Raw genomic sequence first — 114,292 nt, 5'->3', positions numbered from 1 at the left:
CCCGTCATCGTGTAGATCGCGATGTTGATGCCGGCGCGGTAGGCCAGCTCGCGCTGGTAGGGGTCGGCCGGCGAGGTCGGCAGCAGGAAGCTGCCTTGATCGTTGACGGCCCACGCGCCGGCGAGGTCGTTGGCGGTGATGAGGATCGGCGAGACGCCGTCGCCCGCCCGCGCCGGACGGTCCTGGCTGGGGCTGGTCAGGCTGGTCTCGACCCACAGCGGCGACCCGGTCCAGCGGCCGGGGAACCCATCCAGCAGGTAGAAGGTCTTGGTCAGGACGTGGTCCTCGGGGACCGGCTCCAGCGGCGGGATGTCCAGCCCGTCGAGGATGCGGCGCAGCGCCATCGTCGCCGGAGAGGCGCCCGACAGCGTGACCGCGCCGGACTGGTCCCGCGTGTCGAACAGGATGGTGCCGCCGTTCTTCATGTAGGCGTCGACCCGGGCGATCGCGGCGTCGGACGGGCGGTCGGCCTCGGGCGTTATCGGCCAGTAGATCAGCGGGAAGAAGGCCAGCTCGTCGCTCTCGATGTTGACGGCCATCGGCTCGGCCGGCTCCACCGCGGTGCGCGACGTGAGCGCCTGGCTGAGGCCGGTGAGGCCGGCCTCGGAGACGCGGTCGACGTCGGCATTGCCGGTGGACACGTAGGCGAGGCGCGTCTGCAGCGAGGCGCGCATGGCGAAGTCGAGGTCGACGGGGTTGCCGGCCGGGCGGGTGGTCGCGGCGTCCGCCGCCGGGCCGGTCTGCGCCTCGGCCTGCGGGGCGGCGGCGACGGCGAGGCCGAGCGCGAGCGCTGCGACCGAGGCCACCGTGCGGCGCCGCAAGCTGCCCATGAGCAACAGGATCGCCAGCGCATCGAGAACGAAGAGAGCGGCGGCCAACGTCATGAGCGGACCTTTCAACTCGGTCGGACCCTCGGTTGTATAGCTCGAAATCGTCGCGCCGACGAACGCATCCCGGTTAAGCGAGGCGAGTATCTCACCGTCTTCCAGAAGGTTCACCGCTCGGAATGCACCATCCGCGCCATAAAGGCCCGGCGGCGTGCGTGGCCCGAGCGTCACCTCGCCCGACACCGGCTGCACGTTGGGTCCCGGCGCGATGAGGCGGCCGGTGCCGTCCAGCACGCGGTAGGGCGGCAGCGACGGGCCGTCTTCGCCCGCCGATTCGCTGCCCGCGGTGGAGAGTTCCACGACCGCGCGCAGCATCTCCACGAAGCTGCCCGAGAGCGGCAGTGTCGACCATCCGGTGTCGGCCGTGACGTGGAAGAAGACGACCCAGCCGGCGCCGACATTGCGGCCGGTGACGAAGGGCGTCCCGTCCGCGAGGGTCGCCCAGGTGCGCTCGGTCAGGGCGATCGACGGTTCGGCGAGGAGCTGGCGCGTCACCGTCACGTCGCCCGGCACGGCGAGGCTGGCGAACGGGCCGTTCTGCGAAAAGTCGCTGAGCGGCTGCGGGTCGCTCCACGAGAGGGTGCCGCCCAAGGTGCGCGCGCCGGAGCGCAGCGGCACGGGGAAGAGGTCGTCCGTGCCGTCCGAGGTGCGCGGGCCGGCGAAGCGCAGGAGCACGCCGCCGGAATTGATCCAGCGGGCGAGGGCGTCCTGCGTCGCCGGCAGCAAGGTGCCGACGTCGGCGAGGACGATGACGGAGGTGCCCGCGTCGATCAGCTCGGTGATCGCGGTGGGGAGGTCCTGGGCCGAGGGCTCGCGCAGGTCGGCCGAGGGGCCGAGCGCGGCCCGCAGGTAGTGCAGCGGGGAGAGCAGCGGCTGCTCCTGCTCGAGCGATCCGCCGGAGATGAGGCCGACCGTGCGCCGGCGAAAGCGCTCGTCCAGGAGCCGGACGGCCGCGGCGGTCCGCTCGCCCGCCACGGTGACGCGCAGCGCGTCGTTGCGAAGCTCGGTGGGAAGCTCCAGCTCGGCGACGGCGGCGGTGCTCCCGGTGCGGAAGGTGGCGCTGCCCTCGGCGAGGACGAAGCCCTTGGGGTCGACCGCACGCACTGTGCGGGGGAGCTGGCCGGGGTCGGCGTCCGCGGTCAGGGTGACGCTCATGCCCTCGGCGCTGGGGCTGACGTCGGCGATGCCGATGATCTCGCCGGCCTCGGGCAGGAAGAGACGGACCGGGCCGTCGGTCGCGCCGTCCAGCGCGTCCCAGAAGGCGCCGTCGTCCTCCGAGCCGAGGCCGTCGGCGAGCCAGGCGGCGCTGCCGGCCCGCACCTCGGCGAGGCGTGTCGCGAGGGCGGCGCGGGCGGCGTGCCAGGGCTGGGGCTCCAGCGAACGCAACAGGTCGCGCGCTTCGCCGGGGCTACGGCCGGTGAGGGGGGCGGCGGCATCGGCGGTGCCGGCGAGGATAACGGCGCGGTCGGCCGCCTCCGCCTCGTCGATCAGGCGGGCGGCGGTATCGGTCCGGTGGCTCCAGTCGGCGGCGGCGCCGAAGGTGTTGTCGACGAGGATGAGGGCCGGGCCGTCGCCGGCGGCGGGCGCGGCGTCCGGCCGCAGGATCGGCTGCGCGAGGGCGATGATGACACAGGCCGCCAGCGCCAGCCGCAGCGCCATCAGCCACCAGGGCGTGCGCGAGGGCGTCTCCTCGCGCTTGGCGAGGCTCATCAGAAGGCGCGTCGGCGCAAACGTGATGTCGCGCGGCCTGGGGGGCGTCGATCGCATCAGCCACCACAGGACCGGCAGGAGGAGCAGCGCCCACAGCACCAGCGGCGCGCCGAATCCCAATGCGGTCATCGTTCGTCTCCTGTCGTCCGCCCCGACGTCGCGGTCGGACGGATCATACTCGCACAAGCCTCGCCGGGGCTGCGGCGATCATCCGCAGCGGCGTCGGCGCCCGTGCGTCGCATCGTGTGCCCCGGTCGCGCCGCACGCCGAAGGCTGCGCGGCGGGCGCGGCGCGGCACGGCACGCCGGGGAAACTGCAAGGCCCCGCCGCCACGGGCGGGGCATACGGGGTCGCGGCGCGCGATGGCCCGGGACCGGCCATCAGGCCACCTTGTCGAGGTGGCCGGAGAGACCGCCGCTCAGCGCCAGCAGCGCCGGCGCGGCGGGGCGGTCGGTATGGTGGACGATGAGCGCCGTCCCCAGGCGCCGTGCCGCGAGCGCCAGCGCCTCCTTCTGCGCCGCCAGAGCGTCGACGTAGCCGGTGCGCCAAGCCTCCGCCTTGCCGACGAGGAAGGCGACGCCCGACTCCGGGTCGACGAAGCGGTTGCGCCCGCCGAAGGGGAAGCGCTCCTCGACCGGGTCCAGAACCTGGACGAGGTGGGTGCGCGCCCCGCTGGCGGCGAGTGCGTGGAAGGTCTCGGCGTAGCTCTCGATCGGATCGAGGAAATCGCCGATCAGAACGACATCGCAATGGCGCCGCAGGTTGGGCGTGCGGGGGAGTGTGCGCGGGTCGTCGGCCGTCTCGGCGAGGGCCTCGGCGATGCGGTCGGCGGCGTTGCGCCGCGCCGTCGGCGGCGGGCCGTCGAGCAGGCCGATCCGCTCGCCGCCGCGGCCCAGCAGGTCCGCCAGCGCCAGCAGGAGCACCACGCCGCGCTCCTCCTTGGAGGCGGCGGCGAGGCGCGAGCGGGCTCGCATCGAGGCCGTGCGGTCGACCCACAGGAGGACGGTGTGCGCCGCCTCCCATTCGCGCTCGCGTACCAGAAGGACGTCGTCGCGGGCGGAGCGGCGCCAGTCGATCCGGCGGGCCGGCTCGCCGAAGTCGAACGGGCGGAACTGCCAGAAGGTCTCGCCGGTGCCGGCGCGGCGGCGGCCGTGCCACCCGGCCGCGACGGCGCCGGCCACGCGCTTGGCCTCGACCAGAAGGTCGGGGAGGTTGGCCGCGGCCGCCTTGGCGGCGATCATCGTCTCGGCGGCGGCGGTGTCCTCGTCGTGATCGGCGCGGAAGCGCTCGAACATCAGAGCTGCCCGCAGAGCTCGGCGATCACGCCCTTGACCGTCTTGCCGTCGGCCCGCGCGGTGTAGCTGAGCGCCATGCGGTGCTGGAGGACCGGCTCGGCCAGCGCGAGGACGTCGTCCTTGGAGGGGGCGAGGCGGCCTTGCAGCAGCGCCCGCGCCCGCGTCGCCAGCATCAGCGACTGCGACGCGCGCGGCCCCGGCCCCCAGGCGACGATCCCCGCGACGGCCTCGTTCTCCTCCGGACGGGCCGAGCGCACGAGATCGAGGATCGCCTCGACGATGCTCTCGCCCACCGGCATGCGGCGCACGAGCTTCTGGATCTCCATCAACTCGTCGCGCGACAGCACCGGCGAAGGGTGCACTTCCGGCTGGACGGTGGTCTCGAGCAGGATGCGCCGCTCGGCCGCACGGTCCGGATAGACGACGTCCACCTGCATGATGAACCGGTCGAGCTGGGCTTCGGGCAGCGGGTAGGTGCCCTCCTGCTCCAGCGGGTTCTGCGTGGCGAGGACGTGGAACGGGGTGGGCAGATCGTGCGCCTCGCCGGCGACGGTGACGAAGCCCTCCTGCATCGCCTGCAGCAGGGCCGACTGCGTGCGCGGCGAGGCACGGTTGATTTCGTCCGCCATCAGGAGCTGGGCGAAGACCGGGCCCTTGATGAAGCGGAAGGCACGCTCGCCGCTGGCCGACTGCTCCAGCACCTCGGCGCCCAGGATGTCCGACGGCATCAGGTCCGGGGTGAACTGGATGCGGTTCTCGGACAGGCCCAGCACGGTGCCCAGCGTCGCCACGAGGCGCGTCTTGGCGAGGCCGGGGACGCCCACGAGCAGCGCATGGCCGCCGCACAGGACGGCGATCAGCGACCGCTCGACCACGTCACCCTGGCCGAAGATGATCCGCTCGATCTCGGTTTTGGCGGAGCCGAGGCGCTGAACGGCGGCCTCGATAGCCTTCACTTCGTCGAAGTCATCCTCGCGCTCGAGGACATTGTCCATGCTCATAACGCTCATCACCCTTCGTGCGCCGCGTATGGTCGGCGACCCGACGGCGCCAGTAAATGCAACTCGCGGGCCGCCGTCGCCTAACCATTTGTCCATGGTTTGGCAGCCGAGGCAGTGTGCCTTAGATCCCTTGCGAGGCTCGCCCATCCGCGGCGCGCTTGCAACGGGAGGTTCGGCTCGTGGATCCCACCGCACGACATGACGGCTCCGCATATCGCGAAGGTCCCGCCGAGGGTACCCCGCCCGGCGAGCCCGCGCCGCGCGGCGACCCCGCCCGCGCTCCCGCCGACCCGGCGGCCGGCACCGGCGGCCCGCTGGCGGCGCTGATCGCCCGCGCCTCGGAACTGGGCGGCGGGGCGGCCCCGGTGCACAAGTGGAACCCCGAACACTGCGGGCCGATCCCCATGCGCATCGCCGCCGACGGCACGTGGTTCTACAACGGTACCCCGATCCTGCGCGACCGCCTCGTGCGGCTCTTCGCCTCGATCCTGCGGCGCGAGGCGGACGGCGAGTTCGTCCTCGTCACGCCGATCGAGAAGGTGGGCATCGAGGTCGAGGACGCGCCCTTCCAGGCGGTGGAGCTGGTGGTCGAGGGGGAGGGCGAGGACGCCGGCCTCACCGTGCGCACCAACATGGGCGACGTGGTGACGGTCGGGCGCGAGCACCCCTTGCGCGTGCGCCTCGACCCCCGCAACGACGGCTTCATCCCCTACGTGCGGGTGCGCGGCGCGCTGGATGCGCGCTTCACCCGCCCCGCCGCGATGGAGCTGGCCGAGCTGGCGACCGCGCGCGACGACGGGTCGCTTGTGGTATGGAGCGGAGGGATCACCTTTCCCCTGGGTGATCGGCACTGAGGACGACGGCCGCCGCGTCCCCGTCATCGCACGCCGCCCCGCGCGGCATCACCCCGCACCGCCCGCACCCGCGGCGTGCACACGGCGGCCCCGGCGCAGACGGGGCGCCAGAGGACCGAGCGAGAATGACAGCGAGATGACTGAGCGAGCCACAGGCGGGCGGCCCGTCGACGAGATCGGCACATCGGACGCGCCGCAGCGCGCGAGCCACCCCGGCCTCGTCGTCGAGCCGACCGACCCCGACCATCCCGCCGTCGCGGCGTTGCTCGCCGAGGCGCGCACCCTCTACCCGGTCGACGAGCATCTGGCGCCGGGCCTGCCCATTTCGGGCGACCATATCCTCAACCCGGACTGGCACGGTGACGTCGCCCCGCCGCCGCCGCGCGAAGCCGCTGTCCTCATCGCCCTCGGCACCAGCCCGTCGGGCGAGCTGGGCGTCGTGCTCACCGAGCGGGCCGGCCACCTCGCGGCCCACGCCGGCCAGGTGGCGTTGCCGGGGGGCAAGCTGGAGCCGGGCGAGACCCCGGCCATGGCCGCCCTGCGCGAGGCGGAGGAGGAGGTCGCGCTGCCGCCTGCCGCGGTGCGCCCGCTCGGCCTCGTCGAGCCCTATCTGACCCGCACCGGCTTCATGGTGGTCCCGGTGCTGGCGCTCCTGACCGAGCGTGTCGTCCTGCGCCCGCATCCGGGCGAAGTATCGGACATCTTCCTCGCGCCGTGGGTGCGGGTGATGGACGCCGCCTTCCGCAGCGAGGAAGTCTACACTCTGGAGGGCCGGTCGCGGCGGTTCTATCAGACCATGGTCGGCGAGCGCTGCGTCTGGGGCGTCACGGCAGGGATCTTCAAAGTGGTGAGCGAGCGTTTGTACCGACCATGATTCGCGTCGTCATCACCCAGCTGATCCTCTTCGCCGCCCCCTTCATCTTCTACTTCGCCTACCGCCTCGCCACCACGGGAGCCACCGGCGCCGCGATCCGCGATCTCAACAAGGCTTTGTTTTCGTTAATCATCGTGGGCGGCTGTCTGGTAATTGCAGGCTTTGTTTATTTCGCGCTCGTTGGTAGACATACTGAAGGGCGATACATTCCCGCTCAATATATCGACGGTAAGCTGATCCCTGGTCACTATGAGGCTGATCCGTAGAGCCACCGCTGGAGGAGGGCCCGAGGTGCGAGGCGATGCGGGGCGCGTGGGATCGGCATGACAGGCAGCAGCGCACCGGCCGGCACCTTCCAGCTGCGGGCCTATTGGCTGTCCGCCCCCAGCCTCGCCGCCGTGTTCGACGCGCTCGAGCCGGTCGCCCCCGTCCGCGTGGTCGGCGGAGCGGTGCGCAACGCGCTGATGGGCGAGCCGATCAGCGACGTGGACCTCGCCACCGAGGCCGTGCCCGAGGCCGTCGCCAAGGCGGCGCATGCGGCCGGGCTTCGCGTGCACGAGACCGGCATCGAGCACGGAACCCTGACCCTCGTCAGCCAGAAGGTCGCCTACGAGGTGACCACGCTGCGCGAGGACGTCACCACCGACGGGCGCCGCGCCACGGTGAGCTTCACGCGCGACTGGGCGCGGGACGCCGCGCGGCGCGACTTCACCATGAACGCCCTCTACGTCGACCGCTTCGGCGACGGGATCGACTTCACCGGCGGCTACGCGGACTGCCTCGCCCGGCGCGTGCGCTTCATCGGCGACGCCGATCAGCGCATCCTCGAGGATCACCTGCGGATCCTGCGGTTCTTTCGCTTCAACGCCGCCTACGGCAACGGAGCGATGGACAAGGTCGGCCTCGACGCTTCGCGCCGGCACAAGGCCCGCATCGGCGCGCTGGCGGTGGAGCGGATCTGCCACGAGCTGATGCGGACCGTGGTCGCTCCCAACGCGGCCGCGGTGCTGCGCCTGGTCGGCGAGGAGGACTTCCTCCCCGGTCTCCTCCCCGGCCCGTACGAGATCGACACCTTCACCGCGCTCGTCGCCCTGGAGCGGCGCATCGGCCGGCAGCCGACACCGCCGTTGGCGATCGCCGCGCTGCTGGGGTTCGACCGCGAGGCGTTCGAGGTCGCGGCGACGGCGCTGCGCTTCTCGCGCCGCGACCGTGCGCGCGCGCTGGACGCCATCGCCGCCGCCCGCTTCATGCCGCCCCACTCGCTGCCCCAGATCCACGCCTCGCTCTACGAGCACGGCGCGGAGGCCTTCGTCGACGGGCTGCTGGTGGGCGCGGCCTGCGGGGCCGATCTCGTCGACCTGCCGCGCCTCGTCGAGGTGGCGCGGCAATGGCGGCGCCCGCGCCTGCCGGTCAGCGGCAACGACCTCCTGGAGCAGGGCGGCGAGGCGGGCCCCGAACTGGGCGAGCGGCTGAAGCACCTCGAGGGCGTGTGGCGACAGTCCGACTTTTCCCTCGACAAGATGCACCTCCTCGCGATCGACCGCCGCTCGCGCAGCGGCAAGGAATGACGGACCCGCGGCGCGCCGGGGCGGTGTGGCGCCACGGGCCCTCGGCATGGGTGCCATGGGCGCGCGGCTGTGCTAGCCAGCGTGGCGATCGCGCCGACGCGCGATACCGCCGCACAGACCTGAAGGCCACGGAACGCCCATGACCATCGACATGTCCGCCATCCCCGCCGAATGCATCTTCAAGCAGGGGGAAGACTGGATGCTGGTGGCGCCGATCCCCGATTTCATCGCCGCCGAAGTGGCCGCCTACTCCGCCGCGCAGCGCGCGACGATGAAGCACATCGTCGGCCCGGAGGCGGTGCGCCGCGAGGTCGTCGGCAACCGCATGCGCCAGGACCGGCTGTGCGCGGCGATCGTCAACGGCGAGATCGCCGGCTGCATCTCCTACCGAATGGACGGCGAGGGCAGCGTCTGGCCCGATGCCAAGCGCTTCCGCGCCCACTTCGGCCCCGTTTCCGGCACGGTGCGCTACCTCCTCGCCGAGGCGACGCTGCGCCGCGGCCAGCCGGAGGAGCTGTACCTCGAGGGCTTCAAAGTGGACCCCGCCGCACGTGGCCGCGGGATCGGCACCAACCTCCTGCACTGGCTGGGAGCGGAGGTCGTGCGCCGCGGCAAGTCGCGCTGGCGCACCGAAGCGTCGGTGACGGCGGCGCCGGCGATGCGCGTCTACCAGGGCGTCGGCGCCAAGCCGACGAAGACGGTCAACCTCGGCCCCATCGGCCGGATCGCCGACCGGCCAAAGTTCACCGTGCTCGTCTGGGAACCGCCGGTGGACGAGGCGTCCAGGCGCAACGGCTGACCGGCCGCCTTTCGTCCCGCGCCACGCCCGGCGTTGAACCGGGAACCCCGAGCACTGATATCCTGTTGGTTCGCGACAGATTGAGGGCGGTCCAACACGATGAACATGATCCGCACGGCGATGCTTCTCGCCGCGATGACGGCGATCTTCATGGGCGTCGGCTACCTGATCGGCGGTCCGCAGGGCATGATGATCGCGTTCGGCGTCGCCGTCGCCACCAACCTCTTCGCCTATTGGAATTCGGACAAGATGGTCCTGCGCATGCACCATGCGCGGGAGGTCGACGCACGCTCGGCGCCGGACTACTACGGCCTGGTGCAGGAGCTGGCGGCCAAGGCGAACCTGCCGATGCCGAAGGTCTACATCCTCGAGGAGGACCAGCCGAACGCGTTCGCCACCGGCCGCAACCCGGACAATGCCGCCGTCGCCGCCACGCGGGGGCTGTTGTCGATGATGAGCCGCGAGGAAGTCGCCGGGGTGATGGCGCACGAGCTGGCCCATATCCAGCACCGTGACACGCTGACGATGACGATCACCGCGACGCTCGCCGGCGCGATCTCGATGCTCGCCAACTTCGCCTTCCTGTTCGGCCGGCGTGACAGTCCGCTCGGGTTCGTGGGCGTGCTCGTGACGATGATCGTGGCGCCGATGGCGGCGATGATGGTGCAGATGGCGATCAGCCGCACGCGCGAATACTCGGCCGACCGACGTGGGGCGGAGATCTGCGGCAACCCGGTCTGGCTCGCCTCGGCGCTGCAGCGGCTGGAGCAGGGGCGGCGCATCCCCAACGAGGAGGCCGAGGCGGTGCCGGCGACGGCGCACATGTTCATCATCAATCCGCTGTCGGGCGCGCGGATGGACAATCTCTTCTCCACGCATCCGAACACCGCCAACCGCGTCGCCGCGCTCCAGGAGCTGGCCGCCGAGATGGGCGCCGGCCCGGCGCGGATGGGCGCCGCCGCCCGTCCGGCGATGCCCCCCGGTGGCGCCCCGCGCGGCCCGTGGGGCGGCGGCCGTGGCGGCCCATCCCCACGTTCGCGCCGCGGCGGCAAATGGAATACCGGCGGCGAGCGCCGCGAGAGGGACCGCTCCGGCCCCTGGGGCTGAGCCGCCCAACGGCCCCGCGCACCATCCGCTGAGTAGGCCGGCGCACCGCATCGCCCCCCGGCGCCTGTGGCGCTCGCCCAAGGCTTGCGGTGGCCGCACTGCATCGCCGGTCGGCCAGCCGGTCGCTCCACGATATCGTCGCCGCCCCGCATTGGGAGGCACGGACACATCAATACCCTCAAGCGCGTCGCACGATGAGAACTCGTCGCCGAGAGCGGCGTCTGCCCGATCGATCCGTTCCGTGCCCCAAGCGACACCGTCCCGAGACCGACGTTGCGGACGGAGGGGGGGGCGTGGGATCGGCTTCGCACTCGGGTGTCGGCGATAGCGGGCGCGAGGGCGGCGAACGATGCGGCTGGAAACGCTCCGGTTTGCGGGCTCTGCGATGCTCTCACCCGGCGCCCGGCGGCCCGGCACGCCGCGCACCACCGCTGGGCGCGGTCGCCCGAGCGCGCCCGAGAAACGCACCGGATCCATGTGGAAGGGCGGATCTTCCGGCGGCGATACCATGGTGGGGTTGACGCGGGGTGTCTCCCTCACGGCTATAGCCGCATGGCCCAGCAGAACACCCATCGCCGGGGGCGCGCCCGCCCGCCGAAGACGGCCGGCACGGATCCCCGCGCCATCGCCACCACCATAGTCGACGCCGTGTGCGAAGCCCACGCCCCGCTCGCCGTCGCGCTCGAGGCCGCGGCGCCGGCGGCCGGCCGCCTGGAGCCGCGCGACGCCGCACTCGCGCGCGCCATCGCCCGCGTCACCGTGCGCCGGCGCGGCGACATCGACTGGTGTCTCGGCCAACTCATGAACAAGAAGCTGCCGCGCAAGGCGACCGAGGTGCGCTCGGTGCTGCGCATGTCGGCCGCGCAACTCCTCTTCATGCGTCAGGCGGACCATGCCGCGGTCAACACCGCCGTCGCACTGCTCAAGGCGACGTCCGGCGGGGCGGGCTTCGCCGGCCTGACCAACGCTGTTCTGCGGCGTCTCATCCGCGAGCGCGACACCTTGCTGGAGCGCCTGCCGCTGGAGGCCAACACCCCCGCCTGGCTGTGGCAGCGATGGACGCGTGCCTGGGGGGAGGACACCGCCGGCGCCATCGCCGCGATCCACCGCGAGGAACCGACGCTCGACCTCGCCTTCGCCGGTCCGGACGTGCCGCGCCCGGCCGGCGCAGTGGCGCTCCCGACGGGTGGCGCCCGCCTCCCGGTGTCGGACGTGACCGCGATCGACGGCTACGGCGAAGGCGGCTGGTGGGTGCAGGACGCCGCCGCGCAACTCCCGGCGTTGGCGCTGGGCAATGTCGCGGGCAAGCGCGTGCTCGACATGTGCGCCGCCCCTGGTGGCAAGACCATGCAGCTGGCCGCCGCCGGCGCTATGGTCACCGCGTTGGAGATCGACATGGCACGCGCCGAGCGGCTGCGTGAAAACCTCGCGCGCACGCGTCTCGGCGAGCGTGTGGAGGTCGTCGTCGCCGACGCGATGGATGCCGAAGGCGAGTTCGACGCCGTGCTTCTCGACGCGCCGTGCTCGGCGACCGGGACGATGCGGCGCCAGCCCGACGTCGCCTTCGCCAAGACCGAGAAGGACATCGCGTCGCTCGCCGCGCTGCAGGGGGACCTCCTGCGCCGCGCCGCGACCTGCGTCGTCCCCGGCGGCACGCTCGTCTATGCCACCTGCTCGATCGAGCCGGAGGAGGGCGAACGGCAGGCGGCCTGGGCCGTGAAGGCGATCCCGGAACTCGCCTTGAGACCGCTGACCGAGGGCCCGGCCGCCGCGTTCGTCACCCCCCAGGGGATCATGCGAACGTTGCCCTCCATGTCGATCGGCGAGGAGCGCGGCATGGACGGTTTCTTCGCAGCCCGGTTCGAACGTGCCGGATAGCTCTTCCTGACGATGACCAGACAACGGATCACCGGTGCTCCGCCGCTCCAGGACGAACACCGGCGGGGTGCGTGGCCCCCGCCATAGCGTCGGAAAACGCGGTCGCGACGCCGGGGAAGCCGTGACGGGCTCGGCCCGGCCGGGGACCGGCCACCTCGCGGTATAAACCCGAGGGGGCGCGTTATCCGGACGCGGCCGATCGCCGCCGCGCACGGCCGGTGGCGACGGTCCATCGGCGACCCGACCGACCGAGACGGGCGCTTCGACCCGGGCGCCGTCTCGCCGCGCATCGGCCACTCGTGACGGCGCGCCGACCGGGACCGCGGGAAATCGCGTCTTGGAGCGATGCTGCACGCGTCTTGCAGGTGAGCGGCGCATCACTGTACTCCTCACCCCGCGCCGGAGCCGCTCGGCTCCGCGCGGGCATCCGAACCCGTCACCCCCTGGTCCCCACTCGAGCGAGCGTTATTGAGATCCTCAGAATGTCTCAGACCACGCTCGCCACGCTCATGGGCCATACGGTCCGGCGCTTCGTCGACCGATGCATCGCCACGCTGCGCGTCTCGCTCTGGCGGCGCCATGTCGCCAGCATTCCTCATCGCGTCCTGTTCGCGCCCGAGACTCTCGCCGAGGCCGACGCCAACGTCGCCGGCGACATCTATGCCGGCGTCTTCGCTCTCGCGGGGCAGGCGGTGGATACCGCCGGCCGATCGCCGTTCACTGTCGCCCCGCCGTCCGAAGCCTGGGCCGAGGCACTGCACGGGTTCGGCTGGTTGCACCACCTGGAGGCCAACGCGACGGAACTTTCGTCGACCAATGCCCGCGCGCTGGTCGACGAGTGGTTCGCTCACGCCACCGTCAGCGAGACGGCGCACCGGCCAGACATCACCGCCGAGCGGTTGATCAACTGGCTGGTCCAGTCGCCGCTTCTGCTCAATGGCGCGGATCCCGCGTTTCGACAGCGATATATGCGCGCACTCGGTCGTCACATGCGCAGACTGGAGCGTGTGCTGCCGGTGGAGCCGCGCGGGATGGCCAAGCTGAAGGTCGCCGCGGCGCTGGTCATCGCCGGCTCCGCCATTGCCAACGAGCAACGTTTGGCGCGGTGGGCGCTCGGCGTGTTGACCGACGTGGTGGGGGGCGACGTCCTGCCCGACGGCGGCCACGTGTCGCGCTCGCCCGAGACGCTTCTCGAGGCGCTTTCCTTCCTCATCCCCGTCCGCGAAGCGCTGGCGCGGCGCCAGCAGCAGGTGCCGGACGCTCTGCGGGACGCGCTCGACCGCATGCTGGCGATGCTTCGCTTCTTCGTGCACAGCGACGGCGGGCTTGCGACCTTCCACGGGGCGACACCGTTGCCGGCGTCGAGCCTGGAGGGCGCCTTCGCCTATGACGACGTCGGCGGTCAGCCGAGCGACAACGCGCGCTATTGCGGTTTTCAGCGCCTCGGCGCCGGTGAGACGGTGGTGCTCATCGATACCGGTGTCGCCCCGCCGCCGCCGTTCGCGGACAAGGCGCACGCCTCGGCGCTGGCGCTGGAGGTCTCGCATGGGCCGCATCGGTTGTTGGTCAGCTGCGGCGCGTTGGGCGCGGCGCGCGAGGAGTGGTCGCCCGTTGGCCGCGCGACCGCCGCACAGTCGACGCTCGTGGTGGACGACACGTCTTCGGCCAAGATGGTCGCCCGCTGGCCGTTGCGGCGCTGGTTTGGGCCGACACTCTATGGCGGCCCCAGCGCCGTCGAAGTCCGCCGCTCCGAATTGACCGTCAAGGCCTCGCACGACGGTTATCTCGCCGCCTACGGGCTCATCCACGAGCGGCGGCTGACACTGGGCGAGGACGGGCTGGCCCTGATCGGCGAGGATCAGCTGATCGGGCAGGACAGGCTCGACGGCCGCCCCTTCGCCATCCGCTTTCACGTCGGGCTCGACATCAAGCTCCGGATCGAGCGGGGGAGGCGCAAGGTTCTCCTGGTGTGCCCCGACCGCTCGATCTGGCTCTTCGCGGTGGACGACGGGCCGGAAATCGAGGTCGAGGAGAGCATCGTCCTTGCAGACCAGCACCGCGCGAGGCGCACATCGCAGCTGGTGATTGCCGGTAATACGTTGACCGATGACACCGTCCGCTGGCACATCGCCCGGCATGCGCATCCTGTCGGTGACGACGACGCTTCGTAGTCCGGCGCCGGCCCACGCGCGGATCACGGCTCTGTTAGGACAAAACGCATGACTGCCACACCGGTGCGCCGGGCGCTCCTTTCCGTTTGGGACAAGACCGGCCTCGTCCCCTTTGCGCAGCGTCTCGTGGCGCTCGGCGTGGAACTCGTCTCCACCGGGGGCACCAGTCGCGCCCTCAAGGAGGCGGGTCTCCCGGTTACCGACGTATCCGACATCACCAACTTTCCCGAGATGCTGGACGGGCGGGTAAAGACGCTGCACCCCGGTGTCCACGGCGGGCTTCTGGCGGACCTCTCCAAGCCCGAGCACGCCGCCGCGCTCGAAGAACATGGCATCGGCCCCATCGGGCTGCTGGTCTCCAACCTCTACCCGTTCGAAATGGCGATCGAGAGCGGCAAGCCGCCGGCCGAACTCGTCGAGCAGATCGACGTCGGCGGCCCGTCGATGACCCGGGGGGCGGCGAAGAATTTCGCCCACGTCGCCCTGATCGTGGATCCGGACGACTACGACACGGTGGCCGACGCGCTGGAGGCTGGCGGCACGACGCTGGCGTTGCGGCGGCGCTTGGCGGCCAAGGCCTTCGCGCGGCTCGCCGCCTACGATGCGACGATCGCCGCGTGGATGGCGCAGGCAAGCGCGGCCGACGACGTTCCGGTCGATCACCGCGTGTGGGCAGCGTTCGGCGGTAAGCGCGTCGCCGAGATGCGTTATGGTGAGAACCCGCATCAGTCCGCCGGTTTCTACCGCGCGGCGGGCGGCGGAGGCATCGCCTCCGCAAGGATCGTGCAGGGCAAGGCGCTCTCCTACAACAACGTCGCCGACGGTGACGCGGCGCTCAGCGCGGTGGCCGACTTCGGCGCCGACGTCGCTGCCGTTGTGGTCAAGCACGCCAACCCTTGCGGCATCGCCGTCGGCGCGGACCTCGCGGAGGCGTACGAGCGGGCGCGGCTGTGTGATCCGGTCTCGGCGTTCGGGGGCGTGGTGGCGCTGTCGCGGCCGCTGGACAAGGCGACTGCGGAGATGATCGCAGCCGTCTTCACCGAGGTGGTGATTGCGCCGGGTGCCAGCGACGAGGCAATGGCGGTGCTGGCCACCAAGCCCAACGTCCGCCTGCTTTTGGTCGACGAGTTGCCGGCGCTTTCCGGCTCGATGGTGCGCAGCGTGGGGGGAGGGCTGCTGGTGCAGTCGGCCGACGATGGGCATGTGGCGCGCGACGCCATGAAAGTGGCGACCCGGCGCGCGCCGACCGAGGCGGAGTGGGCCGACCTCGCGTTCGCCTGGCGGGCGGTGAAGCACGTGAAGTCCAACGCCATCGTCTATGCCAAGGGGCAGGCGACGGTCGGCGTCGGCGCTGGGCAGATGAGCCGCGTCGATTCGGCCCGCATTGCCGCCTGGAAGGCCGCGGACACTGCTAGGGAAGCCGGCGAAGAAGGGAGCCGGACCCTCGGCTCGGCCGCCGCATCCGACGCCTTCTTTCCCTTCGCCGACGGCTTGGAGACCATCGCCGCGGCCGGCGCGACGGCCGTGATCCAGCCGGGCGGCTCGCGACGGGACGACGAGGTCATCGCCGCCGCCGACGCGGCCGGCATCGCCATGGTGATGACCGGGATGCGCCACTTTCGCCACTGATCGCCCGCGCGTCGGCATCAGTAGGGGACTGGAGACGCTGATGTGTGCGTCGAGCCGGTCGCCGGGGTTTCCTCGGCGGTCGGTCCATAACATGCTTGCCTCTACGTTGGCCCATCGACGATGCCGGCGGGGGAGGCGACCATGTGGCAATCCGGCAAGCGGCGGCCCCTTCTGGACGACGACACCGCCGCTTGGCACCTCGACAATTTCGCGTGGTTGATGCGCGAGTTCGGCGGCGGGGGTGACTTTGCCCGTAGCCGTCTCGTTCTCCCCCGGCCGGGCTACTTCTCCACCGACGGCGAGACGGGCCACGCCCTCGCCGAACGGCTCTTCGCCCAAGTGCGCCGCTACTGCCTCATCGAGGACTGGCACGTCGACCTCATCGCGCTCGACCGGCCCGCTGATGCGGCGGCGATCGGCGAGACGTTCGCCGTCGACGCGCGGATCACGGCCGCCGCCTCGTTCGCGGTCGACGAGCATGGCGTTCTCATCACCTATTCTCCCGAGGATCTTGGCCGACCGATGGCGCTGATCGCGACCTTCGCGCACGAGCTGGCGCACTACCTCGTCGCGTCCGCCGACACACCGCCGTTGTGCACCGAGGATGAGGAGGAGTTTTTGACCGACCTCGCAGCCTGCTTCCTCGGTTTCGGCGTTTTCCTTGCCAATGCTCGGTTCGAGCATCAGGTGGGCGCTGGGACTTATGGCTGGTTGCGTCGCGGCTATCTGCCGGAGCGCGACCTCGTCTTCGCCACCGCCATCTTCCTTGCTGTAAAAGGGCTCGACCCGATAGAGGCGCGCGACGCGCTCGACCCGCACCTCGGTCCGCAACTCGACCAGGCGCTGGCCGACCTCGAGGGGCGCGGCGAAATCGCCGAGCTTCAGCGCCTCGCAGCCTCCTGAATCGCGGCTTTTGGCCCGCGGAGCAGGGCGCGCGCCTTTCCCCGCGATCACTGTCGTTGTTCGCTGCTTGCTGTTGCAGATGACCGTTCGGTCGGTGGCGTCGACTGCCGGCATGATCGGGTCTTTGGTTCCATCGCGTCTGTGACTTTAGGTTGCGAATCATGGATTGACAACCCCTTTGTTCCAATATAATCAGAACGAGAGTAGAACATTAACCATTTGAGGCGTCCATGGCGACCGCGCTCATCCCCCCGTGTTCCATGGTTTATTCTGGATCTGATCTGGAGCAGGGTGCGCGCAAGGTTGGGGCACCGGCCTGGAGCGCCGAGCGGTTCCCGAAAGGTTTGCTGCGTGATGTATCAACCTCATTTCAGGATGGAGTGCATCTCTTTGCCTGTTCTCGCGTCGCCAATTTTATCGCCTCTTGCTCTTTTCTTGTATCTCTTCTGTTGTGTGCGACTTTTTTGAAGAAGTGCTTATGGGTCTCGCAAAACCTCACGAGGCATGAGAACGGCGCGCTGGCGGGCTCCGGACTTTGCGATATGGGTTTGGATCCGGAGCGGATTCTCTTCGTCCAAGTCGGAAACGCGTCTGAGGTTCTCTGGGTTTTGGAGCAGGCGTTGGTCTCGGGCGCCTTGGGGATGGTCATCGGCGAACTGCATGACGACCGGGGAATTCTCGACATAAAATCCACCCGCCGGCTGAACCTTCGCTCTTATGCGGCAGGTATGCCCGTCCATCTTGTCGCCTCAGGGCAGATCGGTGCCACGGCGGCCTTGACCCGATGGGCGATCCACCCTGTCCTTCATCCGACTGTACCGCACCGCTCCATCGGCTGGCCGAGCTGGAGGATGGATCTTAATAAGAACAAAAAGGGACAATGCGGGCATCAAATCGTTACGTTTGACCCTGTAAAACGGGAATTTTTCTCCTTAAGATTGCGTTCTCACGAAGTGCCGTCCCCCCGACACGAGCTTTCAGAGACCGGCGTCGTCGCTCTGGAAGCCGTGCGGCGAAGGGCGGATGCGCGCTGAACCATGCAGCCAACCCGCAGAATCCTCTACGTCTGGCTCGCGTACCTGCCGACCGACCGCCTCATGATCGAGCAGCGGTTCTCTCCTGACGCCCCCGTCGTCACCTATGCGAAGCAGAAGGGGGCCATGCTTCTGGAGGCGGTGGACCGCTCGGCGCAGGCGGCCAAGCTCCGGGCCGGGATGGCCCTCGCCGAGGCAAGGGCGCTGGCGCCCCATGTCGAGGTCCATCTCTCGGATCCGCACGCGGATATGCGCCTCCTCGAAAGGATCGCACGAGATCTCGAACGCTTCACGCCTCTCGTGGGGCTCGATCAGCCCGACGGACTCATGCTCGATATTGCCGGATGCGCGCATCTTTTCGGCGGTGAAGAGGCGCTGGTGGAAGCGCTCCGGGCAAGGTGTGTCGCGTGCGGGGTCCAGGTGCAGGTGGCCGTTGCCGACACACCTGCCGTCGCCTGGGCACTTGCCCGCCACGGACATGGCCATATCGTTCCAGAAGGTGAGACGCTTTCCGCCGTCTGCGACCTGCCCACCGCCTCGATGCGCCTTCCCGATGAGACCGCAGCGGTCCTGCAACGTCTTGGCTTGAAGACCGTGGCGCAGGTTCTGGCACAGTCCCGCAAATCCCTGACCCAGAGGTTCGGTCCTCTCATTGGCCGGCGCATCGACCAGATGAGCGGGTTGGAAGACGAGCCGATTACCCCCCTCACGCCCGCCTCGCCGCATATTTTCGATCGCGCCTTCGCCGAGCCGGTCTCCCACATCGAGGCGCTGGAGGCCGGATTGCGGCAGCTGGCGGCGAGCTTGACGGGCGCGCTCGCGCCAAGGGGGCTGGGCACGCGCCTGCTCCAGCTACGTTTGTTCCAGGCCGACGGAATGGTGCGGGATATTGCCGTCGGCGCCAGCGCGCCGCTCAACGATGCGGCGCGGATCACACGCCTCGTCGCACCGCGCCTCCAGGAAATGTCGGCGCGGATCGAGAGCGACAGCGGCGTCGACCTGATGCGGATCTATGCGGGTGAATTGGAGCGTATCGGGACCAGCCAGCCCCGACTCGACGAGACCGAGGACGTCTCGCGTGACTTCGAGGCGCTCGTCGATACGCTCTCAGAGAGGTTCGGGGCCTCGGCAGTTTATCACCTGGCGCCGGTCAACACGCACGATCCTTCGTCACAGACGCAGCGCGTGCCGGCTCGCCAGGCGTTGCGCGCCCCGTCCTGGGGGGAAGCACACAGGCCGCGCTGGCGCCATGGGCCGCTGCGCCCGCTGCGGCTTCTGGAGCCGCCCGAGCCGATCCTGGCCGTCGCCGGTGTCCCGGATGGCGCGCCGGTACGCTTCCTCTGGCGCCGGGTGTTCTACCACGTCGCCATCGCCGAGGGGCCAGAGCGCATCGCGCCGGAATGGTGGCGCGAGGAGGCGGGGCACACATGCGACTATTTCCGCGTGGAGGATCGCGAGGGGCGTCGTTTCTGGCTGTTTCGCAAAGGGCTTTTCGCCGGTGAGAGCCAGCCGCCGAAATGGTTTCTGCACGGGTTCTTCGGCTGATGGCGGAGAGAAAGGGTGAGCGATTTCATCGAACTTGCCGCCAAGAGCAACTTTTCCTTCCTGGAGGGCGCCTCGCATCCGGAAGAATTGGTGGTGGCGGCGGCTGCGCTCGGGTCACCCGGCATTGCCGTGTGCGATCGCAACACGCTGGCCGGCGTCGTCCGCGTTCATCTCGCAGGCAAGGAAGTCGGGATCCGCACGGCGGTCGGCTGCCACCTCGTGTTCGAGGACGGCACCCCCGATATCCTGGCCTGGCCGTCCGACCGCGCCGCCTACGGGCGTCTCTGCCGTCTCCTGACGGTAGGCAACATGCGGGGGAAAAAAGACAATTGCCGCCTGATGTTGAGCGATCTGGTCGAGTGGTGCGAGGGCCTCGTCCTCGCCATCGTGGCCCATACCGCCGCCCCCGATGCGATCGCGCACGCTGCGGGCACGCTTGCCGCCCGCGTCAGCCATCCGCTGCGTCTCACCCTGTCGCTGTCCTATGGGGCGCAGGACCAACGCCGACTTGCCGCCCATGCCGCTCTCGCCCGCCGGTTGGGGCTGCGGCCCCTCGCCACGACGCTGCCGCTGTATCACGATCCCGCCCGCAGGCCGCTGCAGGACGTGCTGACGGCGATCCGGTTGCACACGAACGTGGACGCGGCAGGCCGCAGGCTCGCCGCGAACGCGGAGCGGCACGTGAAGGCGCCGGCCGAGATCACCCGCCTCTTCGCCGCGGTGCCCCAGGCGGTGCGCGAGACTCTCGCCGTTATGGACGAGATCGATTTTTCACTCGACGAGCTGCGCTACGAATATCCCGAGGAGCCCACAGATCCCGGCTGCACGCCGCAGCAGACGCTGGAACGTCTCACGTACGACGGTGCGGCCAAGCGCTATCCCGACGGCGTGCCGCAGAAGGTCGCCGCGCTCCTGACCCACGAGCTTCGGCTCGTCGAAAGCCTCGATTATGCCCCTTATTTCCTGACCGTCTTCGACATCGTGCGGTTCGCGCGGGACAACGCCATCCTGGCGCAGGGGCGGGGCTCGGCGGCGAATTCGGCAGTCTGTTTCTGTCTGGGGATCACGGAAGTGGACCCCGACCGCTCCGACCTTTTGTTCGAACGATTTATCTCGCCCGAACGACGCGAACCGCCGGACATCGATGTCGACTTCGAGCACGAGCGGCGCGAGGAGGTAATCCAGTACATCTACGAGAAATATGGGCGGGACCGGGCCGGCATCGCGGCGACGGTGATCACCTACCGCGCCCGCTCGGCGGCGAGGGAGGTGGGCAAGGCGCTCGGCTTCAGCGAGGACAGCGTCGGCGCGGTGGCGGGGTCCATCTGGGGCTGGGGCACGAACGGGGTCGACGAGGCGGCCGCGACGCAGGCGGGCCTGGATCCGCGCGACCACCGGATTGGTCACCTCATCCGTCTCTCGCGCGAGATCGCCGGGTTTCCGCGCCACCTGTCGCAACATGTGGGGGGCTTTGTGATCACCCGCGGGCGGCTGGACGAGATGGTGCCCGTGGTGAAGGCCGCGATGGACGGGCGCACCAACATCGAGTGGGACAAGGACGACCTGGACGCCCTGGGAATCCTCAAGATCGACGTCCTGGCACTCGGCATGCTGACGTGTGTGCGTAAGGGTCTGGCGCTGCTGGCACGGCATTATGGCGCTGATTTTGCGGCTCTCCTCCCCAAGCGATCGCCGAGGGAAGCTTCTGGTCCCGGGGCAGGCGACGCGCCGGACGAGGTCGATGGCGCGGCGGGATCGCAGGCGGTCGAGGCGATGGGAGCACCGCCATCTCGCCAGGTGCCCACCGAGGGGTTTTGCGAAACTGGAGCCGGGCCGTTTCTGCTTGGCGGGCCCTATGGGGAGGCGGGAGGCACGCATCCGGGGTCCGAGACGGACCGCCCGGTGGGCGCCGGGGCCGATGGTGGAGGCGGGATGCCGGTTCGCCCCACGTTGACCCTGGTGCCGTGCGAGGCGGCGAGCGGGTCCGCCCAGGGAGGGGGGGCGCGAGGTGGGCGCGCGCTCAGGAGGGGGGGTTATGGGGAGCTGGCGGCCTCGCCTTTGTTGACGCTGGTCGCGGATGCATCGGACGCCGCGCCCGCGCGGATGCCGCGCGGCGGGACGTCTTCGATCGGCTCGCCGAGCGGTCGGCCTCGGGGCGTCCCCTCCGGCGCCCCCGCGCCAGGGCTCTCCGAACCGCTGGCTGCCGAGCCGCTGGCCGGTGTGCCGCTGGATCAGGGGGGGGCGATCAACCTCGCCAGTATTCCGGCCGAGGATCGGGACGTTTACGACATGATCTGCCGGGCCGACACGCTCGGCGTCTTCCAGATCGAGAGCCGGGCGCAGATGACGATGCTGCCGCGCCTGCGCCCCCGCACCTTCTACGACCTCGTCATCGAGGTGGCGATCGTACGGCCGGGGCCGATTCAGGGCGATATGGTGCATCCCTACCTGCGTCGCAGGCAGGGAAAGGAGCAGGTCACCTACCCCTCCAAGGAGCTGGAGGAGGTGCTCTCCAAGACCCTCGGCGTGCCGCTCTTTCAGGAGCAGGCGATGAAGATCGCCATCGTCGCGGCCGGCTTCACTCCCGCCGAGGCCGACCAGCTTCGCCGTGCCATGGCCACCTTCAAGAAGGTCGGCACCATCGGCACCTTTCAGCAGAAGATGGTCGATGGGATGACCGCCAAGGGCTACGATCCGGCCTTCGCCGCCCGTTGCTTCAATCAGATCGAGGGGTTCGGCGAGTACGGCTTTCCGGAGAGCCATGCGGCGAGCTTTGCGCTGCTCGTCTATTCGTCATGCTGGCTGAAGTGCCACTACCCCGACGTCTTCTGCGCCGCGCTGCTCAACAGCCAGCCGATGGGCTTCTACGCCCCGGCGCAGATCGTACGCGATGCCCGCCGACATGGGGTCGAGGTCCGCCCGGTCGACATCAACCTCTCCGACTGGGACTGCACGTTGGAGGAGGGGCCGCGGGCGGCCGAGCGGCTTCATCCCGATCATGCCTCGATGCGCGGTGCGATCCGTTCGCGCTGCGCCGTACGGCTGGGGTTACGGCAGGTGAAGGGCCTCGCCGAGGGCGACATGCATCTGCTGGTCGCCCGCCGCGGTCACGGATACGACACCGTACGGGATCTGTGGCTGAGGACGGGGCTGCCGCGCGTCACGATCGAGCGGTTGGCCGATGCCGATGCGTTCGGCTCGCTCGGCCTCAACCGGCGCGATGCGCTGTGGGGCGCACGCGGTCTCGACCGGGATTCGCGGCTGGAGGACTTGCCGCTGTTCGCCGCGTCCGACCTTGCCCGGTTGCAGGAGGAAGCCGCCGCCGATCTGCCGCCGATGCCCCCCGGCGAGGAGGTGATCAACGACTACCGCTTCCTCTCCCTGTCATTGAAGGCGCACCCGGCCGAGTTCGTGCGCGGGGCGCTGGCGCGGGAGCGGATCATGCCGGCCCGCGCGGTTCCGGGGCACGCCGGGCGGCGGGTCGCGGTCGCCGGCCTCGTCCTGGTTCGGCAGCGGCCGGGCTCGGCGAAGGGCGTCATCTTCATGACGGTGGAGGACGAGACCGGGATCGCCAACGTGATCGTCTGGCCGAAGGTGTTCGAGGCCTTCCGCACGGTGGTGCTGGGCGCGCGCTTCATCAAGATCACGGGTTGGGTGCAGGCGCAGGACGGGGTGGTTCACGTGGTCGCCACCAAGCTGGAGGACCGCACCGGGCTGCTGACGCGGCTGACGGACGACGTCGGCGAGTGGGACGCGCTCGACCGGGCCGACGAGGTCAAGCGCCCCGGCACCGACCCGCGCACCGACACTCGCCCCCGCACCTTGCTCACCCGGTTCGTCACCGAGGTGGGGGCCATGAGCAAGGAGGCGGCGGGACTGGGCGACAACCGCACGGTCGCCGAGGCGCTGGAGGCGCATCGCAAGGCCGCGGCCACCATCGCCCGGGGCGGCCGTGGCGGCGGCGCCGCGCCCGACGACGCGGATACGGGCGGGGCGGACCGGGACCGGCGGGGCGACCGGAAGGCGCCGCCTCGGGAGCTGCCACCCGAGTATCGCAAGGCCCTCCCCAAAGGGAGGAATTTCCAGTGACGCGACCGGGGGCGCCAGGTACGGCCGGTGCCGTCAGACCGGGACGAGAACGGGATCCCCGCGCTCCGGCAGCCGCCGTCCCGTGCCGCGGGGTCGGCGCACGGCGGAGCCGCGCCGCCGGAAAGGCGCGGCAGGGGCCGCCCGCACCGGTCGGCGCGCGGGTTCCGAGCGCCGCGCGCCGCGCCGGATGCGGTTCAGCCGCCGCTCGATTCCGGGCCCGCGGCGGGCGGGAGCGGCGCGGCGGGCGGCGCGGCCGGAGCTTGGGGCTTCACCACCTGGGGCTCGCTGTCGGCGGCTTGGCGGATGCGCTTCATGTAGTCCGGCGCCGTCACACCCATGGAGACGTAGATGTTCGTCAATCCCTCGACGCCGAAGTCGGCCGGCCGGACCCACTCCGCCGGCAGGAAGAAGAGGCCGCCGCCGAAGGGCACCGGCGCGGTCGGCACCATCACGATGCGGTAGTCTCGCCCCTCGATCTGCACCGACTGGTCGGACGGCATCAGCCCCAGGACGGCCGTGCGCCGCTCGTCGGAGAAGAAGCACCAGACCGGGCTCATGGACTTGACGTCCACGTCGTCCCGCCGATCCAGAAGCTGCACGAAGCGGGTTATCGTCTTGTAGATGGTCCCGATCAGCGGGATCCGTCCGATCGTCACGTCGAAGAAGTTCGACCATACCGTGCGCAGGCGCGACTGGACCAGCACGCCCAGGAAGTAGAGGCTCGCCAGCACGATCGCCACGCCGATCAGGTAGGCGAGGTTATCGTCCACCACGAACGCGCCAAGCCGCGCCACGGAGTATCCGAACCACGACTCCGGCCCGAAGAATTCACCCACGTACGCCGCGACCCAGCCGATCACCAGGAATGTGAGCAGCACGGGCAGCACCGCCAGCGCCCCGGTGATGATCGGGCGCACGAGCACGAGAAGGAGGCGCATCAGATCTCCAGTCACCGGGGTCGGTCCTTTGAACACATTCGATCCTTTGAACGCATACGATCGTCGCGCGTTCACCACCAGTGCGCGAATGAGCTTAATACTTGGAGAAGGTTGCACGATGGCCGCTCAAGGCAACACCAAAGTGATCTATGCGGCGCTGTTCGCCAACGGCGCGATCGCGGTGACGAAATTCATCGCGTCGGCGGTCACCGGATCGTCCGCCATGTTCGCCGAGGGCGTGCACTCCGTGGTCGACACCGGCAACCAGTTCCTGCTGCTGTTCGGCATTCGCCGCTCCAAGCGCCCCGCCTCGGCGGAGCACCCGTTCGGCCACGGCAAGGACCTATATTTCTACGCCTTCATGGTGGCGATCATGATCTTCGGCGCCGGCGCCGGGTTCGCCGGCTACGAGGGCATCCACAAGCTCCTGGAGCCGACCGAGGTCTCGCCGTCGTGGATCAACTACGCGGTGCTGGGCATCGCCTTCGTCTTCGAGGCCGTCGCCTGGACGATGGCCTATCGGGGCTTCCAGGCCTCGCGCCGCGGCCGTGGCATCATCGAGACGGTGCACCGCTCCAAGGATCCGACGCTCTTCACCGTCTTGTTCGAGGACACCGCGGCGATGCTCGGCCTGATCATCGCCTTCTTCGGCGTGCTGGCGACGCAGCTCACCGGCGATCCGGTCTACGATGCGCTGGCGACGTGCTTCATCGCCGTGGTGCTCGCGGTGACGGCGGTGTTCCTGGCGATCGAGACGAAGGGGCTCTTGGTCGGAGAGGCGGCCGATCCGAACGTGGTACGCCAGCTTCGTGCGACGGTGACGGCGGATCCGGCGGTCGTCGCGGTGGGGGATGTCCTGACCATGCACCTCGGCCCCAACGAGATCCTCGCCACGATCTCGGCCGACTTCGACAATTCGATCTCGGCCGGCTCGGTGGAGGACGCGACCGCGCGGCTGCGCAAAACCGTGCAGGCGTCCTTCCCGGACGTGTCGCGGCTCTATATCGAGGCACGCGAACTCAAGCCCGGCACCGCCTCCGTATGATGCTTTACATCCCCGCCACCGCTGACTAGGACTTGGCACATGGCTCAGACTCCTCTTCGCCGTTTGCTGCAGCTCTTCACCTGGTGGAACGGCACCACCTGGGGCACGTCGTGGACGACGTATCTCCGCGGTGAGGAGGTCGGGACCGATCAGTTCGGCAACCGCTATTTCCAGACGCGGGGCGCCAAGGTCGACCCGACGCTCGGCCACGTCCGCCGCTGGGTCATCTATACCGGCGTCGCCGAGGCGACGATGATCCCGCCCGGCTGGTACAGCTGGATGCACCACCTGACCGACCTGCTGCCCGAGCAGCAGGGCTACGTCGCGCGCGAGTGGGAAAAGCCCCACCGCCCGAACCCGACCGGCACGCCGGACGCCTACCGGCCGACCGGCTCCATCTTCCGGCCCGACCCGGAAGCCGGCATCTCCGCCGGCTACGACGCCTGGACCCCCGGCGAAGCCGTCTCGAAATGAAGATCCTGCGCAACGGCGAAGTCGACACGATCCTCGCACCGGCGTCCTACTTTACCGGGACGGTATTTCAGAACCCGATCGTCACCGCGCCGGACCCCGCCCGCGTCAACGCCGCCTCGGTCACCTTCACACCCGGCGCGCGGACCAACTGGCACACCCACCCGCTGGGGCAGACGCTGCACGTCGTCTCCGGCAGCGGCTGGTTCCAGACCGAGGGTGAGCCCCGGATCGACATTCACGCAGGCGACAGCATCTGGATTCCGCCCGGCGAGAAGCACTGGCACGGCGCGACCGACTCCATGATGATGACGCACATCGCCATCCACGAGCGCGACCCGGAGGCCGGCCACATCACCTGGCTCGAGCCGGTCGACGAGGCGGATTACCTGGCCCGGCGCTGAGCCGACATTGCGCCGAGCAGCGCACACGCTGCGCGCCGAAGAAAAATCTGCAAACCATTCTGCCTGGAACGCTGGAACGCGGCACGTGACGGGCTTCGCTCGAGGGCATGTCCGGCCGCGTGCCGGGTTGCGGCGCGTCAGGCGTCGCGGCGGCCGTCCGGCTCTTGCTCGGGGGAAAGGGCGGTGACCGTTTCCTTCGCGGTCGGCGTCCCGCTGCCGGAGAAGAGATGCGCGGCCGCGCTGGTGACGGCCAGCAGCGTGGCGAAGGCGCGCGAGGCGAGGTAACGACCTGCCCGATATCGCCGTGGCGGCACGGCCGGCCGGCCGGGAGGGCCGGGTGCGGCGGAGCGGTCGGCGCTGATCACCGCCTGCGCCAGGTAGGCCGGCCGCCACAGCGCGAAGGTGTCGGTCGCGTCGCCGCAATAGGGCGGCACGTGCTCGGCCAGGAACTCGCCCACCTCGTCCGGCAGGGCGATGACGCCGCGGACGCTGGCATGCTCCAGCGCCGCCTGGAAGGCGATCTGCGGGCGTCCGGCGGTGGGGATCGGGAATACGGTCTCGATCTCGGCGATGCCCTTGTCGGAGGTGACCGCCACCGTGCGCACCGCGCGGCCGATCCCGTCCACCGGCGTCGGCGCGCGCAGCCCCACGGTCACCGGTACCCCCGACAATGGCGAGAGCGCGGCGTCGACGATCTGGATGCGCAGGTGTAGCGGGGCGCCCACCAGCGGCGCGTCGGAATCGTTCACAAGCGGCGAGGAAGGCGCGTCGGCGCGGGGCGGGATGCGCGCGATGGGCGCACCCGACAGGAGGGACGTTCCCGCACAGTCGGGCCGCTCGACCCGCTCGCCGGACGGCGCGGCGTCGATCAGAGTGAGGTCTCGCCGGTAATCGGACAGGACGCTGCCGAACTGTCTAAACACGTCGTACTCCGCTCTCCCCGGACAGAAACCGGCACTGGACCAATGTTCGAGCCCAGCGAGAGTTGCAGGCCGGCGGAGTTTTCCACCGGCCCGCGTCGATATAGGCCTAATCGCCCCTTAAGGACCGGCGCCTCGCGCAGGTCTGGGCCGCGGCCCGCGAGATCAAGAGCGCTCCAGGCGCGCCAGCAGTGCGGAGGTGTCGTAGCGCCCGCCGCCCATCTTTTGCACATCGCCGTAGAACTGGTCGACCAGCGCGGTCACCGGCATGCGCGAGCCGTTGCGGCGCGCCTCTTCCAGGACGATGTGCAGGTCCTTGCGCATCCAGTCGACCGCGAAGCCGTGGTTGTACTCGTCGGCGTCCATCGTCTTCCAGCGGTTCTCCATCTGCCAGGAGCCGGCGGCGCCCTTGGAGATCACGGAGATCACCTTCTCGATGTCGAGCCCGGCGGACTTGGCGAAGTGGATGCCCTCGGCGAGGCCCTGGACGAGGCCGGCGATGCAGGTCTGGTTGACCATCTTGGTCAGCTGCCCGGCGCCGGTCGGCCCCATCAGGCCGACCATCTTGGCGTAGCAGTCGATCACCGGCTTGGCCTTGTCGAAGACGGTCTGATCGCCGCCGACCATGACGGTGAGCGCGCCGTTCTCGGCGCCGGCCTGGCCGCCGGACACCGGCGCGTCGAGGAAGTCGAACCCGGCGGCCTTGGCGGCGTCGCCCAGCTCGCGCGCGACCTCGGCCGAGGCGGTGGTGTTGTCGATGAAGACGGCGCCTTTCTCGACGGCGGCGAAGGCCCCGCCTTCGGCGATCGTGACCGAGCGCAGGTCGTCGTCGTTGCCGACGCAGCAGAACACGAAGTCCTGGCCCGCGGCGGCCTCGGCGGGCGTCTCCTTGTAGGCGCCGCCGAACGCCTCGGCCCACGCCTTGGCCTTCTCGGTGGTGCGATTGTAGACCGTGACCGTGTGGCCGCCCTTCGCCAGGTGCCCGGCCATCGGGTAACCCATCACGCCTAGGCCCAGAAATGCGACGTTCGCCATCGAGCGCTCCTTATCGGTTCTAATGTATTAGCGTGCGTTTTAGTGCCATCAGGGCACCTCGGCCAAGGCCTGATCGAGATCGGCGACGAGGTCTTCGACCGCCTCGATGCCGACGGCGAGGCGCAACAGCCCCGGCGGCATGTCGGTGGCGGCGGGCTCGATCGAGTGGCGATGCTCGATCAGGGTCTCGACGCCGCCGAGCGACGTCGCCCGCGCGATGAGCCTCAGCCGCCCGGCGAGGCCGAGTGCGGCGTCCGCGCCGCCGGCGACGTCGAACGACAGGAGGCCGCCGAACCCGCCGTCCATCTGCGCCGCCGCGACGGCGTGGCCGGGGTGCGTCGGAAGGCCGGGATAGCGCACCGTCGTCACCTTCGGATGCGCCGCGAGCCATTGGGCGAGGTGGAGCGCGTTGCGCGACGCCTCGCGCACGCGCAGCGCCACGGTCCGCATGCCGCGCGTCAGCAGCCAGGCGTCGAACGGGCTCAGGACGCAGCCCTCCTTGGCGCGTGTGTCGAGCGCCGCGTCGAACAGGACGCGCCCGCCATGGCCGGGGACCAGCGCGCCGGCCAGCACGTCCGAGTGACCGTTGAGCGCCTTGGTGGCGGAGTGGACGACGATGTCGGCCCCGTGCTCCAGCGGGCGGGTGTGGATCGGCGTCGCGGTGGTGGAGTCGACCGCCAGCAGCGCGCCCGCGGCGTGCGCGATGCGCGCGGCCTCGGCGATGTCGATCACGTCGAGGAAGGGGTTGGAGGGCGTCTCGATGATGACGAGGGCCGGGCGGCGGGTGGCGACCGTCTCGGCGAGGCTCTCCAGCGAGGCACCGTCGAAGGTGATCGGGGCGCCGTCCGCCAGGCGCTCGCCCAGGACCTGGGTGCCGTAGTACGAGCCGCGCTGCACGGCGACGCGGGGCCCGCCCGCGGCCCGCATCAACGCTGCCATCGCGGCGAGGCCGGAGGCGAAGAGCGCGGCGTCCTCCGCCCCCTCCAGGGCGGCGATGACCGCCTCGGCCTCGCGCGTCGTGGGACTGTGCGGGCGGCGATAGACGTCGCCGGAGGCGGGGGTTCGGTAGGCGGCGTCGCGCACGAAGGTGGTCGAGGGTTGCCAGGCGCCGACCACGCCGCCGGTCGCCGCGTCGTGCTGGCCGTTGGCGTGGGCGGCGATGGTCTCACGGCGCAGTGCGTCGGGTCGGGCGGTATCGGGTCGGTCGGTCATGCGGCGCCCATGGCGCTCGGCTCCAATGGTCGTTTGGCGGACGAGGTGCGCGTCGGCGCGAGGTGGCGGGTGAGGCGCTTCTCCAGGAGGTTCCAGACTTGGCGCAGCGTCTCCACCAACACGAGGTAGAGCGCGGCGGCGTAGAAGTACACGTCGAAGCGGAAGGTGTCGGAGTAGATCAGGCGCGTTTCGCCCAGCAGGTCGTACACGGTCACCACGGAGGCGACGGCCGAGCCCTTGATCATGAGGATGATCTCGTTGCCGAAGGGGCGCAACGCGATCATCGCGGTCTGCGGCAGGATGATCTTGCGGAAGGTGATCCGCTTGGAGAGCCCCAGCGCCGCGCCCGCCTCCCATTGCCCCGCCGGGACCGCCTTCACCGCGCCGCGGAAGATCTCGCCCTGGTAGGCGGCGGTGTTGAGGATGAAGGCGAGCACCGCACAGTTGAACGGGTCGCGCAGGAACCACCACAGCCCGACGTCCCGCCAGAAGCCGGAGAACTGCCCGGCGCCGTAGTAGATCAGGAAGAGCTGCGCCAGCAGCGGCGTGCCGCGGAAGAGGTTGGTGTAGAACCACGTCACCCACCGCACGAGGCGGTTCTTGGACATCCGCCACGCCGCGACGAAGCACCCCAGCACCGCGCCGATGCCGACCGACAGGCCGACGAGCTGCAAGGTGACGACGAACCCGTCGAGGAGGTCGTCGCCGTACTCGGCGAGCATTTTCGGCAGGATCTCGTTCATCGGGCGTAGGCGCGGCTGTAGCGCGCCTCGAGGAGGGCGAGGACGCCCGAGGAGATCATCGAGATGACGAAGTAGATCGCCATCGCGACGGCGAAGAAGAAGAACGGCTCCTTGGTGGCGCCCACGGCGATGAAGGTGCGGCGCAACAGGTCCGGCAGCGCGAGGACCGAGACCAGCGCGGTATCCTTGAGCAGCACCAGCCACAGATTGGACAGGCCCGGCAGCGCGAGGCGCATCACCTGCGGCAGCATCACCTTGCGCATCGTCGCCCAGCGGCCGAGGCCGAGCGCGTCGGCCGCCTCCAGCTGACCCCGCGGCACCCCGCCCAACGCGCCCATGAACACCTCGGAGGCGAACGAGGCGGAGACCGCGCCCAGCGCGACGACGCCGGAGAGGAAGGCCGGCATCGTGACGTACGCGTCGGTGAAGAGAGCGACGAACCAGCGTAGCAGCATCGCCACGCCGTAGTAGACGATGAAGAGCGTGATCAGCTCCGGCAGACCCTTGAAGACGGTGGCGAAGACGGTGGCCGGGATGCGCAGCAGCGGATTGCCGGATCGACGGGCGAGGGCGAGCAGGAAGCCGGCGACGAGCGCCAGCGGGGCCGTCACGAATGCCAGCGCCAACGTGATTTTGACGCCGGCGAGAAGTTCGTCGCCCCATCCGTCCGGCCCGAAGGCGAGCAATGAGAAGATGTCCATGAAATCCGGCGGCTGGTGTGCGGTGTGCAGGGGTCGCTGCCAGGACACGTTATCTGTCTGGTCACGGGGGTCAAATTCTTCTCGCGCCTCGGTTCACCGGGTTTGTGCCTGAAACGGTGGGCTTTTCAGCCTGGTACATGGCTGAACGAACCGGTGAGGCGGGGAAGGAGCCCCTTAGCAGGTTGAGGTTGCGGGCAGATCGCCCCAACTTCTCGAAGACGAACCGGAGGCAGCCCATGCGATATGCATCGATCACGGACAGGCTTCGCGGTCTCGGATCCGGCAAGTGGGCCGTGCATTTCGAAGCACGACGACGCGCTGAGGCCGGCGACGCGATCATAGAATTGACCATCGGCGAGCCCGACATTCCTCCGGAGGACGACCTGCTCGACGTGTGCAGCGCCTCGATGCACGCCGGGCGCACCGGCTACGGCATCGGCGGCGGGGCCGATCCGGAGCTCGCCGAGGCGATCGCCGCGAAATATTCGCGCCGCACCGGCCGCACGATCCTGCCCGCCAACGTGCTCGCCTTCCCCGGCACGCAGACCGCGCTCTACGCCTCGATGATGGGCCTTGCCGAGCGCGGCGACGAGGTGCTCGTGGGCGACCCGCTCTACGCCACCTATGCCGGCGTGATCGGCGCGGCGGGGGCGGAGATGCGCACTGTCGCCCTGCACGCGGCGAACGGCTTCCACATGCGTGCCGAGGACCTGGAGCGGGCGATCACGCCGCGTTCGCGGGTCGTGCTCCTCAACTCGCCGCACAACCCGACCGGGGCGATCCTGACACGGCCGGAGATCGAGGCGATCGGCGAGGTGTGCCGGCGACACGACCTGTGGATCGTGTGCGACGAGGTGTACGAGGAGCTGATCTTCGAGGGCCGGTTCGTCTCGCCGTTCGACCTGCCGGAGCTGGCGGAGCGCTCGGTGGCGTTGTCGTCGATCTCCAAGTCGCATGCGGCGCCCGGCTTCCGGTCGGGCTGGGCGGTCGGGCCGGCGGAGTTCTGCGCCCGGCTGCTGCCGGTGTCGGAGACGATGCTGTTCGGCAATCAGCCCTTCATCGCCGACATGACCACCTACGCGCTCACCGAGCCGTCGCCGACCGCGGCGACCTTGCGCGAGACCTACAAGCGCCGGGCCGAGCTGGTGGCCGACCGGCTGGAGGGCTCGGGCCTGGCGCCGCTGATGCCGGACGCGGGCATGTTCATTCTGGTCGACGTGTCCGGCGTCGGGATGGGCGGCGAGGCCTTCGCCTGGGCCGCGCTCGACAAGGGGGTCGCGGTGATGCCGGGCGCCTCGTTCGGCGAACAGGCGAAGGACTTCATCCGCATCAGCCTCACCGTTCCGGACGAGGACCTCGCCGAGGCGTGCGGCCGCCTCGCCGAGATGGCCCGCGCGCCGCGCACCGAGCGGCAGATCGCCTGAGGCGGGGCGGGACGACCGACGGACCCGTGCCGCGGCGGGTCAGGCCGCGGCGGTGAGGCGGGCGTACATCTCGGCCGCGTCGGTGCGGCCGGCTTCGGCGAAGAGCGCGCCGAACTTCGCCCGCAGCGCGTCCGCCTCGAGCGGCTGGTCCGCGTCGCCCGGCGCACCGTCCACCGTCGCGGCGAGGTGGCCGCCGTCGACGAGGTGGACCGTGGCGCGGGTCCGGCGCACGGGGAGGGCGGCGGTCATCGCCGGGTCGGCGACGACGGTGACGCGGCGCATGAGGTCGAGCGCGGCGGGGTCCTTCAAGGCCCTCGCGTAGCCGTCGGCGGTGATCTGCCAGCCGTGCGCGGCGAGGGCGAGCGTCGCCGGGATCGAGAAGCGCGCGCCCATGATGTTGACCGGCTCGCGCTCGGCGAGGTCGGCGGCCGGCACGAACGTTTCGATCTCGACCCGCGCGATGTCGCCGGCGGGGCGCCCGGCCGGCCAGGCGGCGCGGAAGGCCGCGAGCGCGCCCTGCGTCTCCCGGCACGAGGCGTCGACCTTCATGAAGTTGTTGGCGATCAGCCAGCGTTCGCCGAGGCCGGCGGCGGCGGCCCGCGCGTCGAACGCGCTGCCGATCACCTTGCCGAAAACGGCCTCGATGCCGCCCGGCTCGGGCGTGACCCCGGCATCGAACAGGTCGAGCGCGAGGAGGCCGTTGCGCGCGGCGACGCCGACCCAGGCGGACCGGATCGTGCCGCCCTTCATCGGCGCGGTGACGCTGGTGGCGAGGCCCAGTCCGCCGGCCATGTCGAGGATCGCGGCGAAGGCGGCCGGATCCCGGCGCGTCAGGTGGGCGGCGGCCGCGGCAGCGCCGATCGCGCCCCAGGTGCCGTGGCCGTGCGCGTCCGCCCGCAGGCTGGTGCCGGCGCCGACCCGCGCGCCGACCTCGTAGCCGACCAGGAAGGCGTCGAACCGGGCCGCGTCGTCCGCGCCGAGATGGGCGGCGACGGCGAGCGCGCCGGCCGCGGCGTGGGCGGCGGGATGGCTGCCCGTGTCGTAATGGCCGTCGTCCAGCTCCAGCGCGGTGGCGGCGAAGCCGAGGACCAGCGCGAGGTTGCCGTAGGCGGCCTTCAGCCCCGTCAGCGGCTCGGTGACGCCATGGCCGGCGAAGCGCTTGGCGAAGACGGCCACCTCCGGGTCGGTGAGCCCGGCGACCATGCAGGCGACCGTGTCGGCATAGACCCCGGCGGCATGGGCGCGGGTGGCGGCGGGCAGGCGCTCGGCGGTGAAGCCGGCGAACGCTTCGGCGAGGGGCGCGGCGATCATTTCGCCAGCCGCGCCCGCCTGCGGCCGAGCACCGTGATCAGCGCCAGCGACACGCCGATCACGCACAGCGACACGCCCGTCACCACCGTGCCGAGCGCGTAGACCGACGGGGTCGTCACCGTCTGCGTCAGGCCGCGCAGCTCGAGCGGCAGCGTGTTGCGCCCACCGATCGCCTGGCTGGTGCGCGCCAGTTCGTCCCACGACAAGGTGAAGCCGAAGAGGCCGATGCCGATCAGCGACGGCGCGATGATCGGCAGGATGACGAGCCACAGCGTCTGCCACGGCGAGGCGCCGAGGTCGCGCGCCGCCTCCTCGAAGCGCCGGTCGAAACGGTTGAAGGCGGCGAGCAGGATGAGGAGACCGAAGGGGAGCGTCCAGGTCAGGTGCGCGCCGAGCGCCGAGGTGAAGAGCCCCGTCGACGTCTGGTGGCCGGTGACGACCTCTTTGACCACATCGTCGAACAGGCGGAACTCCAGCCCGATGCCGAGCGAGACGACGATTGACGGCACGATCAGCGACGCGATCACCGTGTAGAACAGCAAGGTCGCGCCGCGGAATCCGAGGCGGTAGGCGAGCGCGGCGGGCAGCGAGATCGCCAGCGTCAGCGCCGCGACCACCGCGCCGAGGCGCAGCGAGCGGTAGAACGCGGCCCAGATGTCGACCACGCCGACACCCTTCCACAGCTCGACGAACCAATGGGTGGAGAGGCCGCGCATGGGGAAGGTGAGCCCGCCCTCCGGCCCCTGGAACGAGAGGGCGAAGATCGCGAACATCGGCCCGTAGAGGAAGAGCACGAAGAGGGTGAAGATGCCGGCGAGGACGTAGAAGCGGCGGCCCCGGTTCTCGCTCATCGGTGGGTCTCGCTCATAGCTCGCGCCTCACGTCCACCAGCCGCGTCATCGCGAAGATGATCATCAGCACGGCGCCGAGGAGCACCACCGCGTTGGCGGCGGCGATGGGGAACTGCAGATACTGCATCTGCACCTGGATGGTCTTGCCCACCGAGGCGATCTGCTGCCCACCCATGACGCCGACGGTGATGTAGTCGCCCATCACGATGGTGATGACGAAGATCGAGCCGATGACGATGCCCGGCCGGCACAGCGGCGCGATGACCGAGAGCGCGATGGTCCAGATCCCGGCGCCGGCGTCGCGCGCGGCCTCCATGATCTCCGGGTCGATGCGCAGCATGGAGTTCACGATCGGGACCATCATGAACATCGTGTAGAGGTGGATGAAGGCGAGGATGACCGCGAAATCGGAATAAAGCAGCCACTCCTGCGGCTCGGAGACGATGCCGAGCGACATGAGCGTCTGATTGACGAGGCCGTTGCGGCCGAGCAGCGGGATCCACGCCATCATCCGGATGACGTTGGAGGTCCAGAACGGGATCGTGCAGATGAGGAAGAGGGCGATCTGCGTCGAAGTCTTCTTCACCTCGAAGACGATGAACCAGGCGAGCGTAAAGCCCAGGAGCAGCGTCACCGCCCAGACGATGAAGCAGAATTTCAGCGTCGACAGATAGGTTTTGAACGTGACGCAGAGGTCCGGCAGCTTGGCGACGCAGCCGTAGAACACATCACTATAGTTCGTAGTGACGACCGCTGGTTCGATGGAATACTGCGTGTATTCCCAGAACGAGACGATGATGGTGAGGATCAGCGGTCCCACGAAGAAGAACGCCATGACGAGGATCAGGGGGCTCGCCAGGGCGTAGGGCTGGTCGAGCAGGCTCTTGCGGCGCTTCACGCCATGGGCGGACGCCGCGTCGCTGTCCGGGGTGACGAGCGCTGTGTGCGCTCGCCCTCCGGCGGTGGGGGCGCGGGCGCCCCCGGTGGCCTGCTCGGTCGTGGTCACGACGCGACGAACTCGTTCCACTTGCGGACCATGTAGACGTTCTCGTCCATGACCGCGTTCCAGCAGGAGATGGCGCCGAGCCGCTCCTGATAGGAGCCGCCGTCGCGGGTGGTGCCGGCCTTGGCCAGCAGCTGGCCGGACGGGGACATGATGTCCTGCTCGGCGGGCTTGCCTTCCATCCAGTAGGCCCACTCGTAGGGCTCCATGTTCTCCTTGGCGGTGGAGAGCACGGCCGAGTAGTAGCCCTGGCGGTTGAGGAAGGCGCCGGCCCAGCCCGACAGGAACCAGTTGATGAAGTCGTAGGCGGCGTCGAGCTTCTTGCCCTCGGCGGTCGACGGCAGGCCGAAGCCGGCGGCCCACGCGCGGTAGCCCTCCTTCAGCGGCTGGTAGACGCAGTCGATCCCCTGCGTGCGCACGGCGGTGACGGCCGGCGACCACATGGACTGGATGACCACCTCGCCCGAGGCCATCAGGTTCACGCTCTCGTTGAAGTCCTGCCACAGGGCGCGGAACTGGCCGGCGCGCTTGGCCTCGATGAGCGTGTCGACGGTGAGGTCGATCTCCTCGCGGGTCATGTTGCCCTTGTCGGCATACTGGTGCTTGCCGAGCGCCTCGACGACGAGGGCGGCGTCCATGATGCCGATCGAGGGAATGTTGAGGATCGAGGCCTTGCCCTTGAACTCGGGGTTCAGAAGCTCGGACCAGCTCTCGATCGGACGGCCGATCAGGTCGGGGCGGATGCCCAGCGTGTCGGCGTTGTAGACGGTCGGGATCAGCGACATGAAGCCGGTCGGCTCGTCGGCGAAGTCCTTCGCCTCTTCGCCGGGCAGCCAGATCACCTTCTTCGGCGCCGTGCCCTGGTCACCCACGGCCTTGCCGTCGATGGTGCCCTCGGTGAACAGCGTCGTGATGTTGTCGGACTCCTTGATCTTCGAGGTGTCCATGCCCTTCAGGTTGCCCGTCGGGACGACGTTCTTCAGCGACATGTACTCGATGTCGACGAGGTCGAAGGTGTTGGGCTGCGTCACCACGCGCCGCGTCACCTCGTCGGTGGTGACGGGGATGTACTCGATGACGATGCCGAGGTCCTCTTTGACCTTCGCGGCGATCTCGGCCGACTGGTTCACCGCGGTGCCGAGGTAGCGCAGGGTGACGGCTTCCTGCGCACGGATGGCGGGGGCGAAGAGGTTCGACGAGGCGGCCAGCGCGGTGGTGGCGGTGGCACCGTAGAGGAACTTGCGGCGGTTCAGGCCGCCGGGACGGCTCGGACGGTCGGTCATAGATGCTCCATCGCTTCTCGTTGAACTGCGGCTTCTCGAGCCGTCCGCGCCCGTCGCGGCGTCTGGGCCGGCGGGGCGGAGTGGGGGAAGGGGGGCCGCACGCCGGGCGCTCAGGCCGCGGCGCGGGTTTCGTCGGCCTCCGGGCGGCCGAGCGCGACCACGTCGCCGTCGCGCCAGTCGAGACCGACCGTGTCGCCCTCGCTGACCGGACGGGCGAGCATCGCGTCCTCGCCGACGATCGCGGCGAGTTCGTCGCCGCCGCCGAGCCGCACCAGCACGTAGTGGCCCTGGTACTCGACGGAGGAGACGGTGGCGGTGCGCCGGCCGGCGGCGACGTCGACGATCTTCAGCCGGTCGGCGCGCAGCGACACCTGGCGCCCCGCCTCGGTCAGCACGTTGTGCGAGCCGATGAAGCGGGCGACGAAGGCGGTCCTGGGTGTGTCGAACACCTCGCGCGGGGTGCCGGACTGCTCGATGTGGCCGTCCTTCATCAGCACCACGAGATCGGAGAGGGCGAGCGCCTCGTCCTGGCTGTGGGTGACGTGGACGAAGGTGATGCCGAGGTCGTGCTGCAGGCGCTTCAACTCGGCGCGCATCCTGAGGCGCAGGGTCGGGTCGAGGGCCGACAACGGCTCGTCGAGGAGGAGGATCGACGGGTCGGTGACGAGCGCGCGGGCCAGGGCGACACGCTGCTGCTGACCGCCGGAGAGTTCCGCCGGGCGGCGCGCGGCGTACTTGGTCATCTCGACCAGGTCCAGCCGCCTCATCGCCTCTTCACGGCGCTTGGCCTTCTTCATCCCGCGCACCCGCAGCGCGAAGGCGACGTTGTCGACCACGCTCATGTGCGGAAAGAGGGCGTAGGATTGGAACATCATCGCCGTGCCGCGCTCCGCCGGCGGCAGCCCGGTGACGTTGCGCCCGCCGAGGATGACGTCACCGTCCGAGGCGACCTCGTGGCCGGCGATCATGCGAAGGGTGGTGGTCTTGCCGCAGCCGGACGGGCCGAGGAGGCAGCAATAGGCGCCCGCGGGGACCTTCAGATCCACACTGCGCACCGCGGTCACGTCGCCGTAGCGCTTGGCGACACCGATGAGTTCCAGCTCTGCCTCGTGCAACCGCCTCTCCCCCCATGTGCCGTTTAATGCAGCAAGTCCTATGCCATGGCGGGCGTCAAGAGAGCGCCGCGAGGCATGGGACAAAGGCGGACAGAGTCGGGCGGTGCTGGTCGGGGGGCGCCGCGCGCGCCGGGCGCGGCGCCGGTCGTCGGACGGCGCGAAGGCGCCTCAGGGCATCGGGATCTCTTGCTCGGTCGGCACCATGTAGCCGCGCTTCACCGCGGGGCGCGCGGCGATCGCGAGATACCAGCGCTTCACGTTGGGGAAGGCGTTGATGTCGACCCCGTGCCACTCGAACCGCGCGGCCCACGGCCATGTCGCGACGTCGGCGACGGAGTAGGAGCCGGCGATGTATTCCTGGTCCTGGAGCTGCTTGTCGAGCACCCCGTAGAGCCGCTGCGTCTCCTTCAGGAAACGGTCCTCGGCATAGTCGGACTTGCCCTTGTTGAAGCGGTGGAAGTGGTGGGTCTGGCCGAGCATGGGGCCGAAGCCGCCCATCTGCCACATCAGCCACTCGATTGCATGCCAACGATCGGCACTTTCCGTCGGCATCAACTTGCCTGTTTTTTCGGCAAGGTAGAGGAGGATGGCGCCCGACTCCATCAGCGACAGGCCGGTGTCGTTGTCGACGATCGCGGGAATCTTGTTGTTCGGCGCGACCTTGAGGAACGCCGGGTCGAACTGCTCGTCCTTGGTGATATTGACCGAATGGACGGTGTAGGCGAGCCCGACCTCCTCGAGCATGATGGAGACCTTGCGCCCGTTGGGCGTCCCCCACGTATAGAGATCGATCGTCATGGCGGTTCCTCTCTTCTTGAGTTGCGGCGCTTTAGCACGGCGTTGATTGCGCAGGCCATATTTTGAGGGGCAGCGGCAACCGGATCCCGGCGGGCCTTGCTCCGAATGGCCAATCCATTAATATACCAGTCCAAGGAGCGGCGAATGACAGCCGCCCAGTGGGAGGATATTTATGAAGAGCCATCTCCTGGCCGCAGTCGCGGTCGGCGCCGTCTTCGTGGCCGGCTCGGCCGAAGCCCAGCAGATCCGCCTGATGACCGGACCGCAAGGCGGCTCCTGGTACCCGCTCGGCGGTGCCATCCAGAACATCGTCGAAAGCAATGTCGACGGTGCGAGCGTGCAGGTTCTGCCGGGCGCGGGCATCGCCAACGTGAAGGCGATCGAGGCCGGCAAGGCGCAGATGGGCTTTGCCAACTCGGTGTCGACCGTCGACGCCATCCAGGGCAACGCCCCGTTCGAGGGCAAGGCGACCAACATCTGCAACGTCGCGACGCTCTACCCGCAATATTTCCAGGTCATCGCGTTGGCCGACTCGGGTATCAACACCCCGGCCGACCTCGCCGGCAAGGCCGCGGCCGTGCAGCCGAAGGGCAACACGGGTGAGGCGATCACCGGCCACCTGATGCAGTCGATCGGCACCAGCTACGACGAGCTGCCGCGCGTCAACCACGGCTCGTACACCGACTCGGTGTCCCTGATGAAGGACGGCAACGCCGAGTGGTTCAGCCTCGGCACCACCGTCCCGGCCGGCGCCGTGATGGATCTGGCCTCCGCGCGCGACATCAAGGTCGTGCCGATCGAGGGCGAGGCGCTCGCCAAGATGCAGGAGCTGAACCCCGGTTATAAGCCGATCACCATCAAGGCCGGCTCCTATCCGGGGCAGGACGAGGACGTGCAGACGATCGGCTACGCGACGCACATCATCGCGCAGTGCGACCTCGACGCGGACCTCGTCTACAACGTCCTGAAGAACCTCGCCGACCATGTCGGTGACCTCTCCTCCATCGCCAGCGCGATGAAGGGTGCGACCCCCGAGGACATGGGCCGCGATATCGGCGTGCCGCTGCACGAGGGCGCCAAGCGCTTCTACGACGAGGCCGGCGCCAGCTGAGGCGCGGACTCCTTCACCGGCCTCCCGTGGAGGCCGGCCATGTGTCTGCGCGGCGCTGCCGGCCCGATCCGCACACCAGGACGGACCGGCGGCGCCGTTGCGCTTTTTCCCTGACGGCTGGGTGAAGAGGACGCCGGCGCGATCCGCTGGCGGCGTGCGCCATGATGAAACGACTGACTTCGAACTGGGGGGTGACCGCGGTGGGGGCGGTCGCCCTGACCATGTCGCTCTACCACCTCTGGGTGGCCTTCTTCGGCCCGCCGGATGCTCAGAAATTCCGCGCGATCCACCTGACCTTCGTCATGGCGATCGCGTTCCTGATGCTGCCCGGCCGCGGCTATCGCGACCCGCAGACCGGCAAGCCCGGCATCTTCGACATCGTCCTGCTGGTGATCGCCGTCGCGGCGTCGACCTATCCGATCTTCTTCTACGACTACTTCGTCAACCGCATGTACTATGTGGATGAGCTGAGAATCGCGGACTTCGTCTTCGGTTCGGCGCTCATCCTGCTGGTGCTGGAGGCGACGCGCCGCGCGGTCGGCTGGGCCTTGCCGGCGACGGCGGCGGCCTTCCTCATCTACACGCTGGTCTGGATGGGCTTCGGGCTCGAGATCACGCTCGACCAGCTCTACCTGACGACCGAGGGCATCTTCGGCATCCCGCTCGGCGTCTCGGCGACCTACATCGTTCTCTTCATCCTGTTCGGCGCCCTCGTCGAGCGGTCCGGCGCGGGCCGGCTCTTCATGGACTTCGCCATGAGCCTCACCGGTCACGCGGCCGGCGGTCCGGCGAAGGTCGCGTGCGTCACCTCGGGCCTCTTCGGCTCGGTGTCGGGCTCGGCGGTCGCCAACGTCATGACGACCGGCGTCTTCACGATCCCGCTGATGCAGCGCATCGGCTACAAGAAGGGATTCTCCGGCGCGGTCGAGGCGGTGGCCTCCACCGGCGGCCAGATCATGCCGCCGATCATGGGCGCGGCCGCCTTCGTGATGGCCGAGTTCCTGGGCATCGGCTACCTTGAGGTCGCAGCCTTCGCGCTGTTCCCGGCCATCCTCTATTACGTCGCGCTCTTCATGGCGGTGCACTTCGAGGCCAAGCGCACCGGGATGGTCGGCCTGCCCCGGTCCGAGCTGCCGAGCCTGAAGGAAACGCTGCTGACGCGCGGCCACCTCTTCCTGCCGCTCATCATCATCATCGTGACGCTGCTGATGGGCTACTCGGCGCCGCTCTCGGCGCTGGCGGGCATCGTGTCGGTGGTTCCGACGGCGATGCTGCGCAAGGAGACGCGCAAGGACATCAGCCTCGACATGATCGGCGACGCGCTGATCTCGGGTGCGAAGAACACCGTGCCCGTGGCGCTCGCCTGCGCCTGCGCCGGCATCGTCGTCGGCTGCATCACGCTCACCAACCTCGGCACCGAGTTCACCGGCCTCGTCATCGCGGTCTCGCAGGACTCGCTGGTGCTGGCGCTGGTGCTGACGATGATCGCGGGCATCGTCCTGGGCATGGGGATGCCCACCACGCCGGCCTACATCGTCCAGGTGGCGCTGCTGGTCCCGGCGCTGGTGAAGCTCGGCGTCATGGTCGAGGCGGCGCACATGTTCGTCTTCTACTATGCGATCCTCTCGGCCATCACGCCGCCGGTGGCGATGGCGGTCTATGCGGCCAACGGCATCTCGCGCGCGGGGCTGTGGGATACCGGCTTCGCGGCGCTGAAGCTGGGCGCGACGGGCTACATCATCCCGTTCATGTTCGTCTTCGGCCCGTCGATCCTGCTCATCGGCGAGTGGCCGGTGATCGTCACCACCTTGATGACGGCGCTGATCGGCGTGGTCTGTCTCGCCGGCGGCATGACGGGCTTCCTGATCGCCCGCGCGTCGATCGTCGAACGGCTGATCCTGATCGCGGCGGCCATCACGCTGATCAAGCCGGGGCTGTGGACCGACCTGACCGGCATCGCGATGGCGGGGGCGGTGCTGGCCTTCCAGTACGTCGTCGGCCGCAACGCCCAGCTGTCGAGCAAGCCGGCGCAGTAACCCGGCCGGCAGCATCGCGGACACGAACGAAAGGCGCGGGGGGGCCCCCCGCGCCTTTTCTCGTGGTCGGTGCCGAGGGTGTGGGCGGCGGTCAGGCTCTGGCTTCGAGCACCATGTTGAACGGGCTGTCGGCGACGCGGCGCACGCTGGAGAAGCCGCCCTCGTTGAGGACGCCGGTGAGCGCGGCCTCGCCCGCCTGCGCGCCCAGGGCGCGGCCGGTCTCCTGCGCCAGCGAGGCCGGCACGCAGATCATCGTGGAGCCCCCGTAATAAAGCCGGCCGATAGGGTTGAGGTTTTCCTCCAGCCGGTCGGCGGCCTGCGGCTCGACGACCATCAGCGTACCGCCGGGGGCCAGCGCCCGGCGCACGTGCGCCGCCGCGCCCACAGGGTCGCCGAGGTCGTGCAGGGTGTCGAAGAAGGCGACGAGGTCGAAGTCGCGGCCGGGGAAGGACGTGGCCGCCGCCACCTCGAAGGTGACGCGCTCGGAGACGCCGTGCTCGGCGGCATGCTCGCGGGCGGCGGTGACGGACCCTTCGTGGAAGTCGTAGCCGACGAAGCTCGAGCGGGGGAACGCCTCGGCCAGCATGATGAGCGCATGGCCGTGGCCGCATCCGACATCGGCGACGCGCGCGCCGGCCTCGAGCCTTGCCACCATCCCGCCGAGCGCCGGGATCCAGCTGCCGAGCAGCTCGTTGCGATAGCCGGTGCGGAAGAAGCGCGCCATGGCGCAGAAAAGGCAGCCCTCGCGGCTGTCGTAGTCGATGCCTTCGCCGGAGCGGAAGGCGGCGAGGACGCTGTCGGCCTCGCGCGAGATGGAGCCGGCGAGGTCGACCGCGCCCATCATGAAGACCGGGCTGTCCTCCACCGCGAACACCATGGCGTGCTCGGGCGGCAGGGCGAAGCGGCGGGTGGCGGGGTCGTAGGTGAGATACTCGGAGGCCGCCTGCTGGGCGAGCCATTCGCGCACGTAGCGTTCGGCGCAGCTCGTCGTCGTCGCGAGCTCCGCGGACGTCATCGGCCCGTGGGCATAAAGGGCCTTGTAGAGGCCCAGCTTGTCGCCCAGGCGGGCGAGGGTGACGCTGGTCGCCGCCCCCAGATCGCCGAGCATGCGCCCGACGAACGCCTCCAATCGCTTTTGATCCATCTCGCTCTCCGGATTTTGTAGGAGCGTACGCCCCACTTGCGGGGGGCAGATGGTGGCGATGGACCGCGCCGGGTGTGCTGGCGAGCACTGCGCCGGCCGGCGGTGGCGGGGTAGGGCCGGCGATCGGCCCTCGGGGGCCGGCGCGGGTCAGGTGAGCAGGCCGGTATAGTTGCGGGCAAAGGTCGTCTGGGCCGAGTCGGACCGCTCGATCTGGGCCAGCTCCGCCTCCTGCAGGCGCTGCTCGAAGGCGCTCTGGCCGGGGAAGCGGTGCAGCAGCCCGGTGAGCGAGACCGAGAAGCGGATCGCCGCCCAGACCCGCTCCAGCGCGCGGTCCGAGTAGGTGGCGAGCGCGGCCGTGTCGCCGGCGAAATGGGCGCTCATCAGCTCCGCGAGGAGGGCGACGTCGCCGATCGCGAGGTTCAGCCCCTTCGCCCCGGTGGGCGGCACGATGTGCGCCGCGTCGCCGGCGAGGAAGAGATTGCCCCATCGCATCGGTTCGCACACGAAGGAGCGCAGCAGCGCGATCGACTTCTCGATCGACGGCCCGGTGACGATCGCCTCGGCCGCGTCGTGCGGCAGGCGCCGGCGCAGCTCGTCCCAGAAGCGCTCGTCGCTCCACCCCTCGACCGTGTCGTCCGCCGGCACCTGAACGTAGTAGCGCGACAGATGGGGGTTGCGCATGGAGGCGAGGGCGAAGCCGCGCGCGTGGTTGGAGTAGATCAGCTCGTGCGACACCGGCGGCGTCTCCGACAGGATGCCGAGCCAGCCGAACGGGAAGACGCGCTCGTACTCGGTGCGGGCGTCCGCCGGGATGGTCTGCCGCGAGACGCCGTGGAAGCCGTCGCACCCGGCGACGAAGTCGGCCTCGATCTCGTGGCTGCGCCCGTCCTTGTGCCAGGTGACGCGGGGGCGGCCCGTGACGTCGTGGAGGGTGACGTCCTCGGCGTTGTCGATGATGGTGCTGCCGGCGGCGTCGTGCGCGGTGTAGAGGTCCTTGGTGATCTCGGTCTGGCCGTAGACCATGACGGCCCGGCCCGCCCGCTCGGCAAAGTCGATCCGGAACTGGTGGTTGGTGTGGCCGAGGGCGACGCCGTGGTGGATCTCGCCTTCGCCGTCCATCCGCGTGCCGACGCCTGCGCGGCGAAGCGTCTCGACCGATCCCCATTCGAGGACACCGGCGCGGATGCGCGACAGGACATGGGCCCGGCTGCGTCGCTCGAGAAGGACCGTCGCGATGCCATTTTGCATCAATAATCGGGCGAGGAGAAGACCCGCGGGCCCTCCGCCGATGACTACCACCTGTGTTTTCATTGGTCTGGTCCTCCCTATGTGAGTGTGCGACCGAGGGCGCCCCTCGGGAATGGACGTGGACGCCTCAGACTTGCACTATTCGAACCTCGACACCGCCAGGATTCCCAAGTTCGAGCTATACGGAGAGCGCGCGCTTCTGCCGGATGTGGTCCATTGCGAGACGATCGCCGATCGGTCGAGCTTGCACGGATGGGCCATCCAGCCGCACCGCCACGAACGTCTGCACCAGTTCCTCCACCTCGCCGAAGGCAGTGCCACGGTGCTGTTGGAAGACCGCGAATCGACCCTGTTGCGCGCCGCTGTCGTGAACCTGCCGGCAGGATCGGTGCACGGCTTCCGCTTCGTGCCGCAAACCAAGGGAACGGTGCTGACCGTCCCGGTCGAAGCGCTGGACGCGACCTTGGGTGCCTGCCCCATGCTGGGAACGGCGGCGATCGTCGATGCCGGGCCGCGTCTGGCGACGCTGTTCGGCGACGTGGCCGACGAGTTCGCCGAGACGCGGCCGGCGCGCAGCCAATGCCTCGCGGCGGTGGCGACGCTGATCGCCGCACGCGTCGCCGAGCAGATCGCCCCGGAGGTCGGCAGTGAGGGCTCGCCCCTGATCCGCCGCTTCGAGGCGCTGCTGGAGACGCATTACCGCAACCACTGGCGCGTGGCGGACTATGCGTCCGCCCTCGGCATCTCGACCACGCACCTGTCGCGACTGACACGCGCCGAGATGGGCGGCGGCGCCTCGCGCGTGATTGAGATGCGCCTCATGAAGGAGGCGCGGCGGCTGCTGGCCTACACGGCGCACCCGGTGGGGCGGATCGCGGTGGATCTCGGCTTCGTCGACCCCGCCTACTTCACACGCGCGTTCACCCGCTCGGCCGGCATGACGCCGTCCGCCTTCCGCGCCCGCGTCGCCGAAGGACCGGTGCGCACCGCAGAGGCCTGAACCGCCGCGGCCCGCCCCGAAGCGCAGGGGGCGCCGGGCACGGCGGGGGGCGCCGCCAGGGCCGGAGCCCTATATGATGGGCCAGCCACCGGGGCGTCGACCGGGACGGGCCCGCCGCACGTGCGGCCGGCGCCGGTCGCGGGCCCGTCACCGGGCACCACCGCGGGAGGCGGCGCGCGCCTTGCGTCTATCCGGCCGCCCCTCGAGTTGCGCGAGTGACGGCTCACTCTGCGAGCCCTGCGAAGAGGTACCGTGTGAAGCCCATCATCCGAACGCCCGATCCGGAGAGCCTGCCGGACGAGGAGCCGTTTACCCGCCTGTTCCGCCCGTTCGAGTCCCTGATCGACCCCTTCCGCGCCTACGACGACACGCGACCGCCCGGCGCCCTCGTTCCCTTCCTCAAGTGGAGCCTGCGGGACGTGCGCTGGCCGGTCGCGATGCTGGCGGTGTTCTCGCTGGCGGTCGGGGCGACCGAAGGTCTCGTCTTCTATCTCGTGGGCGGCTTGGTCGACCGGGCCGCGGCCGCGGGACCGGAGGCGCTGTTCGCGCAGGAGTGGCCCTGGCTCGCCGGCATCGTCGCGGTGGTGGTCTTCGCCAAGCCGCTCACCCAGCTCGGGCAGAGCGCGATGACCTCGCTCGCCGTCGGCCCCGGCCTCAACCCGATGACCATCTGGCGACTGCACCGGCACACGCTCGGCCAGTCGATGCGCTTCTTCGAGGAGGACTTCACCGGCCGCATCGCCCAGAAGCAGACGCAGACCTCCAACGCGCTGACCAGCGTGGTGGTCGACTCGCTCTCCTCGCTGGGCATGCTGGCGGCCTACATCGTCACCATCGTCATCCTGCTGGCCACGGCCGAGCCGCTGCTGGCGGCGGTCGTCGTGGTGTGGGCGGTCGGTTTCTGCCTGGCGCTGCGCTGGGGCGTGCCGCGGATCCGCGCGCGGGCCAAGGCCCGGGCGGCCGCCCGCGCGACGGTCACCGGCCAGCTGGTCGACAGTCTGAGCCATATCAAGACGGTCAAGCTCTTCGCCCACGCCAACCGCGAGCAGGAGGCCGCGCGCAAGGCGATCGCCGCCTTCCGTAAGGCCGGCATCGCCTTCGGTCGCGGCATGATGGCGATGCGTGTCATCCTGGCGGTCATGAATGTGGCGCTGACGCTGGCGCTGATCGGCCTCTCGCTGTGGCTCTTCCACACCGGCGAGGGGACCATCGGCGTCATCGCCATGGCCTCGATCATGACGCTGCGGCTGAGCGCGATGTCGAACTGGATCGCGCAGTCCGCCCTGTCGATCTTCGGTGAACTGGGCACCATCGAAGATGGCGCGCACACCCTCTCCCCGCCGCACGACATCGTCGACGAGCTGGACGCCGTGGAGCCCCGCGGAACCCGCGGCCACGTGGAGTTCCGCGACGTCACCTTCCGCTACGGGCGGCCGGTCGGCGGCGTCTCGGGCCTCACGCTCGACATTGCGCCGGGGGAGAAAGTGGGCCTCGTCGGCCGCTCGGGCGCGGGCAAGTCGACCGCCGTGTCGCTGTTGTTGCGCCTGCACGACGTGGAGGGCGGCGACATTCTGCTCGACGGGACGGACGTGCGCCAGCTCTCGCAGGACGGGCTGCGCCGCGCGATTTCGACGGTCACGCAGGAGACCGCGATCTTCAACCGCTCGGCGCTCGACAACATCCTCTACGGCCGGCCGGAGGCGGGACGCGACGCGGCGTATGCGGCCGCACGCCGGGCCCGCGCGCACGACTTCATCACCGACCTCGCGGACATGAAGGGCCGCCTCGGCTACGAGGCGCATCTGGGCGAGCGGGGCGTGAAGCTCTCCGGCGGCCAGCGCCAGCGGATCGCGCTCGCCCGTGCCATCCTCAAAGACGCGCCGATCCTTGTGCTGGACGAGGCGACCAGCGCGCTCGACAGCGAGGTCGAGGCCGACATCCAGGATGCGCTCGCCGGGGTGATGGTGGGCAAGACCGTCATCGCCATCGCGCACCGCCTGTCGACCATCGCCGCGATGGACCGCATCGTGGTGCTGGACGCCGGCCGCGTGGTCGAATCCGGGCCGCATGCCGAGCTGTTGGCCAAGGGCGGCCTCTATGCCGAACTCTGGGCCCGCCAGTCCGGCGGCTTCCTGGTGGAGGCGGCGGAGTGACCCTCAGGTCGCCGAGGGGACCGTGCCGGCGTAGGTGTTGACGCCGAGCGTGATCGGCCCACCGAAGCTGACCGCGGGCACCTGCTCGAAGGCGGGGCGGGCGAAGTAGTAGCCCTGGAACAGCTCGACCCCCATGTCGACCAGGAAGCCGTATTCGTCGGCCGTCTCGATCCCTTCCGCGACGATGGTGATGTCGAGGTCGCGCGCGACGGTGAGGATCGCGTTGATGATCGCCTGCCGCACGCGGTCGTGCTGCAACTCGCGCACGAGGTGACGGTCGATCTTCACCACGTTGGGCACGAACTCGGCGAGGAAGCGAAGCCCCGCGAAGCCGGCGCCGAAGTCGTCGATCGCGGTGATGAAGCCGCAGGAGGCATAGTGCCTGGCGATCCGCCGCAGGTGCGCCACATCGGCGACGCGCTCATGCTCGGTGAACTCGAACATCAGCCGGGTGAGGGGAAAGTCGTACTCCTTGGCGGCCCGCAGTGTCGCGCGCAGGCAGCGCACCGGGTCGTAGACCGCGTTGGGCATGATGTTGAGCGAGAGCTTCGCGTCGGTCTTGCCGAACAAGGCGGAGGCCAGGCGGATCGCCGAGACGCGGGCCTCCTGGTCGAACTGGTAGCGGTTGGTGGTGTCGAGCTGGGACAGGACGGTCTCGGCGCCTTCCCCCTGGGGCCCGCGCACCAGGGCCTCGTAGGCATAGACCTCGCGGGTCATGACGTTGACGATCGGCTGAAAGGCGAACGTGAATTCGAACCCGAGCCCGTCGTCCGGCTGACATTGTCGACAATAGTCCCGCGGCATAACCCGTCGCGCTCCCAAACTGTCCCGAAGCGGTAGCAGGTGAGACTGGCGGGGGCGTTGCGCGCGCGTTCGCGGGAACCGGAGCCGGAGTGCTGGGCGGTCAGCCGGGGAGGCGGCCGAGGATGTCCTGGGCGGCGGCGCTGGGGGCGAGGTCGCCGCGACGCACGGCCTGCGTCGCGGCGTCGAGCGCCTCGCCGGCGCGGGCCGCCAGGTAGGCCTGCAAGCCGTCGGCGATCATGTCGCGCATCCACACCACGTTCTGCTCGCGCCGCCGCTCCGCCAGCGCGCCGGAGGCGGCCAATCGGTCGCGGTGTGCCGTCACCGAGGCCCACAGCGCGGCGAGCTTCTCGCCGGTGCGGGCCGAGACCGTGAGGATCTCGGGCGGTGCGTCGGCGGCGAGGATCTTGACCGCGCTCAACAATTCCGCCGCGGCCTGCCGCGCGGGGTGCAGCGCGTCCCCGTCCGCCTTGTTCACGGCGATGATGTCGGCCCGCTCCAGGAGGCCCTTTTTTATGCCCTGCAACTCGTCGCCCGCCCCCGGCAGCATCAGCGCCAGGAAGGTGTCGACCATGTCCGCCACCGCCAGCTCGGACTGGCCGACGCCGACCGTCTCGACGATGATGACGTCGAACCCCGCGGCCTCGGCGAGCAGCATCGCCTCGCGCGTGCGCGCCGCGACGCCGCCGAGCGAGCCGGCCGAGGGGGAGGGGCGGATGAACGCCTCGCGCCGCGCGGCGAGGTTGGCCATGCGCGTCTTGTCACCCAGGATGGCGCCGCCGGTGCGGGTCGAGGAGGGGTCGATGGCGAGGACCGCCACGCGGTGTCCCTCGTCGATCAGCAACGTGCCCAGCGCGTCGATCATCGTGGACTTGCCGACGCCGGGGACGCCGGTGATGCCGACGCGCACGGCCTCTCCGGTCGCCGGCAGCACGGCCTGGATCAGCGCCGCCGCGTCGGCCCGGTGCTCCAGACGGCGCGATTCGACGAGCGTGATCCCCCGCGCCAGCGCGGCACGCTCGCCGGAGCGGATCCGGGCGGCGAGGTCGTCTAAGCCTTCGCGTGCCACACGATTCGCTGCAGCTCGGCGTCCTTCAGAGCCTCGTTGGGAGGAAGTTCGTCGAAGGGACCGTCATATTGCGGGATCGAAAATACAAGGCTGATGTGGGGCGCCCCGCGCGCCTTGCACACCGCCATGCCGCGCCACAGGTTCTCGCCGACGCGGCAGTCGCGGCGGGTCACGCGGGCCTGGCCCATCGTCATGCCGATCCGCTCGCCGTTCGGCCCCGCCAGGTGCTGCGACACGCCGTGGATCTCCTCGACGGTATTGTCCGACCCCTTGAAGAACTGCACCGCCTGCACCTCGCCGATGAACGCGGCGTGGGTCCACTCGGTGCGGGTCTCGTTGGCGGTCTGGATGGTGCGGATCTCGGCGCCGGGGGCGACGACGGCCATCTCCGCCTCGCGGTAGGGCGTGCCGGAGCGCACCGGGCCGATGCCGTCGTCGGTCATCACCAGCCAGGTGCTGGAGGAGACCCGGTCTTCGGTGAGGGGTTCGGACGGACCGGCGACACAGCCGGCGAGGGCGGCGGAGGCGGCGAGAACGAGAGCGAGGGAACGTGGCATGAATTGAACGCCTTTGGAGGCCAAAGCGCCCGCACCCTGAGCATCCCACCCTTGAACGAAGCCCGAAGCGCGAATGCGCAATTGTTCCGAACCCCGGCCGCCGGGCAAGGTCTACGATGCGGCGTGGCCGATCGGCCACAGCGCGATCCACGAAAAAGCGCCGCCCCGGAGACCCGGAGCGGCGCGATCGACTGAAAGACATGGCTCGAAACGATGCCGCCCACCGGAAAAGCCGAGGGTGGGGGCCTGTCCGGGCGGGAGCCGCCTTGAAAAAGGGGGCGGTCCGACCCGGACGAAAGCGCTTGGTGAAATTCCCGCGCACCCGGAAACGGCCCGGTTGGCGGTGCCGATCGGGCCCGTGACCCGCCGACGCCCCTGATCTAAGCGAGCATTCCGTCGGCCGTTGTGCTGTAGATCACTGCATAAGCGATCGAACGCACGGGCCGCGCCGCCGCGCACCGGCGCTCGAAGAAACGGGGGAGACCGATGGCAAACGACAAGAAGACCGGCATGCGCCAGGGGCTGGCGAACTACGGCGACGCGGAGTTCTCGCTGTTCCTGCGCAAGGCGTTCATCAAGGCGATGGGCTACTCGGATGCGGCGTTGGAGCGGCCGATCATCGGTATCACCAACACCTACTCCGGCTACAATGCCTGCCACCGCAACGTCCCCGAGATCATCGAGGCGCTGAAGCGCGGGATCATGCTCGCGGGCGGCCTGCCGGTCGACTTTCCGATCGTGTCGATGCACGAGAGCTTTTCGCACCCGACCTCGATGTTCCTGCGCAACCTGATGGCGATGGACGCCGAGGAGATGATCCGCGCCCAGCCGATGGACGCGGTGGTGCTGATCGGCGGCTGCGACAAGACGGTGCCGGCGCTGCTGATGGCCGCCGCCAGCGCCGACAAGCCGGCGATCCTCACCGTGACCGGGCCGATGATCACCGGCAGCTATCGGGGCGAGCGGCTGGGCGCCTGTACCGACTGCCGGCGCCTGTGGGGCCAGCACCGCGCCGGCAAGATCGACGCCGAGGAGATCGAGGAGATCTCCGGCGCGCTGGCACCCGGACCGGGCACCTGCATGGTGATGGGGACCGCCTCGACGATGGCGCTCGTCTCCGAGGCGATGGGGATGATGCTGCCCGGCGGTGCGGCGATCCCCGCCGTCCACGCCGACCGGCTGCGCCACGCCGAGGCGACGGGCGCCCGCGTGGTGGAGATCGCCGCCGAGGGCCTTCGCCCGCGCGACATCATGACCGAGGCCTCGATGGCCAACGCGGTGCGCGTGCTGCAGGCGATCGGCGGATCGACGAACGGGGTCGTCCACCTGGCGGCGATCGCCGGGCGCCTGGGCTTCGACTTCGACCTCGCGGCCATGGACCGGCTGGGCGCGGAGACGCCGGTGCTCGTCGACCTCAAGCCCAGCGGGCAGCACTACATGGAGGATCTCTACAAGGCCGGCGGCCTGACCGCGGTGCTGCGCGAGATCGAGGACCTCGTCGACACTTCCTGCATGACGATCACCGGCAAGACCGTGGGCGAGAACCTCGCCGAGGCCGCCCCGGCTTGGACGCAGGACGTGGTGCGCACGGTCGCCGACCCGATCCACTCCGGCGGCGGCATCCGCCTGCTGCGCGGCAACCTGGCGCCGGGCGGGGCGATCGTGAAACAGGCGGCGGCGACCGAGCGGCTCCTCACCCACACCGGCCGCGCCGTGGTCTTCGCCTCGCTGGAGGACATGGCCGCGCGGATCGACGATCCCGACCTCGACGTCACCGCCGACGACGTCCTGGTGCTGCAGAACGCCGGTCCCAAGGGCGGGCCCGGGATGCCCGAGGCGGGCTACCTGCCGATCCCGAAGAAGCTCGCCGCAACCGGGGTGAAAGACATGGTGCGGATCTCGGACGCGCGCATGTCCGGCACCGCCTTCGGCACCATCGTCCTGCACATCTCGCCGGAGGCGGCCGAGGGGGGGCCGCTGGCGCTGGTGCGCACGGGCGACATGATCCGCCTCGACGCTCCCGCCGGCGAACTAGAGCTGATGGTGGACGAAGACGAGCTGGCGGTGCGACGTGCCGCGTGGACCGCACCGGCGCACACCCGCGCCACCCGCGGCTACGCCAAGCTCTACTTCGACGAGGTGTTGCAGGCCGAAGACGGCTGCGACTTCAATTTCCTGCGTGCCACCCCACGGCCGGTCTGACGCGGCAGCGGAGGGGCGGGGAGGCGACCCGCAGCCTGATCGGCACGGGACCGGCGCGCGCGGTGCCGCCTCGATCCGGGGCCGCGCGCGCCGGTCGACGCGCGCGCCCCGATGCTCCGCGCGCGGCGATCAGCGGTCGTTGACGCCGCGGCCGGAGAGGATCTTGTCGCGATATTTCGCGATCCGCGCGACCCGCGTCTCGGCCTTTTTCGGTTCGCCGAAGTAGATCGCGTAGTACCGTCGGCGTCCCGGCGTCAGCGCCTCGAAGGCGGCCTGGAGCGCGGCGTCGGCCTCGAGCGCCGCCGCCAACTCGTCCGGCAGGTCGAAGCCGGCCGGCTTTTCGACACGGACGCCGGCCTCGGCGAGCCCGACCGCCTCGTGGATGTAGGCGGTCAGCGTCGCCTCGGCAGCGGTGATCCCGGCGACGCTCGTGAACATCGCGCGGCGGCCGTGGCGCGAGTTTTCGCCCGGTGCCTCGAGGATGCCGGCGGGGTCCTTCAGCAGCGACCCGCGCATGAAGGCGAGCCCGATCGCGGCCTTCAGCCGGTGCAGCAGCACAATGTTGTGGCCGCCCCACGTATAGCAGGGCTGGTGCCACTTCACCTCCTCGGTCAGGCCGGTCGCGAGGACGATGCGGCGCAGCGCGGCGGCCTCCTCCTGCCACTCGGTCCGCTCGAAATAGGCGTCGATCTCGTCCGGCATCGCGGGGCCTAGAGACGTTCGGGGCCGAAGGCGTGCGGCAGCAGCGCGCCGAGCGTCGTCGCCAGCACCTCGTCGCCGCTGACGTCGCTGACGATGACGCGGGCCTGCGGGCCGGCGAACTCGTTGATGATCTGCCGGCAGCGTCCGCACGGCATCGCCATCGCCGAGCCTTCGGGCTCCGCGGCGCGGTAGCCCACCACGGCGACATGGGTCAGCCTGCGCGCGCCGGCGAGCGCGGCGGCCATCACCGCATTGGTCTCGCCGCAGAGCGACAGGCCGTAGGAGGCGTTTTCCACATTGGCGGCGGCGAAGACGCGCCCGTCCTCGGCGCGGACCGCCGCGCCGACGTGGAAGCCGGAATAGGGGACGTAGGCGCGGGCCGCGGCCTCGCGCGCCGCGGCGACGAGCGCGGCATCCTCCTCGGCGAGCGTCACGGCTACTCCGCGGCCTGACGCGGGGCGTAGCCGTGACGCCGGTTCAGCTCCATGATGAGCCCCTCGGCGGCGTCGGCGATCACGGTGCCGGGCGGGAAGATCGCCGCCGCGCCCATCTCCTTCAGCTCGGCAATGTCGCCCGGCGGGATCACCCCGCCGATGGCGATCAGCACGCCCTGCGCACCCTCCTCGGCGAGCGCGTCGCGCAGCTCCGGCAGCAGCGTCAGGTGCGAACCGGCCAGCGACGACACGCCGACGATGTGGACGTCGTTGTCGACCGCCTGGCGGGCGCATTCCTCGGGGGTGGCGAAGAGGGGGCCGATGTCGACGTCGAAGCCGAGGTCGGCGAAGGCCGAGGCGATGACCTTCTGGCCGCGGTCGTGCCCGTCCTGACCCATCTTGGCGACGAGGATGCGCGGGCGGCGGCCGTCCGCCTCGGCGAACGCGTCGGCCATGCGGCGGACGTCGTCGATACGCTGGCCCATCTTGCCGGCCTCCCGTTTGTAGACGCCCGTGATCGCCTTGATCTCGGCGGTATGGCGGCCGAAGGCGCGCTCCATCGCGTCGCTCATCTCGCCCACGGTGGCGTGCGCGCGGGCCGCGTCGATGCACAACGCCAGCAGGTTGCCGTTCCCCTTGGCGCCGTTCTCCAGCGCGGCGAGGGCGGCCTTGGTGGCGGTCTCGTCCCGCTCGGCGCGGAGCTTTTCGAGCTTGGCGAGCTGGCGGCGGCGCACGTCGGCGTTGTTCACCTTGAGGACCTCGACGCCCTCGTCGACGTCCGGGCGGTACTTGTTGACGCCGACGACCGTCTGCTCGCCGCTGTCGATCTTCGCCTGCGCGCGAGCGGCGGCTTCCTCGATCCGCAGCTTGGGGGTGCCGGCCTCGATCGCCTTCGCCATGCCGCCGAGGCTCTCCACCTCTTCGATATGCGTCAGCGCGCGAGCGGCGAGGTCGTGCGTCAGCCGCTCCACCGCGGGCGAGCCGCCCCACGGGTCGATGAACCGGGTCGTGCCGCTCTCCTCGGCGATGACGAGCTGCGTGTTGCGGGCGATGCGGGCGGAGAAGTCCGTCGGCAGCGCCAGCGCCTCGTCGAGCGCGTTGGTGTGGAGCGACTGCGTGCCGCCCTGGGTCGCCGCCATCGCCTCGATCATCGTGCGGGCGACGTTGTTGTAGACGTCCTGCGCCGTCAGCGACCAGCCGGAGGTCTGGCAGTGGGTCCGAAGCGACGTGGAGCGGGGGTCCTTGGGGGCGAATTCCTTCTGCACCAGCGTCGCCCACAGGTAGCGGGCGGCGCGCATCTTGGCCACTTCCATGAAGAAGTGCATGCCGATGGCCCAGAAGAACGACAATCGCGGCGCGAACTTGTCGACGTCGAGCCCCGCGCGGACGCCGGTGCGGATGTATTCCAGCCCGTCGGCGATGGTGTAGGCGAGCTCGAGGTCCGCCGTCGCCCCGGCCTCCTGCATGTGGTAGCCGGAAATCGAGATCGAGTTGTACCGCGGCATATGCTCGGCGGTGTAGGCGAAGATGTCCGACACGATCCGCATCGACGGGCGCGGCGGATAGATGAACGTGTTGCGGACCATGAACTCTTTCAGAATGTCGTTCTGAATGGTCCCGGACAGCTTGGCCTGCGGCACGCCCTGTTCTTCGGCGGCGACGATGTAGAGCGCCAGCACCGGCAGCACCGCCCCGTTCATCGTCATCGACACCGACATTTCGTCGAGCGGGATCCCGTCGAACAGGGTGCGCATGTCGAGGATGGAGTCGATCGCCACGCCCGCCATGCCGACGTCGCCGGTGACGCGCGGATGGTCGCTGTCGTAGCCACGGTGCGTGGCGAGGTCGAACGCGACGGAGAGGCCCTTCTGCCCGGCGGCGAGATTGCGCCGGTAGAAGGCGTTGGACTCCTCGGCCGTGGAGAAGCCGGCGTACTGGCGGATCGTCCACGGCTTCTGGACATACATCGTCGGGTAGGGGCCGCGGATGAAAGGCGCCTGGCCGGGGATGGTGCCGAGGGGGAGGTCCGCCACGGCGTCCGCGCCGGTGAGGGGGGCGACGGCGATGCCCTCGGCGGTCGTCCACGGGGCGTCGTCGGCGGGGCCTTCGGCCGCGGGGGCCTTCTTGTAGGCGAGGGTGCGGAAGTCGGGAACCATGGCTCAGCCTCCGAAGGACGCCGCGACGCGCACCGGCGTCAACGGGGGACAGGTGGCGGCGTCGCCCGCCGGTGCGGCGGCGATGTCGGCGAACGGCGTGCCGCCGGCGGCGGCGGCCTGCAACCCGGCGAAGTCGCGGGCGACGGGCGCGCCGGCGGGCAGCGGCGCGGCGGACGGCTCCGGTGGCACAGCGGCGGGCGTCTGAGGCGGGTGGATCGTCACGCCGATCATGGCGCGCTCCTTGTCCTTCAGGCGCTCGAGCTGGGTGGCACGGTCGGTGGCGACCATCTCGGCGAGCTTGCCGGTGGCGACGGCGTCGCCCTCGCTCTCGAGGAGCTGGAAGCGGCTCCAGGCGATCTCGGCCAGCTCGTCGGTGAAGGCCTCGACCGCGCCTGCGCCGGCACCGGGGTCGGACAGGCGGCCGACGTGCGATTCCTCGATCAGCAGCGTCTGGATGTTGCGGGCCATCCGGCGGGCGAACGGCGTCGCCGCCGCGTCGAACGGCAGCACCGACACCGAATCCGCGCCACCGACGCCGGCCGAGAAGGCGGCGATGGTGAGGCGCAGCAGGTTCGTCTGCGGGTCGTTGAAAGCCAGCATGCGGTGCAGCGTCTCGCCGTGCAGCATCAGCGGCGCGGTCAGGCCGACGGCCTCCGCCATCAGTGCGTGGAGCCGTCGGGCGGCGCGAAACTTGGCGATGGTGGCGAACTGGTTCTCGCTCGCCGAGAGCGCCATCGCCGTCGCCGCCAGCGCCTTGTCCGCGCCCAGGCCGCCCGCATCGGCGAGGCGCATCATCGTCGCCATGGCGTGGAGAGCGAAGGCGATTTCGGTCGCGGGGGCGGCGCCGGCCTCGGCGGCGATGCGCCCGTCGGCCAGCAACGCAGTGCCCGGCGCGCCGATCGCCTCGATACCGGCGACCGCGTCGACCAGGGCCACCGGGTCGAGCCAGGGCGGCGCAGCGCCGGTGAAGGCGAAGGCGCCGACCGGGTCGATCCCGGCGTGGAGGCTGGCCGGCCGGCTGCCGCGTCGCTCGGCGAGAGCGGCGAAGAGCGCGGCGGCGGCGAGGCCGGAGGAGCCGGCGGCGAGGCGAATCGGCACCAGGTCGAGCACGACGCCGGCGAGCGCAGCGTCGAGGTCGGCGACGGTGCCGACGCTCAGGCCGCGGCCGAACGCGGATGGGGCGCCGGCGAACACCAGCTCCAGCACCGCGGCGCCGCTCTCGAGGTCGGCGAGGGCCTGCGCGGCGGTGCCGGACGCGTCCGCCCGCGCGACGACCTGCCACGGCCCGGCATAAGGGCGCCCCAGATAGCAGGGTTCGGCCGCCGCATAGAGCGGACCCATCCTGAGACCGCTCGCGGTCTCGGTATCCAGCGTCTCAAGGCTTTGGCCTTTGAGGGCTTTTTCCGCCAGCGGGCGCCACGCCTCCAATAAGGAAGCTTGCGCTGAAGTGCTCATACTGCTTTCCCCCCGAGTGCATTATTGTCAGACGATGCCGGAAGGCAACCGGGAGGACCCTCATGAACATCGACGCGATCCTCAAGCGCATCGACGACGATCTCGACCAGAGCCTGGAGCGCCTGTTCGCGCTGCTGCGGATTCCGTCGATCTCCACCGACCCCGCCTACGACGCCCAGTGCCGCGAGGCCGCGACCTGGATCAAGGACGACCTCGCCTCGCTCGGTTTCGCCGCCGAGGTGCGCGACACCGAGGGCAAGCCCATGGTCCTCGCCAAGCCGGCCGAGGGTCCCGAGAGCGGTAAGCCGCACATCCTCTTCTACGGCCACTACGATGTGCAGCCCGTCGATCCCCTGGAACTGTGGGACGAGGAGCCCTTCGCGCCGCGCGTCGTCACCCGCGAGGACGGCTCGAAGATCATCGTCGCGCGCGGGGCCTGCGACGACAAGGGCCAGCTGATGACCTTCATCGAGGCGGTGCGCGCGATCCTCGCCGTCGAGGGCAAGCTGCCGGTGCCGGTCTCGGTGCTGATCGAGGGCGAGGAGGAGTCCGGCTCGCCGAGCCTTCCGGGCTTCCTCGCCAAATCGGCCGACGAGATCCGCTGCGATGCCGCCTTCGTGTGCGACACCGGCATGTGGGACGCGGCGACGCCGGCGATCGCGCTCAGTCTGCGCGGCCTGGTGGGCGACGAGATCACCGTCAAGTGCGCCAACCGCGACCTGCATTCGGGCCAGTTCGGCGGCCCGGCGCGCAACCCCAACCACGTCCTCGCCAAGATCATCGCCGACCTGCACGACGAGACCGGCCGCGTCACCGTGCCGGGATTCTACGAAGGCGTGACCGAGACCCCGCCCGAGACGCTGGAAAACTGGGCCAACCTCGACATGACGGCCGAGAAGTTCCTCGGCCCGATCGGCCTGGAGACGCCGGCGGGCGAGGAGGGGCGCACGGTCCTCGAACAGGTGTGGGCGCGGCCGACGCTGGAGGTGAACGGTATGTGGGGCGGCTACACCGGCGCCGGCTTCAAGACCGTCATCCCCGCCGAGGCGCACGCCAAGATCTCCTTCCGCCTCGTCGGCGATCAGGACCCGGACAAGCTGCGCGAAGCGTTCCGCGCCTTCGTGGCCGAGCGGGTGCCGGCGGACTGCACGGTCGAGTTCAAGAAGCACGGCAACGGGCCGGCCTTCCGCGTGCCGGGCGACTGGCCGATCCTCGAGATCGGCCGCCGGGCGCTCGCCGAGGAGTGGGGCAAGGAGACCGCGATGGTGGGCATGGGCGGCTCGATCCCCATCGTCCACGACTTCAAGCACGGGCTCGGCATGGACACGCTGATGATCGGCTTCGCGCTGGAGGACGACAACGTCCACTCGCCGAACGAGAAGTTCAACATGTCCTCGTTCCACAAGGGCATCCGCTCCTGGGCGCGGGTGCTGGCGGCGCTCTGAGCCCGGAGGGGCGTCGCGGCCCCGGCGGGGCATCGGCGCCCCGGCCGGACGGGGGAGGCGGCCTGCGCGGAGGGCACGGCGGGCGAATTGAGCGGAGCGGGGCAACCGGGCGTTAACCAGTCCCCGCAATGGTTGGGAAACCATAGCCCAACATAGGCTCCCCGCATGAGACCGCCGCTCGTCGCCGCGCTCCTCGCCTTCGTCGCGGCCCTCGTCGCCGGGTGCCAGTCGTCATCGACGAACACCACGCTCGCCTACTACGACCCCCGGCCGATCACGATCGTCGCGCCCGCGGACCCCGCGCCGACGCCGGTCGTGGCGAGCGCCACGGTGCCACCGCGCGGCCAGTGCGGCACCGCCGGCCGTCCGCGCAGCCTCCTCGCGGGGCGCGTCCTTCCCATCTCACGCGTCAGCGACATCGACCTCGAGCCGGGCGAGGTGGTGCTCACCTTCGACGACGGGCCGATGCCGGGCAAGACGAAGCGCATCCTCGACGCGCTCGACGCCGAAGGGGTGAAGGCGACCTTCCTGATGGTCGGGCAGATGGCGGCGGCCTACCCGGACATCGCCCGCGAGGTCGCCCGGCGCGGCCACACCATCGGGTCCCACACCTACGACCACGCCAACCTCGCCAAGCTGAGCGGACCGGCCGCCCTCGCCGAGATCGCCGCCGGGGAGCGCGCGGTGGCGAAGGCGCTGGCGGGCTCCGGCCACGCGATGGCGCCCTTCTTCCGTTTCCCCTACCTGGCGGACACCGCGAACCTGCGCCACACTCTCGCCAAGCGCGGCACCGTGGTGATCGACGTCGACATCGACTCCAAGGACTACGTGCGCACTCCGGGCGACACCGTGATGCGCCGCACGCTGGCACGCCTGAAGGAACGGGGCCGCGGCATCATCCTCTTCCACGACATTCACGCCCGCACCGCCTCGATGTTGCCGGGGTTCCTCGCCGCATTGCGCCGCGACGGCTACAGGGTGGTCGCCCTGGTGCCGGCAGGCTCGCCGGCGTGCGACGTCAAGGCGTCGTAGAGGGGGGGAGTCGGTGCAAAAGATCGGAATGATCGGCGGGTTGAGCTGGGTGTCGACCGCCGAATATTATAAGCGCATCAACGAGTTGATGCAGGCTCGGCTGGGCGGCGTCGCCTCCGCGCGCATCGTCCTCGAGAGCGTCGACCGTCAGGACTACGTGGCGGCGGTGATCGATCGGGGCGACGAGGCCGCCGCGTGCGATCAGATCGCAGCTTCCGCGCAGGCTCTCCAGGCGGCCGGCGCGGACTTCGTCGTCATCACCTGCAACGACGTCCACCGCTTCGTGCCGCAGATCGAGCCGGCGCTCTCCATCCCGTTCCTGCACATCGCCGCCGTGACGGGCGAGGCGATCGCCGCGCGCGGGCTGAAGCGCCCGGCGGTCCTCGGCGTCCGCAAAACGATGGAGAGCGACTTCTACCCGGAGATCTTCGCGCGATACGGCCTCGAGGCGGTGATCCCGGTCGAGGCGGAGAAGCGCTTCATCCACGAGAGCATCTACGACGAGCTGGTGCACAACCGCTTTCTCGACCGGACCCGTGCGCTCTACCGGGGCGTGATCGAGGATCTCGGCGCGCGCGGTGCCGACTGCGTGGCGCTCGCCTGCACCGAGATCCCGCTGCTGATCAGCCCCGAACAATCGCCGCTGCCGGCTTTCTCCACCACCGAGCTGCATTGCCGGGCGGCGGTCGACCGCGCGCTGACGGGTCACCACCGGGCGGCCTGACGGGCGGGCCGCGCCCCGTTCTACTTGGCCGACAGCATCCAGTTGATCGTCTCGCGCCAGTCGGTCATGCGGATCGGCGTGCCGTGCTTGCCGGTTTCGAAGCGCAGCATGCGGACCGGATAGTCCGGGGCGGCGGCGCGGATGGAGCGGTAGAAGGCCTCGGTCTTGGCGACGGGCATCACCGGGTCGGCGCTCCCCTGCGCGAGGAGGATGGGCACGCGGTCGCGGAAGGCGGGACTCTCGGTGAAGTCGGGATCGGGGAAGGAGCCGAGCAGCAGGAGCCCGCCCAGCATCGGCGCGACGGCCGGGTCGCGCGACAGCAGCCAGCAGATCGCCCCGCCCATCGACCCGCACGCGACGAAGACCGGCGCGTTGGGCGCTGTGGCGCGGTAGACCTTGATGAGGGCGGCGACCTGGGCGGCCCCCTTGGCACCGAAGTTGGCGAAGTCCGGCGAGAGGTAGACGCCCCCGGCCGCGGCGACCATGTTCTTGATGCGGTTGAAGTTGCCGCCGAACATCAGGTCGTCGACGCCCTGCTTGCGGCTGCCGCCCTGGCCGTGGATGTAGATGACGATGAGCTTCGACCCGGTGCGCCGGCCGACGGCGACGTGCATCACGTCCCCCGCGTCGGTCCGGGCGAGGATATCGGCCTGATTGCGCCGGATTCCGAGCGAGATATATTGCGAGTGGACACGCCGCTCCGGCACCGCGTCGCGCCGGTTCACGTCGCGCATCTCGTCGTAGTCGATGACGCGGTAGGCGCCGCCGTCTTCGGAAACGAGCACGCCCGGATAGGCGAAGCGGTCGTCCTTCTGCGGCGGTAGCCGCTGCGCCGCAGCCGGCACGATGCCGGCGACGACGATCAGGGCGGCACATAAGATCGCGGCTCGTCTCATCCGTCCCTCTCCTCGGCGCTCGGGCCGCCGCCGGGGGCGCTGGTGCCGTGGCGCCGCACCGGCCGACGCGGCCGCTCGCCGGTCTTCCCGCCGGCGTCGCGGCAGCTTCCGCTCCGCACTCATCAATAAAGCGAGGAAATGCTGCCCGCCATCAATAGGGCCACACAGGTTGTCCGCACGTGAAGGCGTGGCGCTCAGCCGGCGAGTGCGGTACCGGCCTCGGCCGCCTCGTAGGCCTCGGACGCTTCCAGCCATGCCTCCTCGGCGGATTCGCGCGCGCGCACCCAGTCGGCCCGTGCCTTGGAGAGCTGCGTCGCCTTGGCCGGGTCCCTGGTGTAGAGGTCCGGGTCTTCCAGCTTGGCGTCGAGTTTGGCGATTTCGCCTTCGGCCCGGGCGATGTCCTTCTCGGCCGCCTGCACCTTCTTGCGCAAGGGGGCGAGCTGGGCGCGCGCCTCGGCGGCCTCGCGGCGGCGGTCGGCGGCGCTCGGCTTGTCGCCGGGCTTGTCGTCCCCCTTGCCCTTGCGCGCGTTGCCGAGGATGAGCGCGCGATAGGCCTCCATGTCGTCGTCGAACGCGTCGACGGTGCCGTCGGCCACGAGCCACAGCCGGTCGACGCACGATTCGACCAGGTAGCGGTCGTGGCTGATGAGGATCACCGCGCCCTCGTAGCCGTTGATGGCGTCCACCAGGGCGGCGCGCGAGTCGATGTCGAGGTGGTTGGTCGGCTCGTCGAGGATGAGGAGGTTGGCGCCGCCCATGGTCGCCAGGCCGAGGAGCAGCTTGGCCCGCTCGCCGCCGGAGAGGTCCCTGGCGGGCGTGTCCATCTTCTCGCCGGCGAGGCCCATCTGGGCGATGCGGGCGCGTACGTCCTTCTCGTCTTCCTCGAACTTCAGCCGCGCCTGGACGTGCTCGACCGGCGTCTCCTTCGGCCGCAGCTCGTCGAGCTGGTGCTGGGCGAAGTAGGCGATCTTCATCCGATCGGCCCGCGTGACGGAGCCGTCCATCGGATCGAGCCGCCCGGCCAGCATCTTGGCGAGCGTCGACTTGCCGTTGCCGTTGGCGCCCAGAAGCGCGATCCGGTCGTCGTCGTCGACGCGGATGTTGACCCGCCGCAGCACCGACTTGCCGTCGTAGCCGAGGACGACGCGGTCGGCGGCGATGATCGGCGGCGAGAGCTGGCGCTTGGGCGAGGGGATGCGGATCGGCGGCATCGTCTCGTCGAGGATCGGCTCCAGCGACTTCATCTTTTCGAGCCTCTTGACGCGGCTCTGCGCCTGCTTGGCCTTCGAGGCCTTGGCGCGGAAACGGTCGACGAAGGCCTGCAGGTGTTCCCGCTCGGCCGCCTGCCGCTCGATCTGCCGCGCCTTCGCCTCGGCCCGCTCGCGCCGCTGGCGCTCGAACTCGGAGTAGTTGCCGCGGTAGGGGACGAGCTTGCCGTTGTCGACGTGGATGATCTGCCGGGCGACCGAATCCAGCATGTCGCGGTCATGGCTGATGACGATGACGGTGTGCGGGTAGCGTTGCAGGTAGGTCTCCAGCCAGACCGTCCCTTCGAGGTCGAGGTAGTTGGTCGGCTCGTCGAGCAGCAACAGGTCCGGTTGCAGGAAGAGGATCGCCGCCAGCGCGACCCGCATCCGCCACCCGCCGGAGAACGCCGAGCACGGCCGCTTCTGCGCCGCGTCGTCGAACCCGAGGCCGGCGAGGATCGAGGCGGCGCGCGATTCGGCGGAGTAGGCGTCGATGTCGGCGAGGCGGTTGTGGATCTCGCCGATGCGGTGGGGGTCGGTCGCGGTCTCGGCCTCGACCAGCAGCGCGGCGCGCTCGGTGTCGGCGGCGAGCACGGTCTCGATCAAGGTCGCGTCGTTGCCGGGCGCCTCCTGCTCGACGCGGCCGATGCGCTGGCCCTCGGCGAGGGAGATATCGCCCGATTCGGGGGACAGCTCGCCGCAGATGAGGTTGAAGAGGGTGGTCTTTCCGCAGCCGTTGCGGCCCACGAGGCCGACCTTGGCCCCCGCGGGCACGGTCGCGTCGGCGCCCTCGAGGAGGGTGCGCCCGTCGATACGGTAGGTGAGGTTGCGGATCGTCAGCATGGCCGGAACTATCGTCACCGCCGCGCCGAAGGCAAGCGCGACATGCGGCCCCCCGACCCTCCCGCGACCCTCGTGTGGCAGCCCGGTCAGATCGGGATGCAGCGGGGATACTTGGTGTAGAGCTGGTGGATCACCAGGAGCTGGAGCGCGGAGCTGAAGTAGGTTTCGGGGCGGAACGCGAAGAACCGCATCGGCACCTGCGTCCCGGTCGCCGCGCAGTGGACGGCAGCGGCGATCAGCTCGTAGCCGGTGCCCGCGAGGTCCGCCGTGCGCACGCCGCGGTGCGGATCGTAGATGCCGGGGACCGCGCCATGGCTGGCGAAGCGGCGGTCGACGATCCGCAGGAGCTCGCCCTGCCTGTCCCACGGGATCGCCAGGAGGTTGATGGGGCCGCGCACCGCATCGTAGGACGCGCGCCGCGGGAAGCGCTCGGCCGGAACCGGGCTCTGCGGATCGGCCACGGAGGTCCAGTCGCTGGGGATCCACGCGTCGACCACCCGTTCATAGAAGTCCAGCCCGGCCGAAATCGCTTCGTCCCAGGGGTGCGACGGGTCGAGGTCGGCGACGATGCGCATCACGTCGAAGTGGTAGTAGGAGAGGTTCACCACCGGTCCGTCCGGCTGCGAGGGCCGGGTGAAGCCGCTGCGGCCCGGCAGCATGACGACGACCCCCTCGTGGCGCAGCAGCACCGCATCGCCGAGTGTGCTCGCGGTCTGCACCGCGGCGCGGAGGTAGTCGCCCCGGTTCCAGCGCTTGGCGGCGAGGCTGAGCATCGCCGCGATGATCAGGTCCGCGTCGGTGGCGTTGTTGCGGTCGACCACGCCGCGGCCGGGCTCGTAGCGCCAGGCGTGCAGCCCGTCGGCGTTGCGAAGGGTATCGCGCGTCCACGTCCAGATCCGGTCGAAGGTCTCGGCGTCGTTGGCATCGTAGGCGATGGCCATCCCGTAGGCCTGGCTCTCGGAGTGGGTGATGCCGCCATTCTCGGGATCGAAGACGCGGCCGTCCGGTGTCATGTAGGCAGCGAAGAAAGCGTCGGAATGCTGGCGCAGCCAGGCGTAGAATTGCGGGCTCAGCTCGCTGGCCATGGGGCCTTGGTAGAGCTGCGCCTGCGCTGCGCCCGCACCGGCCACGGCCAGCGCCACGGCCAGCGTGGCGACAAGCGCGCGCGAGCCGGCCGCCGCCTCTGCGATCCACCTCATGACGCCCTCCGCCGGCCTCGACCGATCCGGGTCAGTATTGGCAGATGGGTGGCGGGAGGGCAAAGGTGCGCCGCCGGATCAAGCCGCCGCGCCGTGCAGACGCGAGAAGTAGATGAGGTCGAGCGCCGGGGCCTCGCCGGTGAGGCGCGTGAGCATCGCGTGGACCTGGCCGCGATGGTGCGTCTGGTGGTTGAAGAAATGCACCAGCGCCGGGGCGATCGGCTCGGTCAGCGTCTCGGGCGAGGTGGCGCGCGTGTAGCTGAAGGTGGCGCCGATCGCCGCATCGGTGAGCTGATCGGCGAATGTGACGATCTCGGTGTCGAGCGTCTGGCGCATCTGCCGCAGCGTGGGGAGGTCCTCGGCCACCGTGGAATCCAGCGACAGCTGCGGCGCCGGCGTCCCGGCGAAGCGCGACAGCCAGATCAGATCGCCGACGACGAGGTGATTGAGTGTCGCCGCGATGGAGCCGAACGCGGCGCCGAGATCGGCATGGTAGTCCGCATCGGGGAGGGCGGCGGCGGCGTCGTAGACGCGCTCGTTGGCCCACCGGTTGTAGCGGGCCAGCATCGGGAATGCGTTCACGCGGGGTGCCTCCTGTTGCGGTTGTGGGCTGGGCCATCCTATAGCGAGCGCAACACCCCGGCGCGACAGTCGCCGGCGACACCACCCGACACACGCCGCCCGCGGCAACTCGAGGATACCATGGCCATCGAACGCACCTTTTCCATGATCAAGCCGGACGCCACCAAGCGCAACCTGACCGGCGCGATCACCGCCAAGCTCGAGGAGGCGGGCCTGCGCGTCGTCGCCTCCAAGCGCGTGTGGATGTCCCTGCAGCAGGCCGAGAAGTTCTACGAGGTCCACAAGGCGCGCCCGTTCTACGGCGAGCTGACCGAGTTCATGTCCTCCGGCCCGACGGTCGTGCAGGTGCTGGAAGGCGAGAACGCCATCGCCAAGAACCGCGAAGTGATGGGCGCCACGAACCCGGCCGAGGCCGCGCCGGGCACCATCCGCAAGGAGTTCGCCACCTCCATCGGCGAGAACTCCGTCCACGGCTCGGACGCCCCGGAGACCGCCGCCGAAGAGATCGCCTTCTGGTTCGGCGGCAACGAGATCGTCGGCTGAGGCTGCGATGGCCACGCAGCAACTCGTCCCCGCCCTGTGGTTCGCCTCCGAGGCGCTCAAGGCGGCAGAGTTCTACGTGGCCACCTTTCCCGACTCGGCGCTGGTGCGCACCACGCGCTGGCCGCCGGGCGGGCCCGGCCCGCAAGGCGCCGTCCTGACCGTCGAGTTCGAACTCTTCGGACAGTCGGTCACCGCCATGAACGGCGGGGTCGACAAGCCATTCACCGAAGCCCTCTCGATGACCGTCCTGTGCGACACCCAGGACGAGATCGACCGCTACTGGGACACCCTCCTCGCCGGTGGCGGCGCCCCCGCCCGATGCGGCTGGCTGACCGACCGCTACGGCCTCTCCTGGCAGATCGTCCCCACCATCCTGCGCGACTTGCTGAACGACCCCGACCCGGCCAGAGCCGCGCGCGTGGTAGCGGCGATGTTGCAAATGGTTAAACTAGACATCGCCACGCTGCAGAGCGCGCCGAACGGCTGACCCGGATCGATCCTCGACCGGGCGCGTCGGCGCGCGGCGAAAGAGAAACGGGAGGACGTTGATGGCCGAGGCTTCGATGAAACTGGTGGGGCGCATGCTCTCGCCCTACGTGCGGCGCGTCGCGATCTGGTGCGCATTGCAGGGACGCGAGATCGAGGTGCTGCCCGTCGCCGCGACCGACCCCGCCCAGGCCGACACGATCAAGAGCTTCCACCCCGGAATGCGCGTGCCCGTCCTCGTCCTGGACGACGGCACCAAGCTTCTGGAAACGATCCCGATCTGCGACTGGCTGGACGATTCGCTCCCCGACGAGCGCCTCGTCCCCGCGACCGGCATTCCCCGGCGCGACTGCATGCAGCGGATCGGCCTCGCCCACTCGTCGGTCGAGAAGGTCATCTCGCTGGTCTACGAGAAGAACCGCCGGCCCGAGGCGTTCCACTGGAAGGACTGGCAGGAGCGGGTCCTCACCCAGATCGAGGGCGGCTTCACCGCCATGGAAGCGCTCGCCCCGGAGGCCGGGTTTTTCGGCGGCGAGACACCCGACGGGTCGGACATCGCCTTCGTCTGCACCTTCCATCAGGCCAAGGCGACGAACCCCTTCCTCGTCGAAGGCCGATACCCGAAGCTGACGGCGCACGCCGAACGCGCGATGCAAATCCCGGCATTCGCCGAGACCTACCCGGGGTGACGTCGACACCCTGCGGCGGAGGCGCGCCGCCGCAGGGGCGATGGGGGCGGCACTGACGCACGCGCCGCAGGGGCTCGGGAACTCACCAAGGAACAGGGGAGGTCGCCTGTCCCTCGGAGCCGCCCATCGCTGAAGACGCCCGGCACCGGGGCGGCGCAGGCCGCAAGGCACGCTTCGCTCTTCGGCCTTGCACCCCGCACCGCCCCGGCGCTGATCGGGCTTCAGCGACGGACGGCTCCGAGGAACAGGCGACAGCGACCGCCCTGCCGTGGCGCGACGATGGGGAGATGCCGTGCGCGGGAGGCCCAGCGTCAGAGGTCGGCGTCGGGGGTCGGCGTCTCGGGTCGGCCTTCGAGGGGGGAGCGGTAGGCGGAGACGGAGGAGGCGGCGGAGGAAGCGGCGGGAAGGGTCAGCCCTCGCCGGCGCGGGCCAGCAGCTGCTGCGCGTTCACGAGGTGCGGGCGGTCCACCATCTTGCCGTCCAGCGAGACGACGCCGGCTCCGGGCGCGGCGTCGAACGCGGCGACGATGCGCTTGGCCGCCGCGACCGCCTCGGGCGACGGGGTGAACGCCTCGTTGATGACCGCCACCTGCGCAGGGTGGATCGCCAGCTTGCCCAGGAAGCCGTCCGCCGCCGCCTCGCGCGCCTCTGCGGCGAGGCCGTCCAGGTCGCGGAAGTCGGTATAGACGGAATCGATCGGCAACACGCCGGCCGCCTTGGCGCCGGCGAGGCACAGCGTGCGCGCATGCGCGAACGCCGCGGTGATGCGGCCCGCCTCGTCGCGCGTGCGCGACACGCCGAGCGCCGCCGACAGGTCCTCCAGCCCCCACGTCATCGCCGCGAGCCGTGGGCCGGCCGCATCGTAGGTGCCGAGACCGAACATCGCCCGCGCCGTCTCCGTCGCGATCGCGAGCACCTTCGTCGCCCCCTCGGCGATCCCCTCCTCGGCCTCCGCCACCGAGAGCTTGGCCCCCAGGTGCGCCACGTCCGCCCCCGTCTCGCTCTTCGGCAGCACGATCATCGCCGGGCGCGCGCCCATCACCGCGGCGAGGTCGTCGTCGACGAGGCCGGTGTCCAGCGCGTTGACGCGAACGGCGACGTAGCCGGGCGCGTCCGTCGCCGCCTCCGCGACGAGACCCCGCGCGGCGGCCTTGCGGTCGGCCGAGACCGAGTCCTCGAGGTCGAGGATGACGACGTCGGCGCCCGAATCGTAGGCCTTGGCGAGCTTCTTCTCCGAATCGCCCGGCACGAACAGGAACGAGCGCATCAATGGAACGCCCCACGGGCGGTGCGGCGGCGGGTCATCATCGGTCCTCCCTCGTGCGGGCCGGTCGGCTCCGGCGTCGCCGGACGTTGGCCCGGCAACGGCACGAGGTAAACCCGTTTATCGCGCTGACGACCGCGGGGGGAGGGCGCCGGGGCGCCCGCCGGAGCGTCAGGCGAGCGCGGCGCGCATCTCCTCCACCAGCGCCGCGCGGGCCTTGCGGGCGGCGAGCGCGGCCGGCATGTCCACCTCGATGAACGTCACCTTCACGTTGGGCTGGAGCTGGCCGATGAGGTCCATGTCGGCCGAGATCACCGTGCCGATCATGAAGTAGCCGCCGCCCGAGACCGCGTCGCGGTGGAGGCAGATCGGCTCGGTCCCGCCCGGCACCTGGATCGAGCCGTAGGGATAGCACCCGTCGACGATGTTGGACGGGTCCGAGCCGGCGCCGAACGGCGGCTCGCGCGGCACGAACTCCAGCGGCCGGCCGCCCTTGAAGCGGTAGCCCATGCGGTCGGCCTCGGCCGCGACCATCCAGGTGTCGGCGAAGAAGTTCGCCTGCGAGGCCGGCGTGATGCGGTGCCAGTAGAGGCCGGGGAGCACGCGGATCTCCGCCGGGCTGCCCGGCTTGCGCCTGAGCGCCTCGGGCACGGACCGACCCTCCGCGGCGCCCGCCGCCTCGCCGAGCGGGATCACGTCGCCCGCCGCCACCGCGCGCCCGCCGACCCCGCCCAGGGCGCCGATCGCGTAGGTCGAGCGCGAGCCCAGCATCGGCTCGGTGGCGATGCCGCCGGAGATCGCGATGTAGATGCGCGCGCCGTCCTGGAGGTAGCCGAACGAGAGGGTCTGCCCCGCCTTCACCGCGAGCGCCGTCCAGCCGGGTTTCTCCTCGCCGTCGATCCTGATCGGCATCGTCGCGCCGGTCACGGCCACGGTGGCGTCCGAGCGGAAGGCGATCTCGGGGCCGATGAAGACCGCCTCGAGGCCCGCCGCGTCCTCCGGGTTGCCGACGAGGCGGTTGGCGGCCTCGAAGGCGAGGCGGTCCATCGCCCCGCCCATCGGGATGCCGAGGTGGAAGTAGCCGGGGCGCCCGAGGTCCTGGATCGTCGTCAGGATGCCGGGCTTGATGACCTCGATCTCAGCCGGCATGGAGCGCCTCCATCAGTCGCTTGTTGGTGCCGTCGACGTCGGCGTTGAAGGCGGCGAGGTCGAACTCCACCTCGGCGATCTTCGGCGTCCACGTCCCGTCCCGCACCGCCGCCTCGATGCGGTCGTGCTCGGCCCGGTCGATCGGGTCCCACTTCACGATGTCGCCCGGCCGGAAGAAGACCATGAAGTCCTTCATGTAGGAGACGGTCTGCGTCGGGTCGTAGATCGGCATCGGGGTGATGCCGAACATCTGATATCCGCCTGCCCCGCGCACCGAGTAGATGCAGGCGAAGCACCCGCCGTAGCCGACGGTGAGCTTGGGCGTGTCGGTCCGCGGGCGCAGATATTTGGGCACCTGGAGCTGCCGCTCGCGCTCGACGAGCTGGTAGAGGAACGGCAGCCCCGACACGAACCCCACCATGGAGACGAACCACGGGTTGGCGTGGTGCGCCTCGATGAACGCCGCCACGCTGGCGAACCCGTTGACGCGGGCGGCGTAGTCGAGATCGCTGCCCGCCGGGTCCTGGTGGCGCTCCCGGAAGCGCATCAGGGTCTCGTGCGTCCAAGGGTCCTGGTAGTAGACCGGCACCTCGATGATGCGCGTCGTCATCCGGTTGGGGGTCTCGGCGGCTTCCGCCTCAAGCGACTTCAGCGTCTCCATCATCGTCTCGGGGGCGATGACGTCGGGGTCGAACTTCACCTGGAAGGAGGCGTTGGCGGGGCAGATCTCGGTGACGCCGGGGATCTTCTTCTCGGCGACCGCGCCGGTGATGGAGAGCGCCTTGAAGAAGGCGTCGAGGCTCATCTCGTCGTCCACCTCGACGAAGATGTGCTCGTCGCCTCCGTAGGAGTAGCGGGTCTTCATGTGGCGGCGCCTCCCGTCATGATGTCGCCTCGAAGGGCTTCGTGGCGAGCCATTCCTCGAGCCAGTTGGTGTGGATGCGGTTGCCGATGACGTCGCCCTCGGCGGCGAGCGCCTCGTGCAGGGCCAGCGTGGTGACGAGGCCCTCGAAGCCGGTGCGGGCGAGCGCCTCGCGCAGGAGGGTGATCGCCTCCATGCGGGACGCGCCGTGGACGACGAGCTTGCCGAGCAGCGAATCGTAGAAGGGAGGGATCTGGTAGCCCTCGTAGAGGAGCGTGTCGAAGCGCACGTCCGCCGGCACGTGGATCGCGCCGCACACGCCGGGGAAGGGCATGAAGTCCTTGGCCGGGTCCTCGGCGTTGATGCGCACCTCGATGGCGTGGCCGGTGATCGCGATGTCCTCCTGTGCGAGGCGCAGGGGCGCGCCGAAGGCGATGCGGATCATCTCGGCCACGAGGTCGATGCCGGTGATCGCCTCGGTGACGGGGTGCTCGACCTGGATGCGGGTGTTCATTTCGAGGAACGAGAAGCGCCGTTCCTCGTCGTCGAACAGGTACTCCAGCGTGCCGGCGCCCTTGTAAGCGGCCGCCTCGGCGAGGCGCACGGAGGCGGCGCAGATCTCCTCGCGCTCCTGCGGTGAGAGCGAGGCGGACGGGGCCTCCTCCCACACCTTCTGCCGGCGGCGCTGGAGCGAGCATTCGCGCTCGAAGAGGTGGACGGCGCGCGTCCCGTCGCCCAGCACCTGCACCTCGATGTGGCGGGCGCGGGGGACGAACCGCTCGATGTAGAGGCCGCCGTCGCCGAACGCTGCCCGCGCCTCGGCCTCGGCCTGGGGGACCAGCCGGGCGAGTTCGTCCCGGTCGTGCGCGACGCGGATGCCGCGCCCGCCCCCGCCCGCCGCCGCCTTGATCATCAGCGGGAAGCCGATCTCGCCCGCGACGGCGCGGGCGGCGTCGAGCCCGTCGAGCCGGCCTTCGGAGCCGGGGGTGATGGGGACGTTCGCCGCGCGCGCAGCGTTCCTGGCGGCGACCTTGTCGCCCATCTTCGCAATCGTCTCCGCGGAGGGGCCGACGAAGATCATCCCCGCCGCTTCCACCGCCGCGGCGAACGTCGCGTTCTCGGCGAGGAAGCCGTAGCCGGGGTGGACCGCGTCGGCGCCGGCCTCCTGGGCGGCGGCGACGACGCGCTCGATGTTCAGGTACGATTTCGCCGCCTGGGGTGGGCCGACCGAGACGGCCGCGTCGGCGAGGCGGACGGCCAGCATGTCGGCATCCGCGTCCGAGTGCGCCTGCACCGTGCGAAGGCCCAGCGCCTTGGCGGCACGGACGATGCGCACCGCGATCTCGCCGCGATTGGCGACGAAGAGGGTCTTGCCGGAAAGGTCGCCGGGCGCGGACATGCCGGCGGGTCAGTCCATCTCGGCGAGGATGTGGCCGGCCATCACCGGGTCCTCGTTCTCGACCTTGAAGACGACGTTGGTGCCCGCCTCCTCGGCCTTCACCTCGTGAAAGCTTTTCATCACCTCGACGAGGCCGATGGTGGTGCCGACCTCGACCGACCCGCCGTCCTCGACGAACGGCGGATCGTCCGGCGAGGGCTTGCGGTAGAAGGTGCCGGGCAGCGGCGAGCGGATCTCTTTGGCCATGTGTGTCCTCGGGTGAGACGGGCGAGCGGGGATCAGGCGGCGGCGGCGACGCGGGGCGGCGGGGCGATGGTGATGCCCGCACCGGTCAGCGTCTCGTGGATGGCGGTGCCGATCTCGAGCGCGCCGGGCGTGTCGGAGTGGAAGCAGATGGACTCGAACGGTAGCGCGATCGTCTCGCCGTCGACGGTCACGACAGTGCCCTCGGTGCAGGCGCGCAGGCACTTCTCGGCGACCGCCTGCGGGTCGAGCCGGCGCATCTTGCGGGCGAACACGATCTGGCCGGACGCGTCGTAGTCGCGGTCGGCGAAGAGCTCGCGCACGGTGGGCTGGCCGGCCACCTGCGCGATGCGGAAGGTCTCGGACGGACCCATGCAGTAGAGGGCGGCGTCCGGGTCGGTCTTGCGCAGCGCCTTCACCAGGAGGCGCGACAGCTCCGCGTCGTTGGCGGCGGTCATGTAGAGCGCGCCGTGCGGCTTCACATGCCGGAGCGGGATGCCGTAGCGGCGGCCGAACTCGCGGATCGCGCCGGTCTGGTAGAGGATGTCGTTCACCAGCTCGGCGGGGGCGGCGTCGATCACCCGCCGGCCGAAGCCCTGCCGGTCGCCGTAGCCGGGGTGCGCGCCGAGGCCGACGCCGTGCTCGGCGCACAGGCGGGCCACCTCGTCCATGATGTTGGGGTCGCCCGCGTGGTAGCCGGCGGCGACGTTGGCGGAGCTGATGACCGCCATCAACGCCGCGTCGGGCGCGTCGCCATACTGCCAGTGGCCGAAGCCCTCGCCCATGTCGCAGTTGATGTCGACCGACGTCATCGCCATCGTCGCCTCCTTTCCATGCATCGCGCTACTCGGCCGGCTGGGCGGCGACGGGGTGCTCCGGCGTCGCGTCCTTGCCGCGGCGGCGACCGAAGGGGAAGGGGATCTCGCGGCTCTTGGTGAGGCCGGCCGGGCGCGTCAGCAGGATGACGATCATGATGAGACCGAGCCCGACTTCCTGGAGCCCCTTGGGCAGTTCGATCACCGTTTCGGCGATGGTCACGCCGTTCTCCAGCGCGCGCAAGACCTCCACGACGAAGGTCACGAACACGACGCCGATCACCGCGCCGGTGAGGCTGCCGATGCCGCCGATGATGAGCATCGCCAGCGTGAGAAAGGTGATGCCGAGGTAGAAGGCGTCGATCGTCAGGATGCCGAGGAAGTTGGCGTGGAGCACACCGCCGACGCCCACCAGCGCGCCCGACAGGACGAACGCGCCGAGCCGCAGTCCCACCGCCTCCGCGCCCGAGGCGTTGGCGGCGACCTCGTCGTCGCGCACGGCGCGCAGCATCAGCCCGTACTTGGACTGCTGGTAGGCATAGGCGATCCAGATCGCCGCGATGGCGAAGATCGCCGCCACCCAGTAGCTCACCACGACGGGGATGTTGGCGATCGAGCTGGCGCCCGCCGTCACCGAATCCCAGTTGCCGTAGACGGTGTTGATGATGGCCAGCAGCGCGAACGTCGCGATGGAGGCGCCGATGCCGCGCAGGCGCATCAGCGGCGCGCCGACGACGAGGGCCACCGCGCCCGCCAGCGCCGCCCCTCCCACGATGCCGACGAGGAAGGGCTGACTGGTCGTCTTCAGATATTCCGGCAGGCCCGGCAGGTAGAGCGGCTTGACCATCGGCAGCGTGCAGCAGGTGAGCCAGGCGGAGGCGTAGGCCCCGATCGCCATGAAGCCGATGTGCCCGAACGACAGGATGCCCGAGTTGCCGATGAAGACGTACATGCCGACCACCACGACGACGCGGATCAGCATCTCGGTGATGGTCTGTTCCAGGCCGCCGGAGTCGGCGGCGAAGGTGAGGACGGCGATGGCGAGGATGAGCAGGCTGAGGAGCGCGGCCGGCCAGGCCCAGCGCACTATCTCGCCGGCGCCCGGCTTCGCGGGGGTCATGTTGGCAGAAGACATCGGTGGCTCCTTCAGACCCGTTCGGTCAGCGCTTTGACACGCACGATGCCGGACGGCCGCACGAGCAGGATGAGGATGACGATCGCGAACACGAAGGCGTCGCGGAAGGGGCGGATGTCGGGCGGGAGGTAGGCCTGCAACATCGCGCTGGTGATGCCGACGACGAACCCGCCGATGACGGCGCCCGCGAGCGATCCCATGCCGCCGATGACGGTCGCGACGAAGGCGAAGATCATCAGGCTGACGCCGATGCGAGGCGAGAGCACCCCGGTCTGCGTGATGAACAGCAGCGAGACGAGGGCGGCGAGCATGCCGGAGATCGCGAAGGCGAGGGCGATGACGAAGTCGGCGCGAATGCCGAGATAGCGGGCCATGACGAAGTCCTCGGAGGCCGCCCGCATCTGCACGCCGTAGCGCGTGTACGTCATGAAGAGGGTGAGGCCGAGGAGGAGGGCGAGCGTCACGCAGATGATGATGAGTTGCAGCAGCGGCACGCGCAGCGCCCCGATCTCGACGATCTGGGTCAGCGAGGACCACAGGCCGACCGCCTTGGGCCGCGCGCCATAGATCATCAGCAGCAGGTTCTGGATCACGTAGCCGAGCGCGAAGGACGCGACCATCAGCGTCGCCGGGTTGGCGGTGCGCAGGTGGCGGAAGAGGAGCCGGTCGGACAGCAGCGCCGCGGCGACGCATACCAGGATGACGGCGAGCGTCAGCGGAATGAAGTTCCAGCCGCCGATGAACATGCGCGCCACCGCGTCGGTCGAGGGCACGATCAGCGCGTAGGCGCCTATGGTGATGAAGTCGCCATGCGCGAAGTTGATGAGGCGCAGGATGCCGAAGAGGAGCCCGATGCCCAGCGCCGCCAGCGCATAGAGGCTCCCCAGGCTGACGGCGTCGATGAGGTTCTGGAGGAACGGGATCACTCGGCGACCTCCATCGTGGCGGTGTGCGCGTCGAAGCCGAAGTAGGCGCTCTGGATCGCCTTGCCGTCCTCCAGCTCGCGGCGGGTGCCCTCGAGCTGCATCAGCCCTTCGCGCATGACGTAGATGCGGTCGGCGAACTTCAGCATCCGCTCGGACGACTGCTCGTTGATGAGGAGGGTCAGCCCCTCGCGCTCGCGCAGCTCGACGAGGATGGCGTAGACTTGGTCGATGATCATCGGCGCGAGGCCCAGCGACGGCTCGTCGACCAGGATGATCTTGGGTGCGGTCATCAACGCACGGCCGATGACGAGCATCTGCTGCTCCCCGCCCGAGAGCTTGCCGGCCGCCTGCTTGCGCCGCTCGGCGAGGCGGGGGAAGTGGGTGAAGACGCGGTCCATCTCGGCCGCGACGTCCACCTTGCCGCGCATGAAGGTGCCGACGCGCAAGTTGTCCTCGACGGTGAGGGAGGCGAACACGTGCCGCCCCTCCGGCACCAGCGACACGCCCAGCTTGGCGATGTTCTCCGGTTTCATGGCGCTGATGTCCTGGCCCGCGAGGGTCACGGTCCCGCGCACCTTGGGGACACCGCCGGCGACGGCGGCCAGCGTGGTCGACTTGCCGGCGCCGTTGGGGCCGACGATGCACACGATCTCGCCCGTCGCGACGGTAAGCGAGACGTCGCGCACGGCGATCAGGCGGCCGTAGCGCACCTCCAGTTCGGCGACGCTCAGCATCGGCGTGTCGGTCATGCGGCGGCTCCGAGGTAGGCGGCGATGACCGTGGGGTCCTTCTGCACCTCGCGGGCCGGGCCGTCGGCGATGGTGCGCCCCCCGTCCAGCACGTGAATGCGGTCGCACAGGCCCATGATGACGCGCATGTTGTGCTCGATCAGCAGCACGCCGCAGCCGTGGACCTTGGGGATCTCGCGCACGAGGTGCATGAGCGTGTCGCACTCGTGGTCGGACATGCCGGCGGCGGGCTCGTCGAGCAGGACGAATGCGGGTTTGAGGAGCAGCGCGCGGGCGATGCCGACGCGGCGCTCGTCGGTGTAGGGCAGGCCCCCGCAGAGGCGTTCGGCGTCGTGGGCGATGCCGAGCCAGCCCAGCATCTCCATCGCATAGAGGCGGGCCTGGCGGCGCGACAGCCCCAGCGCCGCGGCGGTGACCTCGACGTTTTCCAAGACCGTCATGTCACGGAACAGCCGTCCGGCCTGGAAGGTGCGGCCGATGCCGGCCTTGCGGAAGCGCGTCGGCGACCAGCCGGTGGTGTCGGCTCCGGCCAGCGTGACCTTGCCGGCGGTCGGGCGCTGGAAACCGGTCAGGCAATTGACGAGGGTCGTCTTGCCGGCACCGTTGGGGCCGATGAGGCCGAACACCTGGTGCCGCTCGACTTCGAGGCTGACTTCGGAGATCGCCTTGAGCCCGCCGAACTGGACGGAGATGTTCTCGGCGCGGAACACGGCGGCGTCCACCGCGGCGGACGAGGGCGGCGGATCGCTGATCTGAACCGTCATAGACTCCTGCTTTCGTCCTGCCCGCTCGGCGCACGGCGTCGGCCGGCGCGGTGCGAAATGGCATTCTGCAAGGGCGGGGCCACGCCCGGCCGGCCGCTCCGGTGGGCTGGCGGCGGCATGCCATGGCGTCGCCCCGCCTGATTTGTTGCAAGGCGCACGCAGCAGCGGAAGGGCCGAACGCCCAGGAATGAGGCAAGGGCGCTCAGTGTCAAAGAAATGTTCAGTCCCGTGATAACCGGCCGATCCGCTTTGCGTAATACTCGCGCCGACAGCCGCCGGAATGCGGTCTCCCTCCCGGTGTCGCGGGCCCTTGCCGCAGTGCGTGCGCAAGCTGGCGCGCAAGGTGGGCGGGTGCCCGTGGATCGGCTCGGTCCACCTCCGCGGCTCGGTCGGCCATGCGCGACGCGCGCCGTCCGGTTCGCGCCGGGGGAACCGCGCCCGTCCGTCCCGCCGGCCCGCATGCCGATTGAACCCTCGAACCCAGGAGCAGGGGATGACGCGGACTAGGAACACGGGTGTCGCGCTCGCGGCGCTGGCGGCGACGATCTGGATGGCGGCCGCCCCCGCCAGGGCCGACGATCCGATCGTCGTCGGCCTCGCCATCGCCGAGAGCGGCTTCATGGTCGCCTACGACGGCGACTCGAGCAACGCCGTGAAGCTGTGGATCGACAACCAGAACGAAAAAGGCGGCCTTCTGGGGCGGGAGGTGAGCTTCGTCACCTCCGACACCAAGTCCGACCGCGTGCAGGGCGCCAAGGCCGGCCAGGACGTGGTGCGCGAGGGGGCCGACCTCGTCGTCGTCTCCTGCGACTACGACTTCGGCGCGCCGGCCGCGATCGCCGCGCAGCAGGCCGACATCGTCTCCATGTTCCTGTGCGCCGAGGACCCGAAGGCGGGCATCGAAGGCGCGGGCAAATACGCCTTCACCTCATCCATCGCCGCCCAGGTGCAGGGCGCGACGATGGCCGAGTGGGCCGCCGCCAACCTCGACATGAAGACCGCCTACGTCCTCCTCGACACCACGATCGAGTACGATAAGTCGGTCTGCGCCGGGTTCGACTGGGCGGCCGGCAAAATGGACGGCTTGGAGATCCTGGGGTCCGACACCTTCAAGAACGACGACCCGTCGATCCAGTCGCAGATCACGCGGATCAAGAGCCTGCCGGAGGCGCCGGACGCGATCATGCTGTGCACCTATGTGCCGGGAGGCGCCTCGGCCGTGCGTCAGCTCCGCGCCTCGGGTCTCGACATGCCGATCCTCAACGGTTCGTCGATGGACGGCACCTATTGGACCGACGCGGTGCCGGACCTGACCGACTTCTACATCCCCGTCCAGGCGTCGATCTACGGTGACGACCCGCGCGAGGCGGTTCAGGCCTTCAATGCCGACTTCGAGGAGAAGTTCGGGCGCCTGCCGGTGACGCAGTACACCTACCCCGCCTACGCGTGGCTGGAGCTGTGGGCCAAGGCGGTCGAGGAAGCCGGCAGCACCGACGCCGACAAGGTCGTCCCGATCATGGAGACCTATACCGACGCCGAGACGATCCTCGGCCCGCGCACCTTCTCCGACAAGCTGCACATCCAGAACGACGCGCCGTACATGATCGTCGAGGTCAAGGACAACGAGCACAAGGTCGTCGACGAGTACCGTGTCTCCGAGCCGGTCCCCTACGAGGTCCTCTTCCGCCTCAAATAGCAGCGGCTCGCTTCGCCGGCCGGTCTCCCGAACCGGCCGGCTCTTTTTGCCACCATCGACAATCCGGCGCCGTGGGCCTCGTCCGCCGCGGCGTTCTGCGGCCGGCTCGCCCGGCGACGGGGATCGTGCGCCCGAACGCATCCCGACTGGCCGCCACCGACACGGACGCCCGGCTGATCGAAAGACGCACCCATGCCATTCAACATCTCCGTCGATACCGGGGGCACGTTCACCGACGTCGTCGTCAGCGACGAGACCGGCGCCCTCACCATCGGCAAGGCGCTCACCACCCGCGACCGCATCTTCAACGGAATGCGCGGCGCGATCGAGGCGGCGGCCGACGAGCTGGGCCTGCCCTTCGCCGAGCTGGTCGGCAACACGACGCGCCTCATCTACGGTACGACCCGCGCCACCAACGCCATCGTCACCAAGACCTGCGCCAAGACCGCCTTCGTCACCACGCTGGGTTTCCCCGACATCCTGGTGCTGAAGGAGGGCGGCAAGTTCAACCCGCACGACTTCCGCGACGAATACCCCGAGCCCTACATCCCCCGTCGCTACACCTTCGAGGTGGAGGAGCGCATCACCTCCGAGGGCGACGTCTCGGTGCCGTTCAACGCCCGCCAGGCGCGCGAGGTGTTGGAGACGCTGAAGGTGCGCGGGTTCGAGGCGATCGCGGTGTGCTTCCTGTGGTCGATCGCCAATCCGGCGCACGAGATCGCCTTCGCCGACCTCATCGAGGAGGTGCTGCCGGGCGTTCCTTACACGCTGTCGCACCGGCTGATCCCGGTGGTGCGCGAGTACCGCCGCGCCTCGGCCACCGCCATCGACGCCTCGCTGAAGCCGCTGATGCAGGAGCACCTGAAGGGCCTCGAGGCGGACCTGCGCGCCTCCGGCTACGACGGCGAGATCCTGATCTCCACCACCGCCGGCGGCTGCAACCAGATCGCCAACATGGTCGAGAAGCCGATCTACTCGGTCGGCTCCGGCCCGGCGATGGCGCCCATCGCGGCGCTCTCGCTGTCGCAGCTCGAGGCGCTCGGCGAGAACGTCATCGTCGCCGACACCGGGGGCACCACCTTCGACGTCGGCCTGGTGCGCGACGGGCGGCTGACCTTCACGCGCGACACCTGGCTCGGCGGCATGTACACCGGCGACCTCCTGGGGATCTCGGCGGTGGACATGCGCTCCATCGGCGCCGGCGGCGGCTCCATCGCCTGGATCGACGAAGGCGGCCTGATGCGCGTCGGCCCGCAGTCGGCCGGCGCCGAGCCGGGCCCGGCCTGCTACGGCAAGGGCGGCACGCTCCCCACCGTGTCCGACGCCGCGGCCGTCCTCGGCTACTTCGACCCGGACTACTTCCTCGGCGGCCGCATGACGCTCGACGTCGCGGCGGCGCGGACTGCCATCACCACCGTCGCCGAGCGGATCGGCATGACGGTGGAGGAGACCGCGTTCCGCATCCTGTCGCTCGCCGGCGACCTGATGGTGCGCGCCATCGGTGACATCACCATCAACGAGGGCTTCAACCCGCGCGAATCGACCATCGTCGCCGGCGGCGGTGCGGCCGGCATCAACATCATGACGATCGCCAAGGAGCTGGGCTGCCGCAACGTCATCCTTCCGAAGATCGCCTCGGCGCTCTCCGCCGCCGGCATGCAGTACGCCGACATCGTCGCCGAGGAGGCCGCCAGCCACGTCACCCAGTCGAACCGGTTCGACACCGAGATCGTCAATGAGACCTTGGCCGAGCTGGAGGCCCGCCTCGCCGCCTTCCGCCGCACGCTCGCCGGCGGCGACACCGCCGCCTACACGGTCGAGTACGTCGCCGAGGCGCGCTACCAGTCGCAGATCTGGGAGCTGGACACCCCGCTCGCCAAGTCCCGTTTCGAGGGGCCGGCGGACGTCGCGGCGCTCGTCGAGGCCTTCCACCAGGCGCACGAACGCGTCTTCGCGGTGCGCGACGAGGGGAGCCCGGTGGAGGTGGTGAGCTGGAAGGCACGCCTCACCTGCCACCAGGCCTCGCCCCCGGTCTCGTCCCCCAAGGTCGAGGTCTTCAAGCTGAACGGCGCGGCGACGCCGACGCGCGACTGCTACTTCGGCGACGCCACGCCGCTGACGACGCCGATCTACAAGGCCGCCGACCTGAAGCCGGGCGCGAGGATCGCCGGACCCGCTATCATCGAGGAACCGACGACCACCCTCGTCGTCTACCCCGCGATGAGCGTGACCGTGTCCGGCGCCGGCAACTACCTTCTCGACATCGCCTAAGGGGCTCCGCCATGACCGACATGCCGCAAGACTTCGACCCCTACATGACGGCGATCATCGCCAACCGCATCGACGGCATCGTGCGCGAGATGACGAACACGCTGCTGAAGGCCGGCCGCTCGGCGGTGATCAACTCCGCGCGGGACTTTTCGTGCGGCATCTGCACCGCCGACAACCAGCTCCTCGCCTCCGCCGAAGGCCTGCCGATCCACATCTTCGGTAGCCATATGCAGGCAAAAGCGATGTGCGACGCGCACGGCGACGACATCGCGGAGGGCGACTGCTACCTCCACAACGACCCCTATACCGGCTGCACTCACGCCGCCGACCACACCTTCCTCGTCCCGGTCTTCTTCGAGGGGGAGCACCTATTCACCGCCGTCGCCAAGGCCCATCAGGCCGACATCGGCAACTCGCTGCCGACCACCTACATGGCCGGCGCCAAGGACCAGTACGAAGAGGGCGCGCTGATCTTCCCGGCCGTGCGCATCCAGCGCGACTACACGATGGAAGACGACATCGTGCGCATGTGCCGCTCGCGCATCCGCGTGCCGGGGCAGTGGTACGGCGACTTCCTCGCCGGCATCGGCTCGGCCCGGGTCGCCGAGCGGCGCCTCAAGGAACTGTGCGAGAAGTACGGCAAGGCGGCCATCAAGGCGCACCTGAAGAACTGGTTCGACTATTCCGAGCAGCGCATGATCCAGGCGATCAAGAAGCTGCCCAAGACGACCCTCGTCAACAAGGGGGCGCACGACCCGTTCGGCGATCTCCTGCCGGAGGGCATTCCCCTCAACGTCACCGTCCGCATCGACCCCGACGACGCCACCATCGAGCTGGACCTGCGCGACAACGTCGACAACGTCGACTGCGGTTTCAACGAGAGCGAGGCGTGCGTCACCGCGTCGACCTTCTCCGGTGTCTTCAACGGGATCGATCCGACGGTGCCGCGCAACTCCGGCTCGTTCCGCCGCATCCGCCTGCTGCTGCGCGACGGCTCGGTGGCGGGGCGGCCGGCCTTCCCGCACTCCTGCTCGCTGGCGACCACCAACGTCGCCGATCGGCTGATCAACATCACCCAGTCCTCGTTCGCGCAGATCGGCGACGGGTGGGGCCTCGCGGAAGGCGGCGTCGGCATGGGCGCGGGCTTCGCGGTGGTCTCCGGCAAGGACCACCGGCACGACAACGAGGCCTACGTGAACCAGCTCATCATCACCTCGTCTGGCGGGCCGGGGACGCCGGTATCGGACGGGTGGCTGACCTACGGCATCCCGGTGGTCGGCGGGCTGATGTACCGCGACTCGGTGGAGATCGACGAGCTGAAGCACCCGGTCGAGTTCAAGTACCTGAAGGTGAAGCCCGGCAGCGGCGGGGCGGGCAAGTACCGCGGCGCGCCCACCCTGGAGGTCAGCTACGGCCCGCGCGGGGAGCCGATGGACGTGATCTTCCCCTGCGACGGCACATATTATCCGCCCAAGGGCGTGCGCGGCGGGCAAGAGGGCATGGCCTGCCGGCACTTCAAGGTCAGCGCCAACGGCCTGGAAGAGGAGCTGCCCAACGTCGCCGTCATCCAGCTCAAGAAGGGCGAGCAGGTGAAGGGCAACCAGTCGGGCGGCGGCGGCTACGGCAGCCCCCTGGAGCGCGACCCGCGCAAGGTGCTCAAAGACGTGCTGGAATCGTTCGAGACGATGGAGCGGGCCACCGCGGTCTACGGCGTCGTCTTCGCCGGCTCACTGAACGACGACACGTTGACGATCGATGCCCCGGCCACCGAAGCGCGCCGCCGGAGTCTCGCCGCCTGACCGCTGCGACGGCATGCCATCTGACCGACAAGCAGTCAGTTCGATGAAAACATGGCCTCGCGCTGCTCTCATCTTTGGCTTGCGCGAGGCGTCAATCGTTGTTTCACTTTATTATCCAGAAACCACGACGATGGGTTGTTGTCATGGCGAGTAAACAGTTCGGCTGTTGCCGCAAGCACCCCGGCGCGCCGGTTCAATATTTGGCGAATGCCGGCGAATATCGCGCGATTTCGGTGGGGCGGTCCCCAGGCGGCGTCCACATCCACGCCTCGCGGCGGGGTTGAGCGCCGTGTTGGGGCTGGACCGGGCATCCGACTTCGACAGCGCGCTGAACCGGGCGACCGGGCTGAAGTCCGACTACCATATCGAGGTGGACGAACTGCCCGCCGCCAAACGCTTCGGCACCTGGCACGATTCGCTGTGCGAGACCTTCTACCCCTTCGACATGACCGGCCCGACCGACTTCGGTATCGGGCGCCTCGTCATCAAGGATGTCGGCGATGTTCGCGCCGGGATGATCAAGTCCGACCCCATCACGGTCGAGCGCGGGCGCGGTCACATGAGCCAGCGCGGCGGTGACTTCATCTACATTTCCATGCCGTTGAACACGCCCGTCACCCTGGAGCAGCGCGGGCGCGAGACGGTGGTGCGCCCCGGAGAGATGGCGTTCGTCGTCACCGCGGACCGCTATCGCTACCACCAGCCCATGCAACTCGACCAGAACACCCTGCGGATCCCGACCTCGGTCGTGCGCGAGCGCTTTCCCGGCGTCGAGGATCTCAGCGCGCGCACCATGTCGCGCCGGCAGGCGCCGGTGGCGCTGTTCCTCGACTATGCGAGCGGCTTCTGCTCCAACGCCAGTGGCCTGGAGGGTCCGGACGCGGCGATCGCCGCCAACTTCCTCGTCGAGCTCTTCGCCTTCGCGCTCACCTCCGGCGCGGGGCCGGATGCGGTCCGTGACACCTCGGTCAAGATCGCCCACATGCGCCGCGCCGTCCATTATATCGAGGCGCATCTCGACGACCCGGACCTCGGCGTGAGCCAGATCGCCCAGGCGGTGAACGTGTCGGAGCGATACCTGCAACGGCTCTTCGCCGAACGCGGCGACACCGTCACCGGGTTCGTGCGCAGCCGCCGCGTGCAGGAGGCCAAGCGGCTGCTGAAGGACCGTGCCTGCCGCGCCCAGACGATCGCCAGCATCGGCTACCGCGTCGGCTTCACCGACCCGTCCCATTTCTCCCGCCTCTTCCGCGAGGCGGTCGGCGTCAGCCCGCGCGACTTCCGCACGACCTAGGCCCGAGGCCGGTCAGGTCGCGGTGGGGAGGTCGAGGGCGCCGAGGGCCTGCATCAGGGCGTCGACGAAACCGTCGAGGTCGGCCTCGATCATCGCCGTGGAGAGGAAGCCCATGCCCCTGGGGGAGAGCTGGTAGCCGGCCAGCGTCAACAGGCGCTGCAACTCGACCATCGCCGCCCGCTCCGCCGTTCCGGGATACATCGAGCGATAGTCGGACAGCGCGCGCTGGTTGAGGTGCAGCATGAAGGTCGAGCCGGTGCCGGTAATCTGCGCCGGGAGGCGGTGGCTGGTGAGCCGCTCGGTGATCCTGGCGCGCAGGGCCGCGCCCATCGCGTTGAGCGCATCGAACCGTTCGGGCGGCATATGCTCCAGCGTCAGCCGTCCGGCCACCATCGACACCGGGTTGGCGGTGAAGGTGCCGCTCGCCGGCAGGAGCGGCTTGCCGGCGCGGTGGTCGAACACGCGCATCGTGTCGCGCGGGCCGGCCACGGCGCCGACCGGAAAGCCGCCGCCGACGATCTTCGCCAAGGTGGTGAAGTCCGCCTCGAGGCCGACCAGCGCCGCCGCGCCGCCGGCGGCGAAACGGAACGAAATGACCTCGTCGGAGATGATCATCGCCCCGGCCGCGCGTGCGGCCCGGTTGATCGCGGCGGCGAACTCGCGGCTCATCAACTGCATGCCGAGGTAGGACGGGGCGACGTCCACCAGCACGGCCGCCAGCCGGTCGGCGTGCTGCGCGATGATCCGCTCGGCCGCCTCCGGGTCGTCGAACGGGATCACCGCGACGTCCGCCAGCACGCCCTGCGGGGTGCCCGCCGCGTGGCCGACCGAGCGCGGTTCGTTGCCCCAGGCGTCCGGCGCCGGGTCGAGGCTCACCTCGGCGTAGTCGTAGGTGCCGTGATAGCAGCCCTCCACCTTGACGATCATCGGCTTGCCGGTCAGCGCCCGCGAGGCCTTGATGGCGTTCATCACCGCCTCCGTCCCCGAGACGCAGAAACGCACGTTCTCGAACCCGGCGACGCGCCGGCAGAGCAGCTCGGCCAGCTGCACCTCCGATTCGGTCGGGTTGGTGAACGCGGTGCCGAGCGCCACCTGCCGGCACACCGCCTCGACGATGGGGGCATAGGCGTGGCCGTGCAGCAGGGAGGCGAAGTTGTTCAGGAAGTCGAGCCGGCGTGTCCCGTCGACGTCGACCACGTAGGCGCCTTCGCCGCGCGCGGCGTAGACGGGGAACGGCTCCTGCCACGGCTGGAGGCGGGTGATCCCGCCGGGCAGAACGTCCAGCCCGCGCTGGTAGAGGGCGGCGGAGCGGCTGGACGGGTCGGGCCAATGAGGCATCGTGCAACTCGGGTCTGGAGGGGAGACCCCGCACACATGCCGCGCGCGGGGCGTCACGCACTATGGCGTCGGCGCACAACTTTTGGCCAGCAGGCGACATTCACCCGCGGCACGGCGAATCCGGCGCCCGGCGGCGCGGTACTGGCCCGCGGTTCGCAAGCCGACCCGGGCCGGGCGGGACCGGCGGCGCGCGGAGGACGGCGGTGATACTCGAGGGAAGGGTGGCGTTGGTGACCGGCGGCTCGCAGGGGATCGGCGAGGTGATCGCCCGCGCCTACGCCGCGGAGGGGGCCAAGGTGGCGATCGTCAACCGCTCGGCCCGCGGCGCCGCGCTCGCCGCCGAGCTGAGCGCGGGCGGCGCCACGGCGCGGGCCTTCGCCGCGGACTGCTCCGTCGTCGCCGAGATCGACCGGGTGGTCGCCGACGTGGCCGCGACGCTGGGGGCGGTGGACATCCTCGTCAACAACGCCGGCCTCTTCGCGCCCCGGCCGATCGAGGAGACCGACGAGGCGAACTGGGACGATCAGCTCGACCTCAATCTGAAGGGCTGCTTCTTCCTCGCCAGGGCCGTGGTGCCGGCGATGAAGGCGAGGCGCGCCGGCAAGATCATCAACGTCACCTCGATCGCCGGCATCGGCGGGTTTCCGTCCTCGGCGGCCTATTGTGCCTCCAAAGGCGGCCTCAACACCCTCACCAAGGCGCTGTGCCTGGAGCTGGCGCCGTTCGGCATCAACGTGAACGCCCTCGCGCCGGGCAACACCGCCACGCCCCTCAACGCCCACCTGCAGGCCGACCCCACCTGGGCCGCCGACATGGCCCGCCGTACGCCCACCGGCGAGAGTTTCATTCCCGCCGCGGACATGGCCGGCACCGCGGTCTTCCTCGCCTCGGACGCCTCGCGGGCCGTCCACGGCGTGGTCCTGCCGGTCGACAGCGGGTGGCGGGCCTGGTGACGGGCGGACCCACGGAAGGAGAGAGCATGGACAAGCCCACCAAGGCGCCCATCGACGGCGTCCGCCTCGCGGTGTTCAACAACCGCTTCGAGGGGATCGCCCGCAAGATGGCCAACACCCTCCTGCGCACGGGGCGCTCCGGCGTCCTCAACATCGCGCGCGACTTCTCGTGCTGTATCGTCACGCGCGACGATCAGCTTCTGGCGACCGCCGAGAGCCTGCCGATCCACGTGCTGTCGGGTCCGGACCTGATGGCGAAGTCGATGAAGGAGTTTCACCCCGGCTTCCAACGGGGCGACGCCTTCCTGCACAATTCGCCCTATCACGGCTGCTCGCACCCGGCCGACCACACCATCGTCCTGCCGGTGATCGACGATGCGGGGGTGCATCACTTCACCCTGATCGCCAAGGCGCACCAGGCCGATTGCGGCAACTCCCAGCCCACCACTTACATGGGCTCCGCGCGCGACGTGTACGAAGAGGGGGCGCTCATCTTCCCTTGCGTGAAGGTGCAGGAGAACCACGCCAACATCGAGGACATCGTGCGCATGTGCCGGATGCGCATCCGTGTGCCCGAGCAGTGGTGGGGCGACTATCTCGCCATGATCGGCGCGGCGCGCATCGGCGAGCGCGAACTCCTGGCGCTGGGCGAGGAGGTCGGCTGGGAGAGCCTCCACGACTTCACGGCCCAGTGGTTCGACTATTCCGAGAGCCGCATGGTCAACGCCATCCGCAAGATTCCGTCCGGCGCGGGGAGCTGGACGTCGACCCACGATCCGGTGCCGGGGGCGCCGGCGGACGGCATCCCGATCCACGTCGCCGTCACGGTGGACAACGAGAACGCCCGCATCGCCGTCGACCTGACCGACAACATCGACGCGCTCCCCTGCGGATTGAACCTCTCGGAGGCGTGCGCGCGCACCTCGGCGATGGTGGGGGTGTTCAACGCGATCGATTCCACCGTGCCGAAGAACGCCGGCGCGTTCCGCCGGCTCGACATCCACCTGCGCGAGGGCGCGGTCTGCGGCATCCCGCGACATCCGACGAGCTGCTCCGTCGCCACCACGAACCTTGCCGACCGTGTCGCCAATGCGGTGCAGGCGACGATGGCCGAGCTGCACGACGGCATCGGCCTTGCCGAATGCGGGCCGATCCTGCCGGCCTCCGTCGGGGTCGTCTCCGGCATCGACCCGGCGAGTGGCGAGCGGTACGTCAACCAGATCTTCCTCGCCATGACCGGTGGCGCCGGAAGCCCGAACGCCGACGCCTGGGTGACGCTCGGCCACGTCGGCAATTCGGGTCTGTGCTATCAGGACAGTGTCGAACTGGACGAACTGCGTCACCCGCTCTTCGTCGAGGAGCGCCGTTTCCTGGCCGACACCGAGGGCGCCGGGCGCCACAAGGGCGCCCCTTCGATGCGCGTCGAGTTCGGGCCCGCGCGCGGCGAGATGCAGGTCGCGTTCGTGTCCGACGGGACCATCAACGCCGCCAAGGGCGTACGCGGCGGGTCCACCGGCGGCGCTGCGCGCCAGGCCGTCAAGCGTGGCGACGGTGCGCTGCAAGAGATCGATCTGTGCACGGTGGTCACCCTTCGGGAGGGGGAGCGCATCGTCTCCCACTGCTGCGGCGGCGGGGGGTATGGCGAGCCTTCCGAACGCGCCGTCGCCGCGGTCGCCGCGGACCTCGCCGAGCGGTGGGTGACGGCCGCGCGGGCGCGTGAGGTATACCGCGTCGTGGTCGGAGCGGACGGGGCGGTGGACGTCGCCGCGACCGACGCGCTGCGCGCGACGGCCGGAGCCTAGCTTCGGAGAGAACCCGTGGCCGGCCTCCTCTCCGTGTGGGGCCGGGCACGGAGTGCGTCGAGCGGCGGCGATCAGGGCTTCGGCGTCAGGCGGTGGCGCAACTCCGTGAGGACCACGCCGACGACCATCAGAAGCAGTGCGACGGCGACGAAGCCGTTCGGCCGCTCGCCGAAGAAGACGAAGCCCCAGAAGAGCGCGGCGATCACCGCCAGGTAGTTGAACTGAGCGAAGAAGGTCGGCCCGTAGAGCCGTACGATCTCGGCGAAGAGGACGATGAAGGTCGCGTTGATCGCCGCGGTCGCGACGGCCGGGATCAGCTGCATCGGCTCCGTCGGCAGCATCAGCTGGCCCGTCGCCACGGCGCACACCAGCACCACGGCGGCCGAGCCCAGCATCGTCCCGCAGCCCAGCACGACCGATGTCGTCGCAGGTGGCCGCAGCACCGCGGCCGACACGTTGGCGACGGCGAACATCACCGGTGCCGCCAGCGCCAGCATGAACCACCCCGCCGCTTCGGGAGACGGGAGCGCCGCGTCCGGCACCACGATCACCGCCACGCCCGCCAGGCCGACGAGGATCCCGACGAGCCCCAGCGCGACGAACCGGTCGATCCCTACCATCACCGCCAGCAGGTAGGTGAAGGTCGGCGACAGGGCCATCACCAGTGACAGTGGCCCGGCCGGCAGGTGCGGCGCAACGAAGGTCAGCAGCGCCATCGGCAGACCGATGCCGCTGCCGCCGATCATCACGTAGGCCCGCAGATAGGGCCAGGAGACATGGACCGGGGTGCCGCGCGCCGCCGCCACCACCCAAAGCGCCACGCCCGCCCCGAACGACTGCCAGAAGGCGTGGGAGAAGAACGGCGCCCCCGCCTCCGCCGCCATCTTGTTGAACGGAAAGAAGAGGCCGTAGAGCAGCGCACCGGCGATCAACATGCCGATCGGCCGGGCGCGGAGCGTATTCGTCGCAGCATTCGTCATCGCCGGCCTCCTCGCGCCAGGGCTCCACTGTGAGCGCTCCCGCCGTGGTTGGATTGAGGGCCGCGCGACCAAAAGATCGGACCGCGGCGCACTGCGGCGCCACCCGGCATCGCAGTTGCTCGGTCCAGATCGCCAGGTGAGGGGGAAGTTGCATGCGCTTTGCGGTCGATACCGGGGGAACGTTCACCGATCTCATCGTGGAGGACGGGGAGGGCGCGCTGCGCATGTTCAAGGCTTCCACCACGCCCGACGACCCCATCCGCGGCGTGATCGACAGTCTCGCCGTCGCCGCCGACGGGATGGGGCGCACGCTGGCCGATCTGCTGGGCGAGGGCGAGCTCTTCATCCACGGGACGACCCACGCGATCAACGCCATCATCACGGGCAACACCGCCAAGACCGCCTTCCTCACCACCCGCGGCCATCCCGACATCCTCGTCCTGCGCGAAGGGGGCCGCACCGATGTCTTCAATTTCGCCGTCGGTTTCCCGGCCCCTTATGTGCCCCGCTCTCTCACTTATGAAGTGACGGAGCGCGTGCTCGCCGACGGCTCGGTCAAGACGCCGCTCGACGAGGCGGCCCTCGTCGACGCGCTGGCGGACATGAAGGCGAAGGGGGTGGAGGCGGTCGGTGTCTGCCTCATGTGGTCGATCCTCAACGGGGCGCACGAAAGGCGTGTCGGCGCGCTCGTCGAGACGCACCTGCCCGGTGTGCCTTATACGCTGAGCCACCAGCTCAACCCGTCGCTGCGGGAGTACCGGCGTGCGTCCTCGACCGTGATCGACGCCTCGTTGAAGCCGCTGATGGGGAGCTATATGCGCGATCTCACGCGCCGCCTCGAAGAGGCCGGGTTCAAGGGGCGGACGCTGATCGTCACCTCCAACGCCGGGGTGATCGACGCGGCGGACGCCGCCGCCCATCCGGTCCACCTCATCAACTCCGGCCCGTCGATGGCGCCCGTCGCGGGGCGGCACTTCGCCGGCGAGGACGCCGCGTTCCAGAACGCCGTCATCGCCGACACAGGCGGCACCACCTACGACCTCAGCCTGGTGCGCGGCGGGCGCATCCCGCGCACCCGCGAGACGTGGATCGGCGCGCCCTATCGCGGACACATGACGGGCTTCCCCTCCGTCGACGTGCGCTCCATCGGCGCCGGCGGGGGGTCCATCGCCTGGGTCGACGACGGCGGCATGCTGCACGTCGGCCCGCAGTCGGCCGGGGCCAGGCCGGGGCCGGCGAGTTACGGTCAGGGCGGCACCAAGCCCACGCTCACCGATGCCTGCCTGGTGCTGGGATACCTCGACCCGGCGCACTTCCTGGGCGGGGCCATGGCGCTGTCGGTCGATGCGGCGCGCGGGGCGATCGAGGCGCATCTGTGCGGCCAGCTCGGCCTCTCGGCGGAGGAGGCGGCGGCCGCGGTGGTGCGTGTGGCGACCGAGAACATGGTGCAGGCGATCATGGAGATCACCGTCAACCAGGGTATCGACCCGGCGAGTGCGGTGCTGATCGGCGGCGGCGGCGCGGCCGGCCTCAACTCGGCGATGGTGGCGACACGGCTCGAATGCCCGCTCCTCGTCATCCCGGAGGTCGGGGCGGCGCTGTCGGCCGCGGGGGCGCTGATGTCGGATCTCTCGGCCGAGTTCCGCTCCACCCAGTTCAGCCACACCGGCGCGTTCGACGCCGCCGCCGTCGACGCCGTCCTCGACGGGTTGCGGGCGCAGTGCGAGGCGTTCGTGGCGGGGCCGGGCGCAGGGTCGGTCGGCCACACGATCGAGCTTTTCGCCGAGGCCCGCTACCCGGACCAGGTGTGGGAGATCGAGGTCGCGGTCCCCACCGCGCGGTTCGCGAGCGTGGCCGACGTGCGCGCCCTCGTCGCCGCCTTCCACGCCGCGCACGAAGAGGTGTTCGCGATCCACGATCCGGAATCGGAGATCGAGGTGATCGGCTGGGCCGCCCGCGTCTCCTGCCGCCTGCGCGAGACCGATCGGTTCGACCTCACTGCCGGCGCCGCCAAGGCGATCGACGGGCGCCGCCCCGCCTTCTTCCCCGGCTACGGCTGGACCGATGCGGCGGTGCGCAGCTTCGACAGCCTGGGCACCGAGACCGCGCTCCCCGGCCCGGCGATCATCGAGAGCCCGTTCACCACGGTGGTCGTGGACCCGGACGCGACGGTGAAGCGGATGGCCTCCGGCAGCCTCGCGATCACGCCGGCGAGGCAGCTGGCGGCGGCGGTGTAGGTTCGGCGGACACCGCTCGGCTGGGGTCAGACCTTGCGGTCGACCGGGACGGACCATGCCGGGTCGGTGTGCTTCTCCCAGTAGAGCGCCTTCAGCCGCTCGAACTGCGGACCGGGCGCACCGTCGCCGACGGGGGCGCCGTTGACGCGGGTCACCGGCATCACGCCGCCCGCGGTGCTCGTCACCAGCACTTCCTCGGCACCGAAAAGATCGTCCGGCACCATCGGCCGCACCGCCGCGCCGACGTTCATTTCGCTCAGCATGTCGAGCACGGTGGCGCGGGTGATCCCTTCGAGGATATTGGTGTCGGGGGTCGACCACACGCCGTCCTTGTAGGCGAAGACGTTGTAGCCGGGGCCTTCGGTGATGTGCCCTTCGTCGTCCTTCAGGACGACCGCGTCGGCCCCGTCGTCGAGCGCGTCGATCAAGGCCATCTCGAGATCGAGCCAGTGGTAGTTCTTGGTGCGCTGGTCGACCGAGCGGCGTGAAATGCGCGTCACGGTGTCCGCGATCTTGAGCCCGATGCCGTTGGCGCGCGTCGGCTCGTCGACCAGCCACACGAAGGGGATCGCGTAGGCGTAGAAGGTCGGCACGCAGGCGCGCGGGTCGCGGCGCGGGCCGTTCGGACGGGGCCGCCCGCGCGTCAGCGTCATCGACACGTAGGCGTCCTCCAGCCCGGTCAGTGCGACGAGGCGGTGCAGCATGGCCTCCAGCTCGGCGCGCGACAGCGGCAGTGCGAGGCGCAGCCGCTCGCAACTGGCGATGAAGCGGTCGAGGTGCTTGTCGAGCCGGAAGAAGCGGCCCTGCCATACGCTGACGACGTCGTAGGTGCAGTCCGACCGGGTGACGCCGAAATCCATCACGGAGATCTTGGCGTCCTCGATCGGCACGAAGGCGCCGTCGACGTAGGCGCCGCCCGCGGCCATTTCGGGGGCGGGGAGGATGAGTTCGGCATCGGCGAGCGCCATGACGGGCCTCTCGGGTTGGGTGGGCACAGGATGCAATCGCGCGATCGCAGCATGGGCCAGCTGCGCGGCCACGCCAATAAGGGAGGTTGGATCGTGCCGCCCAAAGTGTGGCCCTGTCGCGCCGGGGCCGGGCCGACCACTTTGCATCCCCGCGCCTTCGCCGCATCGTGTAGGCTCGCCCCGAATGCTGACAGGAGACCCCCCGTGCTCAAGAACTCCGCCGCCGCACGCGACGTGCGCCACCTCGTCCATGGCTATGTCGAGCTGAAGGCGCACCGGGAAAAGGGGCCCTCCGTCATCACCGCGGGTGAGGGCATCTTCGTCCACGACGAGAACGGCAAGCCGTTTCTGGAGGGCGCGGGCGGCATGTGGTGCACCTCGCTCGGCTTCGGCGAGTCGGAGCTGGTGGACGCCGCGGTGGAGCAGATGCGCAAGCTCCCCTACTACCACACCGTCGCCTACAAGACGGTGAACCCGGCGATCGACCTTGCCGAGAAGCTGTCGGCCATGGTGCCGATGGACGACCCGATGATCTACTTCGCGCTGTCGGGCTCGGAGGCGAACGACTTCTTGATGAAGTTCGTCTGGTACTACAACAACGCCATCGGCCGGCCGCAGAAGAAGAAGATCATCAGCCGCATCAACGGCTACCACGGCGCCACGGTGGGGGCGACGAGCCTGACCGGGATCCAGGTCAACCACCGCGCGTTCGACCTGCCGCTGCCGCAGGTGCTGCATGTGGCCGACCCCAACTACCTGCACGGCGCCCAGCCCGGCGAGACGCGCTCCGAATTCGCCGAGCGGCTGGCGCGCGAGCTGGAGGAGACGATCATCGCCGCCGGGCCGGAGACGGTCGCCGCCTTCATCGCCGAGCCGGTGACCGGGGCGGGCGGCGTCGTCGTCCCGCCGGAGCCCTACTACGCGCGGGTGCAGGAGATCCTCGCCAAGTACGACATCCTGTTCCTGGACGACGAGGTGATCAACGGCTTCTGGCGCACCGGCAACCTGTGGGGCGCCGAGACGATGGGCATCCAGCCGGCGACCATGACGCTCGCCAAGGGGCTGACCTCGGCGTATCAGCCCTTGTCGGCCATCGTGATGAACCGCGAGATGTACGAGGGGATGGAGAGCGGTTCGCACGGCCTCGGCTACTTCGCCCACGGCACCACCTATTCGGGCCACCCGGTGGCCTGCGCGGTGGCGCTCAAGGTGCTCGAGCTGATGGAACGGCGCGACATCGGCGGCCACGTGAAAAAGGTCTCGCAGCGCTTCGCGGCGCGGATGGACCGCATCGCCGAGCACCCGCTGGTGGGCGAGGTGCGTTACGCGGGCCTGATGGGGGCGGTCGAGCTGATGGCCGACAAGGCGTCCGGCCGCTTCTTCGACCCCTCGCTCGGCGTCGGCAAGCGCATCAAAGAGCGCGCGGAGGAAGCCTACCAGCTCATCATCCGCGGCCTGCCGGTGGGAGACGCGTGCGCTTTCGCCCCGCCGCTCATCATCTCCGAGTCCGAGGTGGACGACATGTTCGACCGCTTCGAGAAGGCGGTGGACGACATCGCCGGCGAGTTGGCGCGCGAGGCGGCCTGAGGGGGCGTCGGAGCCGGGGAGGCCGCCCGCCCCCCGGTTCACAAGCGGCGCGAATGGGATAACCTCGGGCTGAGCGATGGAGGCGGCACACCCGGCGGGGCCGGGGGCCGCCACCATCATGGCGCAACCGGGAGCCCCCTATGAGCGAGCGCTTCGAGCGCGTCATCGCGGCCATCGACGCAGCCAACGCGGCCGATCCGAACCTCGATCAGGCGACCGGCCGGCCGGCCGAGGTGCTCTACGGCGAGCGGATGAGCGAGGAGCTCGCCCGCCTCGCCCCGGATGCGCCCGAAGCGGTAAAGATCGCCGCCCGCGGCCAACACATCGAGCGCTGGAAGAGCCCGCGCGAGAGCTACCCCGAGGGGCGCGCCGGCTACCTCGCCTGGCGCACCGACCTCGGCCGCTTCCACGCCGAGCGCGTGGCCGAGCTGATGGCGGACGCCGGCTACGGCGAGGCCGAACGGGCCGCCGTCTCCAGCCTGCTGCGCAAGGAGGGCATCAAGCGCAACCCCGACACGCAGCTCCTAGAGGACACGATCTGCTTCGTCTTCGTGCGGCATTATTTCGCGGCGTTCGCGGCCAAGCACCAGGACGACGACGTGATGCGCATCCTGACCAAGACCGCGCGCAAGATGTCGCCCGAGGCGCGCGCCCGAATGGCCGCCGAGTTCGACCTGCCGCCCCACCTCGCCCCGGCGCTGGCCTGAGGCGGGCGGCCGCCACCGAGCGCCACCGCGCTGCAATAAACCGCTGATAATTGACGCTCAGCACAATTGAGCATGAGCGGAATCATGACAGCTCTCGGCCCGATGCGTCCCGAGCGCGCCGGCATGTCCCGGCCCGCGGCGCCGCGCGGCGACGTCGGCATCGCCGTCCTGGCGCTGGGCGCCCTCGTCGGCACGTTCCTCGCGTTCGGCACGGCACCGGCGGCGTCCGCGACCTGCCGGGCCGGCGAGCCCGGCGGCTGGAGCGCGGTGCTGACCTACTTCGACGGCAGCGGCGCGGGCGGCGCGAAACGCCGCTCCGGCTGCCTCGCGACCGAGGCGGCGTGTTTCGATTTCATCGCCGAGCACACCAGCCTCGTCAAAGGCCGCATCGTCGCCGCCTATTGCCGCCACGGCGACGAAACGCGGACCTGGGACCGGTATATCGCCCGGCGGATGCGCGCGATCCCGCACTGAGGCGGGCGGGGGCGGACCCGCTCAGTCGATCGCGCTCAGCCGCGCCGCGCAGAACTTGAACTCCGGGATCTTGCCGTACGGGTCGAGCTGCGGGTTCGTCAGGAAGTTGGCCGGCGCCTCGCCGTAGCAGAACGGGATGAAGATCATCCCGCGGGTGACGTCCCGGTCGGCCCGCAGGGTCAGCGAGATGGCGCCGCGCCGGGTCTCGACGCGCACCTTCTGCCCGGGCCGGAGGCCGCCGCCCTCGATGTCGCGCGGGTGCATGGCGACGATCGGCACCGGCTCCTGCGCCTCCAGCGCGGCGGACCGGCGGGTCATCGCCCCGGTGTGCCAATGCTCCAGCAGCCGCCCGGTGGTGAGGACCAGCGGGTAGTCCGCGTCCGGCATCTCGTCGGGCGGGACGAGGTCGGTCGGCACGACCTTGGCCCGGCCCGACGGGGTGGGGAAGGCCTCGCGGAAGATGATGTCGGCACCCGGCTGGTCCGGCCCGGCGCAGGGGTAGGTGACGGCGTGCTCGGCGTCGATCCGCGCCCAGGTGATGTTGTCGAGCGAGCGCATGTGGCTCGCCATCTCGGCGTACACCTCGTCGACGCCGCCGTATCGCCAATCGAGGCCGACGCCGTGCGCCAGCGCCACGATCAGCTCCCAGTCCTGCCGCGCCTCGCCGGGGGGCGCGATGGCGGGGCGGTTCATCTGCACCTGGCGGTTGGTGTTGGTGGTGGTGCCCCACTTCTCGGCCTGGGCCGAGGCGGGGAGGATCACGTCGGCGAACCAGGCCGTCTCGGTCAGGAAGATGTCCTGCACGACGAGATGGTCGAGATGCGCGAGGGCGGCGCGGGCGTGGTGCTGGTCCGGGTCCGACATCGCCGGATTCTCGCCCATGACGTACATGCCGCGGATCGCGCCGGCGTGCACCGCGTCCATGATCTCCACCACGGTGAGGCCCTTGGCGGGGTCCAGCGTGCGGCCCCAGGCGTCCTCGTAGTGGGCGCGCACGTCCGGATCCTCGACCGAGATGTAGTCCGGATAGAGCATCGGGATGAGGCCCGCGTCCGACGCGCCCTGCACGTTGTTCTGCCCGCGCAGCGGGTGCAGGCCGGTGCCCTCGCGGCCGACGTGGCCGGTCACCAGCGCCAGCGCGATGAGGGCGCGCGAATTGTCGGTCCCGTGGACGTGCTGCGAGACGCCCATGCCCCAGAAGATGATCGACCGCTCGGCGGTGGCGTAGGTGCGGGCGATGTCGCGGATGGTCTCGGCCGGGACGCCGCACACCGGCTCCATCGCCTCGGGCGAAAAGTCGGCCACCTTGGCGGCGAGTGCCTCGAACCCGTCGACGTTGGCCTGGATATACTGCCGGTCGACGAGGTCCTCGGTGACGATCACGTGGAGCATCGCGTTGAGGAGAGCGACGTCGCGGCCGGGGGTGAAGATGACCGGGTGCGAGGCGTAGCGCATCAGCCCCTGGTGGCGCGGATCCATGACGATCAGCTTGGCGCCGCGCTTGGCCGCCGCCTTGAAGAAGGTCGCCGCGACGGGGTGGTTCTGCGCCGGCCGCGCGCCGATGATGATGATGCAGTCGGCGTCGTCGACGGCGGTGAACGGCGCCGAGACCGCGCCGGAGCCGACCCCCTCCATCAGCGCCGCGACGGAGGATGCGTGGCACAGCCGCGTGCAGTGGTCGACGTTGTTGGTGCCGAACCCCTGGCGGATGAGCTTCTGGAAGAGGTAGGCCTCCTCGTTGGTGCCCTTGGCCGAGCCGAAGCCGCACAGCGCGCCGCCGCCGTCGGCATCGCGGATCGCGGTGAAGCCGGCCGCCGCGCGCTCCAGCGCCTCGTCCCAGGTGGCCTCGCGGAACACCTTGGGGATGTCCGCGAAGGTCATGTCGGCGTCGGCGGTCTTGGGCGCGTCGTCGCGGCGGACGAGGGGTTTGGTCAGCCGCTCGGGAGAGAGGACGTAGTCGAACCCGAAGCGGCCTTTCACGCACAGGCGGTTGTGGTTGGCCGGACCGTCGCGCCCGTCCACCTTGATGATGCGGTTGTCCTTGACCGAAACCTCGGTCTGGCAGCCGACGCCGCAGAACGGGCAGACGCTGTTCACCACCTCGTCGGCGACTACCGCGCGGTGGGTGGCGTCCGCGTCGAGGACGGTGCGTTCCATTAGGGCGCCGGTGGGGCAGGCCTGCACGCACTCGCCACAGGCGACGCAGGTGGAGTGGCCCATCGGGTCGTGCACGTCGAACGCCGGCAGCGCGCCCATGCCGCGCTCCATCATGCCGATGACGTCGTTCGCCTGCACCTCGACGCACGCCCGTTCGCAAAGGTTGCAGGCGATGCACGCGTCGAGGTTCACCGCGATCGACGGGTGCGAGTTGTCACGGAAGATGCTCTCGACCGGGATCGCCTGGCCGGCGCCGGGGCGCGCGGAGGGGAAGCGGCGCAGGTCGCCGACCTCGGTCAGGGCCGCCTGGGTCCAGAAGGCGGCGTCCGGGTCGGGGCTGGCGGCGCGGTCCGGCATGTCGGAGGCGAGAAGCTCGAACACCAGGGCGCGGTTCTTCTCGACCCGCTCGCCGGTGGAGGCGACGACCATTCCCGCGGCCGGGCGGCGCACGCACGAGGCGGTGAGCGTGCGCTCGCCCTCGACCTCGACCATGCAGGCGCGGCAGTTGCCGTCCGGCGCGTAGCCGGGCTTGGGGCGGTGGCACAGATGCGGGATCGACTTGCCGAGGCGCGTCGCGACCTCCCAGATCGTCTCGCCGGGCAGCGCCTCGACCTCTTCGCCGTCGAGCGTGAAGGGGATGGGCTTCAGGTCCGTCAAAGGCGCGTTCATAGGACGTCCTCCGGAAAATGCTGCAACAGGTGGGCGACCGAGTTGGACGCGGCCTGGCCGAGACCGCAGATCGAGCTGTCGCGCATCACCACCATCAGATCCTGCGCCAGCGACGGGTCGAGGCCGCCGGCTTCCAGCATGCGCACCATCTTGTCGGTCCCCGAGCGGCAGGGGGTGCACTGGCCGCAGCTCTCGTTGCGGAAGAAGCGCATCAGGTTGACGGCGACGTCGTGCACCGAATCCTGGTCCGACAGGATCACCACCGCATGGCTGCCGACGAACCCGCCGTGCTTCTCAAAGGTGCCGAAGTCGAGCGGCAGGTCGCCCATCGAGGCCGGCAGGATGCCGCCGGAGGCGCCGCCCGGCAAGAAGGCCTTGAAGACGTGCCCTGGCGCCATACCGCCGCAATAGTCGGCGATGAGACGGCGGACCGGGATGCCGGCGGGTGCCAGCTTCACGCCGGGCTCGGCGACGCGGCCCGACACCGAGAAGGAGCGCAGGCCCGCGTGGTTCTCGTCCCATCCCTGCGAGGCGAAGGCGGCGGCGCCGTCGTTGAGGATGGTGGGGATCCACAACAGCGTCTCGATGTTGTGGTTGAGCGTCGGGCGGCCGAAGAGACCCACCTCGGCGATGTACGGCGGGCGGTGCCGCGGCAGGCCGCGCTTGCCCTCGATCGACTCGATCATCGCCGACTCTTCGCCGCAGATGTAGGCGCCCGCGCCGCGCCGCAGCTCGATCGGCACATGGGTCAGCCCGGCCGCGTCGAGCGCGGCGATCTCGCGCCGCAGGATCTCCAGGACGCCCTGATACTCGTCGCGCATGTAGAGATAGATGCGCTCCGCCTCGACGATTTTGGCGGCGATCAGCGCCCCCTCGAACATGCGGTGCGGGTGGCGCTCCAGCCAGTAGCGGTCCTTGAAGGTGCCGGGCTCGCCCTCGTCCCCGTTGATGGTCATCAGCCGCGGGCCGGGATAACCGCGCACGAAGCCCCACTTGCGCCCCGCGGGGAAACCCGCCCCGCCCAGCCCCCGCAACTTGGCGTCGGACATCGTCGCGATGGCCGCGTCCGCGTCGATCTCGCCGGCCAGCACCTTGGCGAGCGCGCGGTAGCCGCCGCTCGCACGGTAGGCGTCCAGCCGCTCGTAGTCGGCGACGACGGGGGTGGTGGGGCCGGCGAGGCCCGCGGTGAGAAGCTCGGGCGTCGCCCGGTCGACGGCGCGGCGGCCGATGTGGGCCGCGGGTGCCCCGTCGCACCGGCCGATGCAGGGGACGGACTGCACGCGCACGCGCGCCGGGTCACTGGCGCGGGTCATCGCCTCGGTCAGCGCCGCGGCGCCGGCCATCTGGCAGGCGATCCCGTCGCAGATGCGCAGCGTCACCGGCGGCGGCGGGAGCGCGCCCTCCTTCACGATGTCGAAGTGGTGGTAGAAGCTGGCGACCGAGTGCACCTCGGCTTGCGACAGGCGGAAGATCTCGGCGATGGCGGCGAGGTGGCGCGCGTGCAGGTAGCCGATGCGGTCCTGCACCTTGTGCAGCGCCTCGATCAAGAGGTCACGCCGCGGGGGCATCGGGCGCAGGATCGCGCGCACGTCCTCGACGGTCGCCTCGTCGACCTGGCGGCCCTTCGGGGTGGCGGGATTGCGCCGGCCGGGGCGGGAGCGCGGCCCCTGCCCGGGCGGATGGTCCGCTGAACGTCCGTCCATGTCCGTCACTTGAGCTGCGCGGTCATCGCGGGCGATGGCGATGCTGGCGTATGGGCCGTGGTGTTGATCATAGGCCTCGAACGGTAAAGCCTGACGGCCAAAGTTAGAGCGCGACTATGGTCGGATGCCGCCGCGAGAGGGCCTCGGCAAATTCCGTCACCGCGGCCGGATCTCGTTGGTCCCTCGGCAGCGGCACGTCAATGGCGGCGACGACCTGCGCCGGGCGCGCGCTCATCAGGACGATCCGGTCGGCGAGCTGAACCGCCTCGCGCACGTTGTGCGTCACCATCAGGACGGTGACGCGCTCTCGCTGCCACAAGGCGAGGAGCAGCGCACGAAGGTGCTGCGCACTCGCCTCGTCGAGCGACACGAAGGGTTCGTCCAGATAGAGGACGTCCGGCCGCACGGCGAAGGCGCGGGCGAGGGCCGCCCGTCGCGCCTGCCCCAGCGACAGTTCCGCCGGGAAACGGGCCTCCAACCCCGCGAGGCCGACGTCCGCCAGCGCCTCGGCGACGCGGGCCGCCTTGTCCGCCCCGTCCGGCAGCGCGAGGGCGACATTGTCGGCCACCGTGCGCCAGGGGAGGAGGCGGGGCTCCTGGAAGGCGACGGCGATGCGCGCCTCGGCGAGCGCCGGGTCGACCGTGCCGGTGTAGGCGGTGTCGAGCCCGGTGAGGATGCGCAGCGTCGTCGTCTTACCGCAGCCGGAGGGGCCGATCAGCGCGGTGAAGGTGTTGCGCGGCAGGGTGAACGACACGTGGTCGAGCACGGCGACCTCGGCCCCGTCCGCACCGCGGTGGGACTTGCCGGCGATGTCGACCGCGAAGGGCGGTGCGGGGGCACTCGTCGCCTGCATCTCAGGCCGGCCTCGGGCGCCAGCGGTTGGCCCGCGCCTCCAGCGGCTGCACCAGCGCGAACTCCACCACCAGCATGATCGCGACGAAGGCCAGCGTGTAGCCGAGGATGGCGCGCACGTCGAACATCTGGAAATAAAGGTGGATCTGGAAGCCGACGCCGTTGGAGCGGCCGAGCAGCTCGACCACGAGGACGATCTTCCAGATCAGCGCCAGTCCCGAGCGTGCGGCGGCGGCGACGTAGGGCTGGAGCTGCGGCAACGTGACGTTGCGCAGCGTCTTGGCGCGAGAGAAGCGGTAGATCCTGGCCATCTCCATCAACTGCGGATCCGTCGCCCGCGCGCCTTCGCGGATGGTGACCGTGACGTTGGGGATCTTGTTGATCGCCACCGCCAGGATGGCCGCCGATTCGGTGAGGCCGATCCAGATATAAGCCAGCACGATGACGATCAGCGCCGGCGCATTGAGGAGCAGGATCAGCCACGGCTCGCCGATGGTGTTGGCGAGAGGCGAACGGCCCATTACGAGCCCCGCCGCCAGGCCGATGGCCATGGCGATGACGAACGCCGCGGCCACGCGCGCCAGCGTGATGCCGAGCTGCGTCGGCAGCTCGCCCGAGGCCGTCTCGGCGACGATGAACTGGAACACCGCGACCGGGCCCGGACACAGGCGCGGCCCCATCCACCACGTCCCCATCAGCCATACCGCGAAGAAGGCCGCGACCGACAGGGCGGAGGCGATCGCCCGGCCGCCCAGCCATGCCCGGCGCGCCGGCCGGACGGTAATCGCGGCACGGGGGCGGCCGGTGGAGACGGGCCCGCTCGCCGCCGGCGTGGTGTCGGTGGTATCGGTCATCGGCTCAGTCGGCGGCGGCGAGGCCGGACCAGAAGGTCCCCGGCGCCATCGTGCGTGCCGGACCCACCAGCGCCTCCCCGCCGACCTTCGCGAGGTAGGCGTAGACGGCGGCGGTGTCGGCCTCTTCCTGGGCCGGCGGGCTCGTCGGGACGCCCTCGCGCCAGCGCTTCACCAATTGCGCGAAGACCGCGTCGTTCTCGGCGTTCATCGCTTCGCGCAACGGCTCCCACGCGGCGTCGTCCTTTGCCAGCAACGCCTTGGCGGCGTGCGAGGCGGCGACGAATCCGGCTGCGACGCGCGGGTTGGCGTCCGCCCACTCCTCGTCGAAGATGTAGCCGATGGCCGAGAGCTCGCCGCGCGCACCCAGCGCCTCCGCGGCGTCCTGGGCGGAGACGATCTCGCAGTAACCCTCCGTCTCCAGCCGCGCGTTGTAGTGCCAGTAGTTGAGCGCGGCATCGAGCTCGCCCTGCCGCAGCTTCTCGGCCAGCAGCGGCGGCGCGCCGAAGACCTGGCGCGTCTCGCCGGCGATATCGAGGCCGAGTTCGCCCTCGGCCATGCCGCGGATCATCAGCCAGCTCTTGTCGAGCGGGCCGCCGGCGACGCCGATGGTCTTGCCGGCGAGGTCGGCCAGTCCTTCGTAGCCCGCGTCGCACCGGGCCACCACCCCGCCCATGGAGGTGGAGTAAGGCACGAAGGTCATCGCCGCCCCCATCGCCCGCTGGCGCGAGGCGAAGAGCCAGTCCCCCGTCGACACGTGGACATCGCCCGACAGCAGCGCGACCTGAGTGGCGTTGCCGCCGGCGAAGGGGACGATCTCGAGGTGGAAGCCGTTCGCGGTGTCGAGGCCTTCGCGCACGATGGTGTCGGCCTCCCAGTTGACGGTGCCGAACTTGAGCAGCGCGAGCCGCACGGTGGGCAGTTCGTCCGCGCCGGCGGGGCCGGACGGCAGCCACGAGCCGAGCACGGCGAGCGTGCCGGCCAGGGCGATCAGCGATCGGCCGAAGCGTGTCATGTCTCACTCCCCGAGCGCGGGTGGCGCTCATTGATGGACGCGTTGGAGCGTCTCTTCGTCGCCGCGGCGGCGGGCCGGCGGCCGTTCGTTCAGTCCGACGGGCGGCCCCGCACGCGCAAGCCCTTGGACGGGTCGTACCCCCGCAGCCCCAGGACGAGAAACACCACGAGGACCGCCGCCACGATACCCGTCGCCATCCAGTCGGCCTGGGCGTAGAGCGCGAAGCGGATCATCTCGACGGCGTGGGTGAACGGGTTCGCCGAGGAGATCTGCCACAGGATCACGCTCGACTCCTTCATGCGCCACAGCGGGTAGAGCGCCGAGGACAGGAAGAAGCTCGGAAAGATGACGAAGTTCATCACCCCGGCGAAGTTTTCAAGCTGGCTGATGGTCGACGACAGGAACATCCCGATCGCCCCCAGCATCATGCCCGACAGCACCAGCGCCGGGAAGACGGCGATATAGCCCTCCCACGGCAGCACGATGCCGAACGCGGCGGCGACGGCGAGGAAGGCATAGACCTGGACGATGGAGACGATGACGCCGGCCATCAGCTTGGCCGACAGCAGGAACGCGCGCGGCAGCGGTGTCGTCATCAGCACGCGCATCGACCCCATCTCGCGGTCGTAGACCATCGACAGCGAGGATTGCATGCCGTTGAAGAGCTGGATCATGCCGATCAGGCCGGGGACGATGTAGACGTCGTAGGTGATGTAGGTCTGATAAGGCGGCTGGATGGCGATGCCGAGGACCGCGCGGAACCCCGCGGCGAAGACGATGAGCCACACCAGCGGCCGCACCAGGGCGGCGATGAAGCGCCCCCGCTGTTGCACGAAGCGCAGAAGCTCGCGCGTGGCGATGCCGAGGCCGGCGCGCAGGTAGGCGCGTGCGCCGAGCGGCGGCGTCGGCGGGCGCGGGCCGACCGGCGCCACGCTGTCCGGCGCGGGCGTGCCGGCGGGGCCGGGCGCGGGCGTGCCGGCGGAGGAGGGCGCGGGGGGCGCGGCTGTGAGGGGGCCGGAGGGGCTCATGCGCGGCCCGCCGGTTCGAGCGCGGCACCCGGCGACGGCGCGCGGGTGGACGGGACGCCGGTCAGCCGGGTGAACGCCTCGGCAAGGTCCGCCGCACCGGTCCGGGCGACGATGTCGCGGCCGGTGCCGGTCGCCAGCACCGCGCCCTCGCCCAGCACGACGAGGTCGTCGTCCGGCCACACCTCGTCGATCAGGTGGGTCGACCACAGGACGGCCAGCCCGCGCTCGTGCGCCAGGGCGTGGACATGCCGGCAGATCCGCGACCGCGCCTCGACGTCGAGGCCGACGGTCGGCTCGTCGAGCAGGAGGACGCTGGGCTCGTGCAGCAGGGCCCGCGCCAGCTCCACGCGGCGTCGGTGGCCGCCGTTGAGGGCGCGCACACTCTCGCGCGCCCGGTCCGCCATCTCGAGGCGCGTCAACTCGGCGGCGATGCGCGCCTTCGCCTCGCGCCGGCCGATGCCGCGCAGGGCGGCGAAGTAGGCGAGGTTCTGCCGCACGCTCAGGTCGAGGTCGAGCGTCGGTTGCTGGAACACCAGGCCGAGCGGTGCAAGCGCGGCCGCGCCGGCGCCGATGTCGACCCCCTCGATCCGGATCGTGCCGGATTGCAGCGCGATCAGCCGCGTCAGGAGACCGAACAGCGTCGTCTTGCCGGCTCCGTTGGGTCCGAGCAGGGCAGTGAACCGCCCCGGCTCGATGGTGAAGGAAACGCCCTTCAGCGCCGCCTTGCGTCCGTAGGCGTGATGAACCTCATCCACCGTCAGCGCAGGCTGGGCGGGTGTCAGGCGTCCTGCTCGTCCACGTTCGGATAGCTGCACTTCCAGCTCATGATCTTATACTGCGGATGCTCCCCGGCCCATTGGGCGAGGTAGGGCATGGCCCGCATTGTGCAGGACGTGGGCGTCGTATTCTCCAGGAACGAAATCCGCTCCTCGGTGCAAGCCGAGGGATTCGCATTGAGGCAGACGGCGACCACGAGTTGAATGATCGGCATGTTGGTTTCCCTTTGCACTAAAGTCTCGGTTGACGCGTCCTCCAGTGCAAAGGGAATGCCCGTTTTGGCTTACCCGAGTATTTTGGGTTGCAGCCGAATGCGGGTCTGCCATGCAAGATCGTGTCGCACTGTCGCTTTTGGGCCATCCCGAACGTTTTCGACCATCTCATTCCTCCCCACGTCGACGATCTAGCTGTTTTGTGTACGAGGCGCGTCGATTGCTGCCGGCGCAACCGCCCGACGGGCCGACCAAAGTCGCGCCACCCGGCGCCGGCCGGCGCGGCAGGGGGTCGCAGCCCGACGGGACGGGTGCCCGTCTCGCCGTCACCTTCGGGCGGCGCCGTAAGCATCGCGCCGGTCCCGATGAGCGCCCGGCGCGGTGTTTTTTGGTGTCACGCCATCCTCCCGGGCGGTATTTTCGTCGTTCAGGACTAAAACGTCACCCCGCGACTGTACCTATACTATGGTCGCACCGTAAAACTGTTGACTTAAAGTCTAATTTTTCGTCGGCTCGACCGAACCGCATACGCGGAACAAAAACAAGTTCGTAACTTAGGGTGGAAAAATTGAGACGCCGTTGGAGCCGGGCGATCGCGGGCGTCAGCCTCGCCGCAGCCGGGTGGCTGGGCCTGTCGCTCGCCGCGCCCTGGGACGCCGCCGCGGCCGACGCCGAGCGGATCGCGATCGGCTATATCTACCCCCAGGAGCGCCGGCTCACGCTGTCCATCATGGACCGGCCGACGGACGACTTCGGCCTCGCCGGCGCCGAACTCGCCATCGCCGACAACAACACCACCGGCCGCTTCACCGGGCAGGACTATCGCCTCCTGCCGACCCCCGTCGACAACGAGGAAGACGCCTTCGCCGCGATCGACGCCTTTGCCGCCGCGGGCGCCGTCGCCGCCGTGGTCGACATGCCGGCCGATGCGCTGCTTGCTTTGGCCGAAGCGGCCGCGGAGCATGGCCTTCTCGTCTTCAACGTCGGCGCGCGCGACGACCGCCTGCGCACCGAGACCTGCCCCGCCAACGTCGTCCACATCGTGCCCAGCCGCGCGATGCTGGCCGATGCGCTGGCCCAATATCTCGCCTGGAAGAAGTGGACGCGCTGGTTCCTCGTCACCGGCTCGCACCCCGAGGACGCGGCGTTCGCGGCCGCGGTGAAGCGCGCCGCCGCACGCTTCGGCGCCAGGATCGTCGAGGAGCGCACCTTCGAGGATACAGGCGGCGCCCGCACGACCGATTCCGGCCACGTCCAGGTGCAGCAACGCATGCCCGTCTTCCTGCAGGACGCGCGCGAGCACGACGTCGTCGTCGTGGCGGACGAGAGCGAGGTGTTCGGCACCTACGTTCCCTATCACACCTGGGAGCCGCGCCCCGTGGTCGGCACCGCCGGCCTGGTGCCGACGGCATGGAGCCCGGCGCACGAGCAATGGGCCGGCGTCCAGGTGCAGAACCGCTTCCGCGACGCCTACCGGCGCCGCATGCAGGTGGAGGACATGCTCGCCTGGATGGCGGTGCGGGCCGTGGGCGAGGCGGCGACGCGCGCCGCCAGCGCCGAGCCCGCCGCCATCCGCGACTACATCCTCGGCCCCGACTTCGAACTCGCCGCCTTCAAGGGCGAGGCGCTGTCGATCCGTGATTGGAACCGTCAGCTGCGCCAGCCGATCCTGCTCGCGAGCGACAAGTCGGTGGTCTCGGTCTCGCCGCAGGAGGGCTTCCTGCATCCGACCTCGTTCCTCGACACCCTCGGCTACGACCGCGCGGAGAGCCGCTGCGGGTCCTGACCTTCGCCGCCGGACCGCTCCTTCACGAGGAGGGGCCGGCGGCGCCACACCGGCCGGAGCGGCGCACCAGATGCCGCGGGCCTCATCACGCTTCGACAGGGAGGAGCGCATGCGCACGCTATTGAGCGGGCTCGCGATCGTGGCCTTGATGGCCTCGGTCGGCGAGGCCGCCGCCTACAAGATCTTCGTCTCCAACGAGAAGGGGAACACCGTCTCCGTCATCGACTCGGAGACCATGGCGGTGACCGACACCATCGACGTCGGCCAGCGCCCCCGCGGCATCACGCTCGCCGAGAACGGCAAGCACCTTCTGGTGGCCGTCGGCGACGACGACACCGTCGAGGTCTACGACACGGACACCTTCGAGCGTGTCCATACGCTGCCGTCCGGCCCCGACCCCGAGCTCTTCGTGCTCCATCCGGACGGCGTCCACCTCTACATCGCCAACGAGGACGACAACCTCGTCACCGTGGTGGACCTGAAGAGCCGCTCCATGGTGAGCGAGATCCCGGTCGGCGTGGAGCCGGAGGGGATGGGCGTCTCGCCCGACGGCAAGTTCATCGTCAACACGTCCGAGACGACGAACATGGCCCACTTCATCGACACCGAGACGCACGAGATCACCGACAACGTGCTCGTCGACCAGCGCCCCCGCTTCGCCGAGTTCAAGAAGGACGGCTCGGAGGTCTGGGTCTCGTCCGAAATCGGCGGCACGGTGAGCGTGATCGATACCGACACACGCAAGGTGACGCACAAGATCACCTTCGAGATCCCGGGCCTGCGCCCGGAGGCGATCCAACCCGTCGGGATCCGCATTTCCGACGACATGACCGTCGCGTTCGTGGCGCTCGGCCCGGCCAATCGCGTCGCGGTCATCGACCCGGCGACCTACGAGGTGCTCGATTATCTCCTGGTCGGCCAGCGGGTCTGGCAGCTCGGCTTCTCGCCGGACCAGGATTTCATCTTTTCCACCAACGGCGTTTCCAACGACGTGTCCGTGATCGACGTCGCGAAGCGCGAAGTCGTCGACAATGTCCAGGTGGGGCAGTTCCCCTGGGGCGTCGTGGCACGGCCCGAATAATTTGGCCTGACAGAAGAAGGAAAACACCCATGAAGGCACTTCGATTGACCGCTGCGCTCGGCCTCGCCGCCGCTCTCGCCGCCGGGCCCGCATTCGGTCAGGCCGGTCTCCTCACCGGCGGGGCGGAGGAGCTGCCGCCGATCAAACTCTCCTCCGGCCAGCCACTTGCGGAAAAGCCGTACGAGCTGAAGGCGGGCAAGTTCTACGAGCTCACCATCGAGGCCGACGGCTCGGCCGAGCTCGCCATCTCCGGTGCGGAGTTCTTCCGCAACGTGTGGATCAACGAGATCGTCATCAACGACATCGAGATCCGCCCGCTCGGCATCGACTCCTTCGAGTTCGACGACGAGGGCGAGTTGGAGATGGACTTCATCCCGATCCGCCCCGGCCGCTTCGTGTTGCGCATCCCCGGCACCACCGGCGAGTCGCAGCAGGCGATCTTCAACGTGACGGACTGACCGCCATGCGCCGTGTCCTCGTCCTCGCCCTGTCCCTCGCCACCGCGTGCGCCGCCGTCCCGGTGTCGGCGGCCGATGGCGGGGATACCGATTGGCCCTGCGTGCAGCGCAAAGTGCCGGCCCTGACGCCGGCCGCGGTGTGGACCGGCCCGTCGCTCGACGCGGCGGGCGCGGACTGGCGCGACGACCCGGAGGTGGCGGACATGGTCCGCCGCCTCTCGCAGCGCCGGTCTGCGCTGGAGGAGGCCGAGGCGGAGATCGACACCTTCGCCGCGGGGCTGGAGCCGGACGAGAGCCGGCGCCTGATCCTCCTTTTCGCCGGCCTCTTCGAGACCATGAACGCAGAGCGGGGCGAGATCATCGAGGGCATCGAGCGTTATGCCCGCCGCCAGCGGCAGGTGGCGCAGCAGGTGCGCACGATGGCCAGCGAGTTCGGCGCGCTGCGGCGCGACCCGGCCGCCGACCCCGACGCCGTCGCTCGGGCGCAGACCCAGCTCGAGTGGCAGACGCGCATCTTCAACGAGCGCCGCGCCTCGCTGCCCTACGTGTGCGAGGTGCCGCGCTTCGTCGAGCAGCGTCTCTTCGCCCTCGGCCGTGCCATCGCCGGCGCGATGCCCGACTGACGGGGCCGGCGCGCGCGGCATCGCCGTGACGCCGGGCGGCTAAGGCGCCAGTTCGTAAGGGTGGCGGGGCTCCAGGGGGAGGCCGGCGGCGGCCCATCCGTCGGTGCCCTGGGGATACCAGCGCACATTGTCGTAGCCTGCGGCGAGAGCGCGCTTGGCCGCGTTCCACGACATCCAGCATTCAGCCAGGCAGTAGAAGACGAGCGGTGCCGAAGGGTCGCCGCCGGTGATCTGCGCCAAGGCCGCCGCGAAGTAGGCTTCCATGTCGGATGAGAGGCGGTCGTAGCCGGTGTTGGCGAGCCAGACGCTGCCGGGGATGTCCGCGCGCGGCTGCGGTCGCCAGAGCGTGCCCTCGGGGAGTTTGTCCGGCCGCCTGGGGGTGGGCAGCGTGTCGACGAAGGTGGCCGCCTTGCGCTGCCAGAGGGCGCGGGCGGCGTCGGTCGTCAGCACCTCGGCGCCGCTCAGGGTGGACGGCACCGGCGCACGGTAGGGCGGGCCGCGGTAGCCGGCCGGCTCGGCGACGGCGCCGGGCGGGGACGGCGATGCGGCCGGCTCGGCGGCGGCAGGTGTGGGGCCGAGGCCGGCCGCGACCACCGCGGCCGCGACGAGGGCGGCGGCCATGAGCAGCACCGCGACGAGGACGGCCGCCAAGTTGGCGGCCGCCGCGTTCCGGCGCAGCGTCAATCCGCACTCCCGGTGATCGGCTGGTCGTGCTCGTCGAGCAGCGGGACGCCAAAATCGAGGAGGATGGCGTTGATCTCGTCCTGGTTCTCACGGATGACCCGGTTGAGAGTGCGCTTCCACTCCTGGTCCGAGGGGCGCACACCCATCGTGATGCGGTAGGTCATGCGCGGCCCCCCGTCCTCGTGGACGAGCGGGATCACCACGTGCGGCGGGTCGGCCTGTTCGGCGTACCAGCCGGCCATCGGCCCCCAGGCCAGCGCCCCGTCGATCTCGCCGGCTTCCATGTCGGCGAACATGTCCTCGATCGGATGGTCGATCCGGGTGTCCACCATGAGCTGGTAGGGACGGGCCTTGCCGATGAGACCGTTGCGCGCCAGCGTGGTGGCGGGCGGCGTCCCGGCGACGACGCCGAGCCGTGCGTCCGCGAGGCGGGGATCGGAGAGGCTGGTGACGTCGGCGAGCGGGGAGGACTGCGGCACCACCAGCGCGTAGGCGGTACGGAAGTAGGGGTTGGTGCTCTGCACCAGCTCGTTGCCCTGGGCGAACCCCATGATGACGTCGCACTGGAAGGCGCGCAGCGTGTTGCGCACGAAGCCGACCCCCTGGGGGAAGTAGGCGTAGGTGACGCCCTCCCGGCCCAGCTTGGCGGCGATCAGCTCGGCGAGCTTGTTCTCGTAGCCTTCGCCGGCCTCGTTGGAGAGGGGGAGGTTGCTGGGGTCGGCGCACACGCGCAGCACCGTCTGGTCGACGAGCTCGAGGTCGGCCCCGAAGCCCGTCTGCTGGGCGGCCGCGCCGCCCACCGCGAGGGTCAGCGCCGCGGCGAGGGCGCCCGTCAGCGCGCGCCGCGGGCTGCGGTCAGCCGCCCATGCAGGCATTCTCAGCCTCGACGAACGCATCGGTCTTCGCCTCCTTCTTGGCCGGACGGCCGCGCGGCAGGCCCCCCTGGGCGCGCGCCCGGAGGTAGGTGTAGATGTCGTCCAGGTAGCACATGACGTTGGGGTTGGTGCCGAACGCCGGCATGACCTGGTTGGCCTGCCCGGTGCCGACATCCTGCTTGCCGTTCACGACCACCTCGTAGAACTGGTAATAGTCGATGTTGGCGGCGCTTTCGACGAGCGCGGGTGCGTAGCTCGACCCCATCCCGTCCGGCCCGTGGCACACGTGGCACTCCGCGTGGTAGCGGCGGAAGCCGGAGTAGGTGGGCCAGTCGACCGTGCCGTCTTCGGCGATCGTGTAGGTGGGAACACCGTCGGCGTCGTAGTTGCGGCCGTCGACATTCTCTACGGAGGCGGGGTCGCCGGGGCCAACGGCGAACGCAGCCGTCGATACAGCGATGAGGGCGGCCCCGATCAGTACGCGTCTTATCATAGGTTGCACCTTTTAAGCGCTATGTGCGTGGCAAACGGGGCGGCCGCTCGTGGAGGGCCGCCCCGTCTGATGCGTCGTGGTTGGATGGCGCGAGGGGCGCGGCCGGCGCGGAGCCGGCCGGCCAGTTACTTCGTCGCGCTGTCGGGCAGGGCGAACACCGTCAGCTGGCCGCCGAGGTCGGTGTACTGCTTCAGGCCCGCATAGCCGCCCACGGCACCGAGGCCCGCGTTGGGGTCGGTGAGGCCGGCCGCCAGACCGATGCCGGCCCAGCCGCCGATGCCCGAGAGCACCGCCACGTACTGCTTGCCCTCATGCTCGTAGGTCATCACGTTGCCGATGATGCCCGACGGGGTGCGGAAGCGGTACAGCTCGTCGCCGGTCTCGATGTCGACCGCCTTCAGGTAGCCTTCGAGCGTGCCGTAGAAGACCACGTCGCCGGCCGTCGCCAAAGCGCCCGACCACACCGAGAACTGCTCGGGGATCGACCACACGATCTCGCCCTTCGTCGCGTCCCAGGCGATGAAGTTGCCCATGCCGCCGTGGCTGTTGGGCGCGGGATACATGGACAACGTCGCGCCGACATAGGGCTGGCCCGCGGTGTAGGAGACGCGGAACGGCTCGTAGTCCATGCAGACGTGGTTGGTCGGGATGTAGAATAGACCCGTCTTCGGCGAGTAGGCCGAGGGCTGCTGGTCCTTGGTTCCGAGCGCGGCCGGGCAGATGCCGGTGGTGTTGACGTCTTCGCCGTTCTGCTCGGTCGAATAGTCGGAGACGACTTGCGGGCGACCGTACTGGTCGCTGTTCTTGTCCATCTCGACGTGGGTGGCCCAGTTCACCGCCGGGTCGAACTTCTCGGCGACGAGGAGTTCACCGGTCTCGCGGTTCATCGTGTAGGTGAAGCCGTTGCGGTCGGGGTGGACGAGAGCGGGGACGGTCTGACCGTCGAACTCGAGGTCGGCGAGCATCATCTCGTTGACGCCGTCGAAGTCCCACTCGTCGTGCGGGGTCATCTGGTAGACCCACTTGGCCATGCCGTCGTCCGGATCGCGGGCGAAGATGGTCATCGACCAGCGGTTGTCACCGGGGCGCTGGGCGGGGTTCCAGGTGGAGGGGTTGCCGGTGCCGTAATAGACGAGGTCGAGCTTGGGATCGTAGGAGTACCAGCCCCAGGTGGTGCCGCCGCCGATCTTCCACTGGTCGCCTTCCCAGGTGGCGGTGCCGGAGTCCTTGCCCACCGGCTTGCCGAGGTGGGTCGTGTTCTCCGGGTCCATCAGGGTCTGATCGTCGGGACCGGTGGAGAAGGCGCGCCAGGCCTGGCTGCCATCGGCGAGGCTGTAGGCCGTGACGTGGCCCTGGACGCCGTATTCGCCGCCGGAGATGCCGGTGATGACCTTGTCCTTGACGACCATCGGCGCCATCGTCGCCGTCTCGCCCTTGGTCGGGTCGCCGTTCTGGACCTCCCAGACGACCGAGCCGTCCTCGGCATTCAGGGCGACGAGGGTGGTGTCGGCCTGCTGGAGAAGGACGAGGGCAGGGGTGTCACCGTTGGCCGGGGCGTAGGACACGCCGCGATACACCGTGTCGCAGCACATCACGCCGATGACGTTGGGGTCCTGCTTGGGCTCGTACTTCCACTTGATCGTGCCGTCCTTGGACAGGTCCAGGGCGAACACGTTGTTGGGGAACGGGGTGGCGAAGTACATCATGTTGCCGATGACGAGCGGCGAGCCTTCGTGGCCGCGCAGCACGCCGGTCGACATGGTCCAGGCGACCTGGAGCTGGCCGACATTGTCCTTGGTGATCTGGTCGAGCTCGGAATATCGCCAGTTGGCGTAGTTTCCGGTCGGCATCACCCAGTCGGCGGCGTTGCCTTCCATTTCGGTCAGCTTGTCGTTGGCGACGGCCACCGTTGCGGCGAGGCCGAGGGCCAGCGCGCTGCAAGCCGAAGTCAAGATCAATCGCTTCATCAGCACCTCCCTAGCGTTTTTTCCCACGAGTGAGACCCCGCGGTTCGATGCGGTATCCCATCATGATCTCGCCAGAGATTGCAATGCCATTCGAAGTCTGAACAACGTTCCAGCGCATACGACCAAAGTCCCGCTGCTAAAGGATTGGTCCGCAAATACTTCACTTGCGCTATAACTTCGCCGCATGTGACCACAGGCGACTTGCGATGTCGACCGGCAGAGGCCGATGGTCTGTTCTTCTCACCGCCGCGCGACCGTCGCCGGGGTGTTCTATTGCGACTAAAGGCGGGGCTTGCCAAAGGCGCGCGGGAGGGCTAGCCGCGGTCGCGCTGTGCGTCCTCATGGCGTCCGTGGCGCCTCTGCGCGCGCAATCCCCCCTCGCGCACGTCGACCTCGAGTCCGAGGCGATGACCGTTCCGGCGATGACGCGCGAGGCCGTCGTCGCGGCGGCGGCGCACGGGCCGGCCGAACTGACCAAGGCGCGCCTCGCCACGCTCGATCTCGGCGGCCTCGCCTTGCCGGGCGCGCGGCTGCGGGCGGCCTACCTCAACCGCGCCGTGCTCTCCGGGGCCGACCTCTCGGGCGCGATCCTCGATCAGGCATGGTTGATGGAGGCCGACCTCACCGGCTCCGACCTGACGGGCGCCAGCCTCCGCTCGTCGCAGATGCAGAAGGCCGCCCTGGTGCGGGCGAACCTCAGCGGCGCGCGCATCACCGCCGACCTGTCAGGCGCGGACCTGACAGAGGCGAACCTGAGGGGCGCGGTGCTGGGAGCGGACATGAAGAACCAGTCGATGGGGTTGGTGCGGGCGGTCCTGCGCTCGGCGCGACTCGACGCGGCCGACCTCAGCGGCGCCGACCTCAACCGCGTCGACTTCGCCTTCGCCTCGCTGAAGGGAGCGGACCTGAGCGGGGCGGACCTCACCCGAGCCGATCTTTCCGGTGCGGACCTCACCGGCGCGACCCTCACCGGCGCCCGCCTCGCCGGTGCGGCGCTCGCCTCGGCCCGCCTGGTGGACGTGATCGGCGAGGCGGAGGCCGACTGGACCGGCGCCACCGGTCTTGGCCGGGTGCGGCGCAAATGAGGCTGGCCCCGGCCGCCTTCGCCCTGGGGCTGCTGGCCGTGACGGTGCTCGCCCAGGCGCACCAGGAGGTCCTCGCCCAGCCGCCGCGGGCGGTCGGGGAGGCGGCCGGCGACGCGCTGACGACCGTCGAGATCGCCCCCGGCGTCTACGTCCACGAAGGGGCTGAGGCGCTCGCCGCACCGGACAACCGGGGCGACATCGCCAATCTCGGCTTCGTCGTCGGCGCCGAGGGCGTGGCGGTCATCGACACCGGCGGCAGCGTCGCCATCGGGCGGGCGCTGCTGGCCGCGATACGCGAGGTGACGGCGCTGCCGGTCCTCGCCGTGATCAACACCCACATGCATCCCGACCACACCTTCGGCAATGCCGCCTTTCGCGGTGCCGGGCCGCAGGGGGCGGACCCGGCCTTCTTCGCCCACGCCAAGCTGGGCCGCGCGCTGGCGGTGCGCGCCGGGCACTACCGCGCGAGCACCTCGCTGGCGATGGGCGACGCCGGCGCCGGGCCGGAGGAGATCGTGCTGCCGGACCGCGACGTCGCCGAAGGCGGCGAGATCGACCTCGGCGGGCGCGTGCTGCGGCTCACCGCCTGGCCCACCGCCCACACCGACAACGACCTCACCGTGCTCGATCTCGCCACCGGGACGCTGTTTGCCGGCGACCTCGTCTTCGTGCATCATCTACCTGTGGTGGATGGCAGCATCGCCGGCTGGCTGGCCGTTCACCCGCGTCTGGCAGAGCTTTCCGCCACGCGGGTGGTTCCGGGCCACGGGCCGGCGGCGGTTCCGTGGCCGGCCGCGCTCGCCCCGCAGCGGCGCTATCTGGAGGGGGTCGCCGCCGAGGTGCGCCGCGCCATCGCGGAGGGGACGCCGCTCGCGCGTGCGGTGGCCGATGCGCCGGAGCCGGCCGCCGGCTGGGTGCTGGTCGACGCGTTCCACCGCCGCAACGTCACCGCCGCCTATGCCGAGCTGGAGTGGGAATAGGCGACCAACGACCCCGTCACGCAGCGGGCGCATCAAGAGAGAATGGAGGCTCGCATGTCGATGTTCATCCGGCGCAACCTGATGGCGGCCGCGTTCGCCGCGGGGATGACCGCCGCCACCCCGGCCGCGCAGGCTCAGAGCGACGGCACCGCCTGGGCCGACATTCGCGCCAGCCTGTTTGGCGACGCGGCGCTGGTGGAGGACGGCCTCGTCGCCATCGAGGCGCCGTACCGTGCCGAGGATGCCGCCATCGTCCCGGTGACGATCCGCACCGCGCTCTCCGAGGACGACCCGCGCACGGTCGCCCGGCTGACCCTGGTGATCGACGAAAATCCCGCCCCCGTCGCCGCCACCTTCATCCTCGGTCCCGCGGCGGGCGTCACCGCCATCGCCACCCGTGTGCGCGTCAACGCCTACACGCCGGTCCACGTCGTGGCCGAGCTGTCGGACGGATCGCTCCACATGGCGGAGACGTTCGTGAAGGCGTCCGGCGGCTGCGCCGCGCCGATGGCGAAGGACGCAGAGCTGGCGCTCGCCAACCTCGGCAAGATGAAGATGCGCTGGTTCGGCGGCGACGCGGCCGGCGCCGCCGACGATCCGGGCCATGCCACGGCGCAGCTGATGATCCGCCACCCCAACAATTCCGGGCTGCAGATGGACCAGCTCACCCGCTTCTACATCCCCGCCCACTTCGTCTCGAACGTGACGATCCGGCAGGGGGAGGCGCTGGTGCTGCAAATGGAAGGCGGCATCTCGATCTCCGAGGACCCCAACTTCCGCATCGAGTTCCGCTCGAGCGGCGCCCCCCTCACCGTCGAGGCGAGCGACACCGAGGGCAACGAATTCGGCCAGACCTTCCCGGTCGAGGGGTCCTGAGCGGCCGGCGCGGCGCTCAGAAGCAGCGCAACTCCGCCTCGACCTGGGCACGGCGCAAGTCCTGCACCGCCGCCTTCGACTCCTCGCTGGTGCGGAAGATCACGCCGCGCTCGCCGGAGATCTGGCCGAGGCTGAGGTAGGTCTCGGCCTCTTCGTAACGGGTATAGGGGATCAGCGTCGAGATCACGTCGATCGAGCAGGAGCACTGCTCGAGCACCTTGCGCGTCTCCTCGTTGGCCTTCATGCAGCCGAGCACATAGTCGGCGACGACCACAGTCGGATAATCTTCGCCGCGGCGCACCGCGTCGTCCGCCAGGGCCGGCAGGGTCAGCGCCACGGACGCCGCAAGCCACGCG

Annotated in this window: 99 protein-coding genes (2 of these 99 only partly in view); 45 read left to right on the top strand and 54 right to left on the bottom strand. The window is 70.0% G+C overall.

All coding sequences use genetic code 11. The annotated features are described in order from the left end of the window. From MRB58_RS04850 to MRB58_RS04840, 3 genes are all read right to left on the bottom strand, one after another. On the bottom strand, window positions 1-2,726 hold the 5' portion of the coding sequence (locus tag MRB58_RS04850) for a DUF4159 domain-containing protein (RefSeq protein ID WP_244780607.1). 58 nt of this gene lie to the left of the window's left edge; the window shows 2,726 of its 2,784 coding nt (coding positions 1-2,726); it begins with the start codon at window positions 2,724-2,726; the stop codon falls past the left edge of the window. 251 nt (window positions 2,727-2,977) lie between these two features. Continuing rightward, a complete protein-coding gene (locus tag MRB58_RS04845) occupies window positions 2,978-3,892 on the bottom strand; it encodes a DUF58 domain-containing protein (protein WP_244780606.1) in 915 nt (304 codons plus the stop codon). Then, on the bottom strand, window positions 3,892-4,902 hold the full coding sequence (locus MRB58_RS04840; protein WP_244780605.1) for a MoxR family ATPase: 1,011 nt from the start codon (window positions 4,900-4,902) through the stop codon (window positions 3,892-3,894). The genes MRB58_RS04845 and MRB58_RS04840 overlap by 1 nt, the downstream gene beginning before the upstream one ends. A 170-nt stretch (window positions 4,903-5,072) precedes the next feature. Between MRB58_RS04840 and MRB58_RS04835 the strand changes: the two genes are divergently transcribed. The 13 genes from MRB58_RS04835 to MRB58_RS04775 all read left to right on the top strand — a co-directional run bounded on the left by MRB58_RS04835 (window position 5,073) and on the right by MRB58_RS04775 (window position 23,344). Then, window positions 5,073-5,747, top strand: coding sequence for a DUF1285 domain-containing protein (locus MRB58_RS04835; protein ID WP_371747232.1), 675 nt, complete (start codon window positions 5,073-5,075; stop codon window positions 5,745-5,747). A gap of 136 nt (window positions 5,748-5,883) precedes the next feature. Beyond that, the gene (locus MRB58_RS04830; protein ID WP_244780604.1) at window positions 5,884-6,621 is read left to right on the top strand and encodes a CoA pyrophosphatase; all 738 of its coding nucleotides are present in this window, start codon (window positions 5,884-5,886) and stop codon (window positions 6,619-6,621) included. Next, window positions 6,618-6,887, top strand: a complete 270-nt coding sequence (locus tag MRB58_RS04825) for a DUF6111 family protein (protein ID WP_244780603.1) — start codon at window positions 6,618-6,620, stop codon at window positions 6,885-6,887. The genes MRB58_RS04830 and MRB58_RS04825 overlap by 4 nt, the downstream gene beginning before the upstream one ends. A gap of 57 nt (window positions 6,888-6,944) precedes the next feature. After that, window positions 6,945-8,189, top strand: a complete 1,245-nt coding sequence (locus MRB58_RS04820; RefSeq protein ID WP_244780602.1) for a CCA tRNA nucleotidyltransferase — start codon at window positions 6,945-6,947, stop codon at window positions 8,187-8,189. Window positions 8,190-8,328: 139 nt separating this feature from the next. After that, entirely contained in the window at window positions 8,329-8,988 is a 660-nt protein-coding gene (locus tag MRB58_RS04815) for an N-acetyltransferase (RefSeq protein WP_244780601.1), read from the top strand. Window positions 8,989-9,087: 99 nt separating this feature from the next. Then, window positions 9,088-10,095, top strand: coding sequence for a zinc metalloprotease HtpX (htpX, locus tag MRB58_RS04810; protein WP_244780600.1), 1,008 nt, complete (start codon window positions 9,088-9,090; stop codon window positions 10,093-10,095). 552 nt (window positions 10,096-10,647) lie between these two features. Then, the gene (locus MRB58_RS04805; RefSeq protein ID WP_244780599.1) at window positions 10,648-11,973 is read left to right on the top strand and encodes an RsmB/NOP family class I SAM-dependent RNA methyltransferase; all 1,326 of its coding nucleotides are present in this window, start codon (window positions 10,648-10,650) and stop codon (window positions 11,971-11,973) included. A 365-nt stretch (window positions 11,974-12,338) separates the two neighbouring features. Then, a complete protein-coding gene (locus tag MRB58_RS04800) occupies window positions 12,339-14,144 on the top strand; it encodes a heparinase II/III family protein (protein ID WP_244781894.1) in 1,806 nt (601 codons plus the stop codon). 48 nt (window positions 14,145-14,192) lie between these two features. Further along, a complete protein-coding gene (purH, locus tag MRB58_RS04795; RefSeq protein WP_244780598.1) occupies window positions 14,193-15,773 on the top strand; it encodes a bifunctional phosphoribosylaminoimidazolecarboxamide formyltransferase/IMP cyclohydrolase in 1,581 nt (526 codons plus the stop codon). A 141-nt stretch (window positions 15,774-15,914) separates the two neighbouring features. Further along, window positions 15,915-16,676 carry a hypothetical protein gene (locus MRB58_RS04790; protein WP_244780597.1) on the top strand — a complete coding sequence of 254 codons (762 nt, stop codon included), beginning with the start codon at window positions 15,915-15,917 and terminating at the stop codon, window positions 16,674-16,676. Window positions 16,677-16,906: 230 nt separating this feature from the next. Then, window positions 16,907-17,710 carry an ImuA family protein gene (locus MRB58_RS04785; protein ID WP_244780596.1) on the top strand — a complete coding sequence of 268 codons (804 nt, stop codon included), beginning with the start codon at window positions 16,907-16,909 and terminating at the stop codon, window positions 17,708-17,710. 3 nt (window positions 17,711-17,713) lie between these two features. Continuing rightward, window positions 17,714-19,255 (top strand): DNA polymerase Y family protein, encoded by a 1,542-nt coding sequence (locus tag MRB58_RS04780; RefSeq protein ID WP_244780595.1) that lies wholly within the window; start codon window positions 17,714-17,716, stop codon window positions 19,253-19,255. A gap of 15 nt (window positions 19,256-19,270) precedes the next feature. Beyond that, window positions 19,271-23,344, top strand: a complete 4,074-nt coding sequence (locus MRB58_RS04775) for an OB-fold nucleic acid binding domain-containing protein (protein WP_244780594.1) — start codon at window positions 19,271-19,273, stop codon at window positions 23,342-23,344. Window positions 23,345-23,538: 194 nt separating this feature from the next. Here the strand turns inward: MRB58_RS04775 and MRB58_RS04770 are convergent, their stop codons facing one another. Further along, on the bottom strand, window positions 23,539-24,282 hold the full coding sequence (locus MRB58_RS04770) for a DUF502 domain-containing protein (RefSeq protein ID WP_244780593.1): 744 nt from the start codon (window positions 24,280-24,282) through the stop codon (window positions 23,539-23,541). 118 nt (window positions 24,283-24,400) lie between these two features. Between MRB58_RS04770 and MRB58_RS04765 the strand changes: the two genes are divergently transcribed. From MRB58_RS04765 to MRB58_RS04755, 3 genes are read left to right on the top strand one after another with little or no spacing between them, the layout of a single operon-like run. Continuing rightward, window positions 24,401-25,327, top strand: coding sequence for a cation diffusion facilitator family transporter (locus tag MRB58_RS04765; protein ID WP_244780592.1), 927 nt, complete (start codon window positions 24,401-24,403; stop codon window positions 25,325-25,327). Window positions 25,328-25,366: 39 nt separating this feature from the next. Next, window positions 25,367-25,801, top strand: a complete 435-nt coding sequence (locus MRB58_RS04760) for an NADH:ubiquinone oxidoreductase subunit NDUFA12 (RefSeq protein WP_244780591.1) — start codon at window positions 25,367-25,369, stop codon at window positions 25,799-25,801. Beyond that, window positions 25,798-26,202, top strand: coding sequence for a cupin domain-containing protein (locus MRB58_RS04755; RefSeq protein ID WP_244780590.1), 405 nt, complete (start codon window positions 25,798-25,800; stop codon window positions 26,200-26,202). The genes MRB58_RS04760 and MRB58_RS04755 overlap by 4 nt, the downstream gene beginning before the upstream one ends. Before the next feature lie 137 nt (window positions 26,203-26,339). On the opposite strand, the gene MRB58_RS04750 is transcribed toward MRB58_RS04755, so the two are convergent. From MRB58_RS04750 to MRB58_RS04730, 5 genes are all read right to left on the bottom strand, one after another. Then, window positions 26,340-27,125 (bottom strand): hypothetical protein, encoded by a 786-nt coding sequence (locus MRB58_RS04750; protein WP_244780589.1) that lies wholly within the window; start codon window positions 27,123-27,125, stop codon window positions 26,340-26,342. A gap of 162 nt (window positions 27,126-27,287) precedes the next feature. After that, on the bottom strand, window positions 27,288-28,157 hold the full coding sequence (locus tag MRB58_RS04745) for an NAD(P)-dependent oxidoreductase (RefSeq protein WP_244780588.1): 870 nt from the start codon (window positions 28,155-28,157) through the stop codon (window positions 27,288-27,290). A gap of 48 nt (window positions 28,158-28,205) precedes the next feature. Further along, complete coding sequence (locus tag MRB58_RS04740) at window positions 28,206-29,369, bottom strand: PLP-dependent aspartate aminotransferase family protein (RefSeq protein WP_244780587.1); 1,164 nt, start codon at window positions 29,367-29,369, stop codon at window positions 28,206-28,208. Continuing rightward, window positions 29,366-30,112: an ABC transporter permease gene (locus MRB58_RS04735; RefSeq protein ID WP_244780586.1), complete on the bottom strand. Its 747-nt coding sequence runs from the start codon at window positions 30,110-30,112 to the stop codon at window positions 29,366-29,368. The genes MRB58_RS04740 and MRB58_RS04735 overlap by 4 nt, the downstream gene beginning before the upstream one ends. Beyond that, window positions 30,109-30,813 (bottom strand): ABC transporter permease, encoded by a 705-nt coding sequence (locus tag MRB58_RS04730; RefSeq protein WP_244780585.1) that lies wholly within the window; start codon window positions 30,811-30,813, stop codon window positions 30,109-30,111. Before MRB58_RS04730 ends, MRB58_RS04735 begins: the two co-directional genes overlap by 4 nt. Before the next feature lie 236 nt (window positions 30,814-31,049). On the opposite strand from MRB58_RS04730, the gene MRB58_RS04725 reads away from it, so the two are divergent. Continuing rightward, the gene (locus MRB58_RS04725) at window positions 31,050-32,237 is read left to right on the top strand and encodes a pyridoxal phosphate-dependent aminotransferase (RefSeq protein ID WP_244780584.1); all 1,188 of its coding nucleotides are present in this window, start codon (window positions 31,050-31,052) and stop codon (window positions 32,235-32,237) included. Between the two features lie 39 nt (window positions 32,238-32,276). Here MRB58_RS04725 and MRB58_RS04720 read toward each other — a convergent pair whose 3' ends face one another. From MRB58_RS04720 to MRB58_RS04695, 6 genes are all read right to left on the bottom strand, one after another. Then, complete coding sequence (locus tag MRB58_RS04720) at window positions 32,277-33,548, bottom strand: MmgE/PrpD family protein (RefSeq protein WP_244780583.1); 1,272 nt, start codon at window positions 33,546-33,548, stop codon at window positions 32,277-32,279. Then, on the bottom strand, window positions 33,545-34,399 hold the full coding sequence (locus tag MRB58_RS04715; RefSeq protein WP_244780582.1) for an ABC transporter permease: 855 nt from the start codon (window positions 34,397-34,399) through the stop codon (window positions 33,545-33,547). The genes MRB58_RS04720 and MRB58_RS04715 overlap by 4 nt, the downstream gene beginning before the upstream one ends. A gap of 13 nt (window positions 34,400-34,412) precedes the next feature. Next, window positions 34,413-35,405, bottom strand: coding sequence for an ABC transporter permease (locus MRB58_RS04710; RefSeq protein ID WP_371747231.1), 993 nt, complete (start codon window positions 35,403-35,405; stop codon window positions 34,413-34,415). Then, window positions 35,402-36,685: a PotD/PotF family extracellular solute-binding protein gene (locus MRB58_RS04705; RefSeq protein WP_244780581.1), complete on the bottom strand. Its 1,284-nt coding sequence runs from the start codon at window positions 36,683-36,685 to the stop codon at window positions 35,402-35,404. Before MRB58_RS04705 ends, MRB58_RS04710 begins: the two co-directional genes overlap by 4 nt. 110 nt (window positions 36,686-36,795) lie before the next feature. Then, window positions 36,796-37,800, bottom strand: a complete 1,005-nt coding sequence (locus MRB58_RS04700; RefSeq protein WP_244780580.1) for an ABC transporter ATP-binding protein — start codon at window positions 37,798-37,800, stop codon at window positions 36,796-36,798. Between the two features lie 168 nt (window positions 37,801-37,968). After that, a complete protein-coding gene (locus MRB58_RS04695; RefSeq protein WP_244780579.1) occupies window positions 37,969-38,598 on the bottom strand; it encodes a glutathione S-transferase family protein in 630 nt (209 codons plus the stop codon). Window positions 38,599-38,770: 172 nt separating this feature from the next. Here MRB58_RS04695 and MRB58_RS04690 point away from each other — a divergent pair, with 172 nt between their 5' ends. Both MRB58_RS04690 and MRB58_RS04685 read left to right on the top strand, forming a co-directional pair. Next, window positions 38,771-39,709 carry a TAXI family TRAP transporter solute-binding subunit gene (locus MRB58_RS04690; RefSeq protein WP_244780578.1) on the top strand — a complete coding sequence of 313 codons (939 nt, stop codon included), beginning with the start codon at window positions 38,771-38,773 and terminating at the stop codon, window positions 39,707-39,709. Window positions 39,710-39,870: 161 nt separating this feature from the next. Beyond that, window positions 39,871-41,745, top strand: a complete 1,875-nt coding sequence (locus tag MRB58_RS04685; protein ID WP_244780577.1) for a TRAP transporter permease — start codon at window positions 39,871-39,873, stop codon at window positions 41,743-41,745. Window positions 41,746-41,836: 91 nt separating this feature from the next. Here the strand turns inward: MRB58_RS04685 and MRB58_RS04680 are convergent, their stop codons facing one another. After that, window positions 41,837-42,889: a trans-aconitate 2-methyltransferase gene (locus MRB58_RS04680; RefSeq protein WP_244780576.1), complete on the bottom strand. Its 1,053-nt coding sequence runs from the start codon at window positions 42,887-42,889 to the stop codon at window positions 41,837-41,839. Window positions 42,890-43,036: 147 nt separating this feature from the next. Next, complete coding sequence (gene pobA / locus MRB58_RS04675; RefSeq protein WP_244780575.1) at window positions 43,037-44,200, bottom strand: 4-hydroxybenzoate 3-monooxygenase; 1,164 nt, start codon at window positions 44,198-44,200, stop codon at window positions 43,037-43,039. A 55-nt stretch (window positions 44,201-44,255) separates the two neighbouring features. Here pobA and MRB58_RS04670 point away from each other — a divergent pair, with 55 nt between their 5' ends. Both MRB58_RS04670 and MRB58_RS04665 read left to right on the top strand, forming a co-directional pair. Next, entirely contained in the window at window positions 44,256-45,137 is an 882-nt protein-coding gene (locus MRB58_RS04670) for a helix-turn-helix domain-containing protein (protein ID WP_244780574.1), read from the top strand. Window positions 45,138-45,391: 254 nt separating this feature from the next. Continuing rightward, entirely contained in the window at window positions 45,392-47,290 is a 1,899-nt protein-coding gene (locus tag MRB58_RS04665) for an ABC transporter ATP-binding protein (protein WP_244780573.1), read from the top strand. Between the two features lie 3 nt (window positions 47,291-47,293). On the opposite strand, the gene MRB58_RS04660 is transcribed toward MRB58_RS04665, so the two are convergent. The 3 genes from MRB58_RS04660 to MRB58_RS04650 all read right to left on the bottom strand — a co-directional run bounded on the left by MRB58_RS04660 (window position 47,294) and on the right by MRB58_RS04650 (window position 49,717). Beyond that, window positions 47,294-48,094, bottom strand: coding sequence for an EAL domain-containing protein (locus MRB58_RS04660; protein ID WP_244780572.1), 801 nt, complete (start codon window positions 48,092-48,094; stop codon window positions 47,294-47,296). 100 nt (window positions 48,095-48,194) lie between these two features. After that, a complete protein-coding gene (meaB, locus tag MRB58_RS04655; RefSeq protein ID WP_244780571.1) occupies window positions 48,195-49,160 on the bottom strand; it encodes a methylmalonyl Co-A mutase-associated GTPase MeaB in 966 nt (321 codons plus the stop codon). Next, window positions 49,142-49,717, bottom strand: a complete 576-nt coding sequence (locus MRB58_RS04650; RefSeq protein ID WP_244780570.1) for a DUF1131 family protein — start codon at window positions 49,715-49,717, stop codon at window positions 49,142-49,144. The genes meaB and MRB58_RS04650 overlap by 19 nt, the downstream gene beginning before the upstream one ends. A 486-nt stretch (window positions 49,718-50,203) precedes the next feature. On the opposite strand from MRB58_RS04650, the gene MRB58_RS04645 reads away from it, so the two are divergent. Continuing rightward, window positions 50,204-51,919 (top strand): IlvD/Edd family dehydratase, encoded by a 1,716-nt coding sequence (locus MRB58_RS04645; protein ID WP_244780569.1) that lies wholly within the window; start codon window positions 50,204-50,206, stop codon window positions 51,917-51,919. A gap of 129 nt (window positions 51,920-52,048) precedes the next feature. On the opposite strand, the gene MRB58_RS04640 is transcribed toward MRB58_RS04645, so the two are convergent. The 4 genes from MRB58_RS04640 to MRB58_RS04625 are packed head-to-tail and all read right to left on the bottom strand — an operon-like array spanning window position 52,049 to window position 56,552. Next, complete coding sequence (locus MRB58_RS04640; RefSeq protein WP_244780568.1) at window positions 52,049-52,621, bottom strand: YdeI family protein; 573 nt, start codon at window positions 52,619-52,621, stop codon at window positions 52,049-52,051. Between the two features lie 8 nt (window positions 52,622-52,629). Beyond that, window positions 52,630-53,055, bottom strand: coding sequence for a cytidine deaminase (locus tag MRB58_RS04635; RefSeq protein ID WP_244780567.1), 426 nt, complete (start codon window positions 53,053-53,055; stop codon window positions 52,630-52,632). 2 nt (window positions 53,056-53,057) lie between these two features. Beyond that, entirely contained in the window at window positions 53,058-55,211 is a 2,154-nt protein-coding gene (scpA, locus tag MRB58_RS04630; protein ID WP_244780566.1) for a methylmalonyl-CoA mutase, read from the bottom strand. A gap of 3 nt (window positions 55,212-55,214) precedes the next feature. Continuing rightward, entirely contained in the window at window positions 55,215-56,552 is a 1,338-nt protein-coding gene (locus tag MRB58_RS04625) for a methylmalonyl-CoA mutase family protein (RefSeq protein ID WP_244780565.1), read from the bottom strand. A gap of 176 nt (window positions 56,553-56,728) precedes the next feature. On the opposite strand from MRB58_RS04625, the gene MRB58_RS04620 reads away from it, so the two are divergent. The 3 genes from MRB58_RS04620 (at window position 56,729) to MRB58_RS04610 (ending at window position 59,867) form a co-directional block, all read left to right on the top strand. Further along, window positions 56,729-58,111, top strand: a complete 1,383-nt coding sequence (locus MRB58_RS04620; protein ID WP_244780564.1) for a dipeptidase — start codon at window positions 56,729-56,731, stop codon at window positions 58,109-58,111. A 165-nt stretch (window positions 58,112-58,276) separates the two neighbouring features. Continuing rightward, complete coding sequence (locus MRB58_RS04615; protein WP_244780563.1) at window positions 58,277-59,143, top strand: polysaccharide deacetylase family protein; 867 nt, start codon at window positions 58,277-58,279, stop codon at window positions 59,141-59,143. A 13-nt stretch (window positions 59,144-59,156) separates the two neighbouring features. Continuing rightward, window positions 59,157-59,867, top strand: coding sequence for an aspartate/glutamate racemase family protein (locus MRB58_RS04610; RefSeq protein ID WP_244780562.1), 711 nt, complete (start codon window positions 59,157-59,159; stop codon window positions 59,865-59,867). Window positions 59,868-59,887: 20 nt separating this feature from the next. Here the strand turns inward: MRB58_RS04610 and MRB58_RS04605 are convergent, their stop codons facing one another. The 4 genes from MRB58_RS04605 to MRB58_RS04590 all read right to left on the bottom strand — a co-directional run bounded on the left by MRB58_RS04605 (window position 59,888) and on the right by MRB58_RS04590 (window position 64,634). Next, a complete protein-coding gene (locus tag MRB58_RS04605) occupies window positions 59,888-60,763 on the bottom strand; it encodes a S9 family peptidase (RefSeq protein ID WP_244780561.1) in 876 nt (291 codons plus the stop codon). Window positions 60,764-60,957: 194 nt separating this feature from the next. Further along, window positions 60,958-62,853 carry an ABC-F family ATP-binding cassette domain-containing protein gene (locus tag MRB58_RS04600; protein ID WP_244780560.1) on the bottom strand — a complete coding sequence of 632 codons (1,896 nt, stop codon included), beginning with the start codon at window positions 62,851-62,853 and terminating at the stop codon, window positions 60,958-60,960. A gap of 86 nt (window positions 62,854-62,939) precedes the next feature. Beyond that, window positions 62,940-64,052 carry a glycosyl hydrolase family 8 gene (locus MRB58_RS04595; RefSeq protein ID WP_244780559.1) on the bottom strand — a complete coding sequence of 371 codons (1,113 nt, stop codon included), beginning with the start codon at window positions 64,050-64,052 and terminating at the stop codon, window positions 62,940-62,942. A 78-nt stretch (window positions 64,053-64,130) separates the two neighbouring features. Further along, window positions 64,131-64,634, bottom strand: a complete 504-nt coding sequence (locus tag MRB58_RS04590; RefSeq protein ID WP_244780558.1) for a DinB family protein — start codon at window positions 64,632-64,634, stop codon at window positions 64,131-64,133. A gap of 120 nt (window positions 64,635-64,754) precedes the next feature. Here MRB58_RS04590 and ndk point away from each other — a divergent pair, with 120 nt between their 5' ends. The 3 genes from ndk (at window position 64,755) to MRB58_RS04575 (ending at window position 66,352) form a co-directional block, all read left to right on the top strand. Then, entirely contained in the window at window positions 64,755-65,177 is a 423-nt protein-coding gene (gene ndk / locus MRB58_RS04585) for a nucleoside-diphosphate kinase (protein ID WP_244780557.1), read from the top strand. A 7-nt stretch (window positions 65,178-65,184) separates the two neighbouring features. After that, the gene (locus MRB58_RS04580; RefSeq protein WP_244780556.1) at window positions 65,185-65,664 is read left to right on the top strand and encodes a VOC family protein; all 480 of its coding nucleotides are present in this window, start codon (window positions 65,185-65,187) and stop codon (window positions 65,662-65,664) included. Between the two features lie 61 nt (window positions 65,665-65,725). After that, window positions 65,726-66,352 carry a glutathione S-transferase family protein gene (locus MRB58_RS04575; protein WP_244780555.1) on the top strand — a complete coding sequence of 209 codons (627 nt, stop codon included), beginning with the start codon at window positions 65,726-65,728 and terminating at the stop codon, window positions 66,350-66,352. 409 nt (window positions 66,353-66,761) lie between these two features. Here the strand turns inward: MRB58_RS04575 and MRB58_RS04570 are convergent, their stop codons facing one another. The 10 genes from MRB58_RS04570 to MRB58_RS04525 form a co-directional block, all read right to left on the bottom strand. Beyond that, the gene (locus tag MRB58_RS04570) at window positions 66,762-67,619 is read right to left on the bottom strand and encodes a CoA ester lyase (RefSeq protein ID WP_244780554.1); all 858 of its coding nucleotides are present in this window, start codon (window positions 67,617-67,619) and stop codon (window positions 66,762-66,764) included. A 168-nt stretch (window positions 67,620-67,787) separates the two neighbouring features. Beyond that, window positions 67,788-68,765 (bottom strand): biotin-dependent carboxyltransferase family protein, encoded by a 978-nt coding sequence (locus MRB58_RS04565; protein WP_244780553.1) that lies wholly within the window; start codon window positions 68,763-68,765, stop codon window positions 67,788-67,790. Further along, window positions 68,755-69,630 carry a carboxyltransferase domain-containing protein gene (locus MRB58_RS04560; RefSeq protein ID WP_244780552.1) on the bottom strand — a complete coding sequence of 292 codons (876 nt, stop codon included), beginning with the start codon at window positions 69,628-69,630 and terminating at the stop codon, window positions 68,755-68,757. The genes MRB58_RS04565 and MRB58_RS04560 overlap by 11 nt, the downstream gene beginning before the upstream one ends. A gap of 16 nt (window positions 69,631-69,646) precedes the next feature. After that, window positions 69,647-71,026: an acetyl-CoA carboxylase biotin carboxylase subunit gene (locus MRB58_RS04555; protein ID WP_244780551.1), complete on the bottom strand. Its 1,380-nt coding sequence runs from the start codon at window positions 71,024-71,026 to the stop codon at window positions 69,647-69,649. A 9-nt stretch (window positions 71,027-71,035) separates the two neighbouring features. Then, window positions 71,036-71,272 carry an acetyl-CoA carboxylase gene (locus MRB58_RS04550; protein ID WP_244780550.1) on the bottom strand — a complete coding sequence of 79 codons (237 nt, stop codon included), beginning with the start codon at window positions 71,270-71,272 and terminating at the stop codon, window positions 71,036-71,038. Between the two features lie 32 nt (window positions 71,273-71,304). Next, a complete protein-coding gene (locus MRB58_RS04545) occupies window positions 71,305-72,087 on the bottom strand; it encodes a 5-oxoprolinase subunit PxpA (protein WP_244780546.1) in 783 nt (260 codons plus the stop codon). 25 nt (window positions 72,088-72,112) lie between these two features. Next, window positions 72,113-73,219: a branched-chain amino acid ABC transporter permease gene (locus tag MRB58_RS04540; protein ID WP_244780544.1), complete on the bottom strand. Its 1,107-nt coding sequence runs from the start codon at window positions 73,217-73,219 to the stop codon at window positions 72,113-72,115. Between the two features lie 11 nt (window positions 73,220-73,230). After that, window positions 73,231-74,145, bottom strand: coding sequence for a branched-chain amino acid ABC transporter permease (locus tag MRB58_RS04535; RefSeq protein ID WP_244780542.1), 915 nt, complete (start codon window positions 74,143-74,145; stop codon window positions 73,231-73,233). After that, window positions 74,142-74,894, bottom strand: coding sequence for an ABC transporter ATP-binding protein (locus tag MRB58_RS04530; protein WP_244780540.1), 753 nt, complete (start codon window positions 74,892-74,894; stop codon window positions 74,142-74,144). Before MRB58_RS04530 ends, MRB58_RS04535 begins: the two co-directional genes overlap by 4 nt. Then, a complete protein-coding gene (locus tag MRB58_RS04525; protein WP_244780538.1) occupies window positions 74,891-75,658 on the bottom strand; it encodes an ABC transporter ATP-binding protein in 768 nt (255 codons plus the stop codon). Before MRB58_RS04525 ends, MRB58_RS04530 begins: the two co-directional genes overlap by 4 nt. A gap of 493 nt (window positions 75,659-76,151) precedes the next feature. Here MRB58_RS04525 and MRB58_RS04520 point away from each other — a divergent pair, with 493 nt between their 5' ends. The 4 genes from MRB58_RS04520 (at window position 76,152) to MRB58_RS04505 (ending at window position 82,718) form a co-directional block, all read left to right on the top strand. Further along, the gene (locus tag MRB58_RS04520) at window positions 76,152-77,354 is read left to right on the top strand and encodes an ABC transporter substrate-binding protein (protein WP_244780536.1); all 1,203 of its coding nucleotides are present in this window, start codon (window positions 76,152-76,154) and stop codon (window positions 77,352-77,354) included. A gap of 192 nt (window positions 77,355-77,546) precedes the next feature. Further along, entirely contained in the window at window positions 77,547-79,625 is a 2,079-nt protein-coding gene (locus MRB58_RS04515) for a hydantoinase/oxoprolinase family protein (protein WP_244780535.1), read from the top strand. 11 nt (window positions 79,626-79,636) lie between these two features. Further along, window positions 79,637-81,424 (top strand): hydantoinase B/oxoprolinase family protein, encoded by a 1,788-nt coding sequence (locus tag MRB58_RS04510; RefSeq protein WP_244780533.1) that lies wholly within the window; start codon window positions 79,637-79,639, stop codon window positions 81,422-81,424. A gap of 289 nt (window positions 81,425-81,713) precedes the next feature. After that, window positions 81,714-82,718, top strand: a complete 1,005-nt coding sequence (locus MRB58_RS04505; protein ID WP_244781892.1) for a helix-turn-helix domain-containing protein — start codon at window positions 81,714-81,716, stop codon at window positions 82,716-82,718. Window positions 82,719-82,730: 12 nt separating this feature from the next. Here MRB58_RS04505 and MRB58_RS04500 read toward each other — a convergent pair whose 3' ends face one another. Then, on the bottom strand, window positions 82,731-84,056 hold the full coding sequence (locus MRB58_RS04500; protein WP_244780531.1) for an aspartate aminotransferase family protein: 1,326 nt from the start codon (window positions 84,054-84,056) through the stop codon (window positions 82,731-82,733). Window positions 84,057-84,277: 221 nt separating this feature from the next. Between MRB58_RS04500 and MRB58_RS04495 the strand changes: the two genes are divergently transcribed. Next, complete coding sequence (locus MRB58_RS04495) at window positions 84,278-85,009, top strand: SDR family NAD(P)-dependent oxidoreductase (protein WP_244780529.1); 732 nt, start codon at window positions 84,278-84,280, stop codon at window positions 85,007-85,009. 26 nt (window positions 85,010-85,035) lie between these two features. Further along, complete coding sequence (locus MRB58_RS04490; protein WP_244780527.1) at window positions 85,036-86,811, top strand: hydantoinase B/oxoprolinase family protein; 1,776 nt, start codon at window positions 85,036-85,038, stop codon at window positions 86,809-86,811. 71 nt (window positions 86,812-86,882) lie between these two features. On the opposite strand, the gene MRB58_RS04485 is transcribed toward MRB58_RS04490, so the two are convergent. Then, window positions 86,883-87,791 (bottom strand): DMT family transporter, encoded by a 909-nt coding sequence (locus MRB58_RS04485; protein ID WP_244780525.1) that lies wholly within the window; start codon window positions 87,789-87,791, stop codon window positions 86,883-86,885. Window positions 87,792-87,943: 152 nt separating this feature from the next. On the opposite strand from MRB58_RS04485, the gene MRB58_RS04480 reads away from it, so the two are divergent. After that, a complete protein-coding gene (locus MRB58_RS04480; protein ID WP_244780523.1) occupies window positions 87,944-90,028 on the top strand; it encodes a hydantoinase/oxoprolinase family protein in 2,085 nt (694 codons plus the stop codon). A 26-nt stretch (window positions 90,029-90,054) separates the two neighbouring features. On the opposite strand, the gene MRB58_RS04475 is transcribed toward MRB58_RS04480, so the two are convergent. After that, the gene (locus MRB58_RS04475; protein ID WP_244780519.1) at window positions 90,055-90,996 is read right to left on the bottom strand and encodes an aminotransferase class IV; all 942 of its coding nucleotides are present in this window, start codon (window positions 90,994-90,996) and stop codon (window positions 90,055-90,057) included. Window positions 90,997-91,200: 204 nt separating this feature from the next. Here MRB58_RS04475 and MRB58_RS04470 point away from each other — a divergent pair, with 204 nt between their 5' ends. From MRB58_RS04470 to MRB58_RS04460, 3 genes are all read left to right on the top strand, one after another. Continuing rightward, window positions 91,201-92,583: an aminotransferase gene (locus MRB58_RS04470; RefSeq protein ID WP_244780518.1), complete on the top strand. Its 1,383-nt coding sequence runs from the start codon at window positions 91,201-91,203 to the stop codon at window positions 92,581-92,583. 140 nt (window positions 92,584-92,723) lie between these two features. Next, window positions 92,724-93,290, top strand: coding sequence for a DUF4202 domain-containing protein (locus tag MRB58_RS04465; RefSeq protein WP_244780517.1), 567 nt, complete (start codon window positions 92,724-92,726; stop codon window positions 93,288-93,290). Between the two features lie 84 nt (window positions 93,291-93,374). Further along, on the top strand, window positions 93,375-93,764 hold the full coding sequence (locus MRB58_RS04460; RefSeq protein WP_244780515.1) for a hypothetical protein: 390 nt from the start codon (window positions 93,375-93,377) through the stop codon (window positions 93,762-93,764). 21 nt (window positions 93,765-93,785) lie between these two features. Here MRB58_RS04460 and fdhF read toward each other — a convergent pair whose 3' ends face one another. The 8 genes from fdhF to MRB58_RS04420 all read right to left on the bottom strand — a co-directional run bounded on the left by fdhF (window position 93,786) and on the right by MRB58_RS04420 (window position 103,030). Further along, window positions 93,786-96,590: a formate dehydrogenase subunit alpha gene (gene fdhF / locus MRB58_RS04455; RefSeq protein WP_244780514.1), complete on the bottom strand. Its 2,805-nt coding sequence runs from the start codon at window positions 96,588-96,590 to the stop codon at window positions 93,786-93,788. After that, entirely contained in the window at window positions 96,587-98,293 is a 1,707-nt protein-coding gene (locus MRB58_RS04450; protein ID WP_244780513.1) for an NAD(P)H-dependent oxidoreductase subunit E, read from the bottom strand. The genes fdhF and MRB58_RS04450 overlap by 4 nt, the downstream gene beginning before the upstream one ends. 103 nt (window positions 98,294-98,396) lie before the next feature. Beyond that, complete coding sequence (locus MRB58_RS04445; protein ID WP_244780511.1) at window positions 98,397-99,146, bottom strand: ABC transporter ATP-binding protein; 750 nt, start codon at window positions 99,144-99,146, stop codon at window positions 98,397-98,399. A gap of 1 nt (window position 99,147) precedes the next feature. Continuing rightward, window positions 99,148-99,885: an ABC transporter permease gene (locus tag MRB58_RS04440; RefSeq protein ID WP_371747278.1), complete on the bottom strand. Its 738-nt coding sequence runs from the start codon at window positions 99,883-99,885 to the stop codon at window positions 99,148-99,150. Between the two features lie 118 nt (window positions 99,886-100,003). Next, window positions 100,004-101,011 (bottom strand): ABC transporter substrate-binding protein, encoded by a 1,008-nt coding sequence (locus MRB58_RS04435; protein ID WP_244780510.1) that lies wholly within the window; start codon window positions 101,009-101,011, stop codon window positions 100,004-100,006. A gap of 89 nt (window positions 101,012-101,100) precedes the next feature. Further along, on the bottom strand, window positions 101,101-101,943 hold the full coding sequence (locus MRB58_RS04430; protein WP_371747277.1) for an ABC transporter permease: 843 nt from the start codon (window positions 101,941-101,943) through the stop codon (window positions 101,101-101,103). Between the two features lie 92 nt (window positions 101,944-102,035). After that, window positions 102,036-102,800 (bottom strand): ABC transporter ATP-binding protein, encoded by a 765-nt coding sequence (locus MRB58_RS04425; RefSeq protein WP_371747276.1) that lies wholly within the window; start codon window positions 102,798-102,800, stop codon window positions 102,036-102,038. A 17-nt stretch (window positions 102,801-102,817) separates the two neighbouring features. Further along, on the bottom strand, window positions 102,818-103,030 hold the full coding sequence (locus MRB58_RS04420; RefSeq protein WP_244780506.1) for a hypothetical protein: 213 nt from the start codon (window positions 103,028-103,030) through the stop codon (window positions 102,818-102,820). A gap of 566 nt (window positions 103,031-103,596) precedes the next feature. Here MRB58_RS04420 and MRB58_RS04415 point away from each other — a divergent pair. From MRB58_RS04415 to MRB58_RS04400, 4 genes are all read left to right on the top strand, one after another. Beyond that, entirely contained in the window at window positions 103,597-104,814 is a 1,218-nt protein-coding gene (locus MRB58_RS04415) for an ABC transporter substrate-binding protein (RefSeq protein WP_244780505.1), read from the top strand. 109 nt (window positions 104,815-104,923) lie between these two features. Then, window positions 104,924-105,895: a YVTN family beta-propeller repeat protein gene (locus tag MRB58_RS04410; protein ID WP_244780504.1), complete on the top strand. Its 972-nt coding sequence runs from the start codon at window positions 104,924-104,926 to the stop codon at window positions 105,893-105,895. Between the two features lie 29 nt (window positions 105,896-105,924). Continuing rightward, entirely contained in the window at window positions 105,925-106,353 is a 429-nt protein-coding gene (locus MRB58_RS04405) for a hypothetical protein (RefSeq protein ID WP_244780503.1), read from the top strand. Between the two features lie 5 nt (window positions 106,354-106,358). Beyond that, window positions 106,359-106,976: a hypothetical protein gene (locus MRB58_RS04400; protein ID WP_244780502.1), complete on the top strand. Its 618-nt coding sequence runs from the start codon at window positions 106,359-106,361 to the stop codon at window positions 106,974-106,976. A gap of 39 nt (window positions 106,977-107,015) precedes the next feature. Here the strand turns inward: MRB58_RS04400 and MRB58_RS04395 are convergent, their stop codons facing one another. The 4 genes from MRB58_RS04395 to MRB58_RS04380 form a co-directional block, all read right to left on the bottom strand. Next, the gene (locus MRB58_RS04395; protein ID WP_371747275.1) at window positions 107,016-107,597 is read right to left on the bottom strand and encodes a PQQ-dependent catabolism-associated CXXCW motif protein; all 582 of its coding nucleotides are present in this window, start codon (window positions 107,595-107,597) and stop codon (window positions 107,016-107,018) included. A 59-nt stretch (window positions 107,598-107,656) separates the two neighbouring features. Next, window positions 107,657-108,535 carry a substrate-binding domain-containing protein gene (locus MRB58_RS04390; protein WP_244780500.1) on the bottom strand — a complete coding sequence of 293 codons (879 nt, stop codon included), beginning with the start codon at window positions 108,533-108,535 and terminating at the stop codon, window positions 107,657-107,659. Then, window positions 108,516-109,028, bottom strand: coding sequence for a c-type cytochrome, methanol metabolism-related (locus tag MRB58_RS04385; RefSeq protein ID WP_305853220.1), 513 nt, complete (start codon window positions 109,026-109,028; stop codon window positions 108,516-108,518). The genes MRB58_RS04390 and MRB58_RS04385 overlap by 20 nt, the downstream gene beginning before the upstream one ends. Before the next feature lie 125 nt (window positions 109,029-109,153). Continuing rightward, entirely contained in the window at window positions 109,154-110,995 is a 1,842-nt protein-coding gene (locus MRB58_RS04380; protein ID WP_244780499.1) for a methanol/ethanol family PQQ-dependent dehydrogenase, read from the bottom strand. Between the two features lie 341 nt (window positions 110,996-111,336). On the opposite strand from MRB58_RS04380, the gene MRB58_RS04375 reads away from it, so the two are divergent. The 3 genes from MRB58_RS04375 to MRB58_RS04365 are packed head-to-tail and all read left to right on the top strand — an operon-like array spanning window position 111,337 to window position 113,936. Next, complete coding sequence (locus tag MRB58_RS04375; protein ID WP_244780498.1) at window positions 111,337-112,080, top strand: pentapeptide repeat-containing protein; 744 nt, start codon at window positions 111,337-111,339, stop codon at window positions 112,078-112,080. Beyond that, window positions 112,077-113,060, top strand: a complete 984-nt coding sequence (locus MRB58_RS04370) for a quinoprotein relay system zinc metallohydrolase 2 (RefSeq protein WP_244780497.1) — start codon at window positions 112,077-112,079, stop codon at window positions 113,058-113,060. The genes MRB58_RS04375 and MRB58_RS04370 overlap by 4 nt, the downstream gene beginning before the upstream one ends. A gap of 54 nt (window positions 113,061-113,114) precedes the next feature. Further along, complete coding sequence (locus tag MRB58_RS04365; RefSeq protein WP_244780496.1) at window positions 113,115-113,936, top strand: quinoprotein dehydrogenase-associated SoxYZ-like carrier; 822 nt, start codon at window positions 113,115-113,117, stop codon at window positions 113,934-113,936. A gap of 16 nt (window positions 113,937-113,952) precedes the next feature. Here MRB58_RS04365 and MRB58_RS04360 read toward each other — a convergent pair whose 3' ends face one another. After that, a protein-coding gene (locus MRB58_RS04360; protein ID WP_244780495.1) for a hypothetical protein crosses the window boundary here: on the bottom strand, window positions 113,953-114,292 show its 3' portion. 29 nt of this gene lie beyond the right edge of the window; 340 of the gene's 369 nt are visible here — the last part of the coding sequence; its start codon lies off the right edge, out of view — the gene reads right to left on this strand; it ends in the stop codon at window positions 113,953-113,955.

The sequence above is a fragment of the Acuticoccus sp. I52.16.1 genome (assembly GCF_022865125.1).
Taxonomy (GTDB): Bacteria; Pseudomonadota; Alphaproteobacteria; order Rhizobiales; family Amorphaceae; genus Acuticoccus.
Note: the sequence above shows the minus strand (reverse complement) of the source record. Positions and strands in the feature narration are given on the sequence as shown.

Excerpts from the sequence above, each read along its gene's own strand:
- MRB58_RS04845 (WP_244780606.1), bottom strand. The coding sequence starts at position 3,892 with ATGTTCGAGCGCTTCCGCGCCGATCACGACGAGGACACCGCCGCCGCC.
- MRB58_RS04840 (WP_244780605.1), bottom strand. The coding sequence starts at position 4,902 with ATGAGCGTTATGAGCATGGACAATGTCCTCGAGCGCGAGGATGACTTC.
- MRB58_RS04830 (WP_244780604.1), top strand. The coding sequence starts at position 5,884 with ATGACTGAGCGAGCCACAGGCGGGCGGCCCGTCGACGAGATCGGCACA.
- MRB58_RS04825 (WP_244780603.1), top strand. The coding sequence starts at position 6,618 with ATGATTCGCGTCGTCATCACCCAGCTGATCCTCTTCGCCGCCCCCTTC.
- MRB58_RS04820 (WP_244780602.1), top strand. The coding sequence starts at position 6,945 with ATGACAGGCAGCAGCGCACCGGCCGGCACCTTCCAGCTGCGGGCCTAT.
- MRB58_RS04815 (WP_244780601.1), top strand. The coding sequence starts at position 8,329 with ATGACCATCGACATGTCCGCCATCCCCGCCGAATGCATCTTCAAGCAG.
- htpX (WP_244780600.1), top strand. The coding sequence starts at position 9,088 with ATGAACATGATCCGCACGGCGATGCTTCTCGCCGCGATGACGGCGATC.
- MRB58_RS04805 (WP_244780599.1), top strand. The coding sequence starts at position 10,648 with ATGGCCCAGCAGAACACCCATCGCCGGGGGCGCGCCCGCCCGCCGAAG.
- purH (WP_244780598.1), top strand. The coding sequence starts at position 14,193 with ATGACTGCCACACCGGTGCGCCGGGCGCTCCTTTCCGTTTGGGACAAG.
- MRB58_RS04790 (WP_244780597.1), top strand. The coding sequence starts at position 15,915 with ATGTGGCAATCCGGCAAGCGGCGGCCCCTTCTGGACGACGACACCGCC.
- MRB58_RS04785 (WP_244780596.1), top strand. The coding sequence starts at position 16,907 with ATGGCGACCGCGCTCATCCCCCCGTGTTCCATGGTTTATTCTGGATCT.
- MRB58_RS04780 (WP_244780595.1), top strand. The coding sequence starts at position 17,714 with ATGCAGCCAACCCGCAGAATCCTCTACGTCTGGCTCGCGTACCTGCCG.
- MRB58_RS04770 (WP_244780593.1), bottom strand. The coding sequence starts at position 24,282 with ATGCGCCTCCTTCTCGTGCTCGTGCGCCCGATCATCACCGGGGCGCTG.
- MRB58_RS04765 (WP_244780592.1), top strand. The coding sequence starts at position 24,401 with ATGGCCGCTCAAGGCAACACCAAAGTGATCTATGCGGCGCTGTTCGCC.
- MRB58_RS04760 (WP_244780591.1), top strand. The coding sequence starts at position 25,367 with ATGGCTCAGACTCCTCTTCGCCGTTTGCTGCAGCTCTTCACCTGGTGG.
- MRB58_RS04755 (WP_244780590.1), top strand. The coding sequence starts at position 25,798 with ATGAAGATCCTGCGCAACGGCGAAGTCGACACGATCCTCGCACCGGCG.
- MRB58_RS04745 (WP_244780588.1), bottom strand. The coding sequence starts at position 28,157 with ATGGCGAACGTCGCATTTCTGGGCCTAGGCGTGATGGGTTACCCGATG.
- MRB58_RS04740 (WP_244780587.1), bottom strand. The coding sequence starts at position 29,369 with ATGACCGACCGACCCGATACCGCCCGACCCGACGCACTGCGCCGTGAG.
- MRB58_RS04735 (WP_244780586.1), bottom strand. The coding sequence starts at position 30,112 with ATGAACGAGATCCTGCCGAAAATGCTCGCCGAGTACGGCGACGACCTC.
- MRB58_RS04730 (WP_244780585.1), bottom strand. The coding sequence starts at position 30,813 with ATGGACATCTTCTCATTGCTCGCCTTCGGGCCGGACGGATGGGGCGAC.
- MRB58_RS04725 (WP_244780584.1), top strand. The coding sequence starts at position 31,050 with ATGCGATATGCATCGATCACGGACAGGCTTCGCGGTCTCGGATCCGGC.
- MRB58_RS04720 (WP_244780583.1), bottom strand. The coding sequence starts at position 33,548 with ATGATCGCCGCGCCCCTCGCCGAAGCGTTCGCCGGCTTCACCGCCGAG.
- MRB58_RS04715 (WP_244780582.1), bottom strand. The coding sequence starts at position 34,399 with ATGAGCGAGAACCGGGGCCGCCGCTTCTACGTCCTCGCCGGCATCTTC.
- MRB58_RS04705 (WP_244780581.1), bottom strand. The coding sequence starts at position 36,685 with ATGACCGACCGTCCGAGCCGTCCCGGCGGCCTGAACCGCCGCAAGTTC.
- MRB58_RS04695 (WP_244780579.1), bottom strand. The coding sequence starts at position 38,598 with ATGACGATCGATCTCTATACGTGGGGGACGCCCAACGGGCGCAAGGTC.
- MRB58_RS04690 (WP_244780578.1), top strand. The coding sequence starts at position 38,771 with ATGAAGAGCCATCTCCTGGCCGCAGTCGCGGTCGGCGCCGTCTTCGTG.
- MRB58_RS04685 (WP_244780577.1), top strand. The coding sequence starts at position 39,871 with ATGATGAAACGACTGACTTCGAACTGGGGGGTGACCGCGGTGGGGGCG.
- MRB58_RS04680 (WP_244780576.1), bottom strand. The coding sequence starts at position 42,889 with ATGGATCAAAAGCGATTGGAGGCGTTCGTCGGGCGCATGCTCGGCGAT.
- pobA (WP_244780575.1), bottom strand. The coding sequence starts at position 44,200 with ATGAAAACACAGGTGGTAGTCATCGGCGGAGGGCCCGCGGGTCTTCTC.
- MRB58_RS04660 (WP_244780572.1), bottom strand. The coding sequence starts at position 48,094 with ATGCCGCGGGACTATTGTCGACAATGTCAGCCGGACGACGGGCTCGGG.
- MRB58_RS04650 (WP_244780570.1), bottom strand. The coding sequence starts at position 49,717 with ATGCCACGTTCCCTCGCTCTCGTTCTCGCCGCCTCCGCCGCCCTCGCC.
- MRB58_RS04645 (WP_244780569.1), top strand. The coding sequence starts at position 50,204 with ATGGCAAACGACAAGAAGACCGGCATGCGCCAGGGGCTGGCGAACTAC.
- MRB58_RS04640 (WP_244780568.1), bottom strand. The coding sequence starts at position 52,621 with ATGCCGGACGAGATCGACGCCTATTTCGAGCGGACCGAGTGGCAGGAG.
- scpA (WP_244780566.1), bottom strand. The coding sequence starts at position 55,211 with ATGGTTCCCGACTTCCGCACCCTCGCCTACAAGAAGGCCCCCGCGGCC.
- MRB58_RS04625 (WP_244780565.1), bottom strand. The coding sequence starts at position 56,552 with ATGGGTCCGCTCTATGCGGCGGCCGAACCCTGCTATCTGGGGCGCCCT.
- MRB58_RS04620 (WP_244780564.1), top strand. The coding sequence starts at position 56,729 with ATGAACATCGACGCGATCCTCAAGCGCATCGACGACGATCTCGACCAG.
- MRB58_RS04615 (WP_244780563.1), top strand. The coding sequence starts at position 58,277 with ATGAGACCGCCGCTCGTCGCCGCGCTCCTCGCCTTCGTCGCGGCCCTC.
- MRB58_RS04605 (WP_244780561.1), bottom strand. The coding sequence starts at position 60,763 with ATGAGACGAGCCGCGATCTTATGTGCCGCCCTGATCGTCGTCGCCGGC.
- MRB58_RS04600 (WP_244780560.1), bottom strand. The coding sequence starts at position 62,853 with ATGCTGACGATCCGCAACCTCACCTACCGTATCGACGGGCGCACCCTC.
- MRB58_RS04595 (WP_244780559.1), bottom strand. The coding sequence starts at position 64,052 with ATGAGGTGGATCGCAGAGGCGGCGGCCGGCTCGCGCGCGCTTGTCGCC.
- ndk (WP_244780557.1), top strand. The coding sequence starts at position 64,755 with ATGGCCATCGAACGCACCTTTTCCATGATCAAGCCGGACGCCACCAAG.
- MRB58_RS04580 (WP_244780556.1), top strand. The coding sequence starts at position 65,185 with ATGGCCACGCAGCAACTCGTCCCCGCCCTGTGGTTCGCCTCCGAGGCG.
- MRB58_RS04575 (WP_244780555.1), top strand. The coding sequence starts at position 65,726 with ATGGCCGAGGCTTCGATGAAACTGGTGGGGCGCATGCTCTCGCCCTAC.
- MRB58_RS04570 (WP_244780554.1), bottom strand. The coding sequence starts at position 67,619 with ATGCGCTCGTTCCTGTTCGTGCCGGGCGATTCGGAGAAGAAGCTCGCC.
- MRB58_RS04565 (WP_244780553.1), bottom strand. The coding sequence starts at position 68,765 with ATGCCGGCTGAGATCGAGGTCATCAAGCCCGGCATCCTGACGACGATC.
- MRB58_RS04560 (WP_244780552.1), bottom strand. The coding sequence starts at position 69,630 with ATGAAGACCCGCTACTCCTACGGAGGCGACGAGCACATCTTCGTCGAG.
- MRB58_RS04555 (WP_244780551.1), bottom strand. The coding sequence starts at position 71,026 with ATGTCCGCGCCCGGCGACCTTTCCGGCAAGACCCTCTTCGTCGCCAAT.
- MRB58_RS04550 (WP_244780550.1), bottom strand. The coding sequence starts at position 71,272 with ATGGCCAAAGAGATCCGCTCGCCGCTGCCCGGCACCTTCTACCGCAAG.
- MRB58_RS04545 (WP_244780546.1), bottom strand. The coding sequence starts at position 72,087 with ATGGCGATGACGTCGGTCGACATCAACTGCGACATGGGCGAGGGCTTC.
- MRB58_RS04540 (WP_244780544.1), bottom strand. The coding sequence starts at position 73,219 with ATGTCTTCTGCCAACATGACCCCCGCGAAGCCGGGCGCCGGCGAGATA.
- MRB58_RS04530 (WP_244780540.1), bottom strand. The coding sequence starts at position 74,894 with ATGACCGACACGCCGATGCTGAGCGTCGCCGAACTGGAGGTGCGCTAC.
- MRB58_RS04525 (WP_244780538.1), bottom strand. The coding sequence starts at position 75,658 with ATGACGGTTCAGATCAGCGATCCGCCGCCCTCGTCCGCCGCGGTGGAC.
- MRB58_RS04520 (WP_244780536.1), top strand. The coding sequence starts at position 76,152 with ATGACGCGGACTAGGAACACGGGTGTCGCGCTCGCGGCGCTGGCGGCG.
- MRB58_RS04515 (WP_244780535.1), top strand. The coding sequence starts at position 77,547 with ATGCCATTCAACATCTCCGTCGATACCGGGGGCACGTTCACCGACGTC.
- MRB58_RS04510 (WP_244780533.1), top strand. The coding sequence starts at position 79,637 with ATGACCGACATGCCGCAAGACTTCGACCCCTACATGACGGCGATCATC.
- MRB58_RS04500 (WP_244780531.1), bottom strand. The coding sequence starts at position 84,056 with ATGCCTCATTGGCCCGACCCGTCCAGCCGCTCCGCCGCCCTCTACCAG.
- MRB58_RS04490 (WP_244780527.1), top strand. The coding sequence starts at position 85,036 with ATGGACAAGCCCACCAAGGCGCCCATCGACGGCGTCCGCCTCGCGGTG.
- MRB58_RS04485 (WP_244780525.1), bottom strand. The coding sequence starts at position 87,791 with ATGACGAATGCTGCGACGAATACGCTCCGCGCCCGGCCGATCGGCATG.
- MRB58_RS04480 (WP_244780523.1), top strand. The coding sequence starts at position 87,944 with ATGCGCTTTGCGGTCGATACCGGGGGAACGTTCACCGATCTCATCGTG.
- MRB58_RS04475 (WP_244780519.1), bottom strand. The coding sequence starts at position 90,996 with ATGGCGCTCGCCGATGCCGAACTCATCCTCCCCGCCCCCGAAATGGCC.
- MRB58_RS04465 (WP_244780517.1), top strand. The coding sequence starts at position 92,724 with ATGAGCGAGCGCTTCGAGCGCGTCATCGCGGCCATCGACGCAGCCAAC.
- MRB58_RS04460 (WP_244780515.1), top strand. The coding sequence starts at position 93,375 with ATGACAGCTCTCGGCCCGATGCGTCCCGAGCGCGCCGGCATGTCCCGG.
- fdhF (WP_244780514.1), bottom strand. The coding sequence starts at position 96,590 with ATGAACGCGCCTTTGACGGACCTGAAGCCCATCCCCTTCACGCTCGAC.
- MRB58_RS04450 (WP_244780513.1), bottom strand. The coding sequence starts at position 98,293 with ATGGACGGACGTTCAGCGGACCATCCGCCCGGGCAGGGGCCGCGCTCC.
- MRB58_RS04445 (WP_244780511.1), bottom strand. The coding sequence starts at position 99,146 with ATGCAGGCGACGAGTGCCCCCGCACCGCCCTTCGCGGTCGACATCGCC.
- MRB58_RS04435 (WP_244780510.1), bottom strand. The coding sequence starts at position 101,011 with ATGACACGCTTCGGCCGATCGCTGATCGCCCTGGCCGGCACGCTCGCC.
- MRB58_RS04420 (WP_244780506.1), bottom strand. The coding sequence starts at position 103,030 with ATGCCGATCATTCAACTCGTGGTCGCCGTCTGCCTCAATGCGAATCCC.
- MRB58_RS04410 (WP_244780504.1), top strand. The coding sequence starts at position 104,924 with ATGCGCACGCTATTGAGCGGGCTCGCGATCGTGGCCTTGATGGCCTCG.
- MRB58_RS04405 (WP_244780503.1), top strand. The coding sequence starts at position 105,925 with ATGAAGGCACTTCGATTGACCGCTGCGCTCGGCCTCGCCGCCGCTCTC.
- MRB58_RS04400 (WP_244780502.1), top strand. The coding sequence starts at position 106,359 with ATGCGCCGTGTCCTCGTCCTCGCCCTGTCCCTCGCCACCGCGTGCGCC.
- MRB58_RS04395 (WP_371747275.1), bottom strand. The coding sequence starts at position 107,597 with ATGGCCGCCGCCCTCGTCGCGGCCGCGGTGGTCGCGGCCGGCCTCGGC.
- MRB58_RS04390 (WP_244780500.1), bottom strand. The coding sequence starts at position 108,535 with ATGCCTGCATGGGCGGCTGACCGCAGCCCGCGGCGCGCGCTGACGGGC.
- MRB58_RS04385 (WP_305853220.1), bottom strand. The coding sequence starts at position 109,028 with ATGATAAGACGCGTACTGATCGGGGCCGCCCTCATCGCTGTATCGACG.
- MRB58_RS04380 (WP_244780499.1), bottom strand. The coding sequence starts at position 110,995 with ATGAAGCGATTGATCTTGACTTCGGCTTGCAGCGCGCTGGCCCTCGGC.
- MRB58_RS04375 (WP_244780498.1), top strand. The coding sequence starts at position 111,337 with ATGGCGTCCGTGGCGCCTCTGCGCGCGCAATCCCCCCTCGCGCACGTC.
- MRB58_RS04370 (WP_244780497.1), top strand. The coding sequence starts at position 112,077 with ATGAGGCTGGCCCCGGCCGCCTTCGCCCTGGGGCTGCTGGCCGTGACG.
- MRB58_RS04365 (WP_244780496.1), top strand. The coding sequence starts at position 113,115 with ATGTCGATGTTCATCCGGCGCAACCTGATGGCGGCCGCGTTCGCCGCG.